Consider the following 114,322-nt stretch of genomic DNA (forward strand, 5'->3'; position numbering starts at 1 on the left):
GTTCGAGAAACGCAGCGCTACCCAAACCGCTCTCCACTAAACCGAAGCAAGTCCAGAAGCGCCATGGTCGATCTCCCGAGCGGCGCCATCCCTATACACGGTCGACACCATCTCCACCTACACTGTGCAGCACTTGTATGACGCCTGTCGGAGGCGGAGCCCGCATGACCATGAGACCGGTATGATCGCCCTGCCCGCCTGGCTTCCCCTGCGCCGGGGCTCCATCGCCGTGCGTCTCGCGACCTCGGCGCTGCTGGCGAGCTCGGCGATCCTGCTCATCGCCGCCGGCATCCTGACAACGCTCTACCGGGAGAACACCGAGCGGGCCTTCGACAGCCGGCTCCTGGTCTACGCCAACAACCTCGCCACCGACCTCGTCTCGCCCAACGACCCCGAGAGCCGCTCCTTCACCCTGAGCGACCCGCGCTTCGACCTGCCGCTGTCGGGCTGGTACTGGCAGATCGGCCGGCCCGACGCGAAGCCGCGCGATCTGCGCACCTCGCGCTCCCTCGTCGGCGTGCCGCTCAAACCCGCGAGCCAGTCCGATTCGAAGGCCGGGATCGGTCAGATCCGGCAGGGCTACGGCAAGGCGCAGGACGAACGTCCGCTGCGGATCATCGAGCGCGACGTCGATCTCGGCGAAGAGGGCCGCTACACCGTACGGGTCGCCGGCCCCGCCGACGAGATCGCCAACGATGTCGGGCGTTTCCGCTTCTCGCTGATGGTGACGTTCGGGTTGCTCGGCCTGTCGCTCGCGCTCACCACCCTGCTGCAGATCCGCTTCGGCCTCGCCCCGCTGGCCAAGCTCCGCACGGCGCTCGGCGCCATTCGCCGGGGCGAGACCGACCGCATCACCGGCGAGTACCCGCGCGACATCGCGCCCCTCGCCGGCGAGGTGAACCTCCTGATCGAGACCAACCGCGAGATCCTGGAGCGCGCGCGCACCCAGGTCGGCAACCTCGCCCATGCGCTCAAGACACCGCTGTCGATCATCGTCAACGAGGTCGGGGCCAGCGATGCGCCGGAGGATCTGTCCGCCAAGATCCGCGAGCAGGCCGCGGTGATGCGCGATCAGGTGAACTACCATCTCGACCGGGCGCGCGCCGCGGCCCTGGCCGGCACCCTCGGCGCCTCCACCGAGGTCGAGCCGGCGCTCGCCGGGCTGGTGCGGACCTTCGGGAAGATCTATCGCGACAAGGCCATCGCCTACGAAGTCACCGTGCCGGCGGGACTGCGCTTTCGCGGCGAGCGCCAGGACTTCGAGGAGATGATCGGCAACCTCGTCGACAACGCCTCGAAATGGGCCCACGGCCGGGTCTCGATCCGGGCCGAGGCGGTGGCCGAGCACGATTATCCCCACCTCCTCGTCGCCATCGAGGACGATGGTCCGGGGCTCGCCCCCGAAGACCGCGCGGCGGTGCTCGGGCGCGGCCGGCGCCTCGACGAGACCAAACCGGGCTCCGGCCTCGGCCTCTCCATCGTCGCCGATCTCGCCGCACTCTATCGCGGCCGCTTTCGCCTGGAAGCCGCCGCCCTCGGTGGCCTGCGCGCGGTGATCGAGGTGCCCGGCGATGCGCCGGCCGGGGCCGCGCCGCACGGATAATCATCGGGCCCAGACCTGCATTGGCCTGCGCGATCCGTACGGCTAAGGTCGCGCCCGATCACGTCTTCGCGTGACACCGTGTCACCGGACAGCCGCATCGTGCCGGCCGGCGGGTGAACTTACATGCATTTTCCGCAGGCGTTCTTCGCGTGCGTTCGACCGAATCTGGGGTGCGATGACGGCGATCTGGTTCATTCTGGCGTTCATGACCGGCACGGCGGTGCTCGCCCTGCTCTGGCCGATGTCGCGCCGGGCCAACCCGGCCGCACTGCCAGAATCCGGCGCGCTGGCCACCGAAACCGGGTTCTACGAGGACCAGTTGCGCGAGATCGACCGCGATCTCGCCCGTGGCCTCATCGCCGCCCCCGAGGCCGAGGCGGCCCGCACCGAAGCGGCGCGGCGCTTGCTGCGAGCCAACCGCACGGACGCTCCGAAGCACTCCGACGGCATGGAGGCCGGCGGAATTGCCGAACCGGCCCTGCGCCAGCGCCGGGCCGCCTCGGCCTTCGCCCTTTCGACCATCCCCCTCGTGGCCCTCATCGCCTACGGCCTCTACGGCTCGCCGCACATGCCGGCGCAGGGCGCGGCCGAGCGTCAGGCGGCGGAATCGGGCGGCCAGGACCTGCTCAAGGCCATCGGACAGATCGAGGCCCGCCTCGCCAGCGACCCTACCGATGGGCGCGGCTGGTCGGTGCTCGCCCCGGTCTACATGCGGATGGGCCGGTTCGACGACGCGGCCCATGCCTACGAGGCCGCCGCACGGATTCTCGGCGAGACCCCGCAGCGCCTGTCCGATTGGGGCGAGGCTTTGGTGGCGGGCAATAACGGGGTGATCTCGCCGCCGGCCAAGACCATTTTCGAGCGGGCCGTCGCCCTCGATCCTCAGGCCGCCAAGCCCCGGTTCTACCTCGCGCGCTCGGCCGAACTCGACGGCGATATCCCCCTGGCGATTCAGCGCCTGAAGGCCATGACCGAAGGCGCCCCCGCCGACGCGCCGTGGCTGCCGCTGGTCCGCGAGACCCTGGCGCGCCTCGGAGGCGAGGCCGCCCCGATGGCGAAGCCCGACAGGATGGCGAAGCCCGACATGGCGGCACCGGACCCAGGCGCCGCGGCCGCCCTCCAGGCATTGCCACCGGCGAGCCGCGACGTCGCGATTCGCGGCATGGTCGGCAGCCTGGACCAGCGGCTCTCCGAGAAGGGCGGCACCGTCGACGAATGGCTACGGCTCGTGCGCTCCTACGCCGTCCTCGGCGAGACCGAGAAGGCGCAAGGCGCCCTCGCCCGGGCCAGGACCGCGCTCAGCGCCGATCCGCAGGCGGCCAAGCGCCTCGACGATCTCGCGCGCGACCTCGGCATCCCTGCGCCGGCGGCTGACTCGACGGCTCCGAGCGGCGATGATCAAGCCCGAGCCGCCCGATCCACGGCCGAATCGGAAGCGGCCAAGGAAATGGCGACGGCCGGAACCGAGGCGGCGGTGGCGGCCGTGAAGGCGATGCCGGTGACCGAGCGGGACGCCGCGATCCGCGGCATGGTGGCCGGGCTCGACCGGCGGCTTGCCGCCAAGGGCGGCACCCCCGATGACTGGCTCCGGCTCGTGCGCTCCTACAGCGTGCTCGGCGAGCGGAACCAGGCGGCGCAGGCCCTCGACCGCGCCCGCATGGCCCTGAGCCCGGACAGTCAGGCGATGGAACGCCTGGATGAGCTGTCGCGCGAACTCGGCCTCGACGCCAAGCCGGCCAAACCATGATCAGCGCTGGCCCGATGCCGGCGTGCCCCTGACAATCGGTCCCGGCTGGCGCCCTTGACCCGGAATGCCCGCCGGCCGAAACCGTAGGTTACGCCAGTGGCAAGAGACGATCACGTCCGCCGGTACCGGGATTTTTCGCCCCGGCGCCTGCGAGACGCGACAACGAGACGGGACGAAACCGCGTGACCCGCAAGAGCCGCCGCCTGATCCTGATCGCCGCCTGCGGTGCCGTGCTGGCACTCGCCCTCGGCCTGATCCTGTCGGCGATGAGCGGATCGATCGTGTTCTTCCGCTCGCCCACCGAGGTCGCGGCACAGGGCGTGGCGCTCGGTACCCGCTTCCGCCTCGGCGGCCTCGTCAAGGACGGCTCGCTCCAGCGTGGGCCCGACCAGACCGTAGACTTTTCCGTGACCGACACCAACGCCACCGTGCAGGTGCAGTATCGCGGCCTGCTGCCCGACCTGTTCCGTGAGGGCCAGGGCGTGGTGGCGGAAGGCCGGCTCGAGCCCGGTGGCATTTTCCGTGCCGATACGGTGCTGGCCAAGCACGACGAATCCTACATGCCCCGCGAGGTCGCCGATGCTCTCAAGGCGCAGGGGCGCTGGCAGGAGGGCAAGGGCCTGACCGACGCCAAGGTGCCCGGCAGCAAGACCTCCAACACCAAGTCCTCCGACACCAAAGCCGCCGCGGGCGAAAAGACCGTTGGCGACACGACGCTCGGACAGCGCAGCGAGCGATGATGCGCGCATTCCACCAGAAGGACGCCAGCTCGTGCTGATCGAAATCGGCCATTTCGCGCTTGCGCTCGCGCTCGCCCTTTCGTTGGTCCAGGCGGTCATGCCGGTCTGGGCGGCGCGCTCGGGCGACCGGGCCCTCCGGGCGGTGGCGAGTCCGGCGGCGCTCGGCACGTTCGCCTGCATCCTGTTCGCCTTCGGGGCGCTGACCTATGCCCATGCTACGTCGGACTTCTCGGTCCTGAACGTGGTGGAGAACTCGCATACGGCCAAACCCTTCCTCTACAAGCTGTCGGGCGTATGGGGGAACCACGAGGGCTCGATGCTGCTCTGGGTGCTCATCCTCGCCCTGTTCGGGGCGCTGGTGGCGGTGGCCCGCGACTCGATCCCGCCGACGCTGCGGGCCAACACCCTCGCCGTGCAGGGCCTCATCACCTTCGTGTTCGTGCTGTTCATCATCACGACCTCGAACCCGTTCACACGGGTCAATCCGGCTCCCCCCGAGGGCAACGACCTCAACCCGCTGCTTCAGGATTTCGGCCTCGCAATCCATCCGCCGCTGCTCTACGTCGGCTATGTCGGCTTCTCGATCACCTTCGCCTTCGCCATCGCGGCGCTGATCGAGGGCCGCATCGACGCGGTCTGGGCGCGGGCCGTGCGGCCGTGGACACTCACCGCCTGGAGCTTCCTGACCCTCGGCATCGCCATGGGCTCGTACTGGGCCTATTATGAACTCGGCTGGGGCGGCTGGTGGTTCTGGGATCCGGTGGAGAACGCCTCGCTGATGCCCTGGCTCGCCGGCACCGCGCTGCTCCACTCCACCGTCGTCATGGAAAAGCGTGACGCGCTGAAGGTCTGGACGGTGCTGCTCGCCATCCTGACCTTCTCGCTCTCCCTGCTCGGCACGTTCATCGTGCGCTCGGGCGTGCTGACCTCGGTCCACAGCTTCGCCACCGATCCGACCCGCGGCGTGTTCATCCTGGCGATCCTGATCCTGTTCATCGGCGGCTCGCTGACCTTGTTCGCGTGGCGGGCGCCGATGCTGCGCCAGGGCGGCCTGTTCGCGCCGATCTCGCGCGAGGGCGCATTGGTGATGAACAACCTGTTCCTGGCCGCCGCCTGCGCCACGGTGTTCGTCGGCACGCTCTACCCGCTGCTGCTAGAATCCCTCACCTCCGAAAAGATCTCGGTGGGGCCGCCCTTCTTCAACTACACCTTCGTGCCGCTGGCGATTCCGCTGCTGCTCATCGTGCCCTTCGGCCAGACGCTGGCGTGGAAGCGTGGCGACGTCCATGCGGCGGCCCAGCGCCTGTTCGCGGCGCTCGGCCTCGCTCTGGTGATCGGGCTGGCGGTGCTGGCCTGGACCTGGGGCGGTCCGATGATGGCCCCCATCGGTATCGGTCTCGGCGCCTATCTGGTCATCGGCTCGATCATGGAGATCGTGTCGCGGGCGCGTGGCTATGGCGGCAGCCGGACGAAGACCGTCGGCGCGACGTGGCGCCGGGCCGCCGGCCTGCCACGCTCGGCCTGGGGCACGGCGCTCGCCCATGCGGGTGTCGGGATCGTGGTGCTGGGCATCGCCGCACAGGGCTGGGCGACCGAGGGACTGAAGACGATCAAGCCCGGCGAATCCCTCGCCTCCGGCCCCTACGTGGCGACCCTCGACCGGGTCGGCCCGCGCATCGGCGAGAACTATTCCGAGACCACCGCCTTCCTGACCATCCGCAACGCCAGCGGCGACTTCGTCGGCACGGTGGAGACGGGCAAGCGCTTCTACCCGAGCCGCAAGATGACCGTGACGGAATCCGGCCTGATGACCAATGGCGTCAGTCAGGTCTATGCCAGCCTCGGTGAGGTGATGCCCGAAGGCAGTATCGGGTTGCGCCTCTACTACAAGCCGCTCGTCTTGCTGATCTGGCTGGGCGCCGTCGTGATGGCGCTGGGCGGCGCGGTCTCGCTCACCGACCGGCGCATGCGGGTCGGGGCACCGGCGCGGGCGAAGGTGAAGGCCGTGCCGTCCGGCATGGCAGCCGCCGAATGAAGGCGTCCTCGGCTCGGCGCCTCGCCCTGGCGCTCGTCCTCGCCCTCGGTCCGGCCGGGGGCGCCTCGGCCGTCCAGCCCGACGAGGTCCTGAAGGACCCGGTGATGGAAGCGCGCGCGCGCGACATCTCGTCGGGCCTGCGCTGTCTCGTGTGCCAGAACCAATCCATCGACGATTCCGACGCGCCGCTCGCCCGCGATCTGCGCCTCATCGTGCGCGAACGGCTTCAGGCCGGTGACGATAACGCTCAGGTTCAATCCTACGTGGTCGGCCGCTATGGCGAGTACGTGCTGCTGCGCCCGGTCTTCGCTCTGCACACCCTGTTGCTCTGGCTGACGCCGATCGCGGCCGTCGGGCTCGGCATCGTCGGATTGTGGCGCCTGTCCCGGCGCACGACGCCTCCGCCGCAAAGACTCAGCGCGGCCGAGCAGGCCGAGATCGCCGCCCTGACCCGGCGCGATTGATCGGTTCGGCGTGATCGCCCTTTCACTGTACCGTCACAAAACGCATGGCTAAGAGTTAATCTGGCTCAGCCATGTGTCCTGCGCATTTTTGCGTTGCAATAAATCTGTCTTCGCAACGCAGCATTCCGACGGCATATGAGGGTCTCCCGGTGCAACCGGCTCTCCGTACGGGCACTCCCGGCGGACAGTAACCGCACAGGTCCACTCTCATGCGCACCGTTACCCTTGCCCTCCTCGCGACGACTTTGACCTTCGCCGCGGCACCCGCTGCCCTGGCCACCGAACTCCAGGCGACCCGCCCGATCAGCATCGACCTCGCCTCCTTCCGCGGCTCGGCCTATTACACCGAGACCAAGGACGGCTATCGCGTCGTCGCCACCCTCGCCACCGTCAATTCGGGTGCCGAGCAGCCGCAGGTGATCCGGATGGTCACCACGCTCAACGCCGACCAGACGGTGCATCTCTCGGTGCCTGGCGCCCTCGGCACCGATGGCCGCGAGACCACCATCGCGTTCTCGCGCCGCGGCAACCGGGTCGACGTCGCCGCTGCCGAATGAGTCCGGCTGGACGCGGAGGCTCCTTGAAGAGCCTCCGCGCCTCGCTTTCGCCCCACTGAAACGAGAGGAATAGTCGGCTCCCGGCCACAGCGGCTTCACGCTTTCTTCATCATGAAACGCGAGCGTCCCTCATGGCCATGCCGACCGCCTCGCCGTCTCGAAACCTCCGGCGCCTGACGCAGCGCCTCGCCATCGGTGCGGGCGTTTTGGCGGCCGGGCCGGCCCTCGCCCATCCGCATGTCTGGGTCACCACCAAGGCCGAGATCGCCTATGGCGAGGGCGGACGCGTCACCGGCATCCGTAATGCCTGGACGTTCGACAGTTCGTATTCGGCCTTCGTGACGCAAGGGCTCGACACCAACGGCGACGGCAAGCTGACGCCGGCCGAGTTGTCCGGCCTCGCGACGGAGAACACCACCAACCTCGCCGAGTTCGGCTACTTCACCAAGCTCAAGGTGGCCGGCAAGGAGCAGGTCTTCGGCGATCCCATCGAGCCCCGCATGGCGATGGACGGCGACAAGCTCACCTTGAGCTTCCTGCTCCCCCTGAAGACGCCCGTCGCGCAGGGCCGCGGGGTGACGGCGGTGGAGATCTACGACCCGAGCTATTTCGTCTCGTTCAGCCTGTCCGAGGATGCGGACGTGGCGCGCCTCTCCGGTGCGCCCGCCGGATGCGCCGCAACGGTGACGCGGCCCAAGAATGAGAGCGCCAAAACCGCCGATACCGCCAAACCGGGCATGTCGGAGGCCTTCTTCGAGGCGCTCACATCCGCGTCGAATTACGGTGTGCAGTTCGCCAACCGGATCATCGTCGCATGTCCGTAGGCACGGCCGTCGCTGCGGACGATCCGGCCCGCGGCCTGCTCGGCCGCCGCCTCGTCCTCGCTGCCGGAGCCACCGCGCTGGCCGCCCTGATCCTCACCGGCTTGATGCTCGCCATCGGGCCGAACGTGGCGGTTCCGCCACCGCGCTCACCCTTCGGGATCGGATTTCGTGAGGCGGCGCCCGCCGCGACCGGGCTCGGCGGCTGGCTGCTCGCCCTGCAGGCAAGTTTCTCGCGCAGTCTCCAGACCGCCATGCGGGCGATCAAGGATGGCGGGGCCTGGGGTCCGATGCTGCTCCTCGGCTTCAGCTACGGGGTGTTCCATGCCGCCGGCCCCGGCCACGGCAAGGCGGTGATCGCCGGCTACATCGTCGCCGGTGAACGGGCGCTCCTGCGCGGCTTCTCCTTGAGCTTCGCGGCCGCCCTCCTCCAGGCATTGGTGGCGGTGGCCATCGTCGGCATCGGAACCCTCCTGCTCAACGCCACCGCCGCCGGCATGACCCGGGCCGGCACCGTGATCGAAACGGTGAGCTTCGCCCTCGTGGCGGCGCTCGGGTTGGCCGTGACCTGGCGCAAGGCCGGGCGCCTCGCCGCCCTGAGTCTGGGCATGCAAAGCGGGGGCTGCGCTCAGGGCTGCGGCCACGTTCACCTCACCGATGCCGCCGCGATCGGTCGCCTGGACACCTGGCGCGAGCGCGCCGGCGTCGTGCTGGCGGCGGGCTCGCGGCCCTGCGCCGGAGCAGTGCTGATCCTGGTCTTTTCCGCCTCGCAAGGCATGCTGGCGGCCGGCATCGCCGCGACCTTCGCCATGGCGCTCGGCACCGCGCTCACCACGGGCGCCCTCGCGAGCCTGGCGGTCTTCGCCAAGGCCCTAGCGTTGCGGCTCGCCGGCGGACGCGGCGACACCGGAGCGCTCGCCGTCGGCGGTCTCGAGCTCCTCGCCGGCGCGTTCGTGCTGGTTCTCGGCGCGGCGATGCTCACCGGCCTCGCCTTCGGGTCCGGCGGCTGAAGCTACTTCCCGTGGCGGGCGCATCGCCTCACCGCGACATCCTCAAGCGGGACAGGTCGAGATCCACGGTCTCGCAGTTGTCGAGCCACGTGCCGGTGAGGTGGAAGAAGAAGGTGCCGTGGCCCACCACCGCTATGGTGCGCTCGGGCCGACCGGCCAGCCATGTGCGGAAATCGACGACGCGTCGGTCGAACAGAGGGCGCGGCTCGATATGGATGCCGTCCGCATCCGGCGCGCCCTCGGCGTGCCACCAGATCTCCGGCAGATGATCCACCGCCACGTCCGGAAATTCGCTCGCCAGCACCGAGGCCGCACGGCCGATGTCGCAGCTGCTCTCCTGGCACTCGCGGTGAAGCACCTCGACGAGGATCCTGGGCTTGGCCGGGTGGCCGGCGAAGAGGCCCTTCGTAGTCTGGATCGCCCGTGTGAGGGGCGAGGTCACCACCAGATCGAAGGCGATGTCGTGCAGGGCCGCCCGCGCGGCCTCCACCTGCCCGAGGCCGCGCTCGGTGAGGCGGGCATCGATGTGGCCAGGGTCCCGCCCGGTAAGACGATGGGCGGCGTTGAAGGTCGATTCGCCGTGGCGGATGCAGACGATGCGCGTCGGGGTCATGAAGGTCCGGTTCGGAAGGGTGTCGCTCGATTGCCGGAGATAGGCGGCGGCCGCGGATCGGGAAAGGGCGAGCGTCGTCGCGGCCGGGAAACGCAACGGAGCGTCAACCGCGATGGGGTTCAGTGGGCGGCTCACCCCCCGACGGATTTCCGCCGCGATGCTCCAGCCCACACCGCCGCCGCCGCCGGACGCCGTCGCCTTTCCGGGTGACGCCGCGCTCCAGGCCGCCTTCCTGGCGTGGCAGGATGGGCTTGCCCGCGAGCGCCGCATGGCGGCCAACACGGTGGAGGCCTATGGCCGCGACGTGCGCCAGTTCCTCGGCCATCGGCTCGCCCGCCACGGCACCCCCGACATCCCGAGCCTGATCGCACTGAAGCCCCGCGACGTGCGCGCCTTCATGGCCGCGCGCCGGGCCGCGGAGGTCGGGGGTCGCTCGCTGATGCGGGCGCTGGCGGGCATCCGCTCATTCGCACGCCATCTCGAACGCGAGAGTCACGGAACGGTGGCGGCACTCGGCGCGGTGCGTTCGCCCAAGGTGGAGCGGCGCCTGCCCCGGCCGATCCCGATCTCCGCCGCCAAGGCGATGACCGGGACAGAGCTGCGCGCGGGCGAGGATCGCGAGCCCTGGGTTCTGGCGCGGGACGCGGCCGTGCTCGCTCTGCTCTACGGCTCGGGCCTGCGTATCTCCGAAGCACTCGGCCTGTCACGTCGGGACGCGCCGGTGCCCGGCATCGATTCGGTGACGGTGACCGGAAAGGGAGCCAAGATGCGCATGGTGCCGGTGCTGCCGGCCGTCTCGCAGGCGATGGCGGCCTATCTCGCCGCCTGCCCCTACGCCCTCGCGCCGGAAGGCCCGCTCTTCGTCGGCGCCAAGGGCGGCCCGCTCTCGCCCCGGATCATCCAATATGCGGTGGCGAGCCTGCGCGGTGCGCTCGGGCTCCCGCCGAGCGCTACACCGCATGCCCTTCGCCACTCCTTCGCCACCCATCTCCTCGGGCGCCAGGGTGAGTTGCGGGCGATCCAGGAATTGCTCGGCCATGCCTCGCTGTCGACGACGCAGCTCTACACCAAGGTCGATGCCACCCGGCTGATGGACGCCTTCGACGCCGCCCATCCCCGCGCCGGAGCGAACGCTACCCGTCGAGCTCCGGGTAGCGGCGAAAGATCCCCTGCTGGTTGAACGGGATGCGCCGGGGGCTCGCCAGATAGGCGACGAGACAGGGGCGTTCCCGCGTGCCGGCATGGAGGGCTTCGACGTGGGGGTTGTCGGCGAGCGTCGCTGCGGTCGCTCTGGGAAACGCGTACCGCAGCCCGTCGACGAGTTGGAACAGCGACAGGTCGGCATAGGTGAGCCGGTCGCCCACGAGATGCGTGCCGTCGTTGCGCGTCAGGACGTGCTCGAACCAGGCGAAGTATTCCGGGATACGGTTCCGGCAGAAATCGGCGGCGCGCCGGGCCGCCTCCGGCTTCTGCTCCTCGTAGGTGAGGCCGACCGCGATGGGGTGGTGGGTGTCGTGGGCTTCCGCCACCACATCCGCGATGGTGAGCTGGATCTGGTGGGTCCAGACCCGGTCGGCCTCACCCTCCGGCACGAGGCCGAGACGCGGTCCGAGATAGGCCAGGATCGCCGCACTCTGCCCGACGACCACGTCGCCGTCCCTCAGGAACGGCGGGGCGAAGGACGGACGACGGATCGCCGGGTCTTCGAGGAAGCGGGTCAGTACCCCGACACCGTCCTCATCCACGCGGGCCACGTCGACGTAGTCCGCCTGCGCCGCCTCGAGGGCGAGGCGGACGAATTCGCCGCGTCCCTGGATCGTCGGCCAGTAATAGAGTTCGTAGGCCATCCGCCCGTTCCCCGCGTCCCATCGGACATCGCGGGCAGATAGGGCGCGAGCGACGCCTCACACCAGCCCGAGCTTCTGCGCCAATCCGATCCGCTGGAGCTTGCCGGTGGCGCCCTTGGGTATCTCGTCGAGGATCAGGATCTTGGCGGGCACCTTGAAGGCGGCGAGCCGCTCCGCGGCGAAGCTGCGCAGATCCTTCTCCATCAGGCTCTGGCCCTCGCGCAGGACGATGGCGGCGCAGACCTCCTCGCCGAGCTTATCGTGCGGCATCGCGAAGGTGACGCATTGCGACACCGCCGGATGGTCCATCAGGATCTCGTCGACCTCGCGCGGCGAGATCTTCTCGCCGCCCCGGTTGATGATCTCCTTGAGGCGCCCGGTGATCGCCAGATAGCCTTCGGGCGAGAGCGTGCCCTGGTCGCCGGTGCGGAACCAGCCCTGCCGGGTGAACGCCTCGGAATTGGCCTTGTCGTTGTTCTCGTAGCCCGCCATCACGTTGTCGCCGCGGATGACGATCTCGCCGGTCTCGCCGGCCGGCAGCGGCTCCCCATCCTCGTCGACGATGGCGATCTCGGGACCGGCCGCGAGCCCCACCGAGCCGGCATGATGCGGACGCGGCGGCAGCGGGTTCGAGGCCATCTGGTGGGCGGCCTCGGTCATGCCGTAGGCTTCCAGCAACGGCGCGCCGAACACGTCCTCGATCTCCTTCATCACCTGCGGCGGCATCGAAGAGGACGAGGAGCGGATGAAGCGCAGCGGATTGGCCGCGATCACCTCCTTGTTGCGCGCAGCACGGCCCAGGATCGCCTGGTGCATGGTCGGCACCGCCGTGTACCAGGTCGGGCGCACCTCCCCCATCCAGCCGAAGAACTTCAGCGCATTGAAGCCCGGCGTGCACGAGACCTGACTGCCACCCGACAGCGGCGCCAGGATGCCGGCGATGAGGCCGTGGATGTGGAACAGCGGCATGATGTTGAGGCCGCGATCGGCGGCGGTGAAGGCCAGCGTCTGCCGGATGTTGCGGGCCGAGGCGCAGACGTTCGACTGCTTGAGCGGCACGATCTTCGGGCGCGAGGTGGTGCCCGAAGTGTGGAGCACCAACGCGATGTCGTCGGGATCGGCCGGGCCGCCGTCGATGGCCGGGGTCGCGGCGGTGTCCGGAAATGTCAGCGTGAAGCTGCCAGCCCCCTGGTCCGGCGTCGGCTGGAGCCGCACCACCGGTACGCCGAGCTTTTCGGCCACCGCCACGGCCGGGGTCTCGCTGCCCTCGGCCACCACGAGGAGCTTGGCGTTGAGATCGTTGAGGTAGAACGTGAATTCGTCGGCCTTGTAGGCCGGGTTCAGCGGCGCCGAGGTCGCGCCGGCCGCAATGGCGATGAAGGCGGCAGCCATCTCGGGGCCGTTGTCGAGGACGATGCCGACCCGGTCGCCCCGGCCGATCCCCTGCGCGTTGAGGGCCGCGATGGTGCGGTCGGTGAGCGCGCGAAGCTGCCCGAAGGTCAGCGGCACGCCGCCGGGGCTCGACAGGGCGGTGGCGTCGGCGGCGCCGGCCTGGATCAGCGCGTGAAGTGTGGTGGCGGCGGTCTCGGCCATGGAAAGGGTGTCCTCATAGTGAGATGCCTTCGATGGCTTGAAGGCGGTTCGCCGCACGGGCGTCGGCGTGTATCACGCTTGCCGGCGCTCGCGAGCGAGCGCCGGCGGATCGAGAATCAGGCGGCCGTGATCGACAGGCGCCCCTGCGCCCGGTCGAGACTTTGCGAGAGCAGGCGCATCAGGGCGTAGACGGTGCCGATATGCGGGGTCGGGGTGTCGGTGAGGCGTCCGAGTTCGATGATCGAGCCGACCAGCGCCTCGAGTTCGATCGGGCGCCCGGCTTCCACATCCTGCAGCATCGACGTCTTGTGTGCGCCGACCTTCTCGGCGCCGGCGATGCGCTTCTCGATGCCGAGCTTGAACGTGACACCGAGCTTGCCGGCGATCTCCTGGGCTTCCCGCATCATGTCGGCGGCCAGCGCCCGCGTTTCCGGGAACTGGCAGATGTCCACCAGGGTGGCATGGCTGAGTGCGGAGATCGGGTTGAAGCTGAGGTTGCCCCACAGCTTGAGCCAGATCTCGGACCGGATGTCGCTGGTCACGGGCGCACGGAAACCGGCCTTGATCAGGCGTTGGGCCAGCGCCTGGACACGCGGGCTCATCGTGCCGTCGAGTTCACCGAGGCCGAAGCGATGCCCCTCGATCACCTGAACGACGCCGGGCTCGGTGAGCACCGCCGCCGGATACACCACCGAACCGATGACGTGCTTGGAATCGAGATGCTGGGCGATGAGGCCGCCCGGATCGGCGGTCTCCATCTGCGTGCCGGCGAGATCACCGCCGTGGCCGCCCGAGAAGTACCACCAGGGGATGCCGTTCTGCATCGTCACCACGACGGTGTCGGGGCCGATGAGGTGGTGGAGATCGGCCGCGATCGGCCCGACCTGATGCGCCTTGACGGTGAGCAGCACCACATCCTGAACGCCGGCCTCGACCATCGACTTGGTGGCGCGCAGGTTTTTCACGTGAATCTGCGAACCGTCCTCCTCGATCAGCCGCATTCCATTCGACTGGATGGCGTCGAGATTGGCCCCGCGCGCGATGAAGGTGACGTTCTCGCCGACATTGGCGAGCCGCACACCGAGAAACCCGCCGATGGCGCCGGCGCCGACGATGGCGATGCTCATGCTGTCGTTCCTGATTGTCTCTGCAACGTCGTGTTGGGCTTCGCACCGACCCACGCAATCCCCTCGTTCCGAGACGCCCGCGGAGCGGGCCTCACGACGAGGTCAAAGGATGGGACCGCGTCGGTACGAGGGCGGCAAGCGTCTCTCATGAAAAGCCGTTCGACAGTATGCCGATCCCTTCGATCTCCACCTCCACGGTGGCGCCCTTGGGAATCGGTCCGGCCCCATTCGACGTTCCGCAGGCGATGAGGTCGCCCGGCTCGAGGGTCATGCCCTGCGAGACCATCGCGACGATCGCGTGCGGCTTGAAGATCATGTCACCGAGCGGATAGCGCTGGCGTTCGCGCCCGTTCACCCGCACCGCGACGCTGAGCGTATCGGGATCGAGGCCGGTGGCGATCACCGGGCCGAAGGGGCCGAACCCGTCGAAGCCCTTGGATCGCGTCCATTGCATGAAGCTCGGATCGGCCTTCAGCACTTCGAGCGCAGTGACGTCGTTGATGCAGGTATAGCCGAAGATGTGATCGGCCGCCGCCTCGGGGGTGAGGTCGCGCCCGCGCCGGCCGATGACGATGCCGAGCTCACCTTCGAACAGGAGGCGGCCGACGCCCTCGGGGGCCGCCACGGTCTCGCCGGTGGCCAGATAGGTGTTGGGCGGCTTGACGAAGAAGAGCGGTGCCGGCGGAGTGGTCAGCCCCTGCTTCTCGGCCGCGGCGTGGAAGTTGTTCCACAGCGCGATGTATTTCGACGGCCGGCACGGCAGGCCGACCACCACCTCGGACAAGGGTACCGTCTCGCCGGTGGGAGCCGGATCGACGAAGAGGTCGCCCGCGTGGACGACGATCGTCTCGCCGTCGAGGCGGCCGAAGCCGTCGCGACCGTCATGGGTGTAGCGGAGCCAGCGGGCCATCGGGTCAGCTCCGGGCGATGAACCGGGCGCGCATCGGCTTGAGCACGAACAGGGCCAGCAATCCCGCCGTGAACGCCATGCCGGAGGCGGCGTAGAACACCGTCTGCCAGCTACCGGACTTCGCCTGGATGGTCAGCAACACGGGCAGCAGCAGCGCCGACGTGCCCTTGGCGGTGTAGAGCAGCCCGGCATTGGCGGCGGCATTCTTGTCGCCGTAGGTGTCGCTGCAGGTCGCCGGAAACAGCGAGTAGATCTCGCCCCAGGCGAAGAACACCAGCCCTGTGAGCAACACGAACGCCAGCGGGATATGGGCGAACATGCCGAGCGCCAGGATGCCGACGCCCTCGATCATGAAGGCGATGAACATGGTGTTCTCACGCCCGATCTTGTCCGACACCCAACCGAAGAACGGCCGCGTGACGCCGTTGAGCACCCGGTCGATGGTGAGTGCGAAGGTGAGCGCCGGCAGGGTGATGCCCATGAGCGAGACAGGCACGCCGGCGACCTTGAAATCCTTGGCGATGGGAGCGAGCGAGGCCGCCGCCATCAGGCCGCCGGCCGCCATCATCACGAACATGAGGTAGAGCAGCCAGAATACCGGGGTCTGGATCATCTCCTTGGAGCTGTACTGGCGCCGGGTGGTGCTGTTCACGCTCGGGCGGCCTGCGAGCATCCGGTCCTTGAACCCGGCGCTCGGCGAGACGAGGAACAGGGCGGCGAGCACGACGATGATGCCCTGGCCGAGGCCGAACACCAGGAAGGTGTGCTGGTAGCCGGAATCTCGGATCATGTTGGCGATCGGGATGACGGTGAGCGCGGAACCCGCACCGAAACCGGCGGCGGTGAGGCCGGCGGCGAAGCCCCGGCGATCCGGAAACCACTTCAGGGCGTTGCCGACACAAGTGCCGTAGACCGCCCCCGCCCCGACGCCGCTCACGGCGGCAGCGGCATACAGCATGGTGAGTGAATCGGCATAGGCGTTCATGGTCCAGCCGGTGGCGCACAGGACGCCGCCGAAGATCGTGACCAGCCGCGGGCCGTACCGGTCCACGAACCAGCCTTCGATCGGCACCAGCCAGGTCTCCATCACCACGAAGATGGTGAAGGCCCATTGGATCGCGGTGCGCTCCCAGCCGAACTTCTGCTGGATTGGATCGACGAACAGGGTCCAGCCGTATTGCAGGTTGGCGATCATCGACATGCAGACGACGCCGAGAATCAGCTGACCCCAGCGGCCAAGCGGCGGCGAATCGGCCTTGTCCAGGGTCGGGTAAGCGGCCCCACCGGGGACAGGCGCAGCAGCGCGCACGGTCATGAACGTCTTCCTCGGGTCAATTCTTGTTATCCCGCCTGTTTCTATCGAGAGATATTTTGAATTCAAGAAGCTATGCCGCCCTACTGCCTTCAGGTATGCCGCAAAATTTTTGGATCACGTGAATAAAAAATTTGAGATGCTGCGAAGCGGCACGGCTGAACTGGTCGTCTATTGCGACGCAACAACCGACGCGGGATGGCACCTGTCCGCCGTGCCGTTTCCGAGGCTTTCCCGGAACATTTTCGTCATCTGTACCGTTCGGTTTCGCCGAGGGCGGAAGGCACAATGGCCCCCGCGCAGAAGGAGATTTCGATGAGCAGCACGACGGACAAGATCAAGGGTCTGGCCAACGAGGCCGTCGGCAACATCAAGCAGGGCATCGGCTCGGCCACCGGCAACGAAAAGCTCCAGGCCGAAGGCAAGGCCCAGGAAATCAAGGGCGAGACCCAGAAGACCGTCGGCGAAGCCAAGGATGGCGTGAAGAACGCAGCCCAGAGCGCTGCCGACGCCGTCAAAAAGATCTGAGCGAACGCTTTGGACCGACGCGCGGGACGGCTGGTGCCGTCCTGCGCCACGGGTCGGGGTGTGGATGCACCCTGCCCTCCGCGAACTCGGATGAAGAAAGGCGATCGACCATGAACAGAGACAAGTTCGAGGGCGGCGTGCGCAACCTCCGCGGCCGTGGCAAGACTGCGCTCGGCGCCGTCACGGGACGTCCGCGCCAGCAGCTCGAGGGCGCCTTCGATCAGGCGGCCGGCGCTGCCCAGCACGCCTATGGTCGAGCGCGCGATACGGCTCACGACTTTCAGCGCAATGGCCGGCACTTCGCCGACGAAGCCAGCGAACGCGGCCGTGCGATCGCCGGCGATCTGCAGGACCGGGGCCGCCATTACGGCAACGAGGCCGTACGGCGCGGGCGCGCGGTTGCCGAACGCGCCGATGACAACAAAGGCGTGACTTTGCTTGTGGTCGCCGCGGCGGCCTTCGGTCTCGGCTGGTTCATGCGCCGGACGCGCTGAACCAGGTCTTCGCCTGCTGAACGAGCGGCCATTGGGGATGCGCGTAACCTCACGACAGGTTGAGCAGGCATTCGACTTCGATGCGGTGCCGCCGTGTCCATCGACAGGCGGCGCGAGCGACAGCTATGGCATGACGGCAGCGCCGCGCGGCGGAGGGAGTGCCGTATGCCGATATGCGACTGGGCCGACCTGACCACCGAAGACCTCCGGGGCCGGGATATGCGACGTGCCATCGCCGTCCTGCCCGTGGCGGCCATCGAGCAGCACGGCCCGCATCTGCCGCTCGCCACCGACGCGATCATCGCCGCAGGGTATCTCGATCGTCTGAGGGCCTTGCCGGCGGACGATCTCGATATTCTCGTCCTGCCGGTGCAAAGCGTCGGCAAGTCCGACGAGCACGATGCATTTCCCGGGACCCTGAGTCTGACTACCGGGACCGCCCTGCGGGCCTGGAGCGAGATCGGCGACGGCGTCCATCGTGCTGGTTGCGAAAAGCTCGTCATCGTCACCTCGCACGGCGGCAATAGCGGCCTCATCGATCTCGTGGCGGGAGACTTGCGCGCGCGCCACGGCATGGTCGCCGTCACCACTGCCTGGAGCCGGTTCGGCTATCCGGACGGTCTGTTTCCGGAGACCGAGATTCGGCACGGCATTCATGCCGGAGGGGTCGAGACCGCCCTGATGCTAGCCTTGCGGCCCGGTTGCGTGTGCACCACGAGCGTGGCGGATTTCGTGCCTCGTACGCTGGCGATGGAGCGCGACTTCACCCACCTGCGCGCCGGCCGGCCTGCTGCCTTCGCCTGGAAAGCGGGCGATCTGAACCCGTCGGGTGCCATCGGCAATGCGTGTCTCGGCACCGCCGAGGCCGGGCATGCGGCGCTCGATCATGGCGCCCGTGCCTTCCTCGACCTCCTGCGCGACGTCGACCGCTTCACGCTGGGGTAACCGCGACGGTACCCCCGGCGAATACCGGACGGACAGAGAGGCCGGGCGGCCCTTCGTTTCGGGAATCGGAGGGCGCGATGGTTCTTGCTGGCGTAACGGGGATGGCCGGCGCCGCGGGCGGGGCGCTATGGTGCGCGCACGAAAGGCCCGCCATAAGGCCCGCTATGACGCTCGACGACAGGCTCTCGGCCGCAATGGCGGCGGCCCAGGACGGCGATACCCAGGCCTATCGCGACCTGTTGCGCGACTGCCTGCCGGTGATCGCCGGCATGGCGCGGGCGCAAGGGGTTTCCGTCGAGGCCGTCGACGACGTCGTGCAGGAGACGCTCCTGACGATCCACAAGGCGCGGGCGACCTACGACCCGGCGCGGCCGTTCCTGCCATGGCTGCGGGCGATCACGCAGCGGCGCGCCATCGACCGGTTGCGCCATAGTGGTCGACGGCCACAGGAGGTTCACGACCCCATCGCCTACGAGGCCCATGCGGATGCGGGGCCGGCACCGGGACAGAGGATCGAGGCGCGCGAGCGCGAGCGAAGCCTGGCCAGGGCCGTCGCAGCCTTGCCCGACGGCCAGCGACAGGCGGTGGAGCACCTCGCCCTGCGCGAGCGGTCGCTGGACGAGACCGCACACCTGACCGGCCGCAGCAAGGGCGCGCTGAAGGTCAATTTGCACAGGGCCTTGAAGGCGTTGCGCAAAACACTCTCGAACGACAAGACGTTATCTGATGACGGGACACTGGCGGACGATGGAGCGGTGTCGAAAGGAAAGGGAAACCGGGATGTCTGACGGCGCGCTCTCGGCCGGTCTGCGGCACGACCGTCTCGTGGAGGCTCTGGCCGGCGACCTGACCCCGGTCCGGCGCCTGCCCGCCCCGTCGATGCGGGCACTCGGCTGGTTCGCCGCTGCGCTGGGAATCGGGGTGGCGTTGCTGCCGATGGCCGATCTCGATGCCCTACGCCTGCGCATGGCGACGCCGGATCTGCGGATCGCGGCCTTCGGTGCGGTGCTGACGGCACTCACCGCCGCGGTGGCGGCGTTCCAGACCAGCGTACCGGGGCGCAGCACCGCCTGGGCGTTGCTGCCTTTGGCACCGGCAGCCCTGTGGATCGGAGCGAGCGGAGCCGGCTGCCTGCGCAGCTGGATCGTGCCTGGCACCGACCTGCCCGACGCCAACGAAATGGGCGGCTGCCTCGTCTTCCTGCTCGGATTCTCGCTTCCGCTCTCGGTCGGGCTGGTCCTGATGCTCCGGCGGGCCTGCCCGCTGCGCCCGAACCTCACGGCGGCGTTGGGCGGCCTCGCGGCGGCGGCAGCGGCGGCGGCCCTGCTGGTGCCGTTCCACCCCCATGACGCCACGGCCACCGACCTCCTGGCGCATCTCGTGATGGTAGGGCTGGTGATCGGCGCCAATATTCTGGCGGGCGGCCGGCTGCTCTCGGCCCGGAGCCCACGGACCTGACCGACGCGCTCCCAGCGATCAGTCCTCCGGATCCTCGGTATCCGGCGTGCGGCCGGGCCAGGTGACGATCCGGTCGAGGAGTTCGTCGGTGGTGAACTCCTCCTCGTTGCCCGAGACCCGGCCCCGCACGGAGATGCCGGCTTCGTGCACGCTGGCTGCCCGGCCGGTGACGAGGGGGTGCCAGTCGTAGAGGTCCTGTCCATCGCGCACGAGGCGGTAGGCACAAGTCGGCGGCAGCCACGGGATGGTCCGCACCGCCTCCGGCGTCAGGCGCACGCAATCGGGAACCCGCTTCTGGCGACGCGGATAATCGCGGCAGCGGCAGGCGTGCCCGTCGAGGAGCGTACAGCCGACATCGGTGTGATAGACCTCCGCCGTATCCTCGTCCTCGAGCTTGAGCAGGCAGCAACGGCCGCAGCCGTCGCAGAGGCTCTCCCACTCGGCCGGCGACATCGCCTCCAGGCTCTTGGTGCGCCAGAACGGCTCGGAGGAAGCCGGCTGCCCCGACGGGCGCCCGGCCGTGCGATCCCGCATCGGGGGCACCTTAGGGAATGAGGAACAAGGGCTGCGGACAGGATCCGTCCGGGTCCTGTGCCGCAAGGCGGCGTGATGGGCAAGGGCGGCCGCTCGTCAAGGCGCGCATGCCACCGCTGCGCCCCAATCCTCCATCAAGGTTACCGCCATCTTACTTCGACCCGCCCGGTGACGTTTGCCGTACCGCATGCATTCGTAGGGACGAGGCCTCGCGAACCGGCGCAAGGCTTGGTACGACAGCGTGACGGCGCTCCACCGACGCAAGGCACCCGAGGGACTGAACCGACACCGTGCGCCTGCCCAGAGCCACTTCGCTGACGACACGGATCAAACGCGCCGCCCTCGCCTTCGACGCGTGGGTGAATGCCGGCCTGTATGATGGCGGCCGCTCGGCCGGGGAGACCTACGAGCGCTTCCAGGAGCGCATGAACGTCTTCTCGGTGCGCGGCTGGAAGCGCGTCGCCCTCGATCTGACCAGTGAGGCGGTGACGCTGGGCACCGGCGGCGCCGTGCTGATGCTGGCCTTGGCGCAATCCGCCTTCCACCAGACCAGCGACAATTGGCTGAAAGCCCAGGATCTCGCCGTCACCTTCCTCGACCGCTACGGCACCGAGGTCGGGCGCCGGGGCATCAAGCACGACGATTCGCTCAAGCTCGACGACTTTCCCGACATCATGATCAAGGCACTGGTCTCCACCGAGGACCGGCGCTTCTATGAGCATTGGGGCATCGATCCGATCGGCACGATGCGGGCGCTGGTGTCGAATTCGCGCGGCGGCGGCAACACCCAGGGTGGCTCCTCGATCACCCAGCAGCTCGCCAAGAACCTCTTCCTGACCAACGAGCGCTCGCTGGAACGCAAGGTCAACGAGGCGTTCCTGGCCTTGTGGCTGGAAAGCCACCTGACGAAGAACGAAATTCTAAAGCTCTACCTCGATCGGGCCTATATGGGCGGCGGCACCTTCGGGGCCGTGGCGGCCGCAGATTATTATTTCGGCAAGCCGCTCAAGGATATCAGTCTGGCAGAGGCGGCGATGCTCGCCGGCCTGTTCAAGGCACCGACGAAATACGCGCCCCACGTCAACCTGCCGGCAGCCCGTGCCCGCGCAGCAGACGTGCTGCACAACATGGTCGAGGCCGGCTTCGTCACCGAAGGTCAGATCCAGACCGCGCTTCGCAACCCGGCCACCCCGGTGACGCGCTCCCGCGACATCACCGCCGATTATTACCTCGATTGGGCCTTCGGCGAGATCAAGGGCATGGCCGATGCGGGCAAGCTGCGCAACGACCGCGTCCTGACCGTGAAGACGCCCCTCGACCTGACCATCCAGAAGCGGGCCGACGAGGTGGTGGAGAACGTCCTTCGCCGCTACGGCGACCAGTACGACGTCGACGAAGCCGCGATGGTGGTTCTCGATCCCGATGGGGCGCTGCGCGCCATGGTGGGCGGTGCCGATTACGGCCAGAGCCAGTTCAACCGCGCCACCGATGCGTTGCGCCAGCCCGGCTCCTCGTTCAAGCCCTACGTCTACGCCACTGGTCTCTCGTCCGGTCTGTACCGGCCCGACACGCGGGTGGTCGACCGACCCGTCTGCCTCGGCAATTGGTGCCCGCAGAATTACGGACGCTCGTTCGCCGGTGCCACCACGCTCACGGTGGCGGTGGCCAAGTCCATCAACACGATCCCGATCCAGATCTCGATCGCGCTCGGCAAGGCCATGGGCATTACCAACGAGTTCAAGGCCGCCACGGCCGGGCGCAAGAAGATCATCGATACGGCGCACCGCATGGGCATCACAACGCCGCTCGTCGACTCGGTGTCGCTGCCGATCGGATCGGCGGAGGTGAACGTCATCGATCAGGCGGCGGGTTATGCCGTGTTCGCCAATGGCGGCAAGCGGGCCAAGCCCTATGCGGCCATGGAAGTGAAGAATTCCAGCGGAGAGGTGATCTACCGCCACGCCGACGAGAAGCCCGAGCAGGTGCTCTCGACGCAGGTGGTCGCCGACATGAACTTCATGCTGAACAAGGTCGTCGAGGAAGGCACCGGCAAGCGCGCGCAGCTCGAGGGCATCAAGGTCGCGGGCAAGTCCGGCACCACGAACGCCTATCGCGACGCCTGGTTCGTTGCCTATACCGGCAACTATGTCGGCGCGGTCTGGTTCGGCAACGACGACCACACTTCGACCAACAAGATGACCGGCGGCTCCCTGCCCGCCATGACCTGGCACGACGTGATGGAGACGGCGCACCAGGGCATCGAGTTGAAGCCGCTTCCGGGCCTGAAGGACACCGGCCGTGCGGTGGCACAGGCGCGCGATCCCGCCGCGGCCGCCCCGGTCAACGCGGCGGCCAGCGCGGCGGGCAAGCTCTCGCGGCGCTCCTTCGAGGTCATCGGCAGCATGAACGGCCTGTTCCGCACGGTCGAGGGGACCTCGGCCACCGTTCGTCCGGCGGGCGACGTGGCGGACGGCACCCGCTCCGTCGGCGGCCGCATCGGAATCCCGTAGCGCTGGATGGTCGGGATGAGATGGGCCGATAGGGTCGCGCGGATGCGCCCGGCCGCTTCGCATGAGGGGGCAAACGAGCGCCCATCCTTGGGTCGCCGTGCCGTCGGCTTGGCGCGCCAGGCCGTGCGCCGGGCCTCGAACGTGACCCTGCTGCTCTATGCACTGGCGCTCGGCGCCGGCATCGGGCTGGCCAGCGCCGATTATGCGACCAGAGGCGGATACCCGTTCGGTGGCGTCGTGGTGGGGGCCTGGACCGCATGGCCCCGCGCCGGCTCCGTCGGGGCCGACCCCTATGCCCGCGCGGTGAATGCGCGCCGTGGCGAGATTCCCCTCGCCATCGGCGAAGGCATGCTGCTCACCGCCGCGCAGGACGATGCGGGACGCACCCTCGACGCGACCTGCACCTACACCATTGCCGGGATCACGCCGCCGGCGCGCGCCTGGACCGTGACGGTGGCGGGCCGCGGCACCCGCGTGCCCGGGCAGACCACCCTGCGCGAGGGCTTCACCTCCACCGAGATCCTGCGCGAGCCGGATGGACATTTCGCCGTGACGCTCTCGCCCGTGGTGCAGGCCGGCAACTGGCTGCCGATGCCCCGACCCAGCGGCCCGGTGCGGCTCGCGCTGCGCCTCTACGACACCCCCGTGGCCGCCAGCGCCGGAACCCTCGACCGGTCGGCGCTCCCCGCGATCACCCGGACCGGATGCGCGTCATGACCCCGCGCGGCCGCTTCCTCCTCGCCACCCTGTCGGGGCTGGTTCTCGCCGGTCTCGTCCATATCGGCGTGGTGCTCGTCATCCCGAGCCTGTCGGAGACCGATGCGCTGTCGCGGGCGCGCACCAGTGAGAGCCTCGATCACGCCATGCCGGTCTATACCCTCGCCACCGGCGACAATCCGTCGCCGGCCGAGGCGTGGCTGCCGATCCCCGACCCGGCGGTGGCGGTGGGCATCTGCGCCTACGATCTCGCCGACGGGCCGATGCGGGTCTCCGCCCGCGCCGGGCCGCTGATGCTCTCGCTCGCGGTACATGGGCGGCGCGGGGCCTTCTACGCGGTCACCGACCAGGCGGCGGTCCGCGGTGCCCTCGACCTCGTGGTCCTGACCCGCGCGCAGTACGATCAGGCCCTCGCCGATGCCGACGAGAACGACGTCAGCCGCGACGTCCGTATCGTCGCCCCCGAGCGCAAGGGCTACGTGGTGGTGCGGGTGATCGCTGCCCTGCCGAGCCAGAGACCGGCCGCCAATGCCGCCGTCCAGGCCGTGTCCTGCACCGTCGACAGCCCGGCCGAGGACACCAAGGCCGGAGGCTGATGCTCAGTATTTCGCGATGATCGGACGACTCGCGACGACCACCGCCTCCACCTCGGGGACGAGGCCGCATCGGGCGTCGGCATCGGCCGACACCAGGGGATCGAGGAACGACCTGCGTGCATCCAGGGCGACCAGGGTGCGCTCGACGTTCACGGCTTCGGAACTCGGCACCGCGATGACCAGGTGTTGCAGGGCGTAGCGGTACCGTCCGGCACGCAATCCGGTCTCGCGCCGCACCCAGGCGACGAGGCAGCGGTTCTCGGCCACCCGCATTGCTACATTGCGCACATCGCCGTCGTCGAGGGTCTTCACGAAGGGCAGGCTGCGCAGGCGCAGGGCATCGGCGTCCCTCACCCGCGCGGCAGTGGCGGCAAACGGCGCGATCAGGCGGGCATCGGCCCCGATATCCTCCGACAGGCGGTGGTAGCGCGATACCGGTGAGCGGAACGCCCCGGCGATCAGCGTGTCGTAATAGGCATCGAGATCCTCGGACCGCCAGTTCGCCGGAAACACGCGGGTGCGGGTCAGATTCGCGAGGATGTCCGTGAAGGCGTCGTGCCCGGCCACCGGCATCAGGAAGCGCCAGGCGCGGTCGCGCAGGGTGCGCTCGTCGTCGGTCAGGGGGAAGGCGGAGGCCGGCTCCTCGCGCTCGCGCGCGGCCAGTGTTCCGGTGGTCTCGACGAGGCTGTTCCAGGCCCCTGCCTTCGGCCGGCCGAAATCGCCTTCCTGGGCACAGGCGGCCAGGAGCGCCAGGAGCGCGAAGGGCGCGCTTCGGATGGCGCGGCGGATCGGGGCGTCAGCCGGCATCGGGCATCCTCGCTGAAGAGCGGTGGTGGGGGTGTGCGAGACCGATGGGCATCAGAGACCGGGCGATGTCGGCCGTCAGGAGCGACGACGCAGGCGCGGAGCGGGTACGGGCGGTTCGGCCATGCGCTCGTAGCGGATGCCGGTGAAGAGGAGGATCGCGCCGCGGGTGGCCGCCTCGTCGTCGGCGGGACGTCGGAAGCGCCGGCCATGGCTTTGCGGAAACGTCACGACGGTGGCGGTCGGACGCTCGGAGGGCTGCGGGATGCCTCCCGTCATTGGCGACCTGTCACGGTTCATCGGCTGCAGTTCCGTCCATTTCTCTCGAAGGTGATGCAGAATCGTCGATGCAAGACCGCGATCCGATGCGGCGACGCCGCAAGCCGACCCGTCCGATTCCGGTGGTGCGCCGTGAGATCATCACGCGGTGGTTAACGGAATCTTGCCGGCGCCCGATGATTGTGGCGATCGGAACGCCGCATCGGCACGGTCCCAGGGAGGGCGTGACAATCCGGCCACCACGGCCTCGAAAAGTGGTGGCCTATGATTTGCATGGGTTTGGGCTGCCCATGGCGGGCATTTCCTCCCTTGAACTCGGCCCCGCTCGCTCCGGCGAGTGGGGCTTTTTCTTGGTTTGTCCTTGGTCCGCCCTCGGTCGTTCGCCGCGACAAACGGGGCGCGCATGGGCTGCATGCCGCGCCGCTGGCGGGAACCGACGTGCTTCCGCACGCTTGCTAAGCGCAGGGCACGCCCGGTATGCCCTCCCATCCCCTTTGAACGAAGGACACCGCAGGATGCGCGTGGTTACGTCACGACCCTCGAGCCCGTCGACGGGCTTTTCGAAGACCTTGAAGATCGCCCCCTTCGCCCTTCTCATGCTGGCGGTCAGCCCGGCACAGGCACAGCGCGAGGACCAGGGCCTGCAGTTGGGTTGCGCGAACGACTACTTCCGGCTCTGCGCCGGCGTCGATCCCAACAGCCAGGACGCGGATCGCTGCATGGAGCGCAATCGGAGCCGCCTGTCCCCCGAGTGCAAGTCCGCTATCGGTGACTACGACCGTCGCAGCAGCGGCAAGTCGCAGAAGTAGCCAGCCCGGCCCTCTCCCGACGGCGGCGCTCGGCAACGCGATTTTTCTGGAATAACTCGGAGGCTCGAGCGCCATGGCCCTGACCGTCGCGGTTCAGATGGATTCGATCCGGGCGATCAGGATCGCCGGTGACACCACGTTCGCCCTGCTGCTCGAAGCACAGGCCCGCGGGCACCGGTTGCTACACTATACTCCTGATCGGCTATCGATGCAGGGCGGCCAGGTGACCGCACGGGTCGAAGCGCTCAGCGTCCAGGACGTGGAAGGCGCGCACGCGACCCTCGGAGATCCCGAGCGGATCGACCTGTCGAGCGTGGACGTGGTGCTGATGCGCCAGGATCCGCCCTTCGACATGGCCTATATCACCGCCACGCACATGCTGGAGCGCATCCACCCGCACACCCTCGTGGTCAACAACCCGGCGGAGGTGCGCAACGCGCCGGAAAAACTGTTCGTTCTCGACTTTCCGGCCCTCATGCCGCCGACCCTGATCACCCGCGACAAGGCCGAGATCGAGGCGTTCCGGGCCGAGCACGGCGCCATCGTGATGAAGCCCTTGCACGGCCACGGTGGCGCAGCGGTATTCCGGGTGCTTCCGGAAGACGCGAATTTCGGCTCGATGTTCGACCTGTTCTCGGTGACGTTCCGCGAGCAATGGGTGGTGCAGCGTTTCCTCCCGCGGATCACCGAGGGCGACAAGCGCATCATCCTGGTCGACGGCGAGGCGATGGGCGCCATCAACCGCGTGCCGGCGCTCAACGATATCCGCTCGAACATGGTGCGTGGCGGAGCCGCTGCGGCCTCCGACCTGACGGAGCGCGAGCGGGAAATCTGCGCCACCATCGGCCCCGAGCTGAAACGCCGTGGTCTGATCCTGGTCGGCATCGACGTGATCGACGGCAACCTGACCGAGATCAACGTCACCTCCCCCACCGGCATCCGGGCGATCAAGCGACTGGGCGGCCCGGATCTGGCGGTGTCCGTATGGGACGCCATCGAGGCGAAGGTCGGCACGGTGCTTCGGGCCTGACCGGTCAGAGCGTCGGAAGCGCGGGCTGATGGTCTCAGCTTTCCGCGCGCGGCGTCGCGTTGAGTTCGGCCCAGTCGAACTCTTCCTCCAGAATGTAATAGGCGTCGTCGCCGATCTCCCCCGAGCGGCGCAGGGCCAGCACCCGATCGCGGGCGGCCTCGATGGCACGGCGGCGTGCGGCATCGGCGGGCAGCGCCTCGGTGGCGAAGCCGTCATCCTGCATCTCGGCATGGTCGAGGGCCGTGCGGAATTTCTCGCGGACGGACTCGGCCGGGTTACCGGCCTCGCCCTCCAGCCTTTCGAGAGCCGCGGCGTAGGCCTGCGTGCGTCCATGCCCGATCTCGCGGCCGACGGGGTCGTCATCCGCGAGCCCCAGGCGGCCGAGCAGCGGCTTCAGGGTCAGTCCCTGGATCGTCAGCGTGCCGATGATGACGCAGAACGCCGTCAGAACGATGAGATCGCGATAGGGGAATCCGGGCGCGCCCTCGGGCAGCGCCAAAGCCGTGGCGATGGTGACGATGCCACGCATGCCGGCCCAGGCCACGGCACCGCCGGCTCCCAAGCCGCGATCGCTTCCGGTCCGATGGCCGGCCCCCAGGGCTGTGAGGTGGCTGGCCGGCAGCACCCAGGCGAGGCGCACGATCACCACCGTGGCGAAGACCGCGGCTCCGACGAGGGCGTAGGAGAGTTGCTGCTCGGAGGTCAGCCGCTCCAGGATCGGCCCGATCTGCAGGCCGATGAGCACGAAGGCGAGCACGTTGAGGACGAAGATCGCGGTATCCCAGACCGCATAGGAGACGATGCGGGTGCGGGGTGGCGTGAGGCCGGGGGCGAGCCGCGCCACTGTGATGGCGAAGGTGACCACGGTGAGCACGCCGGACAGATGGAGGCGTTCGGCCGCGATCCAGATCCCGAAGGCGGCGACGAATTGCAGGACGATGGTGCTCGGAGCGTCCCGCACCGGGCGCATCGCGGCGGTGTAGGCGAGGGCCAGAACCGGTCCGGCCACAAGGCTGCCGACGATGCCGACAAGGAAAGCCGGTCCGATCTCGGCGATGGAGAAGGTGCCGGTCAACGCCGCCGTGACGCCGAGGCGGTAGATCAGCAGTGAGCCTGCGTCGTTGAGCAGGCTCTCCCCGCGCAGGATCGTGGTGAGGCGATGCGGCAGATCGACGTGGCGCAGGACCGAGAGGGCCGCCACCGCGTCGGGTGGGGCGACGATGGCGCCGAGCACGATCGCGGCCGCGATCGGCATGTCGGGTACGAGGAGCTTGGCGACCACCGCGACCGCCAGCGTCGTGGCGACCACGGCCCCGAGCGCCAATCCTGCGATAGGCCGCCAGTGGGTGCGCAGGTCCCGCACCGAGGTGCCGTAGCCGGCATCCATCAGGACCGGAGCGAGGAACAGGGCGAGCGCCAGTTCCGGGTCCAGGACGAGATTGGGCACCGCCGGGATGAAGGCGAGCCCGATCCCGCCGAGCGCCAGGAACACCGGATAGGGTGCCCCCACGCGACGCGCGAGGGCGGCCAACAGCACGGCGCCGAACAGGACGCCGACGATCCACTCGAAAATCATCATGATCCGCGAGAGATAGCGCTGCCGGCCCGCACGCGCAGGTTCAGAACGCGCGGATCAGCCCCGCGCGGCGGAAACCGTCAGTTCCGGCTTGTGATTCAGGGTCTGGAACACGACGCAATAGCGCTCGGTGAGCTTGAGGAGTTGGTCGAGCGTGTCCTGAGGCGCGTCGGTATCGAGGGAAAAGCTCAGGCGGATCGCCCGGAAGCCGACGGGCGCTTCCTTGTCGACGCCGAGCGTACCGCGAAAATCGAGGTCGCCTTCCGCGCTCACCGTCCCGGCCCGCAGTTCGATCTCCAGGGCGGTGGCCACCGCCTTCAGGGTCACCCCGGCGCAGGCGACCAGCGCTTCGAGCAGCATATCGCCCGAGCAGAGTTCGGCGCCCGAGCCGCCCGTGGCGGGATGCAGACCCGCGACCGCCAGGGCGCGTCCCGTCTCGACCTTGCAGGCGATGGAGGTGTCGTCGAGGCTGCCCTTGGCCTTCAGCGTGATCACGGCGGAATCGGGCGCGTTCCGGTACTGGTCCTTCAGCGGAGCCTGAAGCGAGCGCAGGGTCGTCGAATCCATCGGCGTTTCCTCGTATTTTGTTGTGGTTGGAACCGAAACTAACGCGTTGTCACGGTCCGGGCCAGATCATGCGTAGCCGGCGCCGGCAGGCGTCGGCAGGGACGCGCGGCGGGTCTTTTCCGCGTGCAAGTCTGCCACCGTTGCGGTTTCCGGCACGGGATCACGCCGTTCACGAGAGGGAGATCGCGCGCTTGGCCGCGCCCGTCATCGGCGATGCCCCTGGCGCCAATCCGCCAACATGCTAACGGGGTTGGCCATGTTCGACGCTGTCGCCACCCTCGCGCAAGTTCTCAAAGATCTCGACCGTGATGCACGCGAGGCGACACGCCTGCGCGCAGTCCTGGTGCCCGAATTGCGGCGGGTGATCGAACTCGGCCGCGCCGATGCCGAGGAACGCCTGATCGAGGAGCGCGACGGCGTCGCCTGCGCCCGGCGCCTCAGCGACCTCACCGACGCGGTGATCCGCACCATCCACGATGCGGTGGTCTGGCGGCTCTACCCCAACGACAATCCCTCCACCGGCGAGCAGCTCGCGGTGGTGGCCACCGGCGGGTACGGCCGGGGCACGATGGCGCCGGGCTCGGACATCGATCTCCTGTTCCTGCTGCCCTACAAGCAGACCGCCTGGTCGGAGAGCGTCGTCGAGGCGATGCTCTACGTGTTGTGGGACCTCAAGCTGAAGGTCGGCCATGCCACCCGCTCGGTGGAGGAATGCCTGCGCGAGGGCCGCGCCGACATGACCATCCGCACCTCGCTCCTGGAAGCGCGCTACCTGTTCGGGACGCGGGTGCTGTTCGAGGAACTCGTCACCCGGTTCGATACCGAACTCGTGATGTGGACGGCGCCCGAATTCGTCGAGGCGAAGCTGCGCGAGCGCGACACCCGCGTCGCGAAGGCCGGCGCCTCGCGCTACCTCGTCGAGCCCAACGTCAAGGACGGCAAGGGCGGTCTTCGCGATCTCAACACCCTGTTCTGGATCGCCAAGTACACCTACCGGGTGCGCGACCAGAGCGAGCTGGTGCCTGCCGGCCTGTTCACGCCGGAAGAGTACCGGGTGTTCGAGCGCTGCGACGAGTTGTTGTGGCGGGTGCGTTGCCACATGCACTTCATCACCGGCCGCGCCGAGGAGCGGCTGTCGTTCGGGCTGCAGCCGAAGGTGGCCGAGCGCTTCGGCTACGAGCCGCGCGGCGGCCTGTCCGGCGTCGAGCGCTTCATGAAGGCGTATTTCCTCATCGCCAAGGAGGTCGGCGACCTGACCGCCATCGTCTGCGCAGCGCTGGAGGCCCGCCACGCCAAGCGGACGCCGGTGCTCGATCGCTGGATCGGCCGTTTTCGCGATCGCTTCCGCGCCACCGCCATCGAGGCGGAGGATTTCGTCGACGACCATGGCCGCATCAACCTGCGCGACGCCGATGCCTTCAACCGCGATCCGGTGAACCTGATCCGGCTGTTCTGGCTCGCCGACCGCCACAACCTGCCGATCCATCCCGACGCCACGCGGGCGGCCAACCGGTCGTTGCGGCTGATCGGTCATTCGCTTCGGGCGGACGAGGAGGCCAACCGGCTGTTCCTCGACATCCTCACCTCGAAGAACTCGCCCGAGACCATTCTGCGGCTGATGAACGAGGCCGGCGTGCTCGGCCGCTTCATCCCGGATTTCGGCCGTATCGTCGCGATGATGCAGTTCAACATGTACCACCACTTCACCGTGGACGAGCATCTGCTGCGCTCCGTCGGCGTGCTCTCGGCGATCGAATCCGGGCGTACGGAGGAAGAGCATCCCCTCGCCACCCGCCTGATCGACACGATCAGCCACCGCCGGGCGCTCTACGTCACGGTGCTGCTGCACGACATCGCCAAGGGCCGGCCGGAGGACCACTCCATCGCGGGGGCGGCCATCGCCGAGAAACTCGGACCGCGGTTCGGGCTGACCGCCGCCGAAACCGAGATCGTGGCGTGGCTCGTCGAGCACCACCTGCTCATGTCGATGACCGCCCAGAGCCGCGACCTCTCGGACCCCAAGACCATCGAGAAGTTCGCCGGAGTGGTCCAGACCCTGGAGCGCCTGAAACTCCTGATGATCCTCACCGTCTCGGACATCCGGGCGGTGGGGCCGGGCGTCTGGACCGCCTGGAAGGGCACGCTCCTGCGCACCCTCTACGACGAGACCGAGGTGGTGCTGTCGGGCGGCCATTCCGAGATCGCCCGCACCGACCGGGTCCGCCTGATCCAGATGGCCCTGCGCGAACAGCTCGCCGACTGGGATTCCGACACCTTCGACGCCTATGCGAGCCGTCACAACCAAGCCTACTGGCTGAAGGTCGACACCACGCGCCAGTTCAAGCACGCCGGATTCGTCAAGGCGCTGATGGCGGAGGGCCGCACCGTGGCCACCGCCGCGGAGACCGACCCGGTGCGCGGCGTCACAGAACTGACGATCTACTCCCCCGATCATCCGCGCCTGCTCGCCATCGTCACCGGGGCCTGCGCCGCATCCGGCGGCAACATCGTCGACGCCCAGATCTTCACCACCTCGGACGGCTTCGCCCTGGATTCGATCTTCATCTCGCGCGCCTTCGAGCGCGACGAGGACGAGTTGCGGCGGGCCACCCGCATCACCACCGCGATCGAGAAGGCGCTGCGCGGCGAAATCCGCATCGCCGACCTCGTGGCCGACAAGCATCCGCCGAGCGGCCGCACGCCGACCTTCCTGGTGCCACCCGACATGGCCATCGACAATGCGCTGTCGAGCCGGGAGACGGTGGTCGAGATCACCGGCCTCGACCGGCCGGGCCTGCTCTACGAGCTCACCACGGCACTGAGCCGGCTCTCCCTCAACATCACCTCGGCACATGTGGCGACCTTCGGCGAGCGGGCGGTGGACGTGTTCTACGTCACCGACCTCACCGGCACGCGGGTGACCCAGCCCGACCGGCAGGTGGCGATCCGCACCGCGGTGATGGAGGTGTTCGCCAGCGACGTCGCCGCCATGCGGGCGGAAGGGCTCGACGACCTGATCGATTCGCCGCCCCCTCGGGAAGCCTGATCCTGTCTCCGATCGCTCGCGTCGGAGACGGGATCAGGCAGCTCCGAGAGCCCTGAGCATCGGCGAATGCGGCTTCGGGCAGACGGCGCCCGACGGGCGCACGGCTTGGCCCAAGCTTGATTTCGCAGGCCCGCGGCCTGATATCAGCGCTACCCCCGACCCCTTTCCGATCGACGAAAAGCGAATGATGGCGAACGACATGGAGCACGACGCGCGGCACGATGCAGCTGAGGACGCCGAGGCGGCTCACGCCGCGGACGGCCAGACCGACCTGCTGGCGCCCCTCGTCGCCGAGCGCGACGAGCTCAAGGACCGCGTCCTGCGCACGCTCGCCGAGATGGAGAACCTGCGTCGCCGGACCGAGCGCGAAATCGCCGATGCCCGGACCTACGCGGTGACGAACTTCGCCCGCGACATGCTGAACGCCGCCGACAATATCCGGCGTGCCCTCGAGAGCGTTCCCGAGGCCGAGCGGACGAGCGCGGAGGGGGCCTTCAAGGCTCTCATCGACGGGATCGAGCTGACCGAGCGTGATCTCGCCAAGACCCTGGAGCGCCACGGCGTCAAGGCGATCGACCCCAAGGGGCAGCGCTTCGATCCCAACCGCCATCAGGCGATGTTCGAGGTGCCCGACACGGAGGTCCCGAGCGGCACCGTGGTTCAGGTGATGCAGTCCGGCTACGTCATCGGCGAGCGCACCCTTCGCCCCGCCCTCGTCGGCGTCGCGAAGGGCGGCCCGAAGCCAGTGGCAACCGACGGCGCCTGAGGGCGGTTTCGTTCCGGCGCCCGCGGGCGCGCCGGAACGCGTCGATCATCGCACCTGTACGCTGTCGATGACCTCGCGGAACCGCGCCAGGGTCTCGCCACGCTGATCGGCCCGCACCACGCCGAGCGCCCGCAGGTAGCCGTCCGGCGCGAAGCGGATCGTCTGCGAGACGACCACGGGCGTGCTCGACGGCACGTCCACCGCCCGCGCCACGATCTCATGCCAGTCGACGCCATTCTGGCGGTAGCTCTGTGAGCGCTCGATGACGAAGTCCTTCATCGTCTGGTTCGAGTAGAGCGCGGCGCGGGCGAAAGCATCGCGCTGCTCGGCCGCCGGCGGAGGCTGTACCGCCTGGGCGAGCACGAGGATCGGCTGCTCGAGGTTGAGCATCTGGTCCTTCGGTCCCTGCGTCATCAGGACCGAGTTGCCGGCGAGCACCCGCACCGCGCGAAAACCCGCCTTGTCCTCGATCTTGAACGGCAGCGCGGCGACCTGTTGTTCCAAGGTGAGCGCCGGCCGGATGTGGACGCCGGTCAGCATCCCCACCATGGTTTCGTCGGTCTCGGCACCGGGCGTCATCTGCGCGATGATGATGCCGGTCACGCTCGGATCGCCGACGAGGAGGAGCCACTTCTTGATCGTTGGCGATTCCGGCGTTCCGGCCCCGGGCTGCTCGCCGCTGAACAGGACCGCGTCGACGTCGCCGGCCACTTTAATGGCCTGACGGCTCGAAACGGCAAAGCCCTGCGCCTTCAGGTTCTCATCGGTGAAATTCTGTTCGAGTTCGGCAAACGCATTGGGCGGAAGCTCGACCACGGACACCGTGGCGCCGCCCTCGAGCCGCTCGAAGCCGGAGAAGCGCTTCGACGGCGCCATGTCGGATGGCGGCTGGAAGCCGAAGCGTGAGCTCGGCGGGAAGACCGGATCGGCGGCGTAGACGCCCCCCGACAGACCCAGGATCAAGGCCAGCGCCGTGGCAGAACGAACGAACATACGCAGACGCATCGGGTCGTTTCTCCGCAAAGCCGCGCTCCCGCCGGTCGGTCGAGCCGGCTCAATTCAAGCGAGTCCGACGCGATGCGTCGTCCCGCGCTTCCTCGCTGTCAAGCGTCGCTGGTCGTCGTGGGCCGCGTCACACGGCGCAAGGTGAGGTTGCAACGCCCATTCGGCGGCAGGACGGCGGGAGCCATCCCCTCGGGCGCCGCCAAAAGATCGGGCTCGGACGGCACAAGCCGATCGACCCCGTGGTGGATGAGGCGGGCTGCGCCGCCGATCACGAGGGCGTCGCCGGAGCGGAGCCGGATCGAGCGGGTCGGAGCAGAGCGGTCGAGGCCGCCATAACGGAACACGGCGATCGCCCCGAGCGACAGGGAGAGCACGGGCGCATCGAGATCCGTCTCGTCACGATCCTGATGCAGTCCCATGCGCGCCTGCGCATCGTAGAGGTTGACGAGGCAGGCCTCCGGCGGCGCGGGATAGGCCGACAGCAAGGCCCAGGTGCGCAGGGCGCTGGGCGGGATCGGCGGCCACGGTCGCCCGGTCTCGGGATGGTTCGGCTGGTAGCGATAGCCGGCTGCGTCCGAGACCCAGCCCAGCGGCCCGGCATTGCTCATCCGCACCGAGAAGGCCTTGCCGGTGCGCGGCATGCGCGGGGTGTAGGGCGGCGCCGACGCGAGCACAGCCGCCACTTCGGCCGCGAGGCGGGTCTGCGCCTGCGCGTCGAGATACCCGGGGTAGTGGATCAGACCGGGGGCAAGCGCGATGCCGCCCGGCGCGAAAGACGGCATCGCCGGGCGTTCACGCCTGATGGTCGATGTCGCGCTCGAGGACCACCTTGCTCTCCACCGTGGTATCGGCCTTGAGCAGGTAGACCAGCGGGATGCCGGTGGCGATCTCGAGACTGGCGATGGTCTTCGTGGTCATGCCGTCGAGCACCATCACGAGGGCGCGCAGCGAGTTGCCATGGGCGGCGACTAGCACCCGCTCGCCGGCCATGACCCGCGGCAGGATGGTCTGGATGTAGTAGGGCAGCACGCGCGCAGCGGTGTCCTTCAGGCTCTCGCCACCGGGGGGCGGTATATCGTAGGAGCGGCGCCATTGGTGCACCTGCGCATCGCCCCAGCGCTCGCGGGCATCGTCCTTGTTGAGGCCCGACAGGTCGCCGTAGTCACGCTCGTTGAGCGCCTCGGACCGAATCGTCTCGATACCGCTCTGGTCCATCTCCTCCAGCATCAGCGCACAGGTGCGTTGGGCCCGCCGAAGGTTCGAGGTGAAGGCGACGTCGAAGGCGTAGCCTTGGTCCTTCAGCCAGCGTCCGGCGATGCGGGCCTCCTCGATGCCGAGATCGGTGAGTTCGGGGTCGCGCCAGCCGGTGAACAGCTTCTTGAGGTTCCACTCGCTCTGGCCGTGGCGAGCGAGGACGAGCAGGCGCTCCATCGGGATCGATCCTCTGACTGGACATGGTGCGGCGCAGCAAATCGGCGCCGACAGGGCTCTTGCCCGTCCGAAACTGAACGGTCAATGACGCGGATCGCGTCGGGGTCTACCTCCTACCCCAGCCCGAGCACGTCGGCCATTCCGTAGAGACCTGGTGGCTTGTCGAAGGCCCATTGCGCCGCCCGCACCGCGCCGCGGGCGAAGATACCCCGGTCCTCGGCGTGATGGCTGAGGGTGATGCGCTCCCCCGGACCCGCGAACAGCACACTGTGATCGCCCACCACCGTGCCGCCGCGCAGGGTCGCAAAACCGATATCGCCAGGGCGGCGCGCGCCGGTATAGCCGTCGCGGGTCGAGACCCGTGCGTCGGCGAGCGCCACGCCACGCCCCTCCGCCGCCGCCTCGCCGAGCAACAGGGCGGTACCCGACGGCGCGTCGACCTTCATGCGATGGTGCATTTCGACGATCTCGATGTCGAAATCCTCGCCGAGCGCCGCAGCGACCTTGCGCACGAGGCCGGCCACGAGGTTGACGCCGAGCGACATGTTGCCCGACCGCACGATGCGGGCGTGATGGGCGGCAGCGGCGAGCTTGGCGAGGTCGGCCTCCGTCATCCCGGTGGTCCCGACCACATGGACGATCCGGGCCTGGGCGGCGAGTTCGGCAAAGAACGTCGTGGCCGCCGGCACCGTGAAATCGAGGACGCCCTCGGCCGCCGCAAAGATCGGGAGAGGGTCGTCGGTCACCGCGACGCCCAGGGGCGCCAGCCCCGCCAGCGTTCCGGCATCCTGGCCCAGGGCCAGCGACCCCTCGCGCTCGATGGCGCCGGACAGGGTGCAGCCCTCCGCCTCCGCCACCGCACGGATCAGCATTCGCCCCATGCGCCCGTCGGCGCCCACCACCACGAGCCGCATCGCGTCGCTTCTCCTCCAGGAATTCCGCGACCGGGGTACAGCCTCCGGCGGGAGGTGCCAAGGATGGCAGCGGTCAGCGCGCCATGCTCGCGAGCAGCGGCCCGAGCACGTCGGTGATCCCGTTGACGGTGATCTGGGTGCCTACGCACAGCAGCAGGAAGGCGAAGAGCCGGCCGAGCACACGTGCGCCCACCGGACCGATCAGCATGACCACCCGGTCGGCCGAGCCGTAGGCGAACCGCACCATCACGGCGATGGCGAGCGCCGCCAGCGACATGCCGACATAGAAACCGATGCGGTCCGGCCCCGGCGCCGGCCGGTTCGAGCCGAGCGCGATCGCCACCGCGATGGTGCCGGGCCCCGTCGTGAACGGCAGCGTGAGGGGAAAGAACGCGATTTCGGCAAGATTGCTGGACGTCTCGCGCGTGGCTTCGGCCTGCTTGCGGGCCTCGCGGGCTTCCGGCGCCGTCAGCAGCGTCCAAGCGGACGCCGCGACCACGAGGCCGCCGGCGATGCGCAACGCGGCGAGGGACACGCCGAAGAAGTTGAGGATCGGCGCACCGGCCCAGAGCGCCGACAGCATGATCAGGGCGGCGTAGAACCCGATGCGCTTGGACAGCTCCACCCGTTCAGGATGGGAATTCTGTGCGGTGATCTGCGCGAAGATGAGGGCGGAGCCGATCGGATTCACGATCGAGAACAGGCTGGACAACGCGAGCACGAAGCTCTGGAGTGCAGCTTCCGGGCCGATCAAGCTCATCGCGATTCAGCCTGGAGAGGGGGCCGGCACCAGCGCGCGGGCCGGAGCGAGCCGGGTCGCACGGCGGACCTTGCGCACTGCCAGCGGACGATAGAGCTGCTTCGTCGCATCCACAACGTGAAGGCCCGCGAAGGGCAGCGACATCCCCGTCCCCACGCGCTCCCAGGCACCGGCGGTGCGCAGCCATAGGCGGCTCTGAACCGGCGGCATGTACAGCGCTTCGGTCCAGCCCTCCGGCGAGAATTGTGTGGTGCGCATCAACCGTCCGAGCTGCGAGCGGCTGTAGGGCTGCCCGTGGCCGAACGGGGTGGCGTCCCGCCGAGCCCAGACGCCGCGGCGATTGGGAACGACGAGGATCATCCGGCCGCCCGGCGTCAGCACACGCCAGACGTCCTGCAGCAACTCGGTGGGGCTTTCCACCGATTCGAGCGCGTGAACCAGGATCACTCGGTCGACGGCGGCCTCGGGCAACGGCATCATCGTCGGGTCGGCCAGAGCCGAGCAGGACCGGGCGCTGCCGGGCCAGTGCACAACCCCTTGGGTCGCCGGCATGAAGGCAAGGGTGCGCTCGGCGATGACGTGGACCGGCCCCAGATACGGCGTGGCGTAGCCGAGCCCGAGCACGCGCAGGCCCGAGACCGACCCGAGAAAGCTGTGGATTGCGCGTCCGACGATGCGATGCGTGACGGCCCCGAGCGGGCTCGCGTAGAAGGCACGCAGGTCGGTGACATCGAGACGCATGAGCGAATATCCGGCGCAGCCGGAGCTTCCGTTGGGAATGCGAAGGCAGCGCCTGCATCAATGGGGATGCGACCAGCCGCCGGCAAGCCTTCCCGATCGCGAGCCTCCTCGATCAACCACGCTTCGGCACATGGGAACCGCACCCTTCGCGGTCCGGTTCCTCGCTCACCCCCGATCAGCCATCGCGAGAGCCGCATCATGACCGCCATCCGCCCGGAGATCCGTACGTTCCTCTGTCGGAGCGACAATATCGGCGTCCTGATCCGCGACCCTGCTACGGGGGCCTGCGCCGCCATCGACGTGCCCGAGGCGGCCCCGGTGCTGCGGGTCCTCGACGAGACCGGCTGGACCCTGACCGACATTCTCGTCACGCACAGGCATGCCGACCACATCGACGGCATTCCCGAAGTGAAGCGACGCACCGGAGCGAAGGTCACGGCACCGGCCAAGGCGGGGGCTGCGGTGCCCGAGGTGGATGTCGCCGTCTCCGAGGGCGACACGGTGCGCATCGGCGGCCTCACGGGCCAGGGGTGGGAGACCCCGGGGCATTGCGCCGACCACGTTTCCTACTGGTTCGAGGAGGCCGGCCTGGCATTTTCAGGAGACACCCTGTTCACCCTCGGTTGTGGCCGGGTGATGGAGAGCCCGCCCGAAACCCTGTGGCAGTCCCTCACCCGATTCCTCGCCCTGCCCGACACGACCGAAATCTACAGTGGCCACGACTACGTAGTCGCCAACGCGCGATTTGCCCTTGCGGCCGACGCGCGGAACCCGGCGCTCGTGGCCCGGGCCGCGGAGGCCGAGCAGGCGAAAAAGGAAGGCCGCTTCCTGATTCCCACGACCATGGCGGCCGAGCGGGCGACGAATCCATTCCTACGCTCCGCAGAGCCGGCTTTGGCCGAGGCGGTCGATCTCGCACCCGGAACCGAACCTGTGATCGTGTTCAAGGCCTTGAGGGACTGGAAGAACCGGTTCTGAACCGTTAAGGCCGTGACGCGGATCGGATGCCCGACGGGCGCCCGGTTCGCGTGTATACGAACAACGACTCGCCCTGCGCTGGCACTCGCGCCGGAACGAGCCGGCTACCTTCCCGTCCTCCAGCATGTGCGCGGTGTCCCGATTGATGCAGTCGCCAGGCCCGCCTTTCGCATTCGAATTCGGTATCGTCGTGAACGACGGCTCCGAATCAGAAGATCGTGACGCCGCGAGCGAGATCCCCATCACCGTCCGTATGCCGGCAGCACGCACCACGCGTCAGCCGCCGCGTCCGACACCGATCGCCGTGGATGCACGGCTCCTGGCCGTGGCTACCGAGCATCTGCGCCGCCTGGGCCCAAAGCGCGTCACGGTGGTGGCGGTGGCGGCCGAGGCCGGCATGACCCACGCCAACGTCTATCGCTACTTTCCCTCGAAGGACGCCCTGCTGGACGCCGTGGCGGGGCGCTGGCTGCGGGATGTCGAGGCCGAGCTCGCCCGCATCGCCGATGCCCCCGACCCTGCCGACGACAAGATCGAGCGCCTGCTGACGGCCCTTGCCAGCGTGCAACGCGAAGCCCTCGCCTTAGAGCCGAACCTGTTTGCCGTCCATCTCGACGCGACGGTTAGCGCCCGCCCGATCGCCCGGCGGCATCGCGTGCGCTTGCGCAGCCTCGTCGAGCGGGTGGTCGAGGAGGGGATCGGAGCGGGTGCGTTCATCGCGCGCGACCGCGAACGCGCCATCGCCCATATCTTCGACGCGAGCTACCGCTTCACTCATCCGCTCGCGATCCAGCACGATGCCGACCTGCCACGCGATCTGGTCGAGGCACGGCTCGGCGCCGTGATTCTCGCGATCCAGAAGGTGCTGAGGACGGGCACCCTCTAGGCGGCGTGACAGAAGCCAAATCCTGTCACCTCAGCTTTGCCGCCGAACCAACCGGCCTGACAATCGGCCAAGCCTTTCGCCATATTGCCGTTTTTCGATCCGCCCCTGACGCCCTAGATGCTCCCGATCTGGCCCGAACCCTGCTTTCATCCGGCAGCGTCGGTTGAAGCCCTGGGCCTTTTCCGCCACACACCGCCGCAGAAAGTTCCTGGCGGCAGGTCCCTGCCGGATCGCCGCCGCCCATCGCCATCACCAGAGGTTCGTATCCCATGGCTCGCAGCAAGATCGCGCTCATCGGCGCCGGACAGATCGGCGGAACCCTCGCGCATCTGGCCGGCTTGAAGGAACTCGGCGACGTCGTCCTGTTCGACATCGTCGACGGCGTGCCGCAGGGCAAGTCGCTCGATATCGCCGAATCCGCACCGGTCGATGGCTTTGACGCCAGCTATTCGGGTGCCAGCGACTATGCGGCCATCGCGGGAGCCGACGTGGTGATCGTCACCGCAGGCGTGCCGCGCAAGCCCGGCATGAGCCGCGACGACCTCATCGGCATCAACCTCAAGGTGATGGAGGCCGTCGGCACCGGCATCGCGCAGCATGCGCCCGACGCTTTCGTCATCTGCATCACCAACCCGCTCGACGCGATGGTGTGGGCGCTGCAGAAGTTCTCCGGATTGCCGCCCCACAAGGTCGTCGGCATGGCCGGCGTGCTCGATTCGGCCCGCTTCCGCCACTTCCTCGCCGACGAGTTCAAGGTCTCGGTGGAGGACGTTACCGCCTTCGTGCTCGGTGGCCATGGCGACGACATGGTGCCGCTGGTGCGCTATTCGACGGTGGCCGGCGTGCCGCTTCCCGATCTGGTCAAGCTCGGCTGGACCACCCAGGAGAAGCTCGACGCCATGGTCGAGCGCACCCGCAAGGGCGGCGGCGAGATCGTCAACCTGCTCAAGACCGGCTCGGCCTTCTATGCGCCGGCGGCGTCGGCCATCGCCATGGCCGAGAGCTACCTGCGCGACAAGCGCCGGGTGCTGCCATGTGCCGCCTATCTCAGCGGCGAGTACGGTATCGACGGCATCTATGTGGGCGTGCCGATCGTCATCGGCGCCAATGGTGTCGAGCGGGTGCTGGAAGTGGAGTTCACGCCCGACGAGAAGGCGATGTTCGACAAGTCGGTGGGTGCCGTGAAGGCACTGATCGAAGCCTGCAAGGGTGTGAACCCGGCCCTGGCCTAACATCGAGAAGCGCCCCGCGTCGGCCGTTGCCAGCGGCCGACATGAACGGCGCCGGTGTCGTGTCTTCTGAGTCCCGCTCCGTCGGGACGAGGTGAGGAAATCCCCATGAACATCCACGAATACCAAGCCAAGGCGGTACTCAAGGAATTCGGCCTGCCCGTCTCGCGCGGCGTGCCGATCTTCAAGGCCGAGGAGGCCGAGGCCGCGGCCAAGGAGCTCGGCGGCCCGGTCTGGGTGGTGAAGTCGCAGATCCATGCGGGCGGACGCGGCAAGGGCTCGTTCAAGGGCGCGCCGGCCGGTGCCAAGGGCGGCGTACGCGTCACCAAATCCCTCGACGAAGTCAAGCAGTTTGCCGGCGAAATGCTGGGCCAAACCTTGGTGACGATCCAGACCGGCGAGGCCGGCAAGCAGGTCAACCGGCTCTACATCGAGGAAGGCGCGCAGATCGAGGCGGAGTTCTACCTCTCGATGCTGGTCGACCGCGAGACCGGCAAGGTCGCCTTCGTCGTCTCCACGGAAGGCGGCATGGACATCGAGACGGTGGCCCACGACACCCCTGAGAAGATCGTGACCTTCTCGGTGGACCCGGCCACCGGCGTGATGCCGCACCATGGCCGCCTCGTCGCCAAGACGCTCGGCCTCACCGGCCCGCAGGCGAAGGAGGCCGGCGACCTCACCACCAAGCTCTACACGGCGTTCACCGCCAAGGACATGAGCATGCTGGAGATCAACCCGCTGGTGCTCACCGGCGACGGCCACCTCAAGTGCCTCGACGCCAAGATCTCTTTCGATTCGAACGCCCTCTACCGGCACCCCGACATCGTCGCGCTGCGCGACGAGACCGAGGAGGATGCCAAGGAGATCGAGGCCTCAAAATACGACCTCGCCTACATCGCGCTCGACGGCACCATCGGCTGCATGGTCAACGGCGCAGGCCTCGCCATGGCGACCCTCGACATCATCAAGCTCTACGGCGAGGAGCCGGCGAACTTCCTCGACGTCGGCGGCGGCGCGTCGGAAGAGAAGGTCACGGCGGCCTTCAAGATCATCACCGCCGACCCGCAGGTGAAGGGCATCCTCGTCAACATCTTCGGCGGGATCATGAAGTGCGACGTGATCGCCAACGGCGTGATCGCGGCAGTGAAGGCGGTGGGGCTCGAAGTCCCCCTGGTGGTGCGTCTCGAAGGCACCAACGTCGAGAAGGGCAAGGAGATCATCCGGAATTCCGGCCTGAACGTGATCTCGGCCGATGACCTCGACGATGCCGCGCAGAAGATCGTCGCCGCCGTGAAGAAGGGCTGAGAACCGATGTCCATCCTGATCGACGCGAACACCAAGGTCATCTGCCAGGGCTTCACCGGCAAGAACGGGACCTTCCATTCCGAGCAGGCGATCGCCTACGGCACCAAGATGGTCGGCGGCACCAGCCCCGGCAAAGGCGGCTCGAAGCACCTGAACCTGCCGGTCTTCGACACGGTGGCGGAGGCCCGCGAGGCCACCGGCGCCACGGCGAGCGTGGTCTACGTGCCGCCGCCGGGTGCCGCCGACGCAATCTGCGAGGCGATCCAGGCCGAGGTCCCGCTCATCGTCTGCATCACCGAGGGCATTCCGGTGCTCGACATGGTGCGGGTAAAGCGCGCGCTGGAGGGCTCGAAGTCCCGCCTCGTCGGGCCGAACTGCCCCGGCATCGTCACCGCCGGCGAGTGCAAGATCGGCATCATGCCGGCCAACATCTTCAAGCCCGGCTCGGTGGGCATCGTCTCGCGCTCGGGTACGTTGACCTACGAGGCCGTGTTCCAGACCACCAATGCCGGTCTCGGCCAGACCACGGCGGTGGGCATCGGCGGCGACCCGGTGAAGGGCACCGAGTTCATCTCGATGCTGGAGCTGTTCCTGGCCGACCCCAAGACCGAATCGATCGTGATGATCGGCGAGATCGGCGGCTCGGCCGAGGAAGAGGCGGCGCAGTTCATCGCCGACGAGGCCAAGCGCGGCCGGAGCAAGCCGATGGTCGGCTTCATCGCCGGCCGCACCGCGCCTCCCGGCCGCCGAATGGGCCATGCCGGCGCCATCATCTCCGGCGGCAAGGGCGGCGCCGAGGACAAGATCGCGGCGATGGAAGCCGCTGGAATCCGTGTCTCGCCGTCACCGGCGCGGCTCGGCAGCACCCTCGTCGATGTCCTCAAGGGCTGAGCCGAGCACCAGACGATAGGACACGGGTCTGTGTTGCGCCGCATTCAGGCCCGGCACCCCATATGTGAGAGACGGACGCGGCCCGATCTTCGCGTCTTTCGGACAAATCCGATCTGCCCGCATCATGCGGGGGATCGGGCAGGGGCAAGCCCGGCACGGCGGCCCCGACACAAGGTAGGATGACCCGGACGATGGCACGCCAGGACGCGCTCGAAACCTCGTTCCTCTACGGCGGCAACGCCGCCTACATTGAAGAACTGCAGGCGTCCTATGCCCGCGATCCCAACTCGGTGGACCCCGAGTGGCAGGATTTCTTCCGCTCGCTGAACGAGGACAAGGGACTCGCGGAGAAGAACGCCGCCGGTGCGTCCTGGCAGAAGCCGAACTGGCCGGTGCACGCCAACGGCGAGATCGTCTCGGCGCTCGACGGCAACTGGGCCACCGTCGAGAAGGCGATGGGCGAGAAGATCCGCGCCAAGTCGGACACCGCCAAGGAGCCGGCGAAGGGTGTCGTGGTCGCCTCGGCGCCCGGCATTTCCGTGGAGCAGGCCACCAAGGATTCGGTGCGCGCGATCATGCTGATCCGCGCCTACCGCATGCGCGGCCACCTGCACGCCAAGCTCGACCCCCTCGGACTCGCCCCGCGCGGCGACCACGAGGAACTGCATCCGCAGCATTACGGCTTCGAGGAATCCGATTGGGACCGCCCGATCTTCCTCGACAACGTGCTCGGCCTCGAATTCTCGACCATCCGCGAGATCGTCGAAATCCTGGAGCGCACCTACTGCCAGACCCTCGGCGTCGAGTTCATGCACATCTCCAATCCGGAGGAGAAGGCCTGGATTCAGGAGCGCATCGAAGGCAAGGGCAAGGAGATCAGCTTCACCCCCGAGGGCAAGCGGGCGATCCTCAACAAGCTCATCGAGGCCGAGGGCTTCGAGAAGTTCCTCGATCTCAAGTACACCGGCACCAAGCGCTTCGGCCTTGATGGCTCTGAGGCGATGATCCCGGCCCTGGAGCAGATCATCAAGCGCGGCGGTGCGCTCGGTGCCCATGAGATCGTGCTGGGCATGGCCCATCGCGGCCGCCTCAACGTGCTCACCAACGTGATGGCCAAGCCGTTCCGGGCGGTGTTCAACGAATTCAAGGGCGGCTCGGCCTCACCGGCGGAGGTCGAGGGCTCGGGCGACGTGAAGTACCATCTCGGTGCCTCCTCCGATCGGTCCTTCGACGGCAACAACGTCCACCTTTCGCTCACCGCAAACCCATCCCACCTCGAGATCGTCGATCCGGTGGTGCTCGGAAAGGTCCGCGCCAAGCAGGACCAGCGGGCCAACCCGCACGTCCATCGCACCAGCGTCGTGCCACTCCTCATCCATGGCGACGCGGCCTTCGCGGGTCAGGGCGTGGTGGCCGAGTGCCTCGGCCTGTCGGGCCTGAAGGGCCACCGCACCGGCGGCTCGATCCACTTCATCATCAACAATCAGATCGGCTTCACCACCGATCCGCGGTTCTCGCGGTCCTCGCCCTATCCGTCCGACGTCGCCAAGATGGTGGAAGCCCCGATCTTCCACTGCAACGGCGACGACCCGGAGGTCGTGACGTTCGCTGCCAAAATCGCCATCGAGTACCGCCAGAAGTTCGGCAAGCCCGTCGTCATCGACATGCTGTGCTACCGCCGCTTCGGCCACAACGAGGGCGACGAGCCGGCTTTCACCCAGCCGAAGATGTACCAGCGCATCCGCAAGCACCCCACCGCGCTGGAGACCTACGGCAAGAAGCTCGTCGCCGAAGGCGTACTGAGTCAGGAGCAGCTCGACGGCCGCAAGGCCGAGTTCCGCGCTGTCCTCGACGGAGAGTTGGAGGTCGCGGGCAACTACAAGTCCAACAAGGCCGATTGGCTCGACGGGCGCTGGGCCGGCTTCAAGGCCGTGCGCGAGGACGTGGACGACCCGCGCCGCGGCAAGACCGGCGTGCCCGCCGAGATCCTGCGCGAGATCGCCCAGCGCATCACCACGCCGCCGCCCGGCTTCCACCTGCACCGCACGATCCAGCGCTTCTTCGACAACCGCGCCAAGGCGGTGGAAAGCGGCCAGGGCATCGATTGGGCGACCGCCGAGGCGTTGGCCTTCGGCTCGCTGCTCATCGAGGGCCATCGGGTCCGCCTCTCGGGGCAAGACGTGGAACGCGGCACCTTCTCGCAGCGTCACGCCGTGGTGATCGATCAGGAGAACGAGCAGCGCTACACCTCGCTGAACTCGATCCGCGAGGGCCAGGCAAGCCTCGAGGTCATCAACTCGATGCTTTCGGAAGAGGCGGTGCTCGGTTTCGAGTACGGCTATTCGGCCGCCGAGCCCAATGCCCTGGTTCTGTGGGAGGCGCAGTTCGGCGACTTCGCCAACGGCGCGCAGGTGGTCATCGACCAGTTCATCTCGAGCGGCGAGCGCAAGTGGTTGCGCATGTCCGGCCTGACGCTGCTGCTGCCGCACGGCTACGAGGGCCAGGGCCCCGAACATTCCTCGGCCCGCCTGGAGCGCTTCCTACAGATGTGCGCCGAGGACAATATGCAGGTCGTCAACTGCACGACGCCGTCGAACTACTTCCACGTCCTGCGGCGCCAGCTCAATCGCGAATTCCGCAAGCCGTTGGTGATCATGACGCCGAAGTCGCTGCTGCGCCACAAGCGGGCGGTGTCGGCCATCGACATGATGGCGGACGGATCGAGCTTCCACCGCGTGCTCTGGGACGATGCAGAGCGCGAGGACGACGGCACCAAGCTCGCCAAGGACGACAAGATCCGCCGCGTCGTGCTGTGCTCGGGCAAAGTCTATTACGACCTCTACGACGAGCGCGAGAAGCGCGGGATCAACGACGTCTACGTCATGCGCGTCGAGCAGCTCTACCCGTTCCCGCTCAAGGCGCTCGCCAACGAGATGTCGCGCTTCCGCAATGCCGAGGTGGTGTGGTGCCAGGAGGAGCCCAAGAACATGGGTCCCTGGTCCTTCGTCGAGCCCTACCTCGAATGGGTGCTGGGCCAGGCCCAGTCCCCGGTTAAGCGCGCCCGCTATGTCGGCCGCCCGGCCTCCGCCTCGACGGCGGTCGGCCTGCTCTCGAAGCACCAGGCGCAACTCCAGGCCTTCCTCAACGAGGCGCTGGCGATCTGACCGCCGGACGCCAACCGCAGACCTTCGCTCTGCGGATTTTCGATGTGATGGCGCCGGCTCCCTGCGCCGCAATCCCTCCGGACGGACACTGACCAATGGCAACCGATATCGTCGTCCCGACCTTGGGCGAATCCGTGAGCGAGGCCACCATCGGCCGCTGGTTCAAGAAGCCGGGCGATACGGTGGCGGCCGATGAGCCGTTGGTGGAACTGGAGACGGACAAGGTCACGTTGGAGGTGAACGCACCGGCGGCGGGCCAGCTCGGCGAGATCATCGCCAAGGACGGCGAGACGGTGGAGCCGGGCGCGCTGCTCGGTTCGATCGTCGAGGCGGGAGCGGGCAATGCCCAGGCGGCCGCACCGAAGAAGACCGAGCAGAAGATCGAGACCCGCAGCGAGGCTCCGGCCGAAACCGCCAAGGATCCCGAGAAGGCGCCAGAGGGCGCGACCGCCGGCGCACGTGAGGCCGGCGACAACGGCCCGGCCGTCGCCAAGATGGCGCGGGAATCCGGAATCGACCCGTCGACCCTCAACGGCAGCGGCAAGGATGGCCGCGTCACCAAGGGCGACATGCTGGAGGCGACCGCCAAGGGTAGTGCCGCTCCGGCTCAGGCTCCGGCGCCTGCGAAGGAGGCCAAGCCCGCCGCGCCGCGCGTGCCGTCCAAGCCCGACGATGCGGCACGCGAGGAACGCGTGCGCATGACCAAGCTGCGCCAGACCATCGCCCGTCGTCTGAAGGACGCGCAGGACACTGCCGCGATGCTGACGACGTTCAACGACGTCGACATGTCGGCCGTGATGGCGATGCGCAGCCAGTACAAGGACATGTTCGAGAAGAAGCACGGGACCAAGCTCGGCTTCATGGGCTTCTTCACCAAAGCGGTGATCGGCGCCCTCAAGGACGTGCCGGCGGTCAATGCCGAGATCGACGGCCAGGACCTTGTCTACAAGAACTATTACCACATCGGCATCGCCGTCGGGACCGACAAGGGCCTCGTGGTGCCGGTGGTGCGCAACGCCGACGACCTGTCGATCGCCGGGATCGAGAAGACGATCTCAGGCTTCGGCAAGAAGGCCCGCGACGGCAAGCTCTCCATCGACGACATGCAGGGCGGTACCTTCACCATCACCAACGGCGGCATCTACGGTTCGCTGATGTCGACCCCGATCCTCAACGCGCCGCAATCGGGCATCCTCGGCATGCACCGCATCGAGGAGCGTCCGGTGGTCCGGGCCGGCAAGATCGAGGCACGGCCGATGATGTATCTGGCCCTGTCCTACGATCACCGCATCGTCGATGGGAAAGAGGCCGTGACCTTCCTGGTGCGGGTCAAGGAGGCCCTGGAAGATCCGGCACGTCTTGTGCTCGACCTCTAACAGCCCGGCAGCTGCCGTCCGCCGGCCGCTCGCGCGGCCGGACGCTTCCGCGCGCTTCGTACTCTGATGGTGGGGCATGACCCGCCTGATCTCTAAAGCGAGTCATAACACCATGTCCTACGATCTCGTCGTCATCGGCACCGGCCCCGGCGGCTATGTCTGCGCCATCCGGGCGGCCCAGCTCGGCCTGAAGACGGCAGTGGTGGAAAAACGGGCCAGCCATGGCGGCACCTGCCTCAACGTCGGCTGCATTCCCTCGAAGGCGCTGCTGCATGCGTCGGAAGCCTTCGAGGAGGCCGGCAAGCACTTCGCCGACATGGGCGTCATCGTGAACCCGCCCGAACTCGACCTCGTGAAGATGATGGCGTTCAAGCAGGACGGCGTCGACGGCAACACCAAGGGCGTCGAGTTCCTGCTCAAGAAGAACGGCATCGATGCCTACCGCGGCACGGCACGGCTCGCCGGTGCCGGCCGGGTCGAGGTGTTGTCGGAGGATGGCGGCAACCAGCTTCTGGAGACCAAGAACGTCGTCATCGCCACCGGTTCTGACGTGACCAAGTTGCCGGGCGTGACCATCGACGAAAAGATCGTCGTTTCCTCCACGGGCGCGCTCGAGCTTCAGGGCGTTCCCAAAAAGATGCTCATCATCGGCGCGGGCGTGATCGGCCTCGAACTCGGCTCGGTCTGGCGCCGCCTCGGCTCCGAGGTCACGGTGGTGGAGTATCTCGACCGCATCCTGCCGGGCATGGACGGCGAGGTCGGCAAGCAGTTCCAGCGCATCCTCGGCAAGCAGGGCATCCAGTTCAAGCTGTCCGCGAAGGTCACCGGCGTCGAGGTAATGGATGGTGCCGCCACCGTCACGGTGGAGCCGGCGGCCGGCGGCGAGGCGGAGAAGCTGCAGGCCGACGTGGTCCTGGTGGCCATCGGACGGGTGCCCTACACGGACGGGCTGGGCCTCGAGACGGTGGGCGTCGGCCTCGACAACAAGGGCCGCATCCAGACCGACAACCACTACGCCACCAACGTCACCGGCATCTACGCCATCGGCGACGTCATCGCCGGGCCGATGCTGGCCCACAAGGCTGAGGACGAAGGCGTGGCGGTAGCCGAGCTGCTCGCCGGCCAGTCCGGACACGTGAACTACGGGGTGATCCCGAACGTGGTCTACACCTACCCGGAGGTCGCCTCGGTCGGAAAGACCGAGGAGGAGCTCAAGAAGGACGGCATCGCCTACAATTCCGGCAAGTTCCCGTTCACGGCCAATGGCCGTGCGAAGGTCAACCACACCACGGACGGCTTCGTGAAGATCCTGGCCGATGCCACCACCGACCGTGTGCTCGGCGTGCACATCGTCGGCGCGGATGCGGGCAACCTCATTGCCGAAGTGGCGGTGGCGATGGAATTCGGTGCCAGCGCCGAGGACGTCGCTCGAACCTGCCATGCCCACCCGACCCTCACCGAGGCGGTCAAGGAAGCCGCCCTCGCCGTGGCCAAGCGCGCGATCCACATCTAAGCGTCACCCGCGAGAGGTGCCGCAAAGACGCGGCACCGGAGCGTCGCGCGTCCGAAAAGACCGCCGGTTTCAGACCGGCGGCACCACTCGCAGCAAGAAATGCGCCCCCTGCACGTCCGGCGCGACGGTGAGCGGGCCGCCGAGCTGGCGGGCGAGGCTGTTGACGATCCGCATGCCGAGGCTCGCGCTGCGAGGTGCTGACGGGTCGAACCCGTCAGGAAGACCAGCCCCGTCGTCGGCGACGCCGAGGATCAGCCCACCCTCCCCATCCGGACGCGCGCTGACGCGGATTTCACCGGCGCCGTCCGGATAGGCGTACTTAAAGGCGTTGGTGACGAGTTCGTTGACGAACAGCCCGAGCGGGATCGCGAGATCGGCCGGAATGTTCACCGTCGCCGCGTCACAGATCAGGTGGTGGTGCGGTGCGCTCTCCTGCAGCTTGCCGCACAGGGCCTGGAGAAATCCCGCCACATCGATCGCCTCGAGGCTCGGCTGGCGCCAGAGCTGATCGTGGACCTGGGCCACCGCCTCGACGCGGGTGCGCGCATCGGCCAGCGCCTCCTTGACGTCGGCGTTGTCGGAGCCGCGGGCCTGGAGGCCGAGGAATCCCGCCACCACCGCGAGGCTGTTCTTCACCCGGTGGCTCATCTCCCGCAACAGCAGTTCCTGGCGCTCGAGAGCCGCCTTCAGCCGGGCCTCCGCGCGCTGGCGCTCGATGGCGCCGCCGACGAGGTTGGCGAATCCCTGCATGAAGGCGATGTCGGCCTCCTCGAACTGGCCTTCGCGGGTGTCGTCCACCTCCAGCACGCCGTAATTGCCTTCGCTGTTGGCGATGAGCACGTTGATCGCGCGGCGGATGCCGTGGTCGGCCATCAGTTTCGGCGTGCGAAACCGCGTTTCGGCCTGCAGATGGTTCGAGATCACCGGCCTACCGGTCTTGAGGGCGTAGCCGGCGGGCGAGGCGAGGTCGGCTTCGATGATCGTGGTCCCGACGGCATCCGGTGCCCAGCCGACCCCGGCGCAAACGAGCAGGCAATCCTGGTGCGGCTTGTACTCCAGCGCCTTGCAGAACTGCGCCTCCATACCCTCGGCGCAGAGTTCGGTGGCGCGCTGGAGCAGGGGCAGCAATTCGGTGGCGCGCAGGGCCTCGACGCCGAAATCGGACAGGATCGCCTGCTGGCGCAGGCGGATCGCCAGGGCCTTGGGGGCGAGTTCGGTCATACGGGACGGTTCCGAGATGGAAGGGCTGACAATCGCTCAACCCTTCTGATGCGCTTGGACGCGCCTCGCAAGTCGACGCCGCGCAAACACCGCGCGGCGAACACCGCGAGAGCGGGGCATGCCTCAGATCTCGATCTCGGTGCCCACTTCGACGAGCTGGCGTGTCGGCACGCAGAAATGGGCGCCAGTGCGTTCGGCATTGCGCAGGAGAAACGCGAACAATCCCTCGCGCCATTCGGCCATGCCGCGATCGTCGCTCTTCGGGATGATGGTCTCATGACCGATGAAGATCGTGAGGTCTTCGAGGAATTCCGCCGGCAGCTTGCCGGCCTGCACCGCGCATTGCAGTCCCTCGGGGATCGAGGCGTCCTCCATGAAGCCGTAATGCAGGGTCAGCCGGGTGATGTCCGGCGTGACGGCCGAGACCTCGGCCCGCTCGGCCCGCGGGACGCTCGGCGCCTCCTCGTAGAGAGCCGTGACGATCAGAATGCGCTTGTGCAGGGCGTGGCTGCGCTCGACGAAGCGCGACATGTGGAGCGGGATACCACTGGTGGCCGAGGACAGGAAGGCGGCACGGCCCGGCAGGATGAGCGGCGGATTGCGGCGCAACTGGTCGAGGAACACCGGCTCGGGCTGACGCAGGGCGACCCGCGCCTGCTCGACGAGGCGCGTGCCCTTGAGCCAGGTAAGCATCAGGAACGCCACGAGGCCGGCGAGCAACAGGGGAAACCACCCGCCCTCGAACAGCTTCACGCTGTTGGCGGCCAGGAACACGCAATCGATGGCGAGGAAGAATCCGTTGAGCACCACAACCGCCACCGGGTTGTAGCCCCATTTCAACGCGACGAGGGCCGCGAGCAGGGTGGTGATCGCCATCAGGGACGCGACGGCGATGCCGTAGGCGCCCGCCAGGGCGTCGGAGGTCTGGAAGACCATGACCGCCGTGAGCGTCGCGGCCGCCAGAAGCCAGTTCACCATCGGTACGTAGATCTGTCCGCGCTCATGATGGGCGGTGTGGACGACGCGCATGGGCGGCAGGAAGCCGAGCTGGATCGATTGCTGGGTCAGCGAGAAGGCGCCCGAGATGATCGCTTGCGAGGCGATGACGGTGGCGAGCGTCGCCAGACCGATCAGCGGATAATGCGCCCAGTCGGGCGACAGCCGGTAGAACGGGTTCTCGATGGCGTCGGGCTCGGCCAGAAGCAGGCCGCCCTGTCCGAAATAATGGATGACGAGGCACGGCAGCACGAGACCGAACCATGAGATGCGGATCGGTCCGGCGCCGAAATGACCGAGATCGGCATACATCGCCTCGCCGCCGGTGACGGCCAGGAAGGCGGCGCCCAGCATCGCGAAGCTCACGTGCCAGCCCGCATGGAGTAGAAATTCCACCGCCCGCATGGGGTTCACCGCCGTGAGGATCTGCGGCGCTTGCAGAATGCCGCCGATGCCGAGGAGCGCCAGCACGATGAACCAGACCAGCATCACCGGGCCGAAGATGCGGCCGATGAAAGCGACGCCTTTGCTCTGGACCAGGAACAACCCGATCAGAATCGCGATGGTGATGGGCAGGACGAACCGCGACAGGCCGGGTGCATCGACCTTCAAGCCTTCGACGGCGCTGAGCACCGAGATCGCGGGGGTGATGGCACCGTCCCCGTAGAGCAGCGCCGCACCGATCAGGCCGACGACGAGGAGGATGCCCTGCCAGGAGCCGGGCTTGGCGTGGCGGGCGCCCAACAACGCCAGCATCGCCACGATACCGCCCTCGCCCCGGTTGTCGGCGCGCAGGATCAGCACGGCATACTTGATCGAGACGATGAGGATCAGCGCCCACAGGATCAGCGAGACGGCTCCGGTGACGGCGAGGGCCGTCGGAGGGGCGCCCTCGCTCGCCGCCCGCACCGCCTCCTTGAAGGCATAGAGCGGGCTGGTGCCGATATCGCCGTAGACGATGCCGAGGGCGCCGAGCAGCACGGCCGGGCGCGCGAAGCTCCCACGCCCGGTCCGGGATTCGTCGTGAGACACGGGCGCTTCTCCGCAGTGGCGTCTCAAGGCGACGCTTGGCTACCGGGCGAGGTAGGGGGATCGCGCCGAGTCGTCCAGGGACGAAGGAGAAAGCGGAGGCGTTTGTCTATCGAATGTGATCACGGCCATCATCACTCCGCCCGAACGAGCTCCGAAAGGCCTTTCGGACAGGCACCGTCGCGGCCGATCCCGTAGACGGGAACGGTCACATGTCGGCGGATCGCCGCGATGACGGCCTTGGGCGGCGTCGGAGCCCCAAGGCTCTCGCAGACCACGATCCCCGCCAGGGCTACGTCATGCAGGCGCAGTGTTTCGGCCGCGGTGAGCGCGTGGCTGATCGCGCCGAGATAGCTGCCGGAAACGAGGACAGCCGGCAGCGACAGGGCCTTCAGCCAGTCGAGGCCCGTCGCCTCCGCCGTCACCGGGCTCATCACGCCGCCGACGCCCTCGATCAACAGGGTCGTGCTGGGCGGCGTTCGATCGATCTCTTCGCGGCACCAGTCGACGAGATCGGCCAGCGCCAGGGTGCGGCCCTCCAGGGCTGCGGCCAGATCGGGGGCGAGCGGTGCCCGGAAGCGCCAGGGCGAGCAGGCGGCAACCGTCTCGTCCGTCGGCGCCAGCCCCTGAGCCGCCAGCAGAATCGCGGTGTCACTGTCCCGAAACGCCGGATCGTCGAGGGCCGGAACGCCGCTCGCGAGCGGCTTCAGGGTGCGGACGGCGCCTCCCTCCGCCAAAATCCGTCGCGTCAGCGCGGCGGTGACGTAGGTCTTTCCGATCTCGGTGCCGGCGCCGGCAATGAAGACGGCGCGCACGCGGCTCACTTCTCGACGAAGGCCTTCTCGATGACATAGTGACCGGCCTCGCCGTGATTGCCCTCGACATAGCCGCTCTCGGTGAGGAGTGCGCGGGTGTCGCGGATCATGTCGGGCGAGCCGCACAGCATGAAGCGATCGTTCTCGATCGACATCTGCGGCAGGCCGATATCGTCAAACAGCTTGCCGGAGGTCATCAGATCGGTGATCCGGCCGCGGTTGCGGAACGGCTCGCGGGTCACGGTCGGGTAGTAGATCAGCCCGGCGCTGATGAGCTCGCCGAGGAACTCGTGATTGGGCAGGCTCTCGGTGATCGTCTCGCCATAGGCGAGTTCCGAAACCTGGCGGCAGCCGTGGACGAGGACGACTTTCTCGAAGCGCTCGTAGGTCTCCGGGTCCTTGATGATCGACATGAAGGGTGCGAGCCCCGTGCCGGTGCCGAGCAGGTAGAGGTGGCGGCCCTGGATCAGGTTGTCGAGCACCAGCGTACCGGTGGGCTTCTTGCCGACCATGATCGGATCGCCGACCTTGAGGTGCTGCAGCTTCGAGGTCAGCGGGCCGTTGGCGACCTTGATCGAGAAGAACTCCAGCTCCTCCTCGTAATTGGCCGAGACGACGCTGTAGGCGCGCAGAAGCGGCCTGCCCTCCACCTCGATGCCGATCATCACGAACTCGCCGTTGCGGAAGCGGAACGCGGGATCGCGGGTGGTGCGGAAGGAGAACAGCGTGTCGGTCCAATGGTGGACGGAGAGCACGCGCTCCTCGTTGAACTTACTCATCGACGGGTCCGTCTCGAATCTCGAAGCTTTGCTGGCGTCTTTTCGCACCTGCGGCAGGTCCGTCAAGACGGTGCGGGCGCGCAGCTGCTCGCCACCGCAACTGTTTGGAATCGCTCTTAATCCCGCGACCGGCGTTTCAGAGCGGCTTCAGCCCTGCCTCGATCTCGGCCCGGCGGCCTTCGAGGAAGGGTGGGAGCGCCAGGCGCTCGCCGAGGGTTTCCAGCGGCTCGTCGGCGGTGAATCCAGGGCCGTCGGTGGCGATTTCGAATAGGATGCCGTTGGGCTCGCGGAAGTAGAGGCTGCGGAAATAGTAGCGGTCCACCGGCCCGCTGGACGGCATCCGCTTTACTTTTAGGCGATCAGCCCAGGCTCCGTAATCCGCATCGGGGATACGGAAGGCGACGTGGTGGACGGCTCCGGCACCCTGGCGGGCGGCCGGCAGATCGGGCTGCGACAGCAGGTGTAGTTCGGCCGCCGGGCCGCCCTGCCCCATGGCGTAGACCTGCACTTCGCCCTCCGGCAGTTCATAGGTCCGGGCGTGGCTCATGCCGAGAACGTCCGTGAGCACCGCCTGGGTACGCGCGATCTCCGCGACGCTCAGGCGGATCGGGCCGAGCCCGCGGATCTGGTACGCTTCCGGCACGGGGCTCTGCGCCCAAGGATTGGCATCCCCGAGGCCGCCATCGTCGACGAGCATCAGGCGCTGGCCTTCCGCATCCTCGAAATCGAGGGTGAGGCGTCCGTCGCGCTCGATCGGAACCGCGTGACTCACGCCCTCTCGCGCCAGATGCGCGCGCCACCATGCGATCGCCTCCGTTCCTGCGACGCGAAGCGCCGTACGGCTGATGCTGTTGGTGCCGCGCCGCTCAAGCGGCGCCGGCCAATCGAAGAAGGTGACATCGGTCCCGGGCGCGGCAACCCCATCGGCATAGAACAGATGGTAGGCCGAGACGTCGTCCTGATTCACGGTCTTCTTGACGAGCCGCAGTCCGAGAACGCGCGTGTAGAACGCCGCATTGTCGGCGGCCTGCGCGGTGATCGCGGTGAGGTGGTGAATGCCGGTGAGATGCATCGAGCGTCCGAATTCGAGCGACGTCGCCCCTCAGATGGGGCGCAAGGCCGGCACATGCCAAAGCGAGCCGCGCCGTTAAAGAGCCCCAACTAGAAGACCAAGACCGGCCGCGGCGAGGCCGGCACCGACCAGCCGCAGCGCCGGACGGCCCGCACCGGTACCGAGGCCAGTGGCCGCAAGGCCGAGCCCGAGGCCGGCAGCGTGCAGGAGCGCGGTCGCGGCGACGAAACCGAAGCCACAGGCGAGACCGGAGGTGGAGTCCGGCATCTCGGCGCCATGGGCGTAGCCGTGGAACACCGCGAAGGCGCCGACCAGCGCCATCGCCCCGGCGACGGGGAGCGCCGTGCGCACGGCAAGGGCGGCACCAAGGACGACCACCGAGAGGGCGATCCCGATCTCGACGAACGGTAGGGCGAGTCCGGCGGCGCCCATCGCTCCGCCGACCGCCATCATCCCAAGGAAGGCCAGCGGCACGAGGACGACCGCACGGCCGCCGATCCGCGCCGCGATCAGTCCCACCGCCACCATGGCGAGCACGTGGTCGAGGCCGCTGAAGGGATGCAGGAAACCATGCGACAGGCCGGCGGCCCCGTCATGCCCCGGATGGGCAAATGCGGGTGTCGCGGCGAGGATCGCGGTCGCCGCGGTGGCCAGCACCGGCAGGGAGCGAAAAGCTGTCTTCATCCGGAAAGTCCCGAGATCCAAGGGATTGCGCGCTGCATCATCTCGCAACTGCCATTCCCTTACAAAGTCTTGGCCGGGCAAAGGCTTGCCCTCGCAAAATCCAGCTCTGCCGCCTTGCGCCGGCCGGATCAGAAATCCGTCGGGCGGCCGGCCGCGACCACGAGCATCCGGCCGTCGGCGAAGGTGCGGGCACCGGCACGGCGGATATCCGCCTGCGTCACGCTCGATACCAAGTCGTTGCGCCGCGCGATGTAGTCCATGCCGAGGCCTTCGAACGCGATCTGTACGAGCTGGTGGGCAATCTTGGTCGAAGTGTCGAAGCCGAGCGCATAAGAGCCGGTGAGGTAGTCCTTGGCCTTCTGCAGCTCCTCATCGGACGGGCCTTCGGTGATGAGGCGGCCGATCTCCTCGCCGATGACCGAGAGGGCCTCGCCGACGCGCTCGTTCTTGGTGGCGGTGTAGCCCCAGGTCATCGAGGCGGCGCGGTGGCTCACCAGCGATGTGCCCACCGAATAGGCGAGGCCGCGCTTCTCGCGTACCTCTTGGAACAGGCGCGAGGTGAAGGACCCGCCGCCCAAAATGTGGTTCAGCACGTAGGCCGGAATGAAGTCGGGGTCGCGCCACGGCACGCCGCCCATGCCGAAGCGGATCACCGATTGTGGCACGTCGATATCGACCACATGGCGTTGCCCGAGATTCTGCACGCTGGTCTGCGCCACGGCTGCGAGCGGGGCGACCAGGTCGAGGCGGCCAAAAGCGCGGTCGAGGGAATCGGCCAGACGCTCGGCGTCGATGGCGCCCACCGCCGCGACCTTCACGGCCCCGCGTCCGATGAGGGCCCTGTGCATGGCCACGAGGTCGTCGCGGGTGATCGCGGCGATGCTCTCGGCGGTGCCCGAGGAGGGACGGGCATAGGGATGGCCCGGATAGGCCTCGGAGAAGAAGCGGCGCGAGGCCATCACGCCGGGATCGTTCTGCTGGTAGCGCAGGCCGGCGAGAGTCTGCGCCCGCACCCGCTCGATGGCGTCGGGGTCAAGCCGCGGCTTGGCCAAGGCCAGCGCCAGGAGGTCGATGGCCTCGTCGGAATGCTTGACCAGCATCTTGAGCGAGCCGCCGAGCGCATCGGCCCCGGCATGGAACGAGAGCTCGATGGCGCGCGCGGCGAGCCGCTCCTGGAACGCATCGGAGGAAAGGTCGCCCGCGCCTTCGTCGAGGAGGCGCGCCAGCATCTGCGCGACGCCGGCCTTGCCCTCAGGGTCCTGCGCCGCACCGCCTTCGAAGGTAAAGGCCAGCGCAATCAGGGGCACCACCGGCGATTCGACATGCCACGCCTCGATACCGGACGCAGTCGCGACCGGGACGGCCTGCGTCGGCGAGGCCGAGGAGCGGGTGGCGGTGTCGACCAGATTGGTGGTGGCCACGGTCATGGGAACCTCATTCGTTGGCGTCGGGCGCGGCGGCGCCGCTGCCTCGTCTCATCCGGGATGGTTTCAGGCGCCGAGGCTCTCCGCGTCGCGGGCCTTGGTCAGGTAACCGGTGACGGAGCGGGCCGGCACGAGGTACCGCTCGGCCACCGCCATGAGGCGCGCCTTGGTGACGCCCTCGATGTCGGACGGCCAACGGCGGACCTCTTCGATGCTCTCGCCGATGGCGAGCGCCGAACCGTAGATGCGGGCGAGAGAGGACTGGCTGTCGGAGGAATAGACCGTCTCGGCCACCAGCCGGGTCTTGGCCCGCTCGATCGCCTCGGGCTCCAGCGCCTCCGAGGGGGCACGCCGCAGGACGCGGTCGACCTCCTCCTCCAGCTTCTCCAGGCTGACGCCTTCGGCCGGGATCGCGTAGACCGAGAAGCGGGTGTCGTCGATGGCCGAGCCCATGTACCAAGCGCCGGCATTCACCGCGACGCCGAGGTCCATCACCAGCTTGCGGTAGAGGTAGGAGGTCGAGCCACCGCCCATCACCTCGGCGAGCAGCTCGAGGGCATGGCACTCGCCATCCCGCGCCGTGATGCAGGACGGGGTGAGGTAGAGCCGCTGGAGCGTCGGCTGTTCGACCTTCGGATCGGCCACGGCGAGGCGGCGCAGCGCTTTCGGCTCGGGCTCGCGGGCACGAACCCGCACCGGCCGCGTGCCCTGGGGGGTGACCCGGCCATAGGTGTCGTCGGCCATGCGGCGGACATCGTCGGGGGTGACGTCGCCGGCCACTACCAGGATGGCGTTCTCGGGCGTGTAGAAGCGCTTGTAATAATCGAGGGCGTGGGTGCGGTTCAGTTCCTCGATCTCGTGCATCCAGCCGATGATCGGCGTGCCGTAGGGGTGATGCACGAACAGCGACGCGGCCATCGCCTCGGAGAGCTGGGCCGACGGGTCGGTCTCGACCCGCATGCGGCGCTCCTCCAGCACCACGTCGCGCTCGGGCGCCACTACGGCATCCTCCAGCACGAGGCCGGTCATCCGGTCGGCCTCGAATTCCATCATCGTCTTGAGATGGTCGCGCGCCACGCGCTGGAAATAGGCGGTGTAATCGTAGGAGGTGAAGGCGTTCTCCTGGCCGCCGAGGCCCGAGACGGCCTGCGAGAAGGCGCCGATCGGGTGCTTCTCGGTACCCTTGAACATCAGGTGTTCGAGGAAGTGGGCGATGCCGGACTGGCCCAACGGATCATCGGCTGAGCCGTTGCGGTACCACACCATGTGGGTGACGACGGGCGCGCGGTGATCGGGAACGACGACGACATCGAGGCCATTGTCGAGCGCGAACGCGCTGACCTCGGGGCCACCCGCTTCGGAGCGCCCGAACGAGGCGCCCTCCGCCCGGCCCGCGCTCGAATGGCTGCGGACGGGACCGAAGAGGGGCGTGTCCTTCCTGAACAGGTGCATCGGTTTTCCTTCAGCGTTCGGCCCTGACAGACCGTCCGTCGTGAACAGGGATGCCCGCTACGTCGCCCCGCGAGGCGCTCGGGTCGGGCATATCCCGTACCGCCGTCCATCCGGCGGCAGTACGGGACACGGCTAGTTGCGGGAGCGCTGGTAGACGCCCGGATCGGATTCCTCGCGCTCACGCGAGGGATTGTTGATGGGATCGCTGGTGTTCTTGGCGACTTTCTTCGGCGCCTTGCGGTAGCCGGTGGGCGGATCGGTGAGGACGTCGCGATCGGGCTCGGCGATCGACGGCTCGGACTTCGCTTCCGACCTCAGGCCGAACGGGTTCGACCAGAACGAAGACCGGTCCTCGTTCTCGCCCTCGGGTCGGCCAGGCTCGGTGCGCACCTGCGCGTCGGCACGACGCCCGCCGCGCATCTCGTCCACCGAGAGGGTCATGTTGTTGTCGTTCATGCGTCCCTGCGTGCCACGGGCAATGGGCTTTCGCGCATCGGCCGCCGCCCGCTCGCGCTGGACGATCTCGGGATCCTTGGGCCATTGCGGCGAGGCGTCGGCGCTGCGCGGCGTCGGCAGCGCCTTGCCGTCGAGCTTCGGCGGCATCACCAGCGGCGCGCGCTCGCGATAGGTGATGGCCGGCTTTTCCGGCTCGATCAGCCCGATGTTGCTCATGGCGTCGCGCAGGAACACGCCCTGCTGCGCCTGTGCGGCTCCGGAGGCCAGAACACCGGCCATTGCCAATAGGAACCCGCGATGCCCGATCATGTCGCCCCCGATGTCCATTCGGTCGCCGGGCCCGGCTCGCGGACCCGGATGGTCGCCCTGACGCGGGCGATCCTGATCCGACCTCGCCGGCCTGATCCCGGTTTCGGGCGATCGTATGGCGCCTTGACCGCAGCGCACCACCCTGCCGCAGACAACGATCCTCGGTGTGGTTTACGGATCACATACCCACACTAGATGTCGCGCGCCGCCCGGGAGGTGGCTGGACGCAGACTGTCGAGGATCAGTCCGACCACACCCGCCACGATGGCGGCGTCGGCGACGTTGAACACGTACCAGGACCATGTGCCCCAGTGCAGGTGCACGAAATCGAACACCGCACCGTAGACCGCCCGGTCGATGGCGTTGCCGATGGCGCCGCCGGCGACGAGGCCGAGAGCCAGTCCGAGCAGGCGGGACTTCGTCCGGCGCATCCATACCGCGAGCCCGATGGCCGCTGCCACGGAGACGGCCACGAGAAGCCAGCGCCCGATCCCGCCCTCCTGCTGGAACAGGCCGTAGGAGACGCCCTTGTTCCAGACCACGAGGAGGTCGGCAAACGAGGCCAGCCGCCAGGGCTGCGTCAGCACGAGGTCCGTGCCGAAATAGAGCCAGAGTTTGGAGGCCTGATCGAGCACCAGCGTGGCGACAAGCCCAGCGAGACCCAGACGAAACGGGGTCACGACCATGCCGATCCCCTCGCCCCGCAGCGTGGGGAAGGAAAGATCCGCGTCATTCTCACGCGGCGCTCGCCGTGCCATGAGCCGCATCCCACTCGCGCAGGGCCTGGGCGTCGCGCGGCGTCACGTCGGGATAGGCCGTATCAGCGCCGACGTCAGGCGTGACGCGCCAGGAGCGGGCGCATTTGCGGCCTTCGGCCAGGGCCGGCACGACCGCCACGCCGCGCACATCGTCGAGTCGGAACGCCTCTGCCGGGCCTTCACCGGCCACGATGCGGATCGCCGAGGTGATGCACACTTCAGCAAAATCGACTCCGTCGAGGGCGGCGCGCAGATCGTCATCGGCGATGGACATGGTAGGGGCCGCCTCCAGGCTGGCGCCGATGCGCTTGGCCGCCCGCTCGATCTCCAGCGCACCGGTGACGACCCGGCGCACGCGGCGGATCTTCTGCCAGCGAGCGGCGAGCGCATCGTCACGCCAGGCTGCCGGGGTTTCCGGCAGGGTCTGGAGATGCACCGAGCCGGTCTCCGACGGGTACCGGTCGAGCCACGCCTCCTCGGCCGTGAAGGCGAGGACGGGCGCCAGCCAGATCGTGACCCGGCGGAACGTCTCGTCGATCACCTGCAACGCGGCGCGGCGCGTCTGCGACGAGATCGGGTCGCAATAGAGCGCGTCCTTGCGCACATCGAAATAGAAGGCCGAGAGATCGCCGGTCATGAAGCCGTTCAGCAACGCCACCACACGCTTGGTGTCGAACGTGGCATAGGCCTCGCGGATCTCATCATCGAGTTCGCACAGGCGATGGCGGATCAGGCGCTCCAACTCCGGCAAATCGGCGTGCGGGATCTCGGCCCCGGGCGCGAAATGCGCGAGCGACCCCAGCATCCATCGCACCGAGTTGCGCAGCTTGCGGTAGGTCTCGGCGAAGGTCTTGATGATCTCCGGGCCGATGCGCAGGTCGTCGGCATAGTCCGAGGCCGCCACCCACAGGCGCAGGATATCGGCGCCCGAATCCTTGATGACGTTCTGGGGCGCCACGACGTTGCCCTTCGACTTCGACATCTTCAGGCCCTTGGGGTCGAGCACGAACCCATGGGTGAGGACGATGTCGTAGGGCGCGCGTCCGCGTGTCCCGCTCGACTCGAGCAGCGAGGACTGGAACCAGCCGCGATGTTGGTCCGACCCTTCGAGATACATCACCGTATCGGTGCCGCCGTCGCGCTTGCGTCTGATCCCGGCAAGGCCGGGGAAGTGGTCGGGATCGTCGAGCACGAAGGCATGGGTCGAGCCGGAATCGAACCAGACGTCGAGGACGTCCGTGACCTTGTCGTAATCCGCCGGATCGTGGTCGGGTCGCAGGAAGCGGGCGCCATCGGAATCCGTGAACCAGGCATCCGCCCCTTCCGCCTCGAACGCGTCCGCGATGCGGGCATCGACCCGCGCGTCGCGAAGAACCTCGCTGGTGCCCTTCTTGACGAACACGGTGATCGGCACGCCCCAGGCGCGCTGGCGCGACACCACCCAGTCCGGGCGGTTGGCGACCATGCCGTTGATGCGGTTCTTTCCCTGGGGCGGCACCCATTGGGTGTCGTCGATCGCCTTCATCGCCACCGCGCGCAGGGTGCGGCCGTCGAGGGACGCGACGGGCGTGTCGAGCGCGATGAACCATTGCGGCGTGTTGCGGAAGATGACTGGCTTCTTCGAGCGCCAGGAATGAGGGTAGCTGTGCTTGAGGGTGCCGCGCGCCACCAGGGTGCCTGCCTCCGTGAGTGCGGCGATGACCGCCTTGTTGGCGTCGCCCTTCTCGCCCTTATGGTTAAGGACAAGTTTTCCCGTGAAACCGGGCGCTTCCTCGGTGAGCGCTCCGTCGGCATCCACGGTGTAGGGGATGCGGGTGTCGATGCCGCGCGCCTGGAGTGCCCGGCCGTTAGCCATCCAGACATCGAAATCCTCACGTCCATGGCTCGGCGCGGTGTGGACGAATCCGGTGCCGGCCTCGTCGGTGACGTGATCGCCCTCGAGCAAAGGCACCTGGAAGTCGTAGCCGGGCACATGGCCGGCGAGCGGGTGGGCAAGCGTCAGGCCGCCGAGTTCGGCGGGGGTAACGTCACGCAGGCGCTCGAAGCCTTCGACACGCGCAGCGGCAAAGACCGAGGCCGCGAGGGTGTCGGCCAGGATGTAGCTGTCGCCGACCTTGGCCCAGTTTTCCTCCGCCGCACTCGTGACGCGGAACAGCCCGTAGGCGACCCGCTTCGCGTAGGCCACGGCGCGGTTGCCCGGCATGGTCCAGGGGGTGGTGGTCCAGATCACCACGCGGGCCGACGCGAGATCGCCAACCGCACCGGCGGTCAGCCGGAACGCCGCGAAGATCGTATCGCTCACATGGTCCTCGTACTCGACCTCGGCCTCGGCCAAGGCGGTCTTCTCCACCACCGACCACATCACCGGCTTCGAGCCGCGATAGAGCTGACCGGTGGCCGCGAAGGTCATGAGCTCGCTGGCGATGGTGGCCTCGGCGGCGAAGGTCATGGTGGCGTAGGGATGGTCCCAGTCGCCGGTGACGCCGAGGCGCTTGAACTCTTCGCGTTGCACGTCGAGCCATTGGCCGGCGAAGGCCCGGCATTCCTGGCGGAATTCCAGAACCGGCACATCGTCCTTGTTGCGGCCCTTGGCGCGGTACTGCTCCTCGATCTTCCATTCGATGGGAAGACCGTGACAATCCCAGCCCGGCACGTAGTTGGCGTCGTAGCCGAGCGCGCCCTGCGAGCGGACGATGACATCCTTGAGGATCTTGTTCAGCGCCGTGCCAATGTGGATGTTGCCGTTGGCGTAGGGCGGTCCGTCATGCAGTACGAATTTCGGCCGGCCGGCGGCCTGGGTCCGGATCTGGCCGTAAAGGCCCGTGGCGGCCCAGCGCTCGAGCAGCAGAGGCTCGCGCACCGGCAGGCCGGCCCGCATCGGAAACTCGGTCTGCGGCAGGAACAGGGTCTTCGAGTAGTCGCGGGCCGGCGCGGTGGCGGGATCTGTCTGGTCGCTCATGGTCTTCTGTAAGGTCTTGGCGCGGATCGTGGGCGGATCGGTGGCGAACACCGGAGCCGGCGGAGGAGGCGATACATAGCCCTCCCGGCATCCGCGCAAGGACCGCCGCGGCGATCCTCAGACGGAGGCCGGGCTCATAATTCGAAAGCGGCAGGCGCCGCGCGGATCGCCATGAGCGCACATCCGGCGGCTTCTAGCAGCGGCGGATGGCGGAGACCAGCGAGCTTTGACCAGAAGCGGCAGCGCCTGGCGCTTTGGCAAAGTGAGCCAAGTCATCATCGGCCATGCCACCTTTTCGAAGCTCGGCCGTTGATGACCGCGCAGATCGTCGACCCCCGGGTCGGCGTCGTGCGAAAGCCTCGAAAAATTCCCGAGAGAGGATACACCGCCATGAGAAAAGCACTGCTCGCCGCCACCCTCGTCCTGTCGGCCTTCGCTCTGTCCGGAGCGGCCGAGGCACAGGGCCTTCCGGGCGGCGTCCGCCGGGGTGCAGCCGAGGGTGACCGGGTCGCTGGTCCGGTCGGTGGCATCGTGGGTGGCGCGGTCGGCGGAGCCGTCGGCACCGTCAACGGGGCGCTCGGCATCGATCCGGGCCGCCGCGCTTATCGGACCCGGATGAAGTCGCGCCGGCACACCCGCCACCACCATCACCGCTGAAGCCGGGCCCTTTCGCGGCGCTCCTGCGCCAGCAGGTAGAGCCCCGAGCCCACGACGATGGACGCACCGAGCAGCGTCCATCGGTTCGGCACGTCACCGAAGATCAGATAGCCCAGAAGGACCGACCACAGCAGCTGGGTGTAAATGAAAGGCGCCAGCACGTTGGCCGGTGCGCGGGCATGGGCCAGCACCAGGAGCCAGTGCCCCATCGTACCGAACAGCCCGACACCGACGAGGAGCGCCCAGACCACCCATACGGTGGGCGTGGTCCAGATCCAGGGCACCAGCGGGCTCATCAGCGCGAGACCGGCAAGGCCGGAATAGAACATCGTCGTGGCCGTCGAATCCGTCGCCGCCAGCTTGCGCGTGGTGAGGACGTAGAACGCATAGCACAGCATGTTACCGATGCTGAGGAGCACCGCCGGCTGAGCCGGGCCAATTCCGGGGCGGACGATCACCAGCACCCCGAGGAAGCCGATGGCTATAGCGGCGAGCCGCCATCGGGAGGACCATTCGCCCAGCAGCGGACCGGCCAGAAGTGCCACCATCAGCGGTGTCGCGAACTGGATCGACAGGGTCTCGGCCAGTTGCAGGTGCCGCAGGGCCAGGAAGTTCAGCGCCGTGGAGCCGAACAGCAGCAGCGAACGCAGGGTCTGAAGGCCGAGGCGATTCGTGCGTGCGACCCCCGGCGTGGTCAGCGGATTGACGAACAGCGAGACCAAGGCAACGCTCACCGCGTAGCGCATGAAGGTCGAGAGCAGCGGATCGACACCGAGACGCGCGAGACTTTTGGCCGAGGCGTCGAGGCAGGCGAAGAACGCCAGCGTGCCGCACATGAGCCCGATGCCGACACGCCGCCGGTTGGCAGCCTCCGTTTCCCCCACCGCGTTCATCCCGAATGACTGGAGACGCGTCCAAGGAGCGGCGCCCGAAGACGGCGGTTTACGGGAAAGCCGCGACGGGGGCACCCGCCCGGCGAGCGGGGCGGCTAAGCGGGCCGAGACCACAGTTCGGCCTCGACGCGCCACCCGACCGCGTGCCATCCGCCGCAATGCATCGGGTCATGACGCGAACATTGGAGCAGCGCGTACGTTTTTGCACCTAACTCGCTATTCGACACTAAAAAGTGCCCGTCTACAAAATGTTAGAGATCGTAGGCTACCGTCACTGCAGACGAAGGCTGCAACATACTTTCGATCGGAACCGATATGGCGAAATGGATTCCAGGCATCGCCACGTTTGGATTGCTGTGCCTGATGATTATCCCCGCTCCGGGCATCCTGGGCATCGTCATCGGCGGATGCTGCGTCCTCGCCATCGCGATCAGGGCGATGATGTGGTTGCTCGATGGCATGGCCACCCGGCTGCTCGGCCTGGCGGGACGCCTGCGCGGAGGCCGCAACGGCAAGAGCCGGCGTAACGTGCATGCCGGCTCCGGCATTGCCAGGAAATCCGCGGAGCGGGTGCGGCCTCCCGCCCCTGCCCAGGCCGCCCGGCGGCTCTGACGGAACGCAACGAGACGGCTCGCCCGACATGACATCGGTTCCGTAGGCACGGACGCGATACTCGTGCTTTGAGCGGCTGCGTTGTTTTCGACCGAACCGAGACCGGCCCCGTTCGAAACCAGTCTAGATCGAGCGCTCGATCCCGTCCTGCGGAATTGGAACGACCAGCGCGTCGGCGTCGTCCTCGTCGATCTCGGAATCGCCCTCGACCTCATGGCCGGTGGCGCCCGAGGCGTCGGCGAGGTTGCGAGCGGCCTTGCGCAAGAGCTTGCGCAGGCGGCGGCGCTCCTTGCCGTCGAACCCATCGAGGAGTTCGGCCTCGACCTCATCCCAGATCCGCTCGATGGCCTCGGCCTTGGCGAGCCCCGACTCGGTGAGGCGGACCCGCACGATGCGCCCGTCGCCGGCCTCGGCGCGGCGCTCGACGAAGCCCAGCGCGGCGAGCCGTGAAATCGTCTTCGATGCCGTGGGTGGCCGCACCCGGAGGGTCGCGGCCAGATCGCCCATGGTCATGGTGCCGGCCGCGGCCAGCGCCTGCACCACCTGCTCCTGCCCGGCGAACAGATCGTGGGCCGCCAGCCGGTCGCCGACGCGGGAGCGGTGCAGGCGCGCCGCCTGGACGAGCGCCCAGCCGACGCTCTTGGAGCCGGGCGGACGGATGCGCTTGTCGGCCTTGGTCATGGTCCCGTCGGTATCCCTGTCGGTCCTGATGTCCCGCGGCAGGATGCCGGGCACGGCCGCTGGTCTCTCGTCAGCCGCCTGCATCCTTCGTATCCCTTCGTTCGGGCGCACGCACGCTGCACCTGTGCCCCGGCGATCCGGGTGCACGCCACCGACAGGCCGGCAACTGACAGCCGCACATGAAGCTGCGATGACACCGCCGCCGCGAAACCGGGCGATCGCATCGTTTTACCGGCGGAACCGCTCGCCTGGACGGGCGAGACTCCCTCGACTACGTCTCCCCTGTCCGCCGATGACGGGCGAGCGAGCTTTGAGGCGTCCATGAAGGCAGTCATCCTCGCAGGCGGGCTCGGCACACGCCTCTCCGAGGAGACGGTGACGCGCCCCAAGCCGATGCTGGAAATCGGCGGGCGGCCGATCCTGTGGCACATCATGCAGATCTTCGCGGCGCACGGCGTCACCGAGTTCGTGATCTGCCTCGGCTACAAGGGCTACGTCATCAAAGAGTTCTTCCTGAACTATCGGCTGCACCTCTCCGACGTCACCATCGATGTCGGACGCGGCCATGTCGACTTCCACCGCAGCAACGCCGAGGATTGGCGCGTCTCGCTGATCGAGACCGGCGAAGGCACGATGACCGGCGGCCGCCTGAAGCGGGTCCGCGACTATCTCGGCGACGACGACTTCTTCATGACCTACGGTGACGGCGTCGCCGACGTCGACCTCACGGCCTTGGCCGCCTTCCACAAAGCTCAGGGCAAGCTCGCGACGCTCACCGCCGTGACGCCCCCGGGTCGCTTCGGCGCGCTGGAACTCGACGGGACGCGGGTGCGCAATTTCCGCGAGAAGCCGGCGGGCGATGGGGCGGCCATCAACGGCGGCTTCTTCGTCCTTTCGCCCCAGGTGCTCGACCGGGTGGCCGGTGATTCCACCGTGTGGGAGGCCGAGCCGCTGGAGAGCCTCGCCCGGGAGGGACAGCTCGCGGCCTATGTCCATTCCGGCTTCTGGCAGGCGATGGACACCCTACGCGACAAGAACCACCTCGAAGCGTTGTGGGCGGAGGGGCGTGCGCCGTGGAAGTGCTGGTAGGCGCGCCCGTTCCTGACATCGGCCGCGGGTCGGTGTAACGAGGCTGCGTCCGGAGACCCCAACGGCGTGCAACCCTTCCTCTCCTCGAGCACATCGACCAAGGCCCTCAACCCCGATCCCGCCTTCTGGGCCGGCCGGTCGGTGCTCGTCACCGGGCATACCGGCTTCAAGGGCGCCTGGCTGAGCCTGTGGCTGGAGCGGCTCGGGGCGCGGGTGAGCGGACTCGCGTTGGCGCCGGACACCTCCCCCGCCTTGTCCGATCTCGTCCTGGCCGGACAGATCGACGGACGGATCGGCGACATCCGCGACGCCGGCATCGTGCGGGCCTGCCTCGCCGAGACCCGGCCCGAGATCGTGATCCACATGGCGGCCCAGGCCCTGGTGCGCGCGTCCTACCGCGATCCGCTGGCCACCTACGCCACCAACGTGATGGGCACCGCGCATGTGCTCGACGCCGTGCGCGCCACGCCGTCCGTCCGCGCCGTCGTGGTGGTGACGAGCGACAAGGCCTACGAGAACCGCGAATGGCCCTATGGCTATCGCGAGACCGAGGCGCTCGGCGGCCACGATCCCTACAGCAGCTCCAAGGCCTGCGCCGAACTGGTGACGAGCGCCTACCGGGCGTCGTTTCTGGCGACACGCGACTGCCGGGTCGCCACCGCACGGGCCGGCAACGTCATCGGCGGCGGCGACTGGTCGGAGGACCGGCTGGTTCCCGATATCGTGCGGGCGTTTGCGCGGGGGGACTCCGTCGAGATTCGCGCGCCGCATGCGACCCGGCCCTGGCAGCACGTGCTCGAACCCTTGAGCGGTTACTTGCGCTTGGCCGAGGCTTTGTGCGGGACGGACGGCGCGGACTTCGCGCAAGCCTGGAATTTCGGGCCGACTGACGAGGATTGCCGCCCCGTCGCCCACATCGTCGCCACGCTCGCCGAGAGTTGGGGAGGGCAGGCCGCCTGGCACCTCTCACAGGAGACCCACCCGCACGAGGCGACCTTCCTGAAGGTCGACGCCTCCAAGGCCCGCAGCCGCCTGAGCTGGGACCGGCGCCTGCGCCTAGACGAAGCCCTGGCCTGGACCGCCGCGTGGCACCGCAGCCAGGTGGACGGCGCATCGGCCCTCGACCTGACGCTGGCGCAGATCGCCGCCTACGCAACGCGAGGACGCGAACACCCGTGACGATGCCAGCCTGCCGCGCCTGCGGCGCCCTCCTACGCCACAGCATCGCCGATCTCGGACTGTCGCCCCTGGCCAACGCCTACGTGCCGGCCTCCCGGGCCCGGATGGGCGAGATGTACCAGCCCCTCCACGCCCATGTCTGCGAGGCCTGCTTCCTGGTGCAGCTGGAGGCGTTCGAGACGCCGGAGGCGATCTTTTCGGACTATGCCTATTTCTCCGGCTTCTCGGCGGGCTGGCTTGCCCATGCGGAAGCCTATGTCGACGCCATGCAGGCACGCTTCCATCTCGACACCGGAAGCCGGGTGGTCGAAGTGGCGAGTAACGACGGCTACCTACTGCAATACGTGGTCGCGCGCGGGATACCGGCCCTCGGGGTCGAGCCGGCGGCCAATGTCGCCGCCGTGGCGCGCGCGCGCGGCGTGCCCACCGAGATCGCCTTCTTCGGCGAAGCGACGGCGCGGCGCCTGCGCGGGGACGGGCATGCGGCCGACCTGATGGTCGCCAATAACGTGCTCGCGCACGTGCCCGACCTGCACGATTTCATCGAAGGCTTCCGGGTTCTTCTGAAGCCGCAAGGGGTCGGCACCTTCGAGTTCCCGCACCTCCTGCGGATGATCGAGGAACGCCAGTTCGACACGATCTACCACGAGCATTTCTCGTATCTCTCGCTCGGGGTCGTCTCCGGCCTGCTCGAACGCCACGGCCTGCGGGTGTTCGACGTCGAGGAGCTGCCGACCCATGGCGGGTCCCTGCGGGTGTTCGTCTGTCACGCCGCGTCCGCTCACGACCGGAGCCCGGCCGTCGCGCGCGTGATGGCGGCCGAGCGAACGGGTGGCCTGTTCGATCTCTCGGGCTACGATGCCTTCGCCGATGCGGTGGTCGGCATCAAATGCGCGACCCTGAAGTTCTTGGTGGAGTGCCGGGCGAGTGCCAAGACCGTCTGTGCCTACGGGGCGGCGGCCAAGGGCAACACCTTCCTCAACTATTGCGGCATCGGGCGCGAATTCGTGACGGCGGTGGCCGATCGCTCGCCGCACAAGCAGGGCACCCTGCTCCCCGGCAGCCGCATCCCGGTGATATCGCCCGAGGCGCTTCTCGCGATGAGGCCGGATTACGTCCTGATCCTACCCTGGAACCTCAAGCACGAGATCATGGCGGAGATGGCCGAGATCCGGAGCTGGGGCGGCCGCTTCGTCACCGCGATCCCAAACCTGACGGTGACCTGACGCGATGGACTTCGCCGAACTCCCGCTCGCCGGCGCCTACCGGGTGACGCCCGAGCCCGTCACCGACGCGCGCGGATTCTTTGCCCGCACCGTGTGCGAGGACGACTTTTCCGCGCACGGGCTGATCGGACGCTTCGCGCAGTCGAGCGTCTCGTACAACACGCTCAGGGGTACGGTGCGGGGCCTGCACTATGCGGTCGAGCCCCATGCGGAGACCAAGCTCGTCCGCTGCACGATGGGGGCGATCCACGATGTGATCGTCGACCTGCGACCGGACTCGGCCACCTATCTGCAGGCATTCGGTACGGAGCTGACGGCAGAAAACCGCGCCGCCCTCTACATTCCGGCGGGCTTCGCCCACGGCTTCCAGACGCTCACCGACGCGACGGAGGTCCTGTACATGATCGACCGGGCCTACGTGCCGGGTGCGGCGCGGGGCCTGCGCTGGAACGATCCCGCGCTCCAATTCACGTGGCCGGAGCCCGTGACGGTGATCTCGGACCGCGACCTCGCCTTCCCGGACTGGACCTGATTCACGTGAAACGCGTCCTCGTCACCGGTGCCTCCGGCTTCGTCGGCCGCCATGCGGTGGAGGCGCTGCGGATGCGGGGTTTCGAGGTTCACGGCGTCGGCCGTGGCGGCGACCCGGCGCATCACCCCACCGACCTGCTGAACCCGGCAGAGCGGCGCGCCCTGATGGACGCGGTTCGGCCGAGCCATTGTCTCCACCTCGCCTGGGATGCAGAGCCCGGCCGCTACTGGACCTCGGAAGCAAATCTCGATTGGGTGGCGGCGAGTCTCGATCTCGCCCGGAGCTTCGTCGCCTGTGGCGGACGGCGCTTGGTGGTGGCGGGGACCTGCGCCGAGTACGAATGGGGCACACCCCGCTTGCATGAGACCGCGACCCCGTGCCGGCCGGCGACCCTCTACGGTGTCGCCAAGGACGGAACCCGCCGCATCGTCGAGGCCTATGCCCGGACGGTAGGCCTCTCAGTGGCCTGGGGACGGCTGTTCTTTCTCTACGGTCCGGGCGAGCGACCCGGCCGACTCGTCGCCGACGCGACCTGCGCGCTACTGGCCGGGACACCGTTCGCGACCTCGCCGGGACACCAGATCCGCGACTTTCTGCACGTGGCCGACGCCGCGGGCGCCCTCGCCGCCCTCCTCGACAGCCCTGTGGCGGGGGCGGTGAACATCGGATCGGGGAAAGCCGTGCCGGTGCGTACGTTGCTCGACGGCATCGCGCTGCTCACGGGCCGCCCCGATCTCATCGCCTACGGCGCGCGTCCGCTCGGGCTTGGCGAGCCGGCCGCGATCGAAGCGGACATTCACCGACTTTCGGACGAGGTCGGGTTCGCGCCCCGCTTCGATCTCGATGCGGGGCTCGCCGATACGGTGGCGTGGTGGCGGCAGCAAACTGACGGTTGACTGCAACTTTCCCGCATCAACAGTGCAGCAATCCCTGCAACTGATGCAGGATATCCTCTCCGGTGCAGGGCCGCGCAATGAAGCGGGCGCCGGGGGGCATACGCTCCGGGTCAGGGGCCGCACGGCCCGAGACGATGACGATGGGAAGCTGGGGCCGCGCCTGGGACACGGCGTTGGCGAGTTCGAAACCGTTGGTCCGGCCCGACAACTCGACGTCGGTGACGAGCCCGCAGATGTCGGGCCGCGATTGCAGGATACCGAGGGCCCGTTCGGCGGACGCGCATTGCACGGTCTCGTAGCCACCACCCTCGAGCACGTCGCCGAGGTCCATGATCGTCAGTGCCTCGTCCTCCACCAGGAGGATCACCGGCCGCGCGTCGCCTGAGCTCGTCGTCTCATCCACCACGATGCGTCCTCCAGACTGTTTCTCGGCAAGCAGGCCGGGGCGCACACCATTCGCGGGCGCCGAGCCCATGCTAACCCAACGAGGAACCGCCTCCCGAGTTGCAGGGCTCACGGGTGCGTCGTCTCGCGCACGATGGCAGCGACAGCGGTAAGAAGCCGGTCGAGGTCGGACGCCGCGATGGTGAGCGCAGGCGTCAGGTAGACGATGTCCCCGAAGGGCCGGACCCACATGCCGTGCTCGACGAAACGCCGCTTCAGATCGGCGAGATCGGGAGGCTGCGCGAACTGGACCACGCCGATCGCCCCGAGGGTTCGCACGTCGGCGATCCCGGGCACCGCCCGCAGGGGCTCCAGGCCGGCGGCGAGGCGGACGCCGATGGCGCGGGCCTGATCGAGGCGCGGTTCCGTGGCGAAGAGGTCGAGGCTCGCCTCCGCCGCGGCGCAGGCCAGCGGGTTCGCCATGAAGGTCGGGCCGTGCATCAGGGCGGCGGCGGGGTCGTCCGACAGGAACGCCTCGAAGACGCTGCGCGTCGCCACCGTGGCGGCCAGCGCCAGGGTGCCGCCGGTGAGCGCCTTCGACAGGCACAGGATGTCGGGCACGATGCCGGCCTGCTCGCAGGCGAACAGCGTCCCGGTGCGGCCGAACCCGGTGAAGATTTCGTCGGCGATGAGCGGCAGCCCGTGCCGGTGGGCGAGGCGCGCGATCGTCGCCAGCACCTCGGGAGGGTGCATCCGCATGCCTCCGGCGCCCTGGACCAGGGGCTCGACGATCACCGCCGCCAGGGTCTCGCGGTTGGCGGCCATGCAGGCATCGAGGGCCGCAGCCTGGCCGGCACCGAACGGCAGATCGCAGAACACCTGCGCCGGCAGATAGGCGCCGAAACGCCGATGCATCCCCTCCTCCGGGTCGCAGACCGACATCGCCCCCATCGTGTCGCCGTGATAGCCGCCGCGGAAGGCGAGGAACCGGCTGCGGCCGCTCACCCCGCGGTTGAGCCACATCTGCGCGGCCATCTTCAGCGCCACCTCGACCGCCACCGATCCGGAATCGGTGAAGAACACGTGGTCGAGGTCGCCCGGCAGCAGGGCGGCGAGGCGGCTCGCGAGACGTTCGGCCGGCGCGTGCGTCAGGCCGCCGAACATCACGTGCGGCATCGCCTCGAGCTGGGCGGCCACCGCCGCGCGAATGTGGGGATGGTTGTAGCCATGCGCCGCCGTCCACCACGAGGCGATGCCGTCGATCAGCTCGCGCCCGTCGGCGAGCACGATGCGCGAGCCGTGGGTGCGCACCGCCTCGAGGGGCGGCATCGCCGTCTTCATCTGGGTGTAGGGCCGCCAGAGGGCGTCGCGGCGTGGGTCGGTCATCCGAGCGGGATGCTCGGGCGGGCCCGGCGGGTCAAGCGCGACTTGACAAGCCGGGAGCCGCCGGCGCCTTCAGCGCCCATGTCCGACAGGTCAAGCCTCGACGCCTTCGCGCACGCCACCCTCGCCGAACTCGACGCCAAGGCCCTGCGCCGCCGCCTCGTGGCCACCACGCGCGGGGCCGAAGCCGCGGCGCATCGCGACACGCGCGCCCTCGTGTCGTTCTCCTGCAACGACTATCTCGGCCTCGCCAACGACCCGCGCGTGATCGCGGCGGCCCACGACGCCCTCGACCGCTACGGCGCCGGAGCCGGGGCCTCGCGGCTGGTGACCGGCAACCATCCGGTACTCGTGGCGCTGGAGGAACGGCTCGCCGCACACAAGGGCACCGAGGCGGCCCTCGTCTTCGGCAGCGGGTATCTCGCCAATCTCGGGATCGTGCCGGCGCTGGCCGGCGCGCAGGACCTGATCCTCGTCGATGCGCTCGGCCATTCCTGCCTGTTCTCGGGGGCACGGGTCTCGGGCGCGACGATGCTGCGGTTCCGCCACAACGACGTCGACCACCTGCGCGCGATCCTGTCCGCGCGCCGGGCCAAGCACGGGCGGGCGCTGATCCTCACCGAGCGGGTGTTCAGCATGGACGGCGACCGGGCGCCCCTGTCCGAAATCCTGGCGGTCGCGGCCGAGTTCGAGGCCTGGACCCTGGTGGACGACGCCCATGGCCTCGGCGTGGTCGAGGCCGGCGCGCGCGCGCCCTTGGAGATGGGCACCCTGTCGAAGACGCTCGGCTCGTATGGCGGCTATCTGTGCGCCTCGCAGGGCGTGATCGACCTGATGACCAACCGGGCGCGCAGCTTCGTCTACACCACCGGTCTGCCCCCGGCCTCGGCCGCGGCGGCGCTCAGAGCGCTGGAGATCGTGCAGGCCGAGCCGGAGCGGGCCGCCCGACCGTTGATGCTGGCGCGCCGCTTCACCGCCCGGCTCGGGCTGCCGGAGGCGCAGAGCCCGATCGTGCCGATCCTGATCGGCGAGGCGGACGCGGCGCTCGCCCTGTCGGCAACCCTGGAGGAGCGCGGCTTCCTCGTGGTGGCGATCCGACCGCCCACCGTCCCCGCCGGCACCGCCCGGCTGCGGGTGGCGTTCTCGGCGGCCCATTCAGAGGCGCAGGTGGAGGCGTTGGCGGAGGCGTTGGCGGCGCTGACCGCTTCCACCCTCCGAGGCTAAGCGCCGGCGGAGCGAGTGAGAGGGGCGCGACCTTTTCGGATACGGCGCTCCCCTCTCCCGACCCTCGCCGATGCGAGGGCCACCCTCTCCCGCAGAGGGGAGAGGGGTTGCTCACCTCAAGCCGCCGCGGTCGCCTCCCCGGCCGCCCGCTCGCGGGCCATCTTGGTGACGCTGACCTGGTCGACCTTGCCGGTGCCGAGCATCGGGATGGCGTCGAGCACCACGACCTCGGCCGGCATCGCGATCTCGGTGGCGCCCTTGCCCTTGGCGAAGGTCTGGTAGGCCGCCCGCGTGGCGTCCTTCCGCTCGGTGAACAGCACCAGCCGCTCGCCCTTGCGGGCATCCGGCACGGCGGCCACCGCGCTCGGGGCGTCGGGCCAGAGTTCGGCGGCCAGCGATTCGACGGCGGCCAGCGACACCATCTCGCCGGCGATCTTGGCGAAGCGCTTGGCCCGCCCCTTGATCGTGACGAAGCCCTCGGCATCGATGGCGACGATGTCGCCAGTGTCGTGCCAGCCATCCACCGGCGGCTCCAGCACGCCGGGCTTCTCGGCGCGCAGGTAGCCGAGCATGATGTTGGGCCCCTTCACCGACAGGCGTCCGCCCTCCTCGATGCCCGGGACCGCCTCCAGGCGGTGCTCCATGCCCGGCAGCAGGCGGCCGACCGTGCCGAAGCGGTTGAACATCGGCGTGTTGAGCGCGACCACCGGGCCGCATTCGGTGACGCCGTAGCCCTCCAGGATGCGCAGGCCGAATTTTTCGGCGTAGGTCCGGCGGGTCGATTCCTTCACCGGCTCGGCCCCGGCCACGATGTAGCGCAGGCTGCGCAGGTCGTAGGAATGGGCCATCTTCGCGTAGCCCGTGAGGAAGGTGTCGGTGCCGAACAGGACGGTGGCATTCGAGCCGTAGACCAACTCCGGCACGATCCGGTAATGCAGCGGCGACGGATAGAGGTAGACCGGCACGCCGGAGACCACCGGCAGCACCAGGCCCGCCGTCAGCCCGAACGCGTGGAACACCGGCAGCACGTTGAACACCTTGTCGGTCGGCCCGAAATCGATCCGGGCGGCGACCTGGGCGGTGTTGGCGAGCAGGCAGCGATGGGCGAGCACCACGCCCTTGGGCGTCCCCTCGGAGCCCGAGGTGAACAGGATCGCCGCCGGGTCGCTGCCCTTGCGCTTCACCAGGGGCCTGCGCGGCGCGAAAAATCCGCGGATCTTGTCCCCGGTGGTCACCGTGGCGCGCACGTCCTCCAGGTAGACCAGCTTGACGCTGCCCTTGATGGCCTCGATCAGGCCGCCGAGACGGCCCTTCTCGATGAAGGTGCGGGAGGTCAGGATCGTGTCGACCTCGGCCGCCCTGCAGGCCGACAGCACGTTGGCGGGGCCGGCGGAGAAGTTGATCATCGCCGGCACCCGCCCGGCGCTGGCGAGCGCGAAGAAGGTCACCGCCGCGCCGTTGGCGTTGGGCAGCATCACGCCGATCGGCTTGCCCTCGCCGGCCAGCGGCATGAGCTTGCGGCCGAGGATGTTGGCGCCCATCACCAGGCGCGCATAGCTGAGCTTGCCCGAGACCGGATCCTCGAGGGCATCGCGGCGCCAGCCATGGTCGGTCCCGGCCTGGATCAGGGCGCTCATCACGCTGCGATCGCTGTCGGAGGTTTCGAAGACCAGATCCGACATGATGTCGTAGAGGGCCGCGCCGGCCGCGCGGCGGCGGTTCTTGCCCTTGAGCGCCGGATCGATGGTGAGCCGGACCGGCGGCAGGATCGTCACGGTCACCTTCGGCCACCAGCGCCGGCGCACCTGCGCCCGCGACAACCGCGAAAACGCGGTCTTTTCCAGGCCCTCGATCTTCACCGGCACGACCATGGCGTTGGCCTTGTCGGCGATGAGGCCGGCGCCGTCATAGACCTTCATCAGGCTGCCGGTGACGGTGAGGCGCCCCTCGGGGAAGATGATCAGCGTCTCGCCGGCCTTGACCGCGTTGATCAGCGTGCGGGTGGCGAGGGGCCGGGTCGGATCGAGGGGCATCGCCTTCGTGAGCTTCAGGAACGGCCGCACCCACCAGCGCTGCGCGATGCCGCTGTCGATGGCGAAGACCGGCTCCTTGTCGAGGAGCGAGAGCGCCAGCGGCGCGTCGAGAAACGAGACGTGGTTGAGGGCGATGATGGCGTTGGGGCCGGCCTTGTCGACGTTGTCGAGGCCGCGCACTTCGAGGCGGTAGAACGCCCGGAAGATGATCGAGAGGAGGTCGCGGAACGGGCTCGTCGGCAGGATCTTCAGGATGACGATGCCGGCGACGAGGTTGAGCACGCTGATCAGCGTCAGGAGGGCGGCCATCGACCAGCCGGCTCCCTGCAGTGCGGCGAGGCCGAGGGCTCCCGTCACCATGAAGGCGGCGGTGAGGACGTTGACCGCACCGATGACGCGGGCGCGCTTGTCCTTGTCGGTCCAGGCCTGCACGGCGGCGAAGGACGGTACGATGTAGAGGCCGCCCGCGATGGCGAGGCCGGCGAGATCGAGGGTGACGCGCAGGCCCGAGCCGGTGGACAGGAAGGCCACCGCGCCGAGCGTTTGGCCGGAGACCGGCGGCAGGTGCGCCACGGTCCAGGCCAGATCGAGGCCGAAGGCGCCCATCAGCAGGGCGCCGATCGGGGTCGGCAGCAGCACGATGCGGCCGCTCGCCAGCCACGAGGCCAGCCCCGAGCCCACGGCGATGCCGATGGAGAACACCGCGAGCAGGGTCGTCACCACGGTCTCGGAGCCGTTGAGGCTTTCGCGCACCAGCACCGGCAGCAGCGCCAGCACCACGGCGCCCACCAGCCAGAACCAGCTCACGATGAGCGAGCCGCGCCACATCCGGGTGTCGCGCCACAGGTCGCGCAGCAGGCTGGCGGTGGAGCCGGCGATGTTCGGGTTGATGCGCAGGCCGGGGGCGGCTTCGCCGGTGGACGGGATCGCACGGGACGAGAGCCAGCACAGCACCGCGAACACCATGATCATCCCGCTGAAGGCGAGCGCATCGCCGCCCATGGCGGTGGCGAGCCCGGCCACGATGGTGCCGAGCAGGATGGCGAGGAAGGTCGCCGCCTCCACGAGGGCGTTGCCGGCGGTGAGTTCCTCGCGGCGGAGGTGATCGGGCAGGATGCCGTACTTGATCGGCCCGAACAGGGCGGCGATCGTTCCGAACAGGCCGAGCGCCGTGAACAGGACCGGCACCGAATGCAGCCAGAACCCGAGGGCGGCGGCGCCGGCTGCGAAGATCTCGGCGAATTTCAGCCGCTTGGCGATCAGCGCCTTGTCGTAGCGATCGGCCATCTCGCCGCCGAGGCCCGACAGGATGAAGAACGGGCCGATGAACACCGCGCCGGCGAGCGTCACCAGCATGCCGGAGCCCTCGGCCTCCCCGCCCCCGACCTTGAACAGGATCAGGAACACCAGGGCGTTCTTGAGAAAATTATCGTTGAAGGCCGAGAAGAACTGGCACCAGAACAGGGGCGCGAACCGGCGCGTGGTCATCAAGCTACGAAACATCGGGGTCTCCTCAGGCGGCACCATGACTGCCCGGCGTTCAACAAAGCGTCAAATTTCGCCGACATGCGGTGACCGGCCTCGCTCCGTTTCACCGTTTTGTACGACGTTCAAACTATGGCCATCCCGTCGCCCGGCGTTCAAGCTTGATTTTGCACGTCGTGCAATCTAACCCGCGAGGATGTGCCGGGCCGCACGCGGGGATCGGCCCGAACTCCGGGTTCCGGCGCTCGGACGGGACAGCGGTGCGAACAGAGACCTGACGAAGGGAGCGGCGCGGGGTGGCCAAGGCGGCAAAGCGCGGATCGGGTCCGCGCGGCGAACACAGCCGGGAGGAATTCGCGGCCCTGGTCACCAAGGCGGCCGAGGGGCTGGTGCGGATGGAGGGCCTGCGCGGCCTCGGGATGCGGCGCCTCGCCAGCGTCATCGGCTATGCGCCGAACTCGATCTACAATGCGGTGGGCGACCTCGACGCGGTGATCCTGCGGGTCAATGCCCGCACCCTGGAGCGCCTGCATGCGGCGCTGACCGCGGCCCTGGGTCCGGACCGCAGCCCGCGCGACAACGCGCTGGCGCTCGCCGACGCCTATCTCGCCTTCGTCGTCGCGGACCCGCAGGTGTGGAGCCTCGTGTTCGAGCATGCGCTCGCGCCGGATTCGGCGTTTCCCGACTGGTACGCCGAGGCCCTGTCGCAGGCCACCGACCTCGTCGACGGCGTGCTGGTGCCACTGATCCCGGACGCGATCGAGCGCCGCCAGGCGGTGGCGACCCTCTGGGCCGGCCTGCACGGTCTCGCCTCCCTCTCCACCTCGAACAAGCTCGCGGTGCTCACCCCCGAGCCGCCGCGCGCGCTGGCGCGGCTGCTGGTGGGGCGGTTTTTGGGGTGAGCGGGAGGCAGGCTCCATTGCCGCGCCTGCTTCTCGACACGCGGGTGCAGAGAGGGTTCGCCGGAGGGGATCAGGCCGTCGGCTGATCCACTTCGGTAAAGTCGAGATTCATCGGCTCGGGAAGAAACGAAGCCGGCACCGTCGGGGCAGCGTCCGGATCGGAGTCAGAGAGCGTGAAGCCGCCGGCCCATGCCTTGCCACTTCCGCGCAGATAGAAACCGAAATGCACGCTCTCGGCGGCATGCGGCACGTCGAGCACGATCCGTCTCTCTGTCCAGTCCTGCGACCCGGACAGGGGGCCATCGAGAACACGCTTCTCCATGTTGTCGAAGGCGAGCGTCTGATTCGCGAGCCCATCGACACGCAGCCACAAGGTGGCCGCTTCGACGACGGCTTCGGTTCGCAGATCGGCGCGCAGGCAAAGTCGCCGGCCCCTGTACGGTAGGGCCGCGACGCTCTGCATCAGCGTGGCAAAACCGGCTTTCCCGGCGGGGTAGGCAGGATCGTCCGGCGCATAGCGGCAGCGAACCAGGGCCGGGTGGCCCAAGCGATAGGGCGTCGTCGGGTCGATCCCGGCCTCATACAGATGTCGCTGTTCACCGGCGACGGACCAGCCTTTCGGTTGGGCCAGAGCCGCGGTTTGACGCGGCGCCGCGTCCTCACTCAACCGGGCTGCCAGTATGTTCCAGTTGTCGAGCCCGTATTGACGGGCCACGATGTCGAGGCATTCGCCATGCGACAGGGTCGTCTGTCGCCGGGCAAGCTCCTCGCGGAGTGCCCTGGCCATGATTTTAGCATCGCGATAGGTGCGCATGTCCTGTCCCTGCCAAAGGCGAACCGTCGGGATCAGTGCCTGCGTTGCTGACCGGTTCGCCCAAAAAAGGGAGTGGACCGTCTACACTCAAGATGCGTTCACCGGACCCGAAAAGGGCGCAGGCGGCAGGTTGCATCGACCGGATGCAAAGAGGAAGGAAAGCGCCAACTCCGTCAAGGGCACCCGCCTGTGCTGGTGGTGTTGAAAGCCCTAGAGAACCGCTTCCTGCGCCTGCTTGTAGGCCCGGCCGTGCTCGCAATAGCCCTCGACGATGCGGGTCATCATCGCGCGCTTGTCCGCGTCGAGGGGTCCGAGGGCCCGGGCGGGACGGCCGCCCCAGAGTGTCCCGCCTTCCAGCAATTGTCCCGGATCGGTGGTGGCGCCGGCCGCCAGCAGCACGTCGTCGGCGATCACGGTGCCGGGCGCCACGACGCAGCCGATGCCGATGAGGCTGCGCGCGCCGATGCGGCAATCGGCGAGCCGCACGTTGTGGCCGATGGTGGTGTCGCGCCCGATCACCACGCCCTCGGCCCGCGACCGGATCACGGTGTTGTCCTGGATGTTGGTGTCGGCGCCCACCACGATGGGACCGACCTCGGCGGTGAGGTGACACGAGAAGAACACGCTCGATCCCGCCCCCAGCGCGATCCGGCCGTGCAGCCGGGCTGTGCGGGCGACGAAGACGCTGTCGTCGACATCGGGCTCGTCGCCGGCGGCGGGCTGCGGCAGGTCGCCCGACGCCTCGCGCAGGCGTTCGGCCCGCTCCGCGATCTCCGGGCCGGTGATCGGACGCAAGGGCTTGGCCGGGCTGCCCGCATAGGCGAAGCCGGCGGCCAGATGCGCGCGCGGAAACACCGTGGCACCGGCTTCGATCAGCACGCCATCGTCGACGATGGCCCCGTCGAGGACCACCACGTCGTCCTCGATCACCACGTCCGAGCCCACGGTGCAGGCATGGACGACGGCGTTGCGGCCCACCGTCACCCGGTCTCCGACGCGGGTGGGATGGGTGTCGGTGGCGATGTGGACCGTGGAGCGGTGACCGAGCCAGAAGCGCTCGCCGATGGTGACGATCTGCCCGTCGGCGCGAATCACGCTGTCGTCGCCGAGCCACGCCTGAGCGCCGAGAGTGGCGGTGCCGATCACCGTGCTGGCGCGCCCGCACCAGACCGGGCGGGCCGAAAACACCGGCAGGACGCCGTCATGGGGCAGGATCAGATCTGGTGTCACGAGACGAAAGTCCACAAGGCAGGTTTTCTGGCCACCCGGTGGCATCGCCGGGCTTTGGCGGGCATATAGCGCGCGACGCCCGAAGGTAAGACGATCCCGGCGGGCGCTACGGCTTTTCGCAGCCTGGAATCGACGCGTCGACTTTGCAACGTCCCGGTCGCCGGCAACCACGACCACGGTCTGCTTGACCGGACCTGAGCCGGCGCCGGTTTCTCAGTACTGAAAGGTAGAGACGGCCCGTGACCGATGTCAGCATCCAGAGCGCGCCCTTCGACGTGGCGGACGCCATCGCGCGACTGACCCGCGACCTCCAGGGCCGGGCCGGCGCCATCGTGACCTTCACCGGCCTGTGCCGCGACGAGGGCGGCCGCCTCACCGGGCTCGAACTCGAGCATTATCCCGGCATGGCCGAGGAGGAGATCGGTCGCGTGGTGGCGACCGCGCGGGCACGCTGGCCGTTGCAGGGCGTGCGGGTGATCCACCGCCACGGCCTCGTGGCGCCGGGGGACGGGATCGTCCTCGTGGTGACGGCGTCGAGCCATCGGGTGGCGGCCTTCGAGGCGGCGAGCTTCCTGATGGACTACCTCAAGACCCAGGCCCCGTTCTGGAAGCGCGAGCATCTCGCCGACGGCACCATCGGCGGCTGGGTCGAGGCGACGCAGGGCGACGACGCGGCCGCCGCGCGGTGGATCTGACGCGCGAAATCGGCCGCGCATGTCGGCCGCATCCACGCTAAAGCCGGTGCCACGGCCCGCGCCCGGTGGCGCCGCCGCTGGGAGCTCACAAGACTGCATGCCGACCCCCTTCATGCCTTCCGAGTCCGCCGGGCCCCAACCCCGGACCTGGTCCCTCGCCGTCTCGGGAATCGCCGTCGTGGCGGTCGTCGCACTCATGGCCCTGGCCTGGATGGCGGCCTCGACGCTGCTTCTGATCTTCGCCGGCCTCCTCCTCGGCGTCTTCCTCGACGGGTTGACCCGACTGCTCGGCCAGGTGCTGCCGGGCAGCCGGGGTTTGCGGCTCAGCCTCGTCAGCCTCCTGCTCGCCGGCCTCAGCCTCTCCCTCATCGCCTTCGGAGGCGCGACGGTGGTCCAGCAGGGCCGCGACCTCGGACAGACCGTGACCTCCCAGGCCGGCTCGCTCCGCGACCGGCTGAAGGGTTACGGCATCGACATTCCGGCCTTCAATGCGCCTTCGCCGAAGGAGGAGGGCGCGCCCAAGCCCGAGGATGAAGCGGAGGCGGGCTCGCAGAAACCCGGCGGCTTTGCCGGTCTGGCCTCCGGCGCGATGAAGAGCCCCGGCTCGCTCCTGTCGGAGGCCGGCAGCGTCCTCGGTCCGGCGGCCTCGGTGGTGATCGGGCTATTCGGCGCGCTCGGCAACGTCCTCGTCATCGTCTTCCTCGGCCTCTCGGTGGCCGCCGATCCGGGCGCCTATCGCGACGGGGCCGTGCGGTTCGTGCCGCCCCGGCACCGGGAGCGGGCCACCGCCCTCCTCGACGGCATGGGCGAGACCCTGCGGCACTGGCTGTTCGGCCAGCTCATCACCATGACGGCGATCTTCGTCTGCACCTGGGCCGGGCTCGCCTTCCTGGGCATCGGCGGAGCGCTCATCCTCGGCCTGCAGGCGGGGCTGCTGGCCTTCATCCCGACGATCGGTCCGCTGATCGCCGGCGCCGTGATCATTCTCGCCGCCCTCGCCTCGGGCACCACGGCGCTGCTCGGGGCGATTGGCGTCTATCTGGTGGTCCAGTGCCTCGAGAGTTACGGCCTGACCCCGTTCATCCAGAAGCGGGCGCTCGACATCCCGCCGGCGACGATCTTCGCCGGCCAGCTCGTGCTCGGCGTGCTGTTCGGCCTGTGGGGCATCGCCCTCGCCCTGCCGCTGATGGCGGTGATCAAGGTCCTGCTGGCGCAACTCTATATCGAGGACACCCTGCACGAAGACGCCGTCGCCTGATCCCGTATCCGCGGGTACAAAGCCGGCAATCCGATTTGTTTTCTCATGGAAATAAATCGGATTGCGTCACTCGTCGGCGAGCGGGTGGAGGTCGCGGACCATGCTCTTGAGGCGTTCGTCGAGGACGTGGGTGTAGATCTGCGTCGTCGCGATGTCGGCATGTCCGAGGAGCTCCTGCACGATCCGCAGATCCGCCCCGTTCTGCAGGAGATGGCTGGCGAAGGCGTGGCGCAGCACGTGCGGGCTGACCCGGTCGGGGCGCAAACCGGCGGCGGCGGCGGCGAGCTTGAGATCGCGACCGAAGGCCTGTCGGGTCAGGTGCCCGCTCTCGCTGTCGGCAGGAAACAGCCACGGACCGTCGATCGACAGGGTGGCGAGGTGGTCGCGCATGGCCTCCCGCGCCACCTCGGTGAGCGGCACCAGCCGCTCGCGCCCACCCTTGCCCTTCACCACGAGGTAGCGCTCCTTGGTGGAGGCGGCACTGCGCGGCAGGGCGATGAGCTCGGAGACGCGCAGGCCCGTGGCGTAGAGCAACTCGATCAGGCAGAGCATGCGCTTGGCCCGCGGCGCGGCACCGGCCTTTGTCGTCACCTGGGCGCGCGCCACCGTGAGCAGCCGGTCCACCTCCGCCACCGAGAGCACCTTCGGCAGTGCCTGGGCACGGCGCGGCCCCGCCACGGGCGCACTCGGATCGTCGTCCGCGAACCCTTCCGCGTAGAGAAACCGGTGGAACCCCCGGATACAGGACAGGCGACGGGCCGCCGAGGCGGCCGAGAGCCCGCGCGTCTCGAGACCCGCCATGTAGGCGCGTAAGGGGGCGGCTTCGATCGTCACCGGGTCGAGCCCCTCGCCGGCCAGGACGCCGAGATAATCGTCGAGATCCCGCCGATAGGCGGCCAGGGTGTTGGCCGCAGCGCCCCGCTCGGCGGCGAGCATGTCGAGATAGTCCCGGATCAGGTGCCCGTTCGGCTTGTCCGGTGCCTGTGTCTCCGGTGCCTGTGTCACCGGCCGGGTGGAGGCTGCAGCTTCGAGGCCGGAATCGTCACGCTCATCTCACGCGGGGTCGGCACCACGAGCGTCGCCAGCGCGAACAGGCCCGCGAAGGCGAGGCCGCCGAGGATGGCGAGGGTAGCGATGAAGCGGAACAGGGTCGGCACTCGGTCGAACCTCGATCGTGCGGCGAAGGGGAATTGGGATGTATGCCCAAGGACAGGCCAGCCTGCCTCGTACGCCGTGCCCGAGGTTGCATCATGCACACGCCGCGAAGGCAATGACTTCGGAGCCACAGCGTGCGCCGCAATACCACGGCGGCTTCGCCCACACCGGAAAACGCGCTAAGACCACAGGACGATGCGAAGATATCCGTGATGACCGAGACCACGCCTCCGGGCGACAGGCTTCCGGGCGACGTGCCCCTCGGCGAGCCTGTCGGCGAGCCGACCGAAGTTCGCCTGCGCCGCGCGCTGGGCGACCGGTCCATCGTGCTCGTCGGTCTCATGGGGGCGGGCAAGAGCACGGTGGGCCGGCGGCTGGCCTCGCGCCTCGGGCTGATGTTCAAGGATGCCGACCTCGAGATCGAGACCGCGGCCAAGCTCACCATCCCGGACATCTTCGCCATCTACGGCGAGCCGAGCTTTCGGGATGTCGAGGAGCGGGTGATCGCCCGTGTCCTGCGCGAAGGTCCGCTGGTGCTCGCCACCGGCGGCGGCGCCTTCATGCGCCAGTCAACGCGGGAGGGCGTCGCGCAGGCCGGCGTCTCGGTCTGGCTCAAGGCCGAACTCGACGTGCTGATGCGGCGCGTGCGCAAGCGCGGTGGCCGCCCGCTCCTGCAGACCGAGGACCCGGAGGAGACGCTGCGCCAGCTGATGGAGGTGCGCCACCCGGTCTATGCCACCGCCGAGGTGGTGGTGTACTCGCGCGACGTCGCCCATGACCGCGTCGTGCAGGACGTGATGGAAGCCCTCGACGCCCATCTCAACGGGCCCAATCATCAAGGCATCGCCGCACAGTGACCGACCCTCTGACGGTGGACGTTCCCCTCGACCAGGGCCGCGCCTACGACATCCTGATCGGCCGCGGTCTCCTCGACGCGGCCGGGGCGCGGGTGGCGGCGCTCGGCGCCAAGGCCGCCGTGATCGTCACCGACGCCAACGTCGCCGCCCTCTATGCCGAGCGTCTGCAGAGCAGCCTGGAGGCGGCGGGCCTGCGCTCGGGCCTCGTGGTGGTGGCACCGGGCGAGGCCTCGAAATGCTACGCCACCTACGCGCAGGTCTGCGACGGCCTTCTCGCCCACAAAGTGGAGCGCAACGATCTCGTGGTGGCGCTCGGCGGCGGTGTCGTCGGCGATCTCGCGGGCTTCGCCGCCGCTACGCTCCGGCGCGGCGTCCGCTTCGTGCAGGCACCGACCTCCCTGCTCGCGCAGGTCGATTCCTCGGTGGGCGGCAAGACCGGCATCAATTCCCCGCTCGGCAAGAACCTGATCGGCGCCTTCCACCAGCCGCGCCTGGTGCTGGCCGACACCGCAACCCTCGACACCCTGTCGGAGCGCGAGATGCGCGCCGGCTACGCCGAAGTCGCCAAGTACGGCCTCATTGCGGATGCCGGCTTCTTCGACTGGTGCGAAGCCAACTGGGGCGGCATCTTCTCCGGCGGCCCGCAGCGCGAGGAGGCGGTGGCGATCTGCTGCCGCGCCAAGGCGGGCGTGGTGGTGCGCGACGAGCGCGAGGACGGCGAGCGCGCCCTGCTCAACCTCGGCCACACCTTCGGCCACGCTTTGGAGCGGCTGACGTTTTATGAATCCGACCGTCTCGTCCACGGCGAGGGCGTCGCGATCGGGTTGGCGCTGGCGTTCCGGTTCTCGGCCCGCCTCGGTCTGTGCCCGGGCCAGGATGCGGGGCGCGTCGCCAACCACCTCGCCCTCGCCGGCCTGCCGACGACGCTCCAGGCGGTTCCGGGGGGCTGCGGCGATGCCGACGCCCTGTTGGACGCCATGGCTCAGGACAAGAAGGTCCGCGACGGCGCGCTGACCTTCATCCTCGCCCGCGGCATCGGCCGAAGCTTCATCGCCCCCGGCATCGACGCGTCGGAGGTTCGCGCCTTCCTCACCGACGAATTGAGCGCCGGTTGAGCATGCGGCCCGCGCCCCGATCCGCCATCCCGCCCCATCTCGCCCAGGTCGGCGGGAGGTGCGCGTGAGCGACCGGCAGGATACGGACGGGCAAGACAACAACCGGCAAGATACCGACCAAGACGAGATCGCCCGTCTCCGGCACCGGGTCCGCGAACTGGAAACACAGGTCGAGCGGCTGAGCGACACGCCGTCGGGACGCAGCGAGCAGGAGTTGCGCCTCATCACCGATGCGCTGCCGGTCCTCGTGGCCTCTGTCGATCGGGACTACGTCTACCGCTTCAACAATCGCTATTACGAAAACTGGTTTGGGCGCCCCGTCGAGGGCATGGTCGGCGTCCATGTGCGCGACGTGCTCGGTGACGCCGTCTTCGCCGAGCGCCGCCCGTTGATGGACCGGGCGCTGGCCGGCGAGCACGTCGCCGTCGACGGCGTTCTGCCGGATGCCGCCGGCCGCAACCGGGCCTGCGCCATCGAATACATTCCGCGCCGGAGCGATTCGGGTGCGGTCGACGGCTTCTTCGTCCTCGTGGTCGACACCGACGAGCGCAATGCGGCCGATGCGCGACGCCTCGCCATCGCCGATCTCGGCGACCGCCTGCGCGACCTCGACGACACCGCGCAGATGGCCTTCGCCGCCGCCGAGATCCTGGGGCAGACCCTCGGGGTGAGCCGGGCCGGCTATGGCACCATCGACCCGGCCACCGAGACCATCACGATCGAGCGCGACTGGAACGCGCCGGGCATCGTGAGCCTGGCCGGAACCCTGCATTTTCGCGATTACGGCTCGTATATCGAGGATCTCAAGCGCGGCGAGACGGTCATCTGTGCCGATGCCGAAACCGATCCGCGCACCGCCGCGACGGCTGGCGCGCTCAAGGCGATCTCGGCCCACTCCTTCGTCAACATGCCGCTGACCGAGCATGGCGGCTTCGTCGCCCTGCTCTACCTCAACCATGCCACCGCACGGGCGTGGTCGCGGGAGGAACTCGCCTTCATCCGCAACGTCGCCGAGCGCGTGCGCGCCGCCACCGAGCGGGCGCGGGCCGAGGCCGCGCGCCGGGCGAGCGAGGCGCAGTTCCGCGCCTTCGCCGAGGCCATGCCCAACCATGTCTGGGCGGCCTCGGCCGGCGGCCACCTCGATTGGTTCAACGCGCAGGTCTACGCCTATAGCGGTGCCGAACCCGGCGACCTCGATGGCTCGGCGTGGGGCACCCTGATCCACCCGGACGACGTCGCCGGCGTGATCCGGACCTGGGGGCAGGCGCTGGCTTCGGGGGAGCGCTACGAGGCGGAGTTCCGCATCCGGCGCGCGGACGGGGCGTATCGCTGGTTCCTGGTCCGGGCCGAGCCGATCCGCGCCGCCGGCGGCGCCATCATCCGCTGGGTCGGCACCAACACCGACATCGACGACCGGCGGTCGGCGGCGGCCGAACTCTCCCGCCTCAATGCCGCGCTGGAGCGGCAGATCGAGAGCCGCACGCGCGAGCGCGACCGCATCTGGGAGACCACCACCGACCTGATGGGCACCGCCGGGCTCGACGGCTACCTGAAGGCGGTGAACCCGGCCTGGAGCCGGACGCTGGGCTGGTCGGAGGCCGAACTGCTCGCCGCGCCCTTCGTCACGCTGATCGACCCCGCCGACCATGCCGAGACCGCGGACGTGATCCGGCGCCTGGCCGCGGGCGAAACGGTGACGGGCTTCACCGACCGGATCGCGCGCAAGGACGGCGCGCAGCGGGTGGTGATGTGGACCGCCGCCCCGGAGGGCGAGATCTTCTACATCGTCGGCCGCGACGTCACCGAGCAGCACCACACCGAGGAGGCCCTGCGCCAGGCGCAGAAGATGGAGGCGGTGGGCCAGCTCACCGGCGGCCTCGCGCACGACTTCAACAACCTGCTCACCGGCATCTCCGGCAGCCTCGAATTGCTGCAGACCCGGATGAGCCAGGGGCGGATGACCGATCTCGATCGCTACATCAACGCGGCGCAGGGTGCCTCCCGGCGGGCCGCCGCCCTCACGCACCGACTGCTCGCCTTCTCGCGCCGGCAGACGCTGGCGCCGAAGCCCACCGGCATCAATGCCCTTGTCTCCGGCATGGAGGACCTGATCCGCCGCACCGTCGGCCCCGGCGTGACCATCGAGGTGGTGGGCGCCGCCGGCCTGTGGGCGGCGCTGGTCGACCCCAACCAGCTCGAGAACGCGTTGCTGAACCTCTGCATCAACGCCCGCGACGCCATGCCGAGGGGCGGGCGCATCACCATCGAGACCGCCAACAAATGGCTCGACGAACGGGGCGCCCGCGAGCGCGACCTCGTGCCGGGGCAGTATCTCTCGCTGTGCGTGACCGATACCGGCGAGGGCATGACCACGGAGGTGAAGGCGCGCGCCTTCGATCCGTTCTTCACCACGAAGCCGATCGGCGAAGGGACCGGGCTCGGCCTCTCGATGATCTACGGCTTTGCCCGGCAATCGGGAGGGCAGGTCCGGATCTATTCGGAAATCGGCCAGGGCACGACCATGTGCCTCTATCTGCCGCGCCATTACGGCCCGGCGGCGGACGAGGAGGCGATCGCCGATCTCGGCGCCGCGCCCCGCGCCGAGCAGGGCCAGACCGTCCTGATCGTCGACGACGAGCCCACCGTGCGCATGCTGGTCGCCGAGGTGCTGGAGGATCTCGGCTACACCGCCATCGAGGCGGCCGATGGCGCGGCCGGCCTCAAGGTCCTGCAATCGGACGTGCGCCTCGATCTCCTCGTCAGCGACGTCGGCCTGCCGGGCGGCATGAACGGGCGCCAGATGGCCGATGCCGGACGCTTGGTGCGGCCCGACCTGAAGGTGCTGTTCATCACCGGCTACGCGGAGAACGCCGTGCTCGGCAACGGCTATCTCGACCCCGGAATGCAGGTGCTGACCAAGCCGTTCGTGATGGAGGTGCTGGCCGCGCGCATCAAGGATCTCATCCGGGGAACCTGATCGCGCGCGCTTGAACCCGGCGGGAGCGGCTGTGTTAGGACAGGCGCCGATGCGGCCGGCCCCGACGCCGCCGCGCGCGACCTCTTCCGGCACCGGCTCTCATGGAATCCCACACCGATCTCTGGCTGGCGGCGAGCATCGTCGCGATCTCGCTGCTGCTTTCGGCCTTCTTCGCGGGCGCCGAGACCGCCTTCACCGCCGCCTCGCGGGCCCGGATGCTGAGCCTGGAGACCGCGGGCGACCCGCGGGCCCGCCTCGTCAACCGCATCCTGGCGATCCGCGAGCGCTTCATCGGCGCCATGCTGATCGGCTACAACATCGTCGCCATCGGTGCCTCGGCCTTCACCACGAGCGTGCTGACGACGATGTTCGGCAAGAGCGGCGTGCTCTACGCCACCGGGGTGATGTCGGTGCTGGTCATCGTCTTCGCCGAAGTGCTGCCCAAGACGCTGGCCATCAACAATCCCGACCGGGCGGCCCTGCTCATGGCCCGGCCGGTGGCCTTCGCCGTCGCCCTGCTCGGGCCGCTCGCCCTCGCCATCGAGCATCTGGTCCGCCTGATGCTGCGCCCCTTCGGCGTCAGCATCGGCGAGCACCAGTCGATCCTGTCCGCCACCGACGAGATTCGCGGACAGGTGGCCCTGCTCCATCGCGAGGGCGGCGTCGCCAAGGCCGAGCGCGACATGCTCGGGGGATTGCTCGACCTGCACGAACTCTCGGTCTCAGAGGTCATGGTGCACCGCACCAAGATGCGCACCATCAACGCCGATCTGCCCTCCGAGGAGATCGTCCGCGAGGTGCTGGCCTCGCCCTACACCCGGATGCCGCTGTGGCGCGGCTCCTCCGAAAACATCATCGGCGTGCTCCACGCCAAGGATCTGCTGCGCGCGCTCGATGCCGCCGGCGGAGACGCGTCGGGCCTCAAGGTCGAGGCGCTGGCGCTGGAGACGTGGTTCGTGCCCGACACCACCTCCCTGCGCGATCAGCTCAAGGCGTTCCTCACCAAGAAGACCCACTTCGCCCTGGTGGTCGACGAGTACGGCGAGGTGATGGGCCTCGTCACCCTGGAGGACATCCTCGAGGAGATCGTCGGCGACATCGCCGACGAGCACGACGTCACGGTCTCGGGGGTGCGGCCGCAGGGCGACGGCTCGGTGAACGCGGACGGCAGCGTGCCGATCCGCGACCTCAACCGGGCGATGGACTGGGATCTGCCCGACGACGAGGCCACCACCATCGCGGGTCTCGTCATTCACGAGGCCCGCGCCATCCCCGATACCGGTACCGCGTTCAACTTCCACGGCTTTCGGTTTCAGGTTCTCCGCAAGTCCAAGAACCGGATCACCAGCTTGCGGATCACGCCGCTCGGCCCGGCGACGGGCGTCAAGAAGCCGGAGGATTGATGCCGCCGCCCGATGGGCCTGAACCACCGCCTCGGCCGCGTCTGGTAACTTTCACCAAATCGTGACGTTTTTCGAGGCTTAAATACCGACTGAAGTCGCAAGTCCGCGCGCGAGTTCACCTTTGGATGGCACTGTCGGCGTTAAAACCCGCGAAGAACGGGCGCCTCGGCCAGAGGGATACGCCTGCGGCAAGCGCGGAAGCGATGAATGCGGCTCGATGCTCCGACACTGTTGCTGGTGACCGTGATCCTGACCTTCACGGTCGGGAGCCTGTTCCTGCTGTCGTGGAGCCAGGCGAGGGCCATGCGAGCGCTGGCGATCTGGGGTGTCGCCCATCTGGTGGGTGCCTCGGCCTCGGCCCTGCTCTCCCTCCGCGGCGTGATCCCGGACTGGGCCTCCATCGGGCTCGCCAACGCCTTGATCATCGGCGCCTACGGATTGATCTGGAGCGGGACGCGGGCGTTTGAAGGGCGCCCCGCCTGGCTCGCTCCGGTGGTCGGGAGCGTCGCCCTGTGGGGCGGGGCCTGCCTGATTCCGGACTTCTTCGCCTCGCTGCCCGCCCGTGTGATCCTGGCCTCGGCATTGGCCGGCCTGTTCTGCCTCGCGGCAGGAATCGAAGTCTGGCGGGGACGGGCCGAGCCGCTGCTTTCACGCTGGCCGGCGATGATCCTGCTGGGCGGCTACACGCTCGCCTACTGGGTGCGGATTCCGTTGGCGATGGTGGCACCGTCGCCGCCACCGGGCTACAACCCCCTGCAATCGCAGTGGCTCGCGATCCTGTGCTGCGCGGGCATGCTGTTCACGCTCTCCATCGCCTTCGTGTTCATGGCCCTCACCAAGGAACGGGCGGAGCGCCTCCAGCGACTGGCTGCCGATACCGATCCGCTCACCGGCATCGCCAGCCGGCGTGCCTTCGTCGCCGGCGCGCAGGCGATCCTCGCGCAGCGCGACCGGACCGCGACCCTGCTGCTGTTCGACCTCGACCATTTCAAGCGCATCAACGATGCCTACGGCCATGCGGTGGGAGACGGCGTCCTGGTCGGATTCTGTCACACGGCGCAGGCGCTCCTGCCGACAGGTGCGGTGTTCGGGCGGATGGGCGGCGAGGAATTCGCCTGCCTCGTACCGGATCTCGCGCACGAAGACGCCCTGGCCGCCGCAGAGCTGATCCGCAGGGCGGTGTCCGGTCTCCGGGTCCCGGCCTTTCCGCGCCTCGCGGTGAGCGTCAGCATCGGCGCGGCGACGAACCGGACCTGGGGCCGCGATCTCGACACCCTCCTGAGAACCGCCGACGCGGCCCTCTACCGCGCCAAGCGCAAGGGCCGCGACCGGGTCGAGCTGTCCGTGCCGACGCTGGACCAGGCGGCCTGACAGCCCCCCGGTCCAGCGCGCGGTCGGATCAGGGGGTTTTGGGCTCCGGCGTCGGAGCGGGCGCCGCGCTGGTGCGCTCGATCTTGGCGCTCTCGCGCAGCTTCAGGATCAGGTCCTGCTGCGACTTGCGGGTGAGGTACTGGTCGACCTGCTCCTTCATTTCGGCGAAGGCCGGCACCGGCTTCGTGCGCTTCTCCTCGAGCTTGATCACATGCCAGCCGAACTGGGTCTTGACCGGGTCGGAGACCTGGCCGGGGCTGAGCTTGAACGCGGCCTCGGCGAAGGGCGCGACCATGCGCTCCTTGGTGAACCAGCCGAGATCGCCGCCCTCGGTCTTCGAGCCCGGGTCCTTCGAGGCTTCGGCCGCCACCTTCGCGAAATCCTCGCCGCCCTTGATGCGCGCGGCGATCTTCTTGGCGTCGTCCTCGTTCTCCACGAGGATGTGGCGGGCATGGACCTCCTCTTCGGGCTTCATCGCCTTCACGGTCTGCTCGTAGAGGGCCTTGGCGGCCTCCGGCGTCACCGCCTTCTTGGCTTCGCGCTCCAGGTACTCGTCGAGGAGGAGCTTGTCCTTGAAGTAGGACAGCTTGCGCTGGAAGTCCGGCGAATCGCCGACCTTGGCGGCCTCCGCGGCCTGAGCGCCGACCTTGAGGTCGACCATGTAGTCGATCAGCAGGTTCTTCTTCTGGGCGTCGTCGACGCCCGGCAGCGACAGGGCCGGATCCTCGGCCGCGATGGCGAGATCGCCCGCCGTGACGGGGGCGCCGTTCACCTTCGCCATCACCGTGTCGGGCGCCACCGGGGCGGCCGGCGCTGCGGCGGGTGCCGTGGCCGGAGGCGTCTGCGCCAGGGCCTGCATCGGCAGGGCGATGGAGGCGAGCGGCAGCGCAAGAGCCAGGGCCACGGCGCTGGTGCGCCGGAGAAGGTGAGGCGTCGTCATCAAAGGGTGTTCCTCGAGAGTAGGGCGCCGCCCCCTCGCGGCTCTGGGCCGGCCGGGATCGGGGCGTCGCTTCAGGCTAGTTCGGTACGCTGCGGCGCAGGTGTGGATCACAGGTGGCGCGGGCAGGACGGGCGGGCAAGAGGGGGTCAACAAAGAGGGGGCAGCCAAGTGGGTAAGCCAAGTGGGGAACCCGATCCGTCCGGGCTCGGTGCCCGCTCCCGGCCCGGTCGCGACCGTGCGCCGCTCCCGATTCGGTCCGAGAGCGCAACGCCCGCACGCGCCAAACGGGCGGGCTTTCTGTCGTCCGGGGGACCGGCGCGCCGGGGACCGCCCGCGGGATCGGCGGGCCTGCTGTGCCGGGCGGCCCTTTCGGATGCGTCCTGCAATATTTACCTCTATAAGCCCGCCCAACACGCACTCTTCCGATATCTCGCTTCAGATATCTCGACCGCAGGTTCACGATGCTCGGCGCCCTCGCTAAGAAGATTTTCGGCTCGTCCAACGATCGTCGCGTCAAGGGCTACCGCCCGCGCGTGGCCGAGATCAATGCCCTGGAGCCGGAGATCGCGGTCCTGTCGGACGAGGCGCTGCGCGCCCGCACCGACATGCTCAAGGCCGAGATCGCCGCCGGCAAGAGCCTCGACGACATCCTCGTGCCGGCCTTCGCCACGGTGCGCGAGGCGGCCAAGCGCGTGCTGGGCCAGCGCCACTTCGATGTGCAGATGATCGGCGGCATGGTGCTGCACGAGAGCGGCATCGCCGAGATGCGCACCGGCGAGGGCAAGACCCTGGTGGCGACGCTGCCGGTCTACCTCAACGGCCTGTCGGGCAAGGGCGTCCACGTGGTCACCGTGAACGACTATCTCGCCGCCCGCGACGCCGAATGGATGGGCCGGGTCTACCGCTTCCTCGGTCTCAGCGTCGGCACCATCGTGCACGGCCTCGACGACGAGCAGCGCAAAGAGGCCTATGCCTGCGACATCACCTACGGCACCAACAACGAGTTCGGGTTCGACTACCTGCGCGACAACATGAAGTACGAGCTGTCGCAGCTCGCCCAGCGCGGACACAACTTCGCGATCGTCGACGAGGTCGATTCGATCCTCATCGACGAGGCGCGCACGCCGCTCATCATCTCCGGCCCGGTGGACGACCGCTCGGACCTGTATGTCTCGGTGGATGCGTTGATGCCGCATCTCGAGCCCGAGCATTACGATCTCGACGAGAAGCAGCGTGCGGTCTCGCTCACCGAGAGCGGCAACGAGTTCATCGAGGACCTGTTGCGCGGTGCCGACCTGCTCAAGGAGGGCGACCTCTACGACGCGCACAACGTCAGCCTCGTCCACCACGTGAACCAGGCCCTGCGTGCCCACACCCTGTTCACCCTCGACAAGGACTACATCGTCAAGAACGAGGAGGTGGTGATCATCGACGAGTTCACCGGCCGCATGATGCAGGGCCGGCGCTACTCGGAGGGGCTGCATCAGGCGCTGGAGGCCAAGGAGCGGGTGACGATCCAGCCCGAGAACCAGACGCTGGCCTCGATCACCTTCCAGAACTACTTCCGCCTCTACACCAACCTCGCGGGCATGACCGGAACCGCCTCGACGGAAGCCGACGAGTTCGCCGAGATCTACAAGCTTGAGGTCGTCGACATCCCGACCAACAAGGAAGTCGAGCGCGTCGACGAGGACGACGAGGTCTACCGGACGGTGGGCGAGAAGTATGACGGCATCATCGCCGAGATCGAGAAGGCGCATGCGCGCCATCAGCCGATCCTCGTCGGCACCGGCTCGATCGAGAAGTCGCAGCATCTGGCCGAGATGCTGACCAAGGCCGGCTTCACACCCCTCGACTATTCCGACCTCAACGCGCTCACCGACGTCTATGCGGCCGCCCGCGAAGGCCGGGTGACGAAGCGCTTTGCCGTGCTCAACGCCCGCTTCCACGAGCAGGAGGCCTACATCGTCGCCGAGGCCGGTGTGCCGGGCGCCATCACCATCGCCACCAACATGGCCGGCCGCGGCACCGACATCAAACTCGGCGGCAACGTCGAGATGCGGGTCGAGAAGGAGCTCTCGGGGATTCCCGAGGGGCCGGAGCGGGAGGCGAAGGTCGCGGCGATCAAGGCCGAGATCGAGGAGAACCGGGCCAAGGTGCTGGCGTCGGGCGAGCCCGCCGACCCGGAGGCGGGCCGCAAGAAGGCTCTCCCCGGCGGGCTCTACATCATCGGCACCGAGCGCCACGAATCGCGCCGCATCGACAACCAGCTGCGCGGCCGCTCGGGTCGCCAGGGCGATCCCGGCCGCTCGAAGTTCTACCTCTCGCTGCAGGACGACCTGATGCGGATCTTCGGATCCGACCGCATGGACGGAATGCTGACGCGGCTCGGCCTCGAGCAGGGCGAGGCGATCATCCACCCCTGGATCAACAAGGCCATCGAGAAGGCGCAGCAGAAGGTCGAGGCGCGCAACTTCGACATGCGCAAGAACGTGCTCAAGTACGACAACGTCATGAACGACCAGCGCAAGGTCGTGTTCGAGCAGCGCCGCGACTTCATGGGCCAGGACAGCGTGCGCGACACCGTGGACGAGATGCGCCACGGCGTCGTCGACGACCTCGTCTCGGTCCACGTGCCGGAGAACGCCTATGCCGAGCAATGGGACGTCGAGGGCCTGCGCGAGCGCGTGACCACGGTGCTCAACCTCGATGTGCCGGTGGAGGATTGGGCCAAGGAGGAGGGCATCGCCGACGAGGAGATGCGCGATCGCCTGCGGCAGGCGGCGGACGACGCCTATGCGACCCGGACCGAGAAGAACACGCCCGAGGTGATGACCTATGTCGAGAAGCAGGTGCTCCTGCAGACCCTCGACCACCTCTGGCGCGAGCACCTCGTCACCCTCGACCACCTGCGTCAGGTGGTGGGCTGGCGCGGCGTCGCCCAGCGCGACCCGCTCAACGAGTACAAGTCCGAAGCCTTCGACCTGTTCAACGGCCTCGTCGGCTCACTGCGCGAGCAGGTGACGCAGCAGCTCTCGCGCATCGAGATCATGTACGAGGACCAGACCCCCGAGGGCGGGACGAACCCGTTCGCTCAAACCCCGCTGCCGCAGATGTTCGCCCAGCACCTCGATCCCGTCACGGGCGAGAACGAGATGGACTATTCCGGTACGGGCAGCGACGGCGGTGCGGGGCCGGCCTACGGCTACACCGCGCAGGCCCTGTCGACGGATGCGGCCGTGCCGGAGCGCGACCCTACCGATGCCACCACCTGGGGCCGGGTCGGACGCAACGAGCCGTGCCCGTGCGGCTCGGGCAAGAAGTACAAGCATTGCCACGGCACGCTCTCGGCCTGAGCCGGTGGCGGGCATCGTCTACGGCCTCGAGCCGGACCTCGACGCGGCGGAGTTCCGCCGCGTCCTGATCGAATCGGGCCTCGCCCCGCGCAGGCCCGCCGACGACCTCGCCCGGCTCGCGACGATGATCGCCCGCGCCGATCTCGTCGTCACCGCCCGGCACGACGGCGCGCTGATGGGCGTCGCCCGCACGCTCACCGACTTTGCGTTCTGCGCCTACCTGTCGGATCTCGCGGTCTGCCGCTCGGCGCAGGGCCTCGGGATCGGCCAGGGCCTGATCGAGGCGACCCGTGCGGCGGTGGGGCCGCAGGCTTCCGTGCTGCTCACGGCGGCCCCGGACGCGATCACCTTCTACGACCATATCGGGATGCCGCGGGTGCCGGACGCGTTCCGGTACGATCGCGAGACCTGACGCCCCGAATCGGGCGTTTCGCGACGATCCGGCCGGCTTGCCCGAAAAGAACCCAGATTCATCCCCAAGCTTGACCACCAAACAGGCGCGGAGCGAGACGGCATGGGGATTCCCCGATCGGCGAAGACAGGGCTGCCCTTGGTCCTGGTGCTGACGACGACGGGCCTTGGCGCCTGCAACGCCCCCGGGTCGACGGGGTCCCTCGGCGGAACCGCGCCGCGTCCCCTGGCCATGGCGGTGACGGATCAGGAGCGCGATTGCCTCGGCCGGGCCATGTACTTCGAATCGAACCGCACCGATGCGGAGGGTCTGCTCGCGGTCGGCACCGTGGTGATGAACCGCCTGGAGGCGGCGGCCTTCCCCAATGGCGGCATCTGCGCCGTGGTCGGCCAGCCGCGCCAGTTCGCCACCGGCGTGCTGACGAAGCCGATGGCGGAGAAAGACCTGAAGAAGGTCGCCGAAGTGACCGACGCGGTGCTCGATGGGCAGCGCCATCCCAAGGTCGGGCGGGCGATGTACTTCCACACCGCCGGGCGCACCTACCCCTACAACAACATGCATTACGTGGCGGTCGCCGGCGGCAACGCCTTCTACGAGAAGCGCAAGCCCGGCGCCCCCGCCCCTGCGGCGCTCCCGCCCACCGCCATGGCGCTGGTGGCGCCCGCCGCACCGACGCCGCTGGCCATCGCACCCGCCGAGGCTCCCGTCACGGACCCGGTTGTGGTTGCGATCCCGGTGGCCGTGGCCGAACCGGTCATGATGCCGGCCGCGATCGCGCCTGCGGCACCGCCCGCGGCGATGCCGGCTCAGGCAAGCACCGTCCAGGCAAGCACCGTCCAGGCAAGCGTTTCCCAAGCGCGTATCCCGCAAGCGAACGTCCCCCAGGCGAGCGCACCCGGGGCCAGTCTGGTGAGCGGATTGCCGATTCCGACCTACTCGGCGCACTAGAACAATGCGGCCCGAGCCAGATGCCGGCTCGAATCAGGGCGAGGTCCGGTCCTAGACCGTGACCTGCGTGCCGACCTCGACCACGCGCCCTGTCGGGATCTGGAAGAAGTCGGTGGCGTCGTTGGCGTTCTTGGCCAGCGTGATGAAGATCCGGTCCTGCCACAGCGGCATGCCGGAATGCGCCGCAGGGCGGATCGACCGGCGCGACAGGAAGAACGACGTCGCCATGATGTCGAACTTGAAGCCCTGCTTGCGCAGCAGCGTCAGGTTCCGGGGAATGTTGGGCGTCTCCATGTAGCCGAACTTCATCACGACCTTGTGGAAGTGCGGCCCGATGGGCTCGATCCGGATGCGGTCGGCGGCACTGGCGCGGGGCGTGTCGACGGTCTCCACCGTCAGGATGACGTTCTTCTCGTGCAGCACCTTGTTGTGCTTGAGATTGTGCAACAGGGCGGCCGGCGCGATGTAGGGATCGCTCGTCAGGAACACCGCCGTGCCGCGCACGTGGTGGGGCGGGCTCTTCTCCAGCATGCTCACGAGTTCGGTGAGCGGCACGTCGGTCTTGCGGGTCTTGTTGATGAGGATGCCGACGCCGCGGACCCAGGTCCACATCACGATGATGAGCGCGCCGGCGAACAGCAGGGGCACGTAGCCGCCCTCGAACACCTTGAGCAGGTTCGAGAGCAGGAACAGGAACTCGATGGCGACGAAGGGCAGGATCACCAATCCGGCCGCCAGCGGCGACCACTTCCAGGTCTTCCACAGCACCAGGAAGGCCAGGCTGGCGGTGATCAGCATCGTGCCGGTGACGGCGATGCCGTAGGCCGAGGCCAGGGCCGCGGACGAGCGGAACAGGATCGCCAGGATCACGACGCCGACCATCAGCAGGGCGTTGATCTGCGGCAGGTAGATCTGTCCCGAATGCGATTCCGAGGTGTGGCGGATCTCCAGGCGCGGCAGCAGGCCGAGTTGGATCGCCTGGCGCGACAGCGAGAACGCGCCGGTGATGACGGCCTGGCTCGCGGTGACGGTGGCGGCGGTGGCCAGCAGCACCATCGGCAGCAGGCCCCATTCCGGCACCAGCTGGAAGAACGGATCGGTGGTGTCGGGCTTGGCCAGCACCAGGGCGGCCTGTCCGAAATAGTTGAGCACGAGGCAGGGTGCCACGAGGTAGAGCCAGGCGATCTGGATCGGGCGGCGGCCGAAATGCCCGAGATCGGCGAACAGCGCCTCTGCCCCGGTCACCGCCAGGAACACCGCGCCCAGGGCGACCAGGGCGCCGGTGCCGTGACCGAGCAGGTAGTGCAGCGCGTAATACGGGTTGACCGCCCACAGCACGTCGGGCCGGACGAAGATGTGCGGGATCGCCGCGAGCGCCATGGCGGCGAACCACACGGCCATGATCGGCCCGAAGAAGGTGGCGACCTTCCCCGTGCCCCGGTTCTGGATCAGGAACAGCGGCACGATGATCGCGATGGTGATCGGCAGGACGTAGGCGTCCAGGGCCGGCGTCACGAGCTTCAGACCCTCCACCGCCGAGAGCACCGAGATCGCCGGGGTGATGATGGCATCGCCGTAGAACAGCGAGGCGCCGAGCAGGCCGAGCATGAACACCACGCGCGATCCGCCGAGCGCCGTGCGGGCCAGCGCCATCAGCGAGAGGATGCCGCCCTCGCCGTTGTTGTCCATCCGCATCAGGATGACGACGTATTTGACGGTGACGATGAGCAGCAGCGCCCACAGGATCAGCGAGGCGACACCCAGCACCTCCTCGCGCAGCAGGATGCCGTCGGCACGCGCCGAGACCAGGGCTTCCCGAAAGGCGTAGAGCGGGCTCGTGCCGATATCGCCGTAGACGACGCCCATGGAGCCGATGATCAGGGTCCACAGGGTCTGCGGCGCATGTCCGTGCGCGACGTCGACCGCTTCGGCAACGGCCGGCTTTGCGGGGATCGCCGCCTCGACCGGCGAAGGAGCCTCCCCGCCGTCTGGCTTGGCGGTGGGCACGCTCGGAGTGGCGGATTGCGTCATTCGGGCCGATCGGGACTTGTGCAAGCCCGGCGGGCGGCGGCGCGGTCGAACCGCGCGCGCAGACAGGCCGGGGCCGGCCCCGACGCGATGCCGGGCGGCTAGGGATCGTTCGCGTTCACGCTATCATGCGACCGCAGGTGCGAGAACGGCAAGCGTGCGCCGCCGCACACGCGGTCACAGGGTTTCGCGGGATGGCGGTGCGGCTTATTCGGCCGCGTCTTGGGTGCCCTGACCGCCCTGGCCGCCGCCCTGGCCGAAGCGGCGCTCGATATAGTCGATGACGACCGTCTCGAAATCCTTGGCCAGCGTCGCGCCGCGCAGGGTCATCGCCTTCTTGCCGTCGATGAAGACCGGTGCGGTGGGGGTCTCGCCGGTGCCGGGCAGCGAGATGCCGATATCGGCATGCTTCGATTCGCCGGGGCCGTTGACGATGCAGCCCATCACCGCGACGTTCAGGCCCTCGACGCCGGGATAGTTCTTCTTCCACTCGGGCATCGACGCGACGATCCAGTTCTGGATGTCGCGGGCGAGTTCCTGGAAGGTCGTCGACGTCGTGCGCCCGCAGCCCGGACAGGCGGCGACCAGCGGCACGAACGTCCGGAACCCCATGGTCTGCAGGAGTTCCTGGCTCGCCTTGACCTCGACGGTGCGGTCACCGCCCGGCTCCGGAGTGAGCGAGTAGCGGATGGTGTCGCCGATGCCTTCCTGCAGCAGCACGCCGATGGCGGCCGAGGCCGCGACCAGACCCTTCGAGCCCATGCCGGCCTCGGTGAGCCCGAGATGGATCGCGAAGTCGGAGCGGCGCGCCACCTCGCGGTAGACGGCGATGAGATCCTGCACCGCCGAGACTTTTGCCGAGAGGATGATCCGGTCCTTGGGCAGCCCGAGTTCCACCGCACGCTCGGCCGAGGACAGGGCCGACTGCACCATGGCCTCGCGCATCACCGCGCGGGCATCGATAGGCTTGGCCGAGCGGGCGTTCTCGTCCATCAGATGGGTGAGGAGCGCCTCGTCGAGGGAGCCCCAGTTGGCACCGATGCGGATGGTCTTGCCGTAGCGGATCGCCTGCTCGACGATGGTCGAGAACTGGGTGTCCTTCTTCTCCTTGAAGCCGACATTGCCCGGATTGATCCGATACTTGGCCAGCGCTTCGGCGCAGGCCGGATGATCGGACAGGAGCTTGTGGCCGATATAGTGGAAGTCGCCCACCAGCGGCACATGCACGCCGATACGGTCGAGCCGCTCGCGAATCTTCGGCACCGCCGCGGCCGCCTCGTCGCGGTCCACCGTGATGCGCACGAGTTCGGAACCGGCGCGCGACAGCTGGGCGACCTGCGCCACCGTCCCGTCGATGTCGGCGGTGTCGGTGTTGGTCATCGACTGGACGACGATCGGTGCGCCGCCGCCCACCGTCACGGCGCCCTCTCCGGAACCCACCGTGACGCCGACCGTGCGGTGCCGGGGCGAGGGACCGGCGATCTCGGGGCCGGTGCCGGCGATCGGATTGGCGGGGGTCGCGTCCATGGTGTCCATCGTTGATTTCGTGCGCTCCGAAAAACGGACCGTCGGCATCTCTTACGCGCTGAAGCGTTTAGCTGAGATGACGCCGGGCGCTCGTCAAGTTCCGCGTCGCGTCGCGGCTCGTCCGTCGCAGCCTATCCCATGTCGCATCCCGCGCGGGATGTCGAGTTTTGCGCGTCCGTCCGGGTAGCAGGGCTGCGCCGGGGACAGGGAACCCCCTCGCCGTCGCCCCTGTTGGTCCGCCGTCCAGTGTTTATATTGCACTGCAACATGAACAACCCGGAGACGACGATGCTCGATTCGCAGCAACCCGGATCGGTCGATTCGGCGCCAGAGGTCCATGTGGAGGCGCTGCTTCCCATGGAGCCGTCGGCGACCACCCGGGTCATGGCCGGCCCGAAGGCGGAGAAGACCGTATCGCTTGCGTTGCAGGGTGGCGGTGCGCACGGCGCCTTCACCTGGGGCGTGCTCGACGCCCTGATCGAGGACGGCCGCCTCGGTTTCGAGGCGATTACTGGCGCGAGTGCGGGGGCGATGAACGCCGTCGTCATGGTCGACGGATGGCTCGAAGGCGGGCCGGACGGTGCCCGCGCGGCCCTGGAGCGGTTCTGGCGCGAGGTCAGCCTCGACGGCGATTTCTGGCCGGCTCAGCGCAGCGTCTTCAACGGCGTGTTCGGATTCTGGAAGGACAATCCCGTCCTCGAATTCTGGGGCCGCATGGTCAAGTCGAGCCCCTACGTCGCCAATCCGCTGAACTACAATCCGCTTCGCAAGGCATTGGCCGCGCAGGTGAATTTCGAGCGCCTGCGGGCGGCCGAGACGGCGGCGATCTACGTGTCGGCCACCAATGTCTGGACCGGCAAGCTCGCCCTGTTCGAGCGCGAGACCCTCCACGTCGACCACCTCATGGCCTCCGCCTGCCTGCCGACGGTGTTCCAGGCGGTGGAGATCGACGGGGTGCCGTACTGGGACGGCGGCTATCTCGGCAACCCGCCGCTCTATCCCCTGCACCGGGGTGCGCGGACCCGCGACATCCTGCTCGTCCAGATCAATCCGGTGGAGCGGCGCGAGACCCCGCGCTCACCCCAGGAAATCCAGGACAGGCTCAACGAAATCACCTTCAACGCCAACCTGATGCGCGAATTGCGGGCGATCGATTTCCTCGACAATCTCATCGCCGAGGGGGTGCTCGGCCAGGGCGATTACAAGCCGCTCTACGTCCACCGCATCGACGGCACCGGGGCGCTCGACGAATATCAGGCCTCCTCGCGCCTCGATGCGCGTTGGCGGGTGTTCCAGCGCCTGCGCGACAAGGGTCGCGGTGCGGCGCAGGCCTGGCTCGCCGAGCATTACGACGGCATCGGCCGCACCTGCACCCTCGACCTGCAGGCGACCTATCAGTAACCACCGCCCCCGGGGGATTCCGGGGGCCGCCGCCACATGACCTATCGTCGAGGCGGGCGGATTAAAGGACGCGGCCTGTACGTTGACCCAGCATGACGACTGAATCGAACAGAGCCGGTCCCGCCGCCATCGTCGATCTCCTCGTGCCGCTGCGGCGCTACGCACGGGCGCTGACCCGCGACACCTTGCGGGCGGACGATCTCGTCCACGACACCCTGGTCCGTGCCCTCGAATCGGGCCAGGTGTCGCGGCCGAATACCAATCTGCGGACCTGGATGATGACGGTCCTGCACAACGTCTTCATCGACGACCAGCGTCGCAAGCGGGTGGAATCCCGCCACGCCGAAGCCCTGGTTCAGATGGGCGAAGAGGTCGCGCCGCCGGCCCAGGAAGCACAGATCCGGCTCGCACAGATTCGCCGCGCCTTCCTCACCCTGCCGGAGGAGCAGCGCGCGGCCCTCCACCTCGTGACGCTCGAGGGCATGGCCTATGCCGAGGCCGCCAGCGTCCTCGGCATTCCCATCGGCACGCTGATGTCGCGGCTCGGCCGGGGCCGGGCGGCATTGCGGGCATTCGAAGAGGGCGAGGCCGGCGACACCAGCCGGGAATCGCCGGGCGAGCGCCCACGTCTGCGCCTCGTGCCGCCGCAGAGGCATCGCGAATCGAACGACGATTCGGAAGATGCCCCCGACCTGCGCAGAGCCGCGCGAATCTGACAGACTATCGCCGAGGAGCTGCCGCACCATCGGCGTGCGTTCCCGACCGCATGGTCGGGGACCGATGCCGAACCGGCGGGTGGCCGAGACAAGAATGGAACCGACAGCGATGATCGACCCGATCACCGATAGCGACCTCACCGCCTTCGTCGACGGCCAGCTCGATGTGATGCGGCGCCTCGACGTCGAAGCGCATCTCGCCCGGCATCCCGAGGCCGCCGCCAACGTGATGGCCGATCTCCACGACCGCGACGCCCTGCGCGAGGCCTTCACCCCGCATCCCGGTCCCGGCCCGGAGCGCAACCGGGCCGCCGCACGCCGCCTCGACCGGTCCATCGCCTGGCGCCGGGTCGGCGACCGCCTGCGCCGCGCCGCGGTGATCGCCCTCCTGGTCGGCGCCGGCTGGCTCGCACATTCCGATCCCGGCTCGCTCGGCGTCCCCGATACCTTCGCGTCTCCGGTGGACCCGGCCTTGATCAGCGACGCGCGCAACGCCCGCGAAGCCGCCCAGATCCGGGCCCGTCTCGCGTCGCAGCAGACGGTGCCGAGCTCCTATGACCGCGCGGGAATCGCCGCCGCCACCGGCATCGCCCTGCCCGACCTGCCCGGCGATTGGACGGTGCGCGACGTACAGATCGTTCCGGCTCGCCATGGGGCCGGGGTCGAGGTCGTGATCGATGCCGGCGCCCTCGGCGAGGTGTCCCTGTTCGCCACCCGCCGCAGCGAGGCCGCCCTCGACGCCGGGCTGGTGACGAGCCCGGGTGACGGCGAGACCGCCTACTGGAATGTCGACCGCTCGGCCTTTGCCCTGAGCGGCGGCCACGACCATGCCGGCCTCCAGGACGCCGCCCGCCGTCTCGCCACGCCGGACGCCGCCAAGCTCTGATCCCAAGCTCTGCCCCCCCGCGCCGCGAACAATTTCGGGGGCGGTAACCCTCCTCGAGGCCTCCGCTTAGGATCGGGCAAAGATCGGGAACACGCCGATCCCGGCACGCAGACGCTTTGATGCATCTGCGCTGCCCCCCAGCGCCCTATCCGAGCATGGAGGCGACGGTGTCGGCGGCGATGAGGGCGCGTGCCTGGGCGGCATCGACGTGCATGCGGGCGATCAGGGCATCGGCCCCGTCGAAGCGTTCCTCGCCGCGGATGTAGGCGAGGAACTCGACCTGGATGGCCTGCCCGTAGAGGTCGCCCGAGAAGTCGAAGAGGTTGACCTCGAGCAGCGGCGCGCCGTCGTCGAAGGTCGGCCGGCGGCCATAGCTCGCGACCCCGTCACGCAGGCTGCCGTCGGGCAGCCGCACCCGTACCGCATAGATGCCGTGGGCCAGGGAACACGCTTCCAGGGCGACGTTGGCGGTGGGGTATCCGAGCGTGCGTCCGCGCTTTTCGCCGTGGCGCACCACTCCCGAGACGAACCAGCGATAGCCCAGGAGCGCATTGGCCCGGGCCATGTCGCCTGCGCCCAGGGCCGCCCGGATCGCGCTCGACGACACCGCCTCGGTCGCGCCGTCGAGGGCGACGGGCGGGATGATGCGGCAGGTCAGGCCGGCGGCGGCACACAGCCGGGCGAGCACCGCCGGCGTCCCTTCGCGGCCGCGGCCGAAATGGAAGTCGTGGCCGATGACGACCCCCGACAGGCCGAGATCGCGCTTGAGCAGCCGCGTGACGAAATCCTCGGCCCCGGTCCCGGCGAGCGCGGCATCGAATCGGCGGACGATGAGGCCGTCGAGACCGAGGCGGGCGAAGACGGTCTCCTTGGCCGCGGCATCGGTCAGGCGGAACATCGGCTGGTCGGGGGCGAAATACGCGCGCGGATGCGGTTCGAAGGTGAGGGCCACGGCCGGACGGCCGGAGGCGGCCGCCGTTTCGCGCACGGCGGCGATGAGCGCCCTGTGGCCAAAATGCACCCCATCGAAATTTCCGATGGCCGCGACCGCACCGGCGATCGCCGGCGGCACCGGCTCGTCCTCGCGGCAGATGGTGAAGGGGCGTGGCTGCGCGGGCGGCGCGGCGGACTCGTCGCCAGGCGACATCGTATCCCAAAGGTTCGGCGGCAGGGGCAATTGGACGAAGTGCGGCGGAACCTGTCGAAATCCGCCGAGGGGGTCAAGCGAGCAGGCGGGCGCATCGCACCGGGATGAAGACATCGTCGGGCAGTTAACCGCTTCGCAATTCGATGCTGCGTAATTTCCATCGGAAGGAGCGCCGACCCTTGGCGCTCCGGCACATTCTGTGAAGGGGCGCGGCTCTGCCGCATCGTCCCTCGATCTGACGGAGCACAACGAGCCATGGCCCTCGACCTCGGCATGCCGATCCTCGTCGTCGACGACTATCAGACGATGGTCCGCATCATCCGCAACCTTCTCAAGCAGCTCGGGTTCGAGGAGGTCGACGACGCCTCCGACGGCACCGCCGCCCTGGCGCGCTTGAAGAACCGCAAATACGGCCTCGTGATCTCCGATTGGAACATGGAGCCGATGACCGGTTACGAGCTGCTGCGCCACGTCCGTGCCGACGAGGCCCTGCGCACCACGCCGTTCATCATGGTCACCGCCGAGTCGAAGACCGAGAACGTCATCGCCGCCAAGAAGGCCGGCGTGAACAACTACATCGTCAAGCCGTTCAACGCCGCGACGTTGAAGAGCAAGATCGAGGCGGTCTGCGGCGCCTGAGGCGCCATTGGCCACCGCATTCGAACGAAGAGACGGCACATCGGAGGGGGTAGGATTCGATGGCACTCGCAGCCAAGGCGCGGAAGACCACCGCTGCGCCGGACAAACCTTCGCTGATCCGTGAGCTCGTCGAGATCGCGGACTACATCGCCCACCTGCGCACCGAAATCGCGGCCCTGCGGGCCAACGAACTGACGCGCGATCGCCTGCCCATGGCGCACGAGGAACTGGGCAGCGTCGTGGAAGCCACGGCGGGCGCCACGAACTCGATCATGAACGCGGCCGAGGAGATCCTCGGCCTGCCCGACGACAAGAACTATCGCGCCGTCGTCGAGGCGCGGATGAACGACATCTTCGAAGCCTGCACCTTCCAGGACATCACCGGCCAGCGTATCGGCAAGGTGGTGGAGGCCCTGCGCCAGCTCGAGACCCGGTTGACGCGCTTCGCCGCCGCCGTGAAGGCCAAGGACGAAGGCGGCATCGATCCGGCAGAGGTCGAGCGCCGGGTGCGCAACGAATTGCTCATCCTCAACGGTCCGCAGCTCAAGGGACCGGCGACAGCCCAGGACGCCATCGACGCCATGTTCGATTGACGCCATGTTCGATTGACGCCGGGGCGCTCGCACCATTCAGACAGTCCCTACCAGACCAGCCGCTCGATGATCGCGTCCGGTCGCACCGACTGGCGGCCGAGCCAGTGCGCGATGTCGCCCAACGTCTCGTGCTCGGCCAGGACGCCGAGTTCCTCGGCATGGATGCCGCGCGCCACCAGCAGGTTGGGAATCCCGTAGCCTGCGGCTCCGGCGATATCGGTGCGCAGCGCATCGCCCACCGCGAGCACGCGGGCCGGCTCGGGCGATGCGAGACCATCGAGATGCCCCGCCATCGCCAGGGCGGCCTCATAGACCGGCCGGTACGGCTTGCCCGCATAGACCACGCTGCCACCGATGGCCGCATAGGCTTCGGCGATGAGTCCGGCGCAGGGAATCAGCTTTTTGTTGCGCTCGACCACGAGATCGGGATTGGCGCAGATCATCGGCACGTCGCGGGAGCGGAATGCCGCCAGCGTCTCGCGATAATCCTCGGCCGTCTCGGTGTTGTCGTCGAACAACCCGGTGCAGACGATTCGCGTCGCCTCGGCCGCGGATACCCGCTGCACGTCGAGACCTTCGAAGATCGTGGCATCGCGTTCGGGTCCGAGATGGTGGATGCGCTCCCCCGGCCGCTCGGCCAGGAGGCTGCGGGTGAGATCGCCCGAGGTCAGGATCGCATCGTAGGCCGCGCGCGGCACGCCGTAGCCGTCGAGGATCGCCTGCACCCCCGCCCAGGGGCGCGGCGCGTTGGAGACCAGGACGACCCGGCGCGGGCGGCCGGAGCCTTCGCGCGCCTTGAACCGGATCAGCGCCTCGCCGGCGCCGACATGAGCCCGCGTTCCGTCATGCAGCACGCCCCACACGTCGCACAGAATCACGTCGTAGCGGTCCGCGATGGCACCGAGCCCCGGGATAATCGGCACGGTGCCCGGGACGGACGGGTGTTCGGTCATGCGGAGGGCCTGTGTGGCAGAGGGCACGGGCGCACCCACGGATGAGCAGGTACGCCCCAGGGCCGCCCGGTTAGGCGGAGAGCCGTGCGAAATCAACGCCGCGGCCGGCGCCCCCCCGCCTTTGGCGCGCGCAAAAGGGCATGCATTCTGCAACGCGCCGATCGGCAAGCGGACGATCCGGACAGAGCCGTCGGATGCGGCCCTTGGCCGGGTGGAGGAGACGTGCATGACGTTCGCAACAGGTTCGCGCCGGATGGTGCTGGGTCCGCTCTTCGCCGTGGCTGCCATGATGGCGCTGCCCGCCCGTGAGGCGGCCGCTGAGGAAACCGGGCGCCTGACGACGCACGTTCTCGACACGGCGAACGGCAAGCCGGCCGGCGGCATGACGATCGATTTCTACAAGATGGAGGGGGACACCTACCGTCTCGTCTCCTCGATGCAGACCAACAAGGACGGCCGTACCGAAAAGCCGCTTCTGGTGGGCGATGCCGTCACCGTCGGCCGCTACCAGATCGTCTTCCATGTGGCGGCGTATTTCTCCGGCCTCGGCACCAAGCTCTCCGAGCCGCCATTCCTCGACACGGTGCCGGTGCAATTCTCGATCTTCGATGCCAAGGCGCATTATCACGTGCCTCTGCTCACGACCCCGTGGAGCTACTCGACCTATCGGGGGAGCTGAGGCGTCGATGGGTCCGGCCCTGCTCGTCTCCGGCGCGCTCTGGCTTGCGGCCGCCACCCTGGCACCGCTCCCCGGCACCGGGCCGGCACTCGTTCGCGTCGGTGCGGAGACCGGGATTCTCGCCCTCGACACGGTCAACCGGATGGACCGCGAGGCCTTCGTGGCGGCCTTCGGCGGTATCTTCGAGAATTCGCCCTGGGTGGCCGAGCGGGCCTTCGCCGCCAGGCCGTATGCGAGCCGCGACGCGTTGCACGCCGCGATGATGGCGGTGGTCGTATCGGCCACCGATTCAGAGAAGCGGGCGTTCCTCAACGCGCATCCCGAGCTCGCCGGTCAGGCGGCGCGGTCGCAACGGATGACCACGCATTCGGTCTCCGAGCAGGGCAGTGCCGGTCTCGATCGCATGAGCGACGCGGAATTCGACCGCTTCGACCGGCTCAATGCGGCGTACCGGGCGCGGTTCGGGTTCCCATTCATCATCGCCGTGCGCGGGCGCAGCCGCGCGGCCATCGTCGCGGACTTCGAGCGGCGGCTCGACAATGCCCCCGCGGCGGAGATGGCGGCGGCGCTGGCCGAGATCGGAGCCATCACCCGCATGCGCCTGGAGCGTAAGCTCGGGCCGTTCGAGTAGATCACCCCGCCCGGCGCAGGAAATCCCGGAACGGACGGCGCTGCGGCGGCGGCTCGGGATCGTCGCCCGCAGGTGCGGGCGGGGGCTCCGGCGGCGACGGGGACGCGGCCAGCACCTCGGCCCGGACGACCCGGGCCGGAGCGAAGACCGACCCTTGCGCCATCGGCACGTCGAGGTCGATCAGGTCGGGCACGTCGCTCTCGCGCTCGACCCCGTCGGCGACGAGGCGGATGCCCGCCCGCCCCAGGGCGGCCACGAGGTCTTCCAACGCGATGTCCGGCATCGCCTGGCCCGCGCCGGGGCGCAGCAGCAGGTCGGCCGGAACCTTGACCTGGGAGATGCCGCGGTCGGCCAGCGCCAGGGGGTCGAGGCGCAGGTCCACGGGGCGGTCGAGGACGAAGCCGATGCGGCCCCGCAGGTCGCCGAGCGTCTTGGCCTGCTCGGCATCGAGGCTGCGCCAGCTCGTCTGGGGCAGCGCCACCACGAGGCGTCCGGACAGGTCCGGCTCGCCGGCGATCAGGTGCCCGAGCGAACGCAGGAAGCCGGGCTCGAACAACGAGCGTGGCGACAGGCCATAGGCCACCGCCGCCTGACTGCCGCGCCCGGCGAGATGCCGCGCGATGGTGGCGACCCGCTGGAGCATGCGCCGGTCGAGGTCGGTGGTGCGGCCGTGGCGCTCGAGCAGGGGAAGGAACACGTCCGGCGCCAGGGTCTCGCCGGCCACGCGCAGGCGCGCCAGCGCCTCGTAGGACACGACCCGGCGCTGCGGCAGTGAGACGATGGGCTGGAGATGGACCTCGAGACCGGTGCCGTCGAACGCCGCGAGCAGGGCGGCCTCACGCTCCAGGTCGCGCTCCGGCGCCGCCGCCGCAAAGGCGAGCGACCGGGGCGTCCAGGGGGCGGTGGACCCGGATGGCTCGCGTTTTGGCGCCGCGATCTCGGCGACGAGCGGAGGGGGCGGTACGGCGGCCCGGACGGGAGGGGGAATCTCGGGGGCGACGAAGCGCGGCGCAGCCTTCAGGCCGGCGATCTCGTCGTCCTGCGCGGCGACGACGGCGGCCAGTTCGCGCACGATGCCGCTGAGGAGGCCGATCTCGGCGGTGACCTCCTCGACGCCGGCCACGAGGTCGGCGGTCTCGCGATCATCGGCGATGGGCGGCGGGGCGCCGGCCTCGGCGGCGCGGACCTGCTGGTCCGCGATGATGCGGGTGACGGATTCGAGGCGCAGCAGGCGCTGAGACAGCACGTCGAATTCGCCGGACAGCTTCTCGCAGCGCGCCGCCAGACGAGTCGCGCGCCTATGGGCGAGCAGCGCCGCCGACCCACCCGCAGCGGCCAGGGCGAAGGCGCCGGCGAGCGGGGCGTAGAGGGACAGGGGCGCCACGATGGCGAGCCCGAGAAGACCCAAGGCCCACAGGCCGCCACGCCGGCCGACGATCCGGGCCATCGGTATGCTCTTATCCTCTGAGACGATGGGCGCACGTCCGCGGTCGGGCCGCGGGGGGGTTGCGAATCGCACCCAGGTTCGTTTGTCGCCGAGACGCCAAGCGCTCACAAGACGCCCAGGAGAAGCACCGGCCGATTTTTCCGAACTGTGACTTGACGTTCGCGGCGTCGGGTCACGTGCCGCTTGCGCTCGGTACATGCCTCCGCGGCACCGGAAACACAGCCCCTCAATCGCGAAAACTTGCATCGCGTGCGGGACGGGCCGACATCAATGGCACCCCATCGAATGCCGGAGCGCGAAGTGTCATGGACGCGATGCAGTCGGACCTCCTGATCCAGGTCGAGGGCATGACCTGCGACGGCTGCACGCAGGCGGTTCGCCGGGTGATCCTGCGCCTCGACCCGGAGGCGAGAATCGCGGTGGACCTCGATCACGGCTGCGTCGCGGTCACGACGCGCGAGCACAGCCTCACCATCGCGGAGGCGCTGACCCAGGCAGGTTACCCCGCCACCGCGATGAGCGGCTGAGCGGCGACCGCACAGCGCTTGATCCCAAACGAAATTTTGTCCGCGCGTTGAAAATTTCCGACGCGCTTTTCCTTGCCCCATCGATCAAACTGGTGTGATCGGACTACCGTGGCCGCATGAGGCGGTCCGCACGGCTCAAGGCCGGCGGCCCGTCTCAGGACGCGGGATCGGCACGGCTCGAGCCGGCCGACGAGAAACGCCAACGCGACGGGTCGTCGCGAAAAAAAATCGGGAGAGACGAGGCATGCCTTCAGACATCGAGATCGCCCGCGCGGCGACGTTGAAGCCGATCACCGAGGTCGCCGCCAGGATCGGCATCCCGGACGAGGCCCTGCACCATTACGGACGGCACATCGCCAAGATCGACCACGGCTTCATCAAGGGTCTCGAAGGCAAGCCCGAGGGCAAGCTCGTCCTCGTCACCGCCATCAGCCCGACCCCCGCCGGCGAGGGCAAGACCACCACGACGGTGGGCCTGGGCGACGCGCTCAACCGCATCGGCAAGAAGACCGTGATGTGCCTGCGCGAGCCCTCGCTCGGCCCCTGCTTCGGCATGAAGGGGGGTGCGGCCGGCGGCGGCAAGGCGCAGGTGGTGCCGATGGAGCAGATCAACCTGCACTTCACCGGCGACTTCCATGCCATCACCTCGGCGCACTCCCTCGCCGCCGCGCTGATCGACAACCACGTCTACTGGGCCAACGAGCTCAACATCGACGTGCGCCGCATCGCCTGGCGCCGGGTGGTCGACATGAACGACCGCTCGCTGCGCGCCATCACCTCGAGCCTCGGCGGCGTCGCCAACGGGTTCCCGCGTGAGGACGGGTTCGACATCACCGTCGCGTCGGAAGTCATGGCGGTGTTCTGCCTCGCCAAGGATCTCGACGATCTGGAAGCGCGGCTCGGCCGCATCGTCATCGCCGAGACCCGCGACCGCAAGCCGGTGACGCTGGCCGACGTGAAGGCCACGGGCGCCATGACCGTGCTGCTCAAGGACGCGCTCCAGCCCAACCTCGTGCAGACGCTGGAAGGCAACCCGGCGCTGATCCATGGCGGCCCGTTCGCCAACATCGCCCATGGCTGCAACTCGGTGATCGCCACCCGCGCCGGCCTCAAGCTCGGTGACTACGTGGTGACGGAAGCGGGCTTCGGCGCCGATCTCGGCGCGGAGAAGTTCATCGACATCAAGTGCCGGCAGGCCGGGCTGAAGCCCTCGGCGGTGGTCATCGTCGCCACCGTGCGCGCGCTCAAGATGCATGGCGGCGTCTCCAAGAAGGAGCTCGGCTCCGAGAACCTCGAGGCCCTGGAGAAGGGCTTCGCCAATCTCGCCCGCCACGTCGCCAACGTGCGCAGCTTCGGCTTGCCGGTGGTGATCGGCGTCAACCACTTCTATGCCGACACCGATGCGGAGCACACCAAGCTCAAGGAGCTGTGCCGGGACAAGCTCCAGGTCGAGGCGATCACCTGCAAGCATTGGGCGGATGGCGGTGCCGGCGCCGAGGAACTGGCCCAGGCCGTCGTCAAGCTGGCCGAGGGCGAGCAGAAGCCGTTGACCTTCGCCTACGAGACCGAGACCAAGCTCATCGACAAGGTCCGCACCATCGCGACGAAGCTCTACGGCGCCGCCGACATCTCCATCGATTCCAAGGCCGCCACCAAGCTCGCGCAGTTCGAGAAGGACGGCTACGGCCAGCTTCCCGTCTGCATGGCCAAGACCCAGTACTCGTTCTCCACCGATCCGAACCTGATGGGCGCGCCCACCGGCCACACCATCGCGGTGCGCGACGTCCGTCTCTCGGCGGGTGCCGGCTTCGTCGTGGTGATCTGCGGTGAGATCATGACCATGCCGGGCCTGCCCAAGGTGCCGGCCTCGGAGGGCATCCACCTCGACGCCAACGGCCAGATCGAGGGACTGTTCTAGGACCTGTCGCGCATCTCCCTTCCCCCCCAAGGGGGGAGGGTCTTGCGGACGACGTGATCCCGCGGCGTGCCTGTGCTAGCGGGACGGTCATGACGTCGCTTCTCCCCCAGTCCCGCCCGTGATCCCCTGGGTCGCCCTCGACACCGCAGCGATCCCCGGAGATGCCGGGGTTTTGCGCCTGTTGCAGCGGGGCACGGAATTCTCGATCCGGATCGGCCACAACGAGCTGATGAACAGCCGGTTGAGCGGATCGGAGGAGGCTCTGGCCACCCTCACCTGCGCGCGGATCGGCAACCGCCCGGGCGCCCGGCTGCTGATCGGCGGCTTCGGCATGGGATTCACCCTGCGCGCCGCCCTCGATGCGCTACAGGCCGATGCCCGCCTCGTGGTGGCCGAACTGGTGCCCGCCGTGCTGGCCTGGGGACGTGGCCCGCTGGCGCATATCGCCCGCGATACCCTCGCCGATTCGCGGGTGGAGACGCACGAGGGGGATGTGGTCGCGGTCATCCGCGGCGCACCGCTCGCCTACGATGCGATCCTGCTCGACGTGGATAACGGCCCCGAGGGCCTGACGCGGCTGGCCAACGACCGGCTCTACGATGCGTCGGGTCTGGCGGCCGCCCGTGCGGCCCTGCGTCCGGGCGGCATATTGGCGGTGTGGTCGGCCCATCCCGATCCGGCCTTCACCCAGCGCGTGGCCCGAGCCGGCTTCGCGGTGGAGGAGGTCAAGGTGCGGGCGGGGCGCTCGCGCGGCGCCCGCCACACGATCTGGCTCGCGACGCGGCCCGAACGGCGCTGACGCCGCGACCCGAACCACCGGGATGTCTCACTCCGGCAGAGGCGTCAGGCCGAGGCGCGCCGCCGTTCGCGCTGGCGGCTGAGGCGGGTGGCGCCGTAGATCTCGGCCATGTGCTGGCGGGCCGCCTTGATCGGTGGCGCGTTGCGCTCGGCGCAGGCCGCCGCGATGACGCGCAGGGTGTCGGCGACGGAGCGCTCCAGGCCGATCTCGGCCCGTCGTCCGTCGATGGCGCGGAATGCCCGCGCGGGAATGTCGGTCCTGTTCATGGAAGGCCCCTCGTGGCCGCCCTCTGACGGGGCGATCGAGACCAGCATCGGGGGTCGGCTTGGCCGTAACAAGGCAGCTTGGCCGTAAGTCGCGAAGAGAAGCGCCCGGGCCGCGACAGCATCGGATTGCCGAAATCCGTCGCTCCACTGGCCGGGCGGCGCGTCAATCGCGGCTGCTGCCCTCGTTGAACTTGTCCTTGCAGATATATCCGACGAAGCATTTCGGATTGTCGCGGGTGACTTCGAAGGAGGGCTTGGGCGCCTCCGGCAGCGGGCAGAATCCACCGTCGCGCACGAAGCGGGAATAGGTCCCCGGCCCGGTATCGAGCACGATTGCCCCGGCGCGGGTGACGAGGTCGGCGGCCTCGGCGCAGGTCATGGCCGGGGTGGCGGGACGCGCCTGCGCCTGGGCGCTCACCGGAGCGACGAGGGGGCAGGCGAGCGTCAAGGCTAGGTGGGTGAGGCGGACTCTCATGACGTGACGGGCCTCGGCGAGGGCGGAAGCCGCGATGCGACCAACGGCTCCGAGATAGGCCGATGCTTAAGGCACAGCAACGCCGCGCTCATGCGGCCGACAGCGCCAGGGTGAAATCGAAGGCCTCGGCGACCCCCTCCTGCCACAGCGAGACCGGGGTCGGACGAGCGAGGTGCAGGGCACCATCGGCCTCGTCGCCCTGGATCCGAAGTGACGCGCCCACCTTCCGGGCCAGACCCTGCATCGGCCGGTTCCAGCTCAGGCACCGGACGTGGAGATCGCGGACGCCGCGGTGGCGGGCCGCCCCGGCGATGCGGCGGAACAGGGCCTGCCCGAGGCCGTTGCGGCGATAGCCGCGCTCCACCGCGAAGGCGGCCTCCGCCTCCGGTCCGAGCATCCGTCCGGGGGAGCGGGCGCCTGCGGGGCGCAATTCGCCGAGCCCCCGGAGCGTGCCGGCGACGAAGCCGCCGAACATCAGCCCATCCGCCCGCATGGCGTTGCGGGCATAGGTGCGCGCGGCTGTGTCGCTGAGCGTGCCCATGAAGCGCTCGGCACGGGTCTCGGGGTCGAGGCGCAGGATGTAGTCTTGCACTTGAGCGTCGTCGCTCGGCCACAATCGGCGAACGAGGGGCAGGATAGTGTCGGGCACGGCAATCTCCGGGTCTCTGGTGCTGTCGCGCACACAGGAAAGTCCGGACGCCTCCTCCCTGGAGGTCGGGCAGATGTGGCATCGCCAAACCGATTGTGCAATGCAACATTCGATGACACCCGTCAGGCCTGCGCCGACGGGCGGGGTTG

Annotated in this window: 103 protein-coding genes and 1 pseudogene; 58 read left to right on the forward strand and 46 right to left on the reverse strand. The window is 68.6% G+C overall.

The features are described from left to right. Positions 1–181 precede the first annotated feature (181 nt). From G3T14_RS00005 to G3T14_RS00040, 8 genes and pseudogenes are all read left to right on the forward strand, one after another. The gene (locus tag G3T14_RS00005; RefSeq protein ID WP_163638978.1) at positions 182–1,603 is read left to right on the forward strand and encodes a sensor histidine kinase; all 1,422 of its coding nucleotides are present in this window, start codon (positions 182–184) and stop codon (positions 1,601–1,603) included. A gap of 175 nt (positions 1,604–1,778) precedes the next feature. Next, positions 1,779–3,350 (forward strand): c-type cytochrome biogenesis protein CcmI, encoded by a 1,572-nt coding sequence (ccmI, locus tag G3T14_RS00010; RefSeq protein ID WP_163638979.1) that lies wholly within the window; start codon positions 1,779–1,781, stop codon positions 3,348–3,350. Positions 3,351–3,532: 182 nt separating this feature from the next. Continuing rightward, positions 3,533–3,964 (forward strand): annotated as a pseudogene (ccmE, locus tag G3T14_RS00015) (cytochrome c maturation protein CcmE); the annotation flags it as partial. 157 nt (positions 3,965–4,121) lie between these two features. After that, a complete protein-coding gene (locus G3T14_RS00020) occupies positions 4,122–6,125 on the forward strand; it encodes a heme lyase CcmF/NrfE family subunit (protein WP_163638981.1) in 2,004 nt (667 codons plus the stop codon). Continuing rightward, a complete protein-coding gene (locus G3T14_RS00025) occupies positions 6,122–6,589 on the forward strand; it encodes a cytochrome c-type biogenesis protein (RefSeq protein ID WP_163638982.1) in 468 nt (155 codons plus the stop codon). The genes G3T14_RS00020 and G3T14_RS00025 overlap by 4 nt, the downstream gene beginning before the upstream one ends. Before the next feature lie 209 nt (positions 6,590–6,798). After that, entirely contained in the window at positions 6,799–7,146 is a 348-nt protein-coding gene (locus G3T14_RS00030) for a hypothetical protein (RefSeq protein WP_163638983.1), read from the forward strand. Between the two features lie 137 nt (positions 7,147–7,283). Further along, positions 7,284–7,970, forward strand: coding sequence for a DUF1007 family protein (locus tag G3T14_RS00035; RefSeq protein WP_163639260.1), 687 nt, complete (start codon positions 7,284–7,286; stop codon positions 7,968–7,970). After that, positions 7,961–8,977, forward strand: a complete 1,017-nt coding sequence (locus G3T14_RS00040; protein WP_163638984.1) for a nickel transporter — start codon at positions 7,961–7,963, stop codon at positions 8,975–8,977. Before G3T14_RS00035 ends, G3T14_RS00040 begins: the two co-directional genes overlap by 10 nt. A 28-nt stretch (positions 8,978–9,005) precedes the next feature. Here G3T14_RS00040 and G3T14_RS00045 read toward each other — a convergent pair whose 3' ends face one another. Then, a complete protein-coding gene (locus G3T14_RS00045) occupies positions 9,006–9,590 on the reverse strand; it encodes a histidine phosphatase family protein (protein WP_163639262.1) in 585 nt (194 codons plus the stop codon). 157 nt (positions 9,591–9,747) lie between these two features. On the opposite strand from G3T14_RS00045, the gene G3T14_RS00050 reads away from it, so the two are divergent. Then, a complete protein-coding gene (locus tag G3T14_RS00050; RefSeq protein WP_163638985.1) occupies positions 9,748–10,770 on the forward strand; it encodes a tyrosine recombinase XerC in 1,023 nt (340 codons plus the stop codon). On the opposite strand, the gene G3T14_RS00055 is transcribed toward G3T14_RS00050, so the two are convergent. The 5 genes from G3T14_RS00055 to oxlT all read right to left on the reverse strand — a co-directional run bounded on the left by G3T14_RS00055 (position 10,724) and on the right by oxlT (position 16,382). Further along, positions 10,724–11,437, reverse strand: a complete 714-nt coding sequence (locus G3T14_RS00055; protein ID WP_163638986.1) for a glutathione S-transferase — start codon at positions 11,435–11,437, stop codon at positions 10,724–10,726. The two genes, G3T14_RS00050 and G3T14_RS00055, sit on opposite strands and share 47 nt — an antisense overlap. Before the next feature lie 57 nt (positions 11,438–11,494). Continuing rightward, on the reverse strand, positions 11,495–13,030 hold the full coding sequence (locus G3T14_RS00060) for an acyl--CoA ligase (RefSeq protein WP_163638987.1): 1,536 nt from the start codon (positions 13,028–13,030) through the stop codon (positions 11,495–11,497). A 116-nt stretch (positions 13,031–13,146) separates the two neighbouring features. Further along, the gene (locus G3T14_RS00065) at positions 13,147–14,157 is read right to left on the reverse strand and encodes a 2-dehydropantoate 2-reductase (protein ID WP_163638988.1); all 1,011 of its coding nucleotides are present in this window, start codon (positions 14,155–14,157) and stop codon (positions 13,147–13,149) included. Between the two features lie 145 nt (positions 14,158–14,302). Continuing rightward, positions 14,303–15,067 (reverse strand): fumarylacetoacetate hydrolase family protein, encoded by a 765-nt coding sequence (locus G3T14_RS00070; RefSeq protein WP_163638989.1) that lies wholly within the window; start codon positions 15,065–15,067, stop codon positions 14,303–14,305. Between the two features lie 4 nt (positions 15,068–15,071). Beyond that, positions 15,072–16,382, reverse strand: coding sequence for an oxalate/formate MFS antiporter (oxlT, locus tag G3T14_RS00075; protein ID WP_163638990.1), 1,311 nt, complete (start codon positions 16,380–16,382; stop codon positions 15,072–15,074). A gap of 312 nt (positions 16,383–16,694) precedes the next feature. Between oxlT and G3T14_RS00080 the strand changes: the two genes are divergently transcribed. The 5 genes from G3T14_RS00080 (at position 16,695) to G3T14_RS00100 (ending at position 19,804) form a co-directional block, all read left to right on the forward strand. Beyond that, entirely contained in the window at positions 16,695–16,907 is a 213-nt protein-coding gene (locus G3T14_RS00080) for a CsbD family protein (protein WP_163638991.1), read from the forward strand. Positions 16,908–17,017: 110 nt separating this feature from the next. After that, positions 17,018–17,401 carry a CsbD family protein gene (locus G3T14_RS00085; protein ID WP_163638992.1) on the forward strand — a complete coding sequence of 128 codons (384 nt, stop codon included), beginning with the start codon at positions 17,018–17,020 and terminating at the stop codon, positions 17,399–17,401. Positions 17,402–17,566: 165 nt separating this feature from the next. Continuing rightward, a complete protein-coding gene (locus G3T14_RS00090; protein WP_163638993.1) occupies positions 17,567–18,346 on the forward strand; it encodes a creatininase family protein in 780 nt (259 codons plus the stop codon). A 164-nt stretch (positions 18,347–18,510) separates the two neighbouring features. Then, positions 18,511–19,134 carry a sigma-70 family RNA polymerase sigma factor gene (locus tag G3T14_RS00095; protein ID WP_163638994.1) on the forward strand — a complete coding sequence of 208 codons (624 nt, stop codon included), beginning with the start codon at positions 18,511–18,513 and terminating at the stop codon, positions 19,132–19,134. Next, positions 19,127–19,804, forward strand: coding sequence for an NrsF family protein (locus tag G3T14_RS00100; protein ID WP_163638995.1), 678 nt, complete (start codon positions 19,127–19,129; stop codon positions 19,802–19,804). The genes G3T14_RS00095 and G3T14_RS00100 overlap by 8 nt, the downstream gene beginning before the upstream one ends. 18 nt (positions 19,805–19,822) lie before the next feature. Here G3T14_RS00100 and G3T14_RS00105 read toward each other — a convergent pair whose 3' ends face one another. After that, the gene (locus G3T14_RS00105; RefSeq protein ID WP_163638996.1) at positions 19,823–20,338 is read right to left on the reverse strand and encodes a YcgN family cysteine cluster protein; all 516 of its coding nucleotides are present in this window, start codon (positions 20,336–20,338) and stop codon (positions 19,823–19,825) included. A 290-nt stretch (positions 20,339–20,628) separates the two neighbouring features. Here G3T14_RS00105 and G3T14_RS00110 point away from each other — a divergent pair, with 290 nt between their 5' ends. The 3 genes from G3T14_RS00110 to G3T14_RS00120 all read left to right on the forward strand — a co-directional run bounded on the left by G3T14_RS00110 (position 20,629) and on the right by G3T14_RS00120 (position 24,161). Next, positions 20,629–22,848 carry a PBP1A family penicillin-binding protein gene (locus G3T14_RS00110; protein WP_163638997.1) on the forward strand — a complete coding sequence of 740 codons (2,220 nt, stop codon included), beginning with the start codon at positions 20,629–20,631 and terminating at the stop codon, positions 22,846–22,848. 87 nt (positions 22,849–22,935) lie between these two features. Further along, positions 22,936–23,565, forward strand: coding sequence for a DUF1214 domain-containing protein (locus G3T14_RS00115; RefSeq protein WP_246732817.1), 630 nt, complete (start codon positions 22,936–22,938; stop codon positions 23,563–23,565). Next, complete coding sequence (locus G3T14_RS00120) at positions 23,553–24,161, forward strand: hypothetical protein (protein ID WP_204262520.1); 609 nt, start codon at positions 23,553–23,555, stop codon at positions 24,159–24,161. The genes G3T14_RS00115 and G3T14_RS00120 overlap by 13 nt, the downstream gene beginning before the upstream one ends. Positions 24,162–24,164: 3 nt before the next feature. On the opposite strand, the gene G3T14_RS00125 is transcribed toward G3T14_RS00120, so the two are convergent. Further along, positions 24,165–24,968, reverse strand: coding sequence for a hypothetical protein (locus G3T14_RS00125; RefSeq protein ID WP_163638999.1), 804 nt, complete (start codon positions 24,966–24,968; stop codon positions 24,165–24,167). Positions 24,969–25,043: 75 nt separating this feature from the next. Beyond that, positions 25,044–25,244: a hypothetical protein gene (locus G3T14_RS00130; protein ID WP_204262521.1), complete on the reverse strand. Its 201-nt coding sequence runs from the start codon at positions 25,242–25,244 to the stop codon at positions 25,044–25,046. 515 nt (positions 25,245–25,759) lie between these two features. Here G3T14_RS00130 and G3T14_RS00135 point away from each other — a divergent pair. Both G3T14_RS00135 and gshB read left to right on the forward strand, forming a co-directional pair. Beyond that, a complete protein-coding gene (locus tag G3T14_RS00135) occupies positions 25,760–26,053 on the forward strand; it encodes a hypothetical protein (protein ID WP_163639000.1) in 294 nt (97 codons plus the stop codon). A gap of 73 nt (positions 26,054–26,126) precedes the next feature. Next, the gene (gshB, locus tag G3T14_RS00140) at positions 26,127–27,083 is read left to right on the forward strand and encodes a glutathione synthase (RefSeq protein WP_163639001.1); all 957 of its coding nucleotides are present in this window, start codon (positions 26,127–26,129) and stop codon (positions 27,081–27,083) included. Between the two features lie 34 nt (positions 27,084–27,117). Here gshB and G3T14_RS00145 read toward each other — a convergent pair whose 3' ends face one another. Further along, on the reverse strand, positions 27,118–28,662 hold the full coding sequence (locus tag G3T14_RS00145; RefSeq protein ID WP_163639002.1) for a sodium:proton antiporter: 1,545 nt from the start codon (positions 28,660–28,662) through the stop codon (positions 27,118–27,120). A 54-nt stretch (positions 28,663–28,716) separates the two neighbouring features. After that, positions 28,717–29,226 carry an OsmC family protein gene (locus tag G3T14_RS00150; RefSeq protein ID WP_163639003.1) on the reverse strand — a complete coding sequence of 170 codons (510 nt, stop codon included), beginning with the start codon at positions 29,224–29,226 and terminating at the stop codon, positions 28,717–28,719. Positions 29,227–29,482: 256 nt separating this feature from the next. Here G3T14_RS00150 and G3T14_RS00155 point away from each other — a divergent pair, with 256 nt between their 5' ends. Continuing rightward, positions 29,483–32,272, forward strand: coding sequence for a [protein-PII] uridylyltransferase (locus G3T14_RS00155; protein ID WP_163639004.1), 2,790 nt, complete (start codon positions 29,483–29,485; stop codon positions 32,270–32,272). A gap of 184 nt (positions 32,273–32,456) precedes the next feature. Next, entirely contained in the window at positions 32,457–33,038 is a 582-nt protein-coding gene (gene grpE, locus G3T14_RS00160; RefSeq protein WP_163639005.1) for a nucleotide exchange factor GrpE, read from the forward strand. A 45-nt stretch (positions 33,039–33,083) separates the two neighbouring features. Here the strand turns inward: grpE and G3T14_RS00165 are convergent, their stop codons facing one another. From G3T14_RS00165 to G3T14_RS00190, 6 genes are all read right to left on the reverse strand, one after another. Further along, the gene (locus tag G3T14_RS00165) at positions 33,084–34,031 is read right to left on the reverse strand and encodes a hypothetical protein (RefSeq protein WP_246732818.1); all 948 of its coding nucleotides are present in this window, start codon (positions 34,029–34,031) and stop codon (positions 33,084–33,086) included. A 110-nt stretch (positions 34,032–34,141) separates the two neighbouring features. Then, on the reverse strand, positions 34,142–34,825 hold the full coding sequence (locus tag G3T14_RS00170; protein ID WP_163639007.1) for an alpha-ketoglutarate-dependent dioxygenase AlkB: 684 nt from the start codon (positions 34,823–34,825) through the stop codon (positions 34,142–34,144). A gap of 10 nt (positions 34,826–34,835) precedes the next feature. Then, a complete protein-coding gene (locus G3T14_RS00175; protein ID WP_163639008.1) occupies positions 34,836–35,474 on the reverse strand; it encodes a 2,3-bisphosphoglycerate-dependent phosphoglycerate mutase in 639 nt (212 codons plus the stop codon). A 113-nt stretch (positions 35,475–35,587) separates the two neighbouring features. Next, positions 35,588–36,388 carry a 4-hydroxy-tetrahydrodipicolinate reductase gene (gene dapB / locus G3T14_RS00180; protein WP_163639009.1) on the reverse strand — a complete coding sequence of 267 codons (801 nt, stop codon included), beginning with the start codon at positions 36,386–36,388 and terminating at the stop codon, positions 35,588–35,590. Between the two features lie 73 nt (positions 36,389–36,461). After that, the gene (locus G3T14_RS00185) at positions 36,462–37,148 is read right to left on the reverse strand and encodes a MarC family protein (protein ID WP_163639010.1); all 687 of its coding nucleotides are present in this window, start codon (positions 37,146–37,148) and stop codon (positions 36,462–36,464) included. A 6-nt stretch (positions 37,149–37,154) separates the two neighbouring features. After that, a complete protein-coding gene (locus G3T14_RS00190; protein WP_163639011.1) occupies positions 37,155–37,889 on the reverse strand; it encodes a class I SAM-dependent methyltransferase in 735 nt (244 codons plus the stop codon). Positions 37,890–38,087: 198 nt separating this feature from the next. On the opposite strand from G3T14_RS00190, the gene gloB reads away from it, so the two are divergent. The 8 genes from gloB to lpdA all read left to right on the forward strand — a co-directional run bounded on the left by gloB (position 38,088) and on the right by lpdA (position 49,231). Beyond that, positions 38,088–38,867 carry a hydroxyacylglutathione hydrolase gene (gene gloB, locus G3T14_RS00195; RefSeq protein ID WP_163639012.1) on the forward strand — a complete coding sequence of 260 codons (780 nt, stop codon included), beginning with the start codon at positions 38,088–38,090 and terminating at the stop codon, positions 38,865–38,867. A gap of 253 nt (positions 38,868–39,120) precedes the next feature. Continuing rightward, entirely contained in the window at positions 39,121–39,753 is a 633-nt protein-coding gene (locus G3T14_RS00200; protein WP_163639265.1) for a TetR family transcriptional regulator, read from the forward strand. 269 nt (positions 39,754–40,022) lie between these two features. After that, positions 40,023–40,985 (forward strand): malate dehydrogenase, encoded by a 963-nt coding sequence (mdh, locus tag G3T14_RS00205; RefSeq protein WP_163639013.1) that lies wholly within the window; start codon positions 40,023–40,025, stop codon positions 40,983–40,985. Between the two features lie 105 nt (positions 40,986–41,090). After that, complete coding sequence (gene sucC / locus G3T14_RS00210; RefSeq protein ID WP_163639014.1) at positions 41,091–42,287, forward strand: ADP-forming succinate--CoA ligase subunit beta; 1,197 nt, start codon at positions 41,091–41,093, stop codon at positions 42,285–42,287. A 6-nt stretch (positions 42,288–42,293) separates the two neighbouring features. Next, positions 42,294–43,178: a succinate--CoA ligase subunit alpha gene (gene sucD / locus G3T14_RS00215; protein WP_163639015.1), complete on the forward strand. Its 885-nt coding sequence runs from the start codon at positions 42,294–42,296 to the stop codon at positions 43,176–43,178. 191 nt (positions 43,179–43,369) lie between these two features. After that, positions 43,370–46,342 carry a 2-oxoglutarate dehydrogenase E1 component gene (locus tag G3T14_RS00220; protein WP_163639016.1) on the forward strand — a complete coding sequence of 991 codons (2,973 nt, stop codon included), beginning with the start codon at positions 43,370–43,372 and terminating at the stop codon, positions 46,340–46,342. A 95-nt stretch (positions 46,343–46,437) separates the two neighbouring features. Beyond that, positions 46,438–47,718, forward strand: a complete 1,281-nt coding sequence (gene odhB, locus G3T14_RS00225; RefSeq protein ID WP_163639017.1) for a 2-oxoglutarate dehydrogenase complex dihydrolipoyllysine-residue succinyltransferase — start codon at positions 46,438–46,440, stop codon at positions 47,716–47,718. Positions 47,719–47,830: 112 nt separating this feature from the next. Continuing rightward, positions 47,831–49,231 carry a dihydrolipoyl dehydrogenase gene (gene lpdA, locus G3T14_RS00230; RefSeq protein ID WP_163639018.1) on the forward strand — a complete coding sequence of 467 codons (1,401 nt, stop codon included), beginning with the start codon at positions 47,831–47,833 and terminating at the stop codon, positions 49,229–49,231. Positions 49,232–49,300: 69 nt separating this feature from the next. On the opposite strand, the gene G3T14_RS00235 is transcribed toward lpdA, so the two are convergent. The 11 genes from G3T14_RS00235 to ileS all read right to left on the reverse strand — a co-directional run bounded on the left by G3T14_RS00235 (position 49,301) and on the right by ileS (position 63,185). Next, positions 49,301–50,452, reverse strand: a complete 1,152-nt coding sequence (locus G3T14_RS00235) for a histidine kinase dimerization/phosphoacceptor domain -containing protein (RefSeq protein WP_163639019.1) — start codon at positions 50,450–50,452, stop codon at positions 49,301–49,303. Between the two features lie 123 nt (positions 50,453–50,575). After that, positions 50,576–52,480 (reverse strand): KUP/HAK/KT family potassium transporter, encoded by a 1,905-nt coding sequence (locus G3T14_RS00240; protein WP_163639020.1) that lies wholly within the window; start codon positions 52,478–52,480, stop codon positions 50,576–50,578. A gap of 131 nt (positions 52,481–52,611) precedes the next feature. Next, complete coding sequence (bioD, locus tag G3T14_RS00245; RefSeq protein ID WP_163639021.1) at positions 52,612–53,292, reverse strand: dethiobiotin synthase; 681 nt, start codon at positions 53,290–53,292, stop codon at positions 52,612–52,614. Positions 53,293–53,297: 5 nt separating this feature from the next. Continuing rightward, positions 53,298–54,071 (reverse strand): ferredoxin--NADP reductase, encoded by a 774-nt coding sequence (locus tag G3T14_RS00250; protein ID WP_163639022.1) that lies wholly within the window; start codon positions 54,069–54,071, stop codon positions 53,298–53,300. Positions 54,072–54,207: 136 nt separating this feature from the next. Continuing rightward, positions 54,208–55,143: a ring-cleaving dioxygenase gene (locus G3T14_RS00255; RefSeq protein ID WP_163639023.1), complete on the reverse strand. Its 936-nt coding sequence runs from the start codon at positions 55,141–55,143 to the stop codon at positions 54,208–54,210. Between the two features lie 75 nt (positions 55,144–55,218). Next, on the reverse strand, positions 55,219–55,827 hold the full coding sequence (locus G3T14_RS00260; RefSeq protein ID WP_163639024.1) for a HupE/UreJ family protein: 609 nt from the start codon (positions 55,825–55,827) through the stop codon (positions 55,219–55,221). A gap of 128 nt (positions 55,828–55,955) precedes the next feature. Further along, on the reverse strand, positions 55,956–57,254 hold the full coding sequence (locus G3T14_RS00265; RefSeq protein WP_163639025.1) for a pitrilysin family protein: 1,299 nt from the start codon (positions 57,252–57,254) through the stop codon (positions 55,956–55,958). Positions 57,255–57,317: 63 nt separating this feature from the next. Further along, positions 57,318–58,703, reverse strand: a complete 1,386-nt coding sequence (locus G3T14_RS00270) for a pitrilysin family protein (protein ID WP_163639026.1) — start codon at positions 58,701–58,703, stop codon at positions 57,318–57,320. Between the two features lie 132 nt (positions 58,704–58,835). Next, positions 58,836–59,468 (reverse strand): hypothetical protein, encoded by a 633-nt coding sequence (locus G3T14_RS00275; protein ID WP_163639027.1) that lies wholly within the window; start codon positions 59,466–59,468, stop codon positions 58,836–58,838. Positions 59,469–59,659: 191 nt separating this feature from the next. Further along, on the reverse strand, positions 59,660–60,148 hold the full coding sequence (lspA, locus tag G3T14_RS00280; protein ID WP_163639028.1) for a signal peptidase II: 489 nt from the start codon (positions 60,146–60,148) through the stop codon (positions 59,660–59,662). 55 nt (positions 60,149–60,203) lie between these two features. Then, positions 60,204–63,185 (reverse strand): isoleucine--tRNA ligase, encoded by a 2,982-nt coding sequence (ileS, locus tag G3T14_RS00285; protein ID WP_163639029.1) that lies wholly within the window; start codon positions 63,183–63,185, stop codon positions 60,204–60,206. A gap of 390 nt (positions 63,186–63,575) precedes the next feature. On the opposite strand from ileS, the gene G3T14_RS00290 reads away from it, so the two are divergent. Beyond that, entirely contained in the window at positions 63,576–63,842 is a 267-nt protein-coding gene (locus tag G3T14_RS00290; RefSeq protein ID WP_163639030.1) for a hypothetical protein, read from the forward strand. Here G3T14_RS00290 and G3T14_RS00295 read toward each other — a convergent pair. Continuing rightward, positions 63,833–64,678: a DMT family transporter gene (locus G3T14_RS00295; RefSeq protein ID WP_246732829.1), complete on the reverse strand. Its 846-nt coding sequence runs from the start codon at positions 64,676–64,678 to the stop codon at positions 63,833–63,835. The genes G3T14_RS00290 and G3T14_RS00295 overlap by 10 nt on opposite strands. 420 nt (positions 64,679–65,098) lie before the next feature. Here G3T14_RS00295 and G3T14_RS00300 point away from each other — a divergent pair, with 420 nt between their 5' ends. After that, on the forward strand, positions 65,099–65,347 hold the full coding sequence (locus tag G3T14_RS00300) for a hypothetical protein (RefSeq protein WP_246732819.1): 249 nt from the start codon (positions 65,099–65,101) through the stop codon (positions 65,345–65,347). A gap of 123 nt (positions 65,348–65,470) precedes the next feature. Here the strand turns inward: G3T14_RS00300 and G3T14_RS00305 are convergent, their stop codons facing one another. Then, a complete protein-coding gene (locus tag G3T14_RS00305; RefSeq protein ID WP_246732830.1) occupies positions 65,471–66,028 on the reverse strand; it encodes a MarR family winged helix-turn-helix transcriptional regulator in 558 nt (185 codons plus the stop codon). A 321-nt stretch (positions 66,029–66,349) separates the two neighbouring features. Between G3T14_RS00305 and rfbF the strand changes: the two genes are divergently transcribed. From rfbF to G3T14_RS00330, 5 genes are all read left to right on the forward strand, one after another. Then, a complete protein-coding gene (gene rfbF, locus G3T14_RS00310) occupies positions 66,350–67,117 on the forward strand; it encodes a glucose-1-phosphate cytidylyltransferase (RefSeq protein ID WP_163639034.1) in 768 nt (255 codons plus the stop codon). Positions 67,118–67,183: 66 nt separating this feature from the next. After that, on the forward strand, positions 67,184–68,296 hold the full coding sequence (gene rfbG / locus G3T14_RS00315; RefSeq protein WP_163639035.1) for a CDP-glucose 4,6-dehydratase: 1,113 nt from the start codon (positions 67,184–67,186) through the stop codon (positions 68,294–68,296). After that, positions 68,293–69,522: a class I SAM-dependent methyltransferase gene (locus tag G3T14_RS00320; RefSeq protein WP_163639036.1), complete on the forward strand. Its 1,230-nt coding sequence runs from the start codon at positions 68,293–68,295 to the stop codon at positions 69,520–69,522. Before rfbG ends, G3T14_RS00320 begins: the two co-directional genes overlap by 4 nt. A 4-nt stretch (positions 69,523–69,526) precedes the next feature. Then, positions 69,527–70,054: a dTDP-4-dehydrorhamnose 3,5-epimerase family protein gene (locus G3T14_RS00325; RefSeq protein ID WP_163639037.1), complete on the forward strand. Its 528-nt coding sequence runs from the start codon at positions 69,527–69,529 to the stop codon at positions 70,052–70,054. Between the two features lie 5 nt (positions 70,055–70,059). Then, positions 70,060–70,950, forward strand: a complete 891-nt coding sequence (locus tag G3T14_RS00330; protein WP_163639038.1) for an NAD(P)-dependent oxidoreductase — start codon at positions 70,060–70,062, stop codon at positions 70,948–70,950. A gap of 16 nt (positions 70,951–70,966) precedes the next feature. Here G3T14_RS00330 and G3T14_RS00335 read toward each other — a convergent pair whose 3' ends face one another. Continuing rightward, a complete protein-coding gene (locus tag G3T14_RS00335; RefSeq protein ID WP_348645189.1) occupies positions 70,967–71,359 on the reverse strand; it encodes a response regulator in 393 nt (130 codons plus the stop codon). Between the two features lie 104 nt (positions 71,360–71,463). Then, entirely contained in the window at positions 71,464–72,720 is a 1,257-nt protein-coding gene (locus G3T14_RS00340; protein ID WP_163639040.1) for an adenosylmethionine--8-amino-7-oxononanoate transaminase, read from the reverse strand. A 78-nt stretch (positions 72,721–72,798) separates the two neighbouring features. Here G3T14_RS00340 and G3T14_RS00345 point away from each other — a divergent pair, with 78 nt between their 5' ends. Then, complete coding sequence (locus tag G3T14_RS00345; RefSeq protein WP_163639041.1) at positions 72,799–73,941, forward strand: 8-amino-7-oxononanoate synthase; 1,143 nt, start codon at positions 72,799–72,801, stop codon at positions 73,939–73,941. Positions 73,942–74,057: 116 nt separating this feature from the next. On the opposite strand, the gene G3T14_RS00350 is transcribed toward G3T14_RS00345, so the two are convergent. Continuing rightward, the gene (locus tag G3T14_RS00350; protein ID WP_163639042.1) at positions 74,058–77,477 is read right to left on the reverse strand and encodes an acyl-[ACP]--phospholipid O-acyltransferase; all 3,420 of its coding nucleotides are present in this window, start codon (positions 77,475–77,477) and stop codon (positions 74,058–74,060) included. A gap of 278 nt (positions 77,478–77,755) precedes the next feature. Here G3T14_RS00350 and G3T14_RS00355 point away from each other — a divergent pair, with 278 nt between their 5' ends. After that, complete coding sequence (locus G3T14_RS00355; protein WP_348645176.1) at positions 77,756–78,361, forward strand: TetR-like C-terminal domain-containing protein; 606 nt, start codon at positions 77,756–77,758, stop codon at positions 78,359–78,361. A 70-nt stretch (positions 78,362–78,431) separates the two neighbouring features. On the opposite strand, the gene G3T14_RS00360 is transcribed toward G3T14_RS00355, so the two are convergent. Both G3T14_RS00360 and G3T14_RS00365 read right to left on the reverse strand, forming a co-directional pair. Continuing rightward, complete coding sequence (locus G3T14_RS00360; protein WP_163639043.1) at positions 78,432–79,175, reverse strand: glyoxalase superfamily protein; 744 nt, start codon at positions 79,173–79,175, stop codon at positions 78,432–78,434. Positions 79,176–79,385: 210 nt separating this feature from the next. Further along, complete coding sequence (locus tag G3T14_RS00365) at positions 79,386–80,405, reverse strand: DapH/DapD/GlmU-related protein (RefSeq protein ID WP_163639044.1); 1,020 nt, start codon at positions 80,403–80,405, stop codon at positions 79,386–79,388. Positions 80,406–80,644: 239 nt separating this feature from the next. On the opposite strand from G3T14_RS00365, the gene G3T14_RS00370 reads away from it, so the two are divergent. Further along, positions 80,645–81,100, forward strand: coding sequence for a molybdenum cofactor biosynthesis protein MoaE (locus G3T14_RS00370; protein WP_163639045.1), 456 nt, complete (start codon positions 80,645–80,647; stop codon positions 81,098–81,100). A gap of 112 nt (positions 81,101–81,212) precedes the next feature. Then, entirely contained in the window at positions 81,213–82,358 is a 1,146-nt protein-coding gene (locus tag G3T14_RS00375; RefSeq protein WP_163639046.1) for an AI-2E family transporter, read from the forward strand. 66 nt (positions 82,359–82,424) lie between these two features. Here the strand turns inward: G3T14_RS00375 and G3T14_RS00380 are convergent, their stop codons facing one another. Next, complete coding sequence (locus tag G3T14_RS00380) at positions 82,425–83,294, reverse strand: site-specific tyrosine recombinase XerD (RefSeq protein WP_204262544.1); 870 nt, start codon at positions 83,292–83,294, stop codon at positions 82,425–82,427. A 65-nt stretch (positions 83,295–83,359) separates the two neighbouring features. Further along, positions 83,360–83,515: a histidine kinase gene (locus G3T14_RS00385; protein WP_163639048.1), complete on the reverse strand. Its 156-nt coding sequence runs from the start codon at positions 83,513–83,515 to the stop codon at positions 83,360–83,362. Positions 83,516–83,725: 210 nt separating this feature from the next. Between G3T14_RS00385 and G3T14_RS00390 the strand changes: the two genes are divergently transcribed. From G3T14_RS00390 to G3T14_RS00410, 5 genes are all read left to right on the forward strand, one after another. After that, a complete protein-coding gene (locus tag G3T14_RS00390) occupies positions 83,726–84,370 on the forward strand; it encodes a shikimate kinase (RefSeq protein WP_163639049.1) in 645 nt (214 codons plus the stop codon). Then, complete coding sequence (gene aroB, locus G3T14_RS00395; RefSeq protein WP_163639050.1) at positions 84,367–85,485, forward strand: 3-dehydroquinate synthase; 1,119 nt, start codon at positions 84,367–84,369, stop codon at positions 85,483–85,485. The genes G3T14_RS00390 and aroB overlap by 4 nt, the downstream gene beginning before the upstream one ends. 64 nt (positions 85,486–85,549) lie before the next feature. After that, the gene (locus tag G3T14_RS00400; protein ID WP_348645177.1) at positions 85,550–88,462 is read left to right on the forward strand and encodes a PAS domain S-box protein; all 2,913 of its coding nucleotides are present in this window, start codon (positions 85,550–85,552) and stop codon (positions 88,460–88,462) included. Positions 88,463–88,563: 101 nt separating this feature from the next. Then, on the forward strand, positions 88,564–89,865 hold the full coding sequence (locus tag G3T14_RS00405; RefSeq protein WP_163639051.1) for an HlyC/CorC family transporter: 1,302 nt from the start codon (positions 88,564–88,566) through the stop codon (positions 89,863–89,865). A 207-nt stretch (positions 89,866–90,072) separates the two neighbouring features. After that, positions 90,073–91,236 carry a GGDEF domain-containing protein gene (locus G3T14_RS00410; RefSeq protein ID WP_163639052.1) on the forward strand — a complete coding sequence of 388 codons (1,164 nt, stop codon included), beginning with the start codon at positions 90,073–90,075 and terminating at the stop codon, positions 91,234–91,236. A gap of 28 nt (positions 91,237–91,264) precedes the next feature. Here G3T14_RS00410 and G3T14_RS00415 read toward each other — a convergent pair whose 3' ends face one another. Then, positions 91,265–92,176, reverse strand: coding sequence for a peptidylprolyl isomerase (locus G3T14_RS00415; protein ID WP_163639053.1), 912 nt, complete (start codon positions 92,174–92,176; stop codon positions 91,265–91,267). Between the two features lie 461 nt (positions 92,177–92,637). On the opposite strand from G3T14_RS00415, the gene secA reads away from it, so the two are divergent. The 3 genes from secA to G3T14_RS00430 all read left to right on the forward strand — a co-directional run bounded on the left by secA (position 92,638) and on the right by G3T14_RS00430 (position 96,892). Then, a complete protein-coding gene (gene secA / locus G3T14_RS00420; protein ID WP_163639054.1) occupies positions 92,638–95,532 on the forward strand; it encodes a preprotein translocase subunit SecA in 2,895 nt (964 codons plus the stop codon). 4 nt (positions 95,533–95,536) lie between these two features. Then, entirely contained in the window at positions 95,537–95,944 is a 408-nt protein-coding gene (locus G3T14_RS00425; RefSeq protein ID WP_163639055.1) for a GNAT family N-acetyltransferase, read from the forward strand. A 102-nt stretch (positions 95,945–96,046) separates the two neighbouring features. Next, positions 96,047–96,892 carry a cell wall hydrolase gene (locus G3T14_RS00430; RefSeq protein WP_163639056.1) on the forward strand — a complete coding sequence of 282 codons (846 nt, stop codon included), beginning with the start codon at positions 96,047–96,049 and terminating at the stop codon, positions 96,890–96,892. A 51-nt stretch (positions 96,893–96,943) separates the two neighbouring features. On the opposite strand, the gene G3T14_RS00435 is transcribed toward G3T14_RS00430, so the two are convergent. After that, entirely contained in the window at positions 96,944–98,923 is a 1,980-nt protein-coding gene (locus tag G3T14_RS00435; protein ID WP_163639057.1) for a potassium transporter Kup, read from the reverse strand. A 204-nt stretch (positions 98,924–99,127) separates the two neighbouring features. Further along, positions 99,128–100,456: a flavodoxin-dependent (E)-4-hydroxy-3-methylbut-2-enyl-diphosphate synthase gene (gene ispG / locus G3T14_RS00440; protein WP_163639058.1), complete on the reverse strand. Its 1,329-nt coding sequence runs from the start codon at positions 100,454–100,456 to the stop codon at positions 99,128–99,130. Positions 100,457–100,735: 279 nt separating this feature from the next. Between ispG and G3T14_RS00445 the strand changes: the two genes are divergently transcribed. From G3T14_RS00445 to G3T14_RS00455, 3 genes are all read left to right on the forward strand, one after another. Next, on the forward strand, positions 100,736–101,848 hold the full coding sequence (locus tag G3T14_RS00445) for a patatin-like phospholipase family protein (RefSeq protein WP_163639059.1): 1,113 nt from the start codon (positions 100,736–100,738) through the stop codon (positions 101,846–101,848). 92 nt (positions 101,849–101,940) lie between these two features. Continuing rightward, complete coding sequence (locus G3T14_RS00450; RefSeq protein ID WP_163639060.1) at positions 101,941–102,564, forward strand: sigma-70 family RNA polymerase sigma factor; 624 nt, start codon at positions 101,941–101,943, stop codon at positions 102,562–102,564. A 94-nt stretch (positions 102,565–102,658) separates the two neighbouring features. Then, complete coding sequence (locus G3T14_RS00455; protein ID WP_246732820.1) at positions 102,659–103,450, forward strand: anti-sigma factor; 792 nt, start codon at positions 102,659–102,661, stop codon at positions 103,448–103,450. 145 nt (positions 103,451–103,595) lie between these two features. Here the strand turns inward: G3T14_RS00455 and G3T14_RS00460 are convergent, their stop codons facing one another. Next, on the reverse strand, positions 103,596–104,597 hold the full coding sequence (locus G3T14_RS00460) for a bifunctional riboflavin kinase/FAD synthetase (RefSeq protein WP_163639061.1): 1,002 nt from the start codon (positions 104,595–104,597) through the stop codon (positions 103,596–103,598). Between the two features lie 255 nt (positions 104,598–104,852). Between G3T14_RS00460 and G3T14_RS00465 the strand changes: the two genes are divergently transcribed. Next, the gene (locus tag G3T14_RS00465) at positions 104,853–105,236 is read left to right on the forward strand and encodes a response regulator (protein WP_018046001.1); all 384 of its coding nucleotides are present in this window, start codon (positions 104,853–104,855) and stop codon (positions 105,234–105,236) included. A 59-nt stretch (positions 105,237–105,295) separates the two neighbouring features. Beyond that, positions 105,296–105,829 carry a protein phosphatase CheZ gene (locus G3T14_RS00470; protein WP_163639062.1) on the forward strand — a complete coding sequence of 178 codons (534 nt, stop codon included), beginning with the start codon at positions 105,296–105,298 and terminating at the stop codon, positions 105,827–105,829. A 47-nt stretch (positions 105,830–105,876) separates the two neighbouring features. Here the strand turns inward: G3T14_RS00470 and G3T14_RS00475 are convergent, their stop codons facing one another. Then, entirely contained in the window at positions 105,877–106,782 is a 906-nt protein-coding gene (locus G3T14_RS00475) for a TIGR01459 family HAD-type hydrolase (RefSeq protein WP_163639063.1), read from the reverse strand. A 289-nt stretch (positions 106,783–107,071) separates the two neighbouring features. Between G3T14_RS00475 and uraH the strand changes: the two genes are divergently transcribed. Continuing rightward, positions 107,072–107,461, forward strand: a complete 390-nt coding sequence (gene uraH, locus G3T14_RS00480; RefSeq protein WP_163639272.1) for a hydroxyisourate hydrolase — start codon at positions 107,072–107,074, stop codon at positions 107,459–107,461. A gap of 7 nt (positions 107,462–107,468) precedes the next feature. Next, positions 107,469–108,092, forward strand: a complete 624-nt coding sequence (gene uraD, locus G3T14_RS00485) for a 2-oxo-4-hydroxy-4-carboxy-5-ureidoimidazoline decarboxylase (protein ID WP_163639064.1) — start codon at positions 107,469–107,471, stop codon at positions 108,090–108,092. 1 nt (position 108,093) lies between these two features. Here the strand turns inward: uraD and G3T14_RS00490 are convergent, their stop codons facing one another. Then, positions 108,094–109,539 (reverse strand): EAL domain-containing protein, encoded by a 1,446-nt coding sequence (locus tag G3T14_RS00490; protein ID WP_163639065.1) that lies wholly within the window; start codon positions 109,537–109,539, stop codon positions 108,094–108,096. Positions 109,540–109,844: 305 nt separating this feature from the next. Here G3T14_RS00490 and G3T14_RS00495 point away from each other — a divergent pair, with 305 nt between their 5' ends. From G3T14_RS00495 to G3T14_RS00505, 3 genes are all read left to right on the forward strand, one after another. Further along, positions 109,845–110,066, forward strand: coding sequence for a heavy-metal-associated domain-containing protein (locus tag G3T14_RS00495; protein WP_163639066.1), 222 nt, complete (start codon positions 109,845–109,847; stop codon positions 110,064–110,066). Between the two features lie 244 nt (positions 110,067–110,310). Further along, positions 110,311–111,984: a formate--tetrahydrofolate ligase gene (locus G3T14_RS00500; protein ID WP_163639067.1), complete on the forward strand. Its 1,674-nt coding sequence runs from the start codon at positions 110,311–110,313 to the stop codon at positions 111,982–111,984. A gap of 118 nt (positions 111,985–112,102) precedes the next feature. Beyond that, entirely contained in the window at positions 112,103–112,783 is a 681-nt protein-coding gene (locus G3T14_RS00505) for a spermidine synthase (RefSeq protein ID WP_163639068.1), read from the forward strand. Positions 112,784–112,827: 44 nt separating this feature from the next. Here G3T14_RS00505 and G3T14_RS00510 read toward each other — a convergent pair whose 3' ends face one another. The 3 genes from G3T14_RS00510 to G3T14_RS00520 all read right to left on the reverse strand — a co-directional run bounded on the left by G3T14_RS00510 (position 112,828) and on the right by G3T14_RS00520 (position 114,173). Beyond that, the gene (locus tag G3T14_RS00510) at positions 112,828–113,049 is read right to left on the reverse strand and encodes a hypothetical protein (protein WP_163639069.1); all 222 of its coding nucleotides are present in this window, start codon (positions 113,047–113,049) and stop codon (positions 112,828–112,830) included. Positions 113,050–113,212: 163 nt separating this feature from the next. Beyond that, positions 113,213–113,524, reverse strand: coding sequence for a hypothetical protein (locus G3T14_RS00515; RefSeq protein ID WP_246732821.1), 312 nt, complete (start codon positions 113,522–113,524; stop codon positions 113,213–113,215). An 88-nt stretch (positions 113,525–113,612) separates the two neighbouring features. Beyond that, a complete protein-coding gene (locus tag G3T14_RS00520) occupies positions 113,613–114,173 on the reverse strand; it encodes a GNAT family N-acetyltransferase (RefSeq protein ID WP_348645178.1) in 561 nt (186 codons plus the stop codon). Positions 114,174–114,322: the final 149 nt, after the last annotated feature.

Source organism: Methylobacterium sp. BTF04, from assembly GCF_010692745.1.
Classification (GTDB): domain Bacteria; phylum Pseudomonadota; class Alphaproteobacteria; order Rhizobiales; family Beijerinckiaceae; genus Methylobacterium.

Excerpts from the sequence above, each read along its gene's own strand:
- G3T14_RS00005 (WP_163638978.1), top strand. The coding sequence starts at position 182 with ATGATCGCCCTGCCCGCCTGGCTTCCCCTGCGCCGGGGCTCCATCGCC.
- ccmI (WP_163638979.1), top strand. The coding sequence starts at position 1,779 with ATGACGGCGATCTGGTTCATTCTGGCGTTCATGACCGGCACGGCGGTG.
- G3T14_RS00025 (WP_163638982.1), top strand. The coding sequence starts at position 6,122 with ATGAAGGCGTCCTCGGCTCGGCGCCTCGCCCTGGCGCTCGTCCTCGCC.
- G3T14_RS00030 (WP_163638983.1), top strand. The coding sequence starts at position 6,799 with ATGCGCACCGTTACCCTTGCCCTCCTCGCGACGACTTTGACCTTCGCC.
- G3T14_RS00035 (WP_163639260.1), top strand. The coding sequence starts at position 7,284 with ATGCCGACCGCCTCGCCGTCTCGAAACCTCCGGCGCCTGACGCAGCGC.
- G3T14_RS00040 (WP_163638984.1), top strand. The coding sequence starts at position 7,961 with ATGTCCGTAGGCACGGCCGTCGCTGCGGACGATCCGGCCCGCGGCCTG.
- G3T14_RS00045 (WP_163639262.1), bottom strand. The coding sequence starts at position 9,590 with ATGACCCCGACGCGCATCGTCTGCATCCGCCACGGCGAATCGACCTTC.
- G3T14_RS00050 (WP_163638985.1), top strand. The coding sequence starts at position 9,748 with ATGCTCCAGCCCACACCGCCGCCGCCGCCGGACGCCGTCGCCTTTCCG.
- G3T14_RS00055 (WP_163638986.1), bottom strand. The coding sequence starts at position 11,437 with ATGGCCTACGAACTCTATTACTGGCCGACGATCCAGGGACGCGGCGAA.
- G3T14_RS00060 (WP_163638987.1), bottom strand. The coding sequence starts at position 13,030 with ATGGCCGAGACCGCCGCCACCACACTTCACGCGCTGATCCAGGCCGGC.
- G3T14_RS00065 (WP_163638988.1), bottom strand. The coding sequence starts at position 14,157 with ATGAGCATCGCCATCGTCGGCGCCGGCGCCATCGGCGGGTTTCTCGGT.
- G3T14_RS00070 (WP_163638989.1), bottom strand. The coding sequence starts at position 15,067 with ATGGCCCGCTGGCTCCGCTACACCCATGACGGTCGCGACGGCTTCGGC.
- oxlT (WP_163638990.1), bottom strand. The coding sequence starts at position 16,382 with ATGACCGTGCGCGCTGCTGCGCCTGTCCCCGGTGGGGCCGCTTACCCG.
- G3T14_RS00080 (WP_163638991.1), top strand. The coding sequence starts at position 16,695 with ATGAGCAGCACGACGGACAAGATCAAGGGTCTGGCCAACGAGGCCGTC.
- G3T14_RS00085 (WP_163638992.1), top strand. The coding sequence starts at position 17,018 with ATGAACAGAGACAAGTTCGAGGGCGGCGTGCGCAACCTCCGCGGCCGT.
- G3T14_RS00090 (WP_163638993.1), top strand. The coding sequence starts at position 17,567 with ATGCCGATATGCGACTGGGCCGACCTGACCACCGAAGACCTCCGGGGC.
- G3T14_RS00095 (WP_163638994.1), top strand. The coding sequence starts at position 18,511 with ATGACGCTCGACGACAGGCTCTCGGCCGCAATGGCGGCGGCCCAGGAC.
- G3T14_RS00100 (WP_163638995.1), top strand. The coding sequence starts at position 19,127 with ATGTCTGACGGCGCGCTCTCGGCCGGTCTGCGGCACGACCGTCTCGTG.
- G3T14_RS00105 (WP_163638996.1), bottom strand. The coding sequence starts at position 20,338 with ATGCGGGATCGCACGGCCGGGCGCCCGTCGGGGCAGCCGGCTTCCTCC.
- G3T14_RS00120 (WP_204262520.1), top strand. The coding sequence starts at position 23,553 with ATGCGCGTCATGACCCCGCGCGGCCGCTTCCTCCTCGCCACCCTGTCG.
- G3T14_RS00125 (WP_163638999.1), bottom strand. The coding sequence starts at position 24,968 with ATGCCGGCTGACGCCCCGATCCGCCGCGCCATCCGAAGCGCGCCCTTC.
- G3T14_RS00130 (WP_204262521.1), bottom strand. The coding sequence starts at position 25,244 with ATGACGGGAGGCATCCCGCAGCCCTCCGAGCGTCCGACCGCCACCGTC.
- G3T14_RS00135 (WP_163639000.1), top strand. The coding sequence starts at position 25,760 with ATGCGCGTGGTTACGTCACGACCCTCGAGCCCGTCGACGGGCTTTTCG.
- gshB (WP_163639001.1), top strand. The coding sequence starts at position 26,127 with ATGGCCCTGACCGTCGCGGTTCAGATGGATTCGATCCGGGCGATCAGG.
- G3T14_RS00145 (WP_163639002.1), bottom strand. The coding sequence starts at position 28,662 with ATGATGATTTTCGAGTGGATCGTCGGCGTCCTGTTCGGCGCCGTGCTG.
- G3T14_RS00150 (WP_163639003.1), bottom strand. The coding sequence starts at position 29,226 with ATGGATTCGACGACCCTGCGCTCGCTTCAGGCTCCGCTGAAGGACCAG.
- G3T14_RS00155 (WP_163639004.1), top strand. The coding sequence starts at position 29,483 with ATGTTCGACGCTGTCGCCACCCTCGCGCAAGTTCTCAAAGATCTCGAC.
- grpE (WP_163639005.1), top strand. The coding sequence starts at position 32,457 with ATGATGGCGAACGACATGGAGCACGACGCGCGGCACGATGCAGCTGAG.
- G3T14_RS00165 (WP_246732818.1), bottom strand. The coding sequence starts at position 34,031 with ATGTTCGTTCGTTCTGCCACGGCGCTGGCCTTGATCCTGGGTCTGTCG.
- G3T14_RS00170 (WP_163639007.1), bottom strand. The coding sequence starts at position 34,825 with ATGCCGTCTTTCGCGCCGGGCGGCATCGCGCTTGCCCCCGGTCTGATC.
- G3T14_RS00175 (WP_163639008.1), bottom strand. The coding sequence starts at position 35,474 with ATGGAGCGCCTGCTCGTCCTCGCTCGCCACGGCCAGAGCGAGTGGAAC.
- dapB (WP_163639009.1), bottom strand. The coding sequence starts at position 36,388 with ATGCGGCTCGTGGTGGTGGGCGCCGACGGGCGCATGGGGCGAATGCTG.
- G3T14_RS00185 (WP_163639010.1), bottom strand. The coding sequence starts at position 37,148 with ATGAGCTTGATCGGCCCGGAAGCTGCACTCCAGAGCTTCGTGCTCGCG.
- G3T14_RS00190 (WP_163639011.1), bottom strand. The coding sequence starts at position 37,889 with ATGCGTCTCGATGTCACCGACCTGCGTGCCTTCTACGCGAGCCCGCTC.
- gloB (WP_163639012.1), top strand. The coding sequence starts at position 38,088 with ATGACCGCCATCCGCCCGGAGATCCGTACGTTCCTCTGTCGGAGCGAC.
- G3T14_RS00200 (WP_163639265.1), top strand. The coding sequence starts at position 39,121 with ATGCCGGCAGCACGCACCACGCGTCAGCCGCCGCGTCCGACACCGATC.
- mdh (WP_163639013.1), top strand. The coding sequence starts at position 40,023 with ATGGCTCGCAGCAAGATCGCGCTCATCGGCGCCGGACAGATCGGCGGA.
- sucC (WP_163639014.1), top strand. The coding sequence starts at position 41,091 with ATGAACATCCACGAATACCAAGCCAAGGCGGTACTCAAGGAATTCGGC.
- sucD (WP_163639015.1), top strand. The coding sequence starts at position 42,294 with ATGTCCATCCTGATCGACGCGAACACCAAGGTCATCTGCCAGGGCTTC.
- G3T14_RS00220 (WP_163639016.1), top strand. The coding sequence starts at position 43,370 with ATGGCACGCCAGGACGCGCTCGAAACCTCGTTCCTCTACGGCGGCAAC.
- odhB (WP_163639017.1), top strand. The coding sequence starts at position 46,438 with ATGGCAACCGATATCGTCGTCCCGACCTTGGGCGAATCCGTGAGCGAG.
- lpdA (WP_163639018.1), top strand. The coding sequence starts at position 47,831 with ATGTCCTACGATCTCGTCGTCATCGGCACCGGCCCCGGCGGCTATGTC.
- G3T14_RS00235 (WP_163639019.1), bottom strand. The coding sequence starts at position 50,452 with ATGACCGAACTCGCCCCCAAGGCCCTGGCGATCCGCCTGCGCCAGCAG.
- G3T14_RS00250 (WP_163639022.1), bottom strand. The coding sequence starts at position 54,071 with ATGAGTAAGTTCAACGAGGAGCGCGTGCTCTCCGTCCACCATTGGACC.
- G3T14_RS00255 (WP_163639023.1), bottom strand. The coding sequence starts at position 55,143 with ATGCATCTCACCGGCATTCACCACCTCACCGCGATCACCGCGCAGGCC.
- G3T14_RS00260 (WP_163639024.1), bottom strand. The coding sequence starts at position 55,827 with ATGAAGACAGCTTTTCGCTCCCTGCCGGTGCTGGCCACCGCGGCGACC.
- G3T14_RS00265 (WP_163639025.1), bottom strand. The coding sequence starts at position 57,254 with ATGACCGTGGCCACCACCAATCTGGTCGACACCGCCACCCGCTCCTCG.
- G3T14_RS00270 (WP_163639026.1), bottom strand. The coding sequence starts at position 58,703 with ATGCACCTGTTCAGGAAGGACACGCCCCTCTTCGGTCCCGTCCGCAGC.
- G3T14_RS00275 (WP_163639027.1), bottom strand. The coding sequence starts at position 59,468 with ATGATCGGGCATCGCGGGTTCCTATTGGCAATGGCCGGTGTTCTGGCC.
- ileS (WP_163639029.1), bottom strand. The coding sequence starts at position 63,185 with ATGAGCGACCAGACAGATCCCGCCACCGCGCCGGCCCGCGACTACTCG.
- G3T14_RS00290 (WP_163639030.1), top strand. The coding sequence starts at position 63,576 with ATGAGAAAAGCACTGCTCGCCGCCACCCTCGTCCTGTCGGCCTTCGCT.
- G3T14_RS00295 (WP_246732829.1), bottom strand. The coding sequence starts at position 64,678 with ATGTGCGGCACGCTGGCGTTCTTCGCCTGCCTCGACGCCTCGGCCAAA.
- G3T14_RS00300 (WP_246732819.1), top strand. The coding sequence starts at position 65,099 with ATGATTATCCCCGCTCCGGGCATCCTGGGCATCGTCATCGGCGGATGC.
- G3T14_RS00305 (WP_246732830.1), bottom strand. The coding sequence starts at position 66,028 with ATGACCAAGGCCGACAAGCGCATCCGTCCGCCCGGCTCCAAGAGCGTC.
- rfbF (WP_163639034.1), top strand. The coding sequence starts at position 66,350 with ATGAAGGCAGTCATCCTCGCAGGCGGGCTCGGCACACGCCTCTCCGAG.
- G3T14_RS00325 (WP_163639037.1), top strand. The coding sequence starts at position 69,527 with ATGGACTTCGCCGAACTCCCGCTCGCCGGCGCCTACCGGGTGACGCCC.
- G3T14_RS00340 (WP_163639040.1), bottom strand. The coding sequence starts at position 72,720 with ATGACCGACCCACGCCGCGACGCCCTCTGGCGGCCCTACACCCAGATG.
- G3T14_RS00345 (WP_163639041.1), top strand. The coding sequence starts at position 72,799 with ATGTCCGACAGGTCAAGCCTCGACGCCTTCGCGCACGCCACCCTCGCC.
- G3T14_RS00350 (WP_163639042.1), bottom strand. The coding sequence starts at position 77,477 with ATGTTTCGTAGCTTGATGACCACGCGCCGGTTCGCGCCCCTGTTCTGG.
- G3T14_RS00360 (WP_163639043.1), bottom strand. The coding sequence starts at position 79,175 with ATGCGCACCTATCGCGATGCTAAAATCATGGCCAGGGCACTCCGCGAG.
- G3T14_RS00375 (WP_163639046.1), top strand. The coding sequence starts at position 81,213 with ATGCCTTCCGAGTCCGCCGGGCCCCAACCCCGGACCTGGTCCCTCGCC.
- G3T14_RS00380 (WP_204262544.1), bottom strand. The coding sequence starts at position 83,294 with ATGCTCGCCGCCGAGCGGGGCGCTGCGGCCAACACCCTGGCCGCCTAT.
- G3T14_RS00390 (WP_163639049.1), top strand. The coding sequence starts at position 83,726 with ATGACCGAGACCACGCCTCCGGGCGACAGGCTTCCGGGCGACGTGCCC.
- G3T14_RS00405 (WP_163639051.1), top strand. The coding sequence starts at position 88,564 with ATGGAATCCCACACCGATCTCTGGCTGGCGGCGAGCATCGTCGCGATC.
- G3T14_RS00410 (WP_163639052.1), top strand. The coding sequence starts at position 90,073 with ATGCGGCTCGATGCTCCGACACTGTTGCTGGTGACCGTGATCCTGACC.
- G3T14_RS00415 (WP_163639053.1), bottom strand. The coding sequence starts at position 92,176 with ATGACGACGCCTCACCTTCTCCGGCGCACCAGCGCCGTGGCCCTGGCT.
- secA (WP_163639054.1), top strand. The coding sequence starts at position 92,638 with ATGCTCGGCGCCCTCGCTAAGAAGATTTTCGGCTCGTCCAACGATCGT.
- G3T14_RS00430 (WP_163639056.1), top strand. The coding sequence starts at position 96,047 with ATGGGGATTCCCCGATCGGCGAAGACAGGGCTGCCCTTGGTCCTGGTG.
- G3T14_RS00435 (WP_163639057.1), bottom strand. The coding sequence starts at position 98,923 with ATGACGCAATCCGCCACTCCGAGCGTGCCCACCGCCAAGCCAGACGGC.
- ispG (WP_163639058.1), bottom strand. The coding sequence starts at position 100,456 with ATGGACACCATGGACGCGACCCCCGCCAATCCGATCGCCGGCACCGGC.
- G3T14_RS00445 (WP_163639059.1), top strand. The coding sequence starts at position 100,736 with ATGCTCGATTCGCAGCAACCCGGATCGGTCGATTCGGCGCCAGAGGTC.
- G3T14_RS00450 (WP_163639060.1), top strand. The coding sequence starts at position 101,941 with ATGACGACTGAATCGAACAGAGCCGGTCCCGCCGCCATCGTCGATCTC.
- G3T14_RS00455 (WP_246732820.1), top strand. The coding sequence starts at position 102,659 with ATGGAACCGACAGCGATGATCGACCCGATCACCGATAGCGACCTCACC.
- G3T14_RS00460 (WP_163639061.1), bottom strand. The coding sequence starts at position 104,597 with ATGTCGCCTGGCGACGAGTCCGCCGCGCCGCCCGCGCAGCCACGCCCC.
- G3T14_RS00465 (WP_018046001.1), top strand. The coding sequence starts at position 104,853 with ATGGCCCTCGACCTCGGCATGCCGATCCTCGTCGTCGACGACTATCAG.
- G3T14_RS00470 (WP_163639062.1), top strand. The coding sequence starts at position 105,296 with ATGGCACTCGCAGCCAAGGCGCGGAAGACCACCGCTGCGCCGGACAAA.
- G3T14_RS00475 (WP_163639063.1), bottom strand. The coding sequence starts at position 106,782 with ATGACCGAACACCCGTCCGTCCCGGGCACCGTGCCGATTATCCCGGGG.
- uraH (WP_163639272.1), top strand. The coding sequence starts at position 107,072 with ATGGCGCTGCCCGCCCGTGAGGCGGCCGCTGAGGAAACCGGGCGCCTG.
- uraD (WP_163639064.1), top strand. The coding sequence starts at position 107,469 with ATGGGTCCGGCCCTGCTCGTCTCCGGCGCGCTCTGGCTTGCGGCCGCC.
- G3T14_RS00490 (WP_163639065.1), bottom strand. The coding sequence starts at position 109,539 with ATGGCCCGGATCGTCGGCCGGCGTGGCGGCCTGTGGGCCTTGGGTCTT.
- G3T14_RS00495 (WP_163639066.1), top strand. The coding sequence starts at position 109,845 with ATGGACGCGATGCAGTCGGACCTCCTGATCCAGGTCGAGGGCATGACC.
- G3T14_RS00500 (WP_163639067.1), top strand. The coding sequence starts at position 110,311 with ATGCCTTCAGACATCGAGATCGCCCGCGCGGCGACGTTGAAGCCGATC.
- G3T14_RS00510 (WP_163639069.1), bottom strand. The coding sequence starts at position 113,049 with ATGAACAGGACCGACATTCCCGCGCGGGCATTCCGCGCCATCGACGGA.
- G3T14_RS00515 (WP_246732821.1), bottom strand. The coding sequence starts at position 113,524 with ATGAGAGTCCGCCTCACCCACCTAGCCTTGACGCTCGCCTGCCCCCTC.